Source organism: Streptomyces sp. NPDC050619 (assembly GCF_040654815.1).
In the GTDB taxonomy this organism is placed as follows: domain Bacteria; phylum Actinomycetota; class Actinomycetes; order Streptomycetales; family Streptomycetaceae; genus Streptomyces.
Map to the genome: position 1 here is coordinate 1 of NZ_JBFAIR010000002.1, position 115028 is coordinate 115028.

96 protein-coding genes and 3 pseudogenes (1 of these 99 running past the window's edge) are annotated in these 115028 nt (G+C 71.4%); 58 read left to right on the plus strand and 41 right to left on the minus strand.

The features are described 5' to 3' along the window. The 4 genes and pseudogenes from AB0I77_RS03195 to AB0I77_RS03210 form a co-directional block, all read right to left on the minus strand. Positions 1-285: pseudogene (locus tag AB0I77_RS03195) on the minus strand (gluconolaconase); the annotation flags it as partial. Positions 286-397: 112 nt separating this feature from the next. Beyond that, a complete protein-coding gene (locus AB0I77_RS03200) occupies positions 398-916 on the minus strand; it encodes a nuclear transport factor 2 family protein (protein ID WP_363280581.1) in 519 nt (172 codons plus the stop codon). 57 nt (positions 917-973) lie between these two features. After that, complete coding sequence (locus AB0I77_RS03205) at positions 974-1786, minus strand: oxidoreductase (RefSeq protein WP_363281130.1); 813 nt, start codon at positions 1784-1786, stop codon at positions 974-976. 608 nt (positions 1787-2394) lie between these two features. Next, positions 2395-2637 (minus strand): hypothetical protein, encoded by a 243-nt coding sequence (locus AB0I77_RS03210; RefSeq protein ID WP_363280582.1) that lies wholly within the window; start codon positions 2635-2637, stop codon positions 2395-2397. Between the two features lie 44 nt (positions 2638-2681). Between AB0I77_RS03210 and AB0I77_RS03215 the strand changes: the two genes are divergently transcribed. Next, positions 2682-2999, plus strand: coding sequence for a CPBP family intramembrane glutamic endopeptidase (locus tag AB0I77_RS03215; RefSeq protein ID WP_363280583.1), 318 nt, complete (start codon positions 2682-2684; stop codon positions 2997-2999). 102 nt (positions 3000-3101) lie between these two features. On the opposite strand, the gene AB0I77_RS03220 is transcribed toward AB0I77_RS03215, so the two are convergent. Further along, complete coding sequence (locus AB0I77_RS03220; protein WP_363280584.1) at positions 3102-4655, minus strand: SLC13 family permease; 1554 nt, start codon at positions 4653-4655, stop codon at positions 3102-3104. A gap of 260 nt (positions 4656-4915) precedes the next feature. On the opposite strand from AB0I77_RS03220, the gene AB0I77_RS03225 reads away from it, so the two are divergent. Both AB0I77_RS03225 and AB0I77_RS03230 read left to right on the plus strand, forming a co-directional pair. Continuing rightward, the gene (locus AB0I77_RS03225) at positions 4916-6562 is read left to right on the plus strand and encodes a sensor histidine kinase (RefSeq protein ID WP_363280585.1); all 1647 of its coding nucleotides are present in this window, start codon (positions 4916-4918) and stop codon (positions 6560-6562) included. After that, a complete protein-coding gene (locus AB0I77_RS03230; RefSeq protein ID WP_363280586.1) occupies positions 6559-7251 on the plus strand; it encodes a response regulator in 693 nt (230 codons plus the stop codon). Before AB0I77_RS03225 ends, AB0I77_RS03230 begins: the two co-directional genes overlap by 4 nt. Positions 7252-7498: 247 nt before the next feature. Here AB0I77_RS03230 and AB0I77_RS03235 read toward each other — a convergent pair whose 3' ends face one another. From AB0I77_RS03235 to AB0I77_RS03260, 6 genes are all read right to left on the minus strand, one after another. Further along, positions 7499-9136 (minus strand): ABC transporter substrate-binding protein, encoded by a 1638-nt coding sequence (locus tag AB0I77_RS03235; RefSeq protein WP_363280587.1) that lies wholly within the window; start codon positions 9134-9136, stop codon positions 7499-7501. Between the two features lie 5 nt (positions 9137-9141). Next, on the minus strand, positions 9142-11283 hold the full coding sequence (locus AB0I77_RS03240; RefSeq protein ID WP_363280588.1) for a hypothetical protein: 2142 nt from the start codon (positions 11281-11283) through the stop codon (positions 9142-9144). Between the two features lie 248 nt (positions 11284-11531). Then, on the minus strand, positions 11532-11834 hold the full coding sequence (locus tag AB0I77_RS03245) for a hypothetical protein (protein ID WP_363280589.1): 303 nt from the start codon (positions 11832-11834) through the stop codon (positions 11532-11534). 98 nt (positions 11835-11932) lie between these two features. After that, positions 11933-12787, minus strand: a complete 855-nt coding sequence (locus tag AB0I77_RS03250; protein ID WP_363280590.1) for a hypothetical protein — start codon at positions 12785-12787, stop codon at positions 11933-11935. Positions 12788-12994: 207 nt separating this feature from the next. After that, on the minus strand, positions 12995-13174 hold the full coding sequence (locus AB0I77_RS03255; protein WP_363280591.1) for a hypothetical protein: 180 nt from the start codon (positions 13172-13174) through the stop codon (positions 12995-12997). A gap of 23 nt (positions 13175-13197) precedes the next feature. Then, positions 13198-13485 carry a hypothetical protein gene (locus tag AB0I77_RS03260; RefSeq protein ID WP_363280592.1) on the minus strand — a complete coding sequence of 96 codons (288 nt, stop codon included), beginning with the start codon at positions 13483-13485 and terminating at the stop codon, positions 13198-13200. Positions 13486-13939: 454 nt separating this feature from the next. On the opposite strand from AB0I77_RS03260, the gene AB0I77_RS03265 reads away from it, so the two are divergent. The 4 genes from AB0I77_RS03265 to AB0I77_RS03280 are packed head-to-tail and all read left to right on the plus strand — an operon-like array spanning position 13940 to position 22757. Further along, on the plus strand, positions 13940-15937 hold the full coding sequence (locus AB0I77_RS03265) for a TIGR02677 family protein (RefSeq protein WP_363280593.1): 1998 nt from the start codon (positions 13940-13942) through the stop codon (positions 15935-15937). Continuing rightward, on the plus strand, positions 15934-17181 hold the full coding sequence (locus AB0I77_RS03270) for a TIGR02678 family protein (protein ID WP_363280595.1): 1248 nt from the start codon (positions 15934-15936) through the stop codon (positions 17179-17181). Before AB0I77_RS03265 ends, AB0I77_RS03270 begins: the two co-directional genes overlap by 4 nt. Beyond that, a complete protein-coding gene (locus AB0I77_RS03275) occupies positions 17178-21383 on the plus strand; it encodes a TIGR02680 family protein (RefSeq protein WP_363280596.1) in 4206 nt (1401 codons plus the stop codon). Before AB0I77_RS03270 ends, AB0I77_RS03275 begins: the two co-directional genes overlap by 4 nt. Before the next feature lie 18 nt (positions 21384-21401). After that, entirely contained in the window at positions 21402-22757 is a 1356-nt protein-coding gene (locus tag AB0I77_RS03280; RefSeq protein WP_363280597.1) for a TIGR02679 family protein, read from the plus strand. Between the two features lie 103 nt (positions 22758-22860). On the opposite strand, the gene AB0I77_RS03285 is transcribed toward AB0I77_RS03280, so the two are convergent. Together AB0I77_RS03285 and AB0I77_RS03290 are read right to left on the minus strand one after the other, a co-directional pair. Next, positions 22861-24066, minus strand: a complete 1206-nt coding sequence (locus tag AB0I77_RS03285; RefSeq protein WP_363280598.1) for a PP2C family protein-serine/threonine phosphatase — start codon at positions 24064-24066, stop codon at positions 22861-22863. 104 nt (positions 24067-24170) lie between these two features. Then, a complete protein-coding gene (locus tag AB0I77_RS03290) occupies positions 24171-24929 on the minus strand; it encodes an IclR family transcriptional regulator C-terminal domain-containing protein (RefSeq protein WP_363280599.1) in 759 nt (252 codons plus the stop codon). Between the two features lie 453 nt (positions 24930-25382). Here AB0I77_RS03290 and AB0I77_RS03295 point away from each other — a divergent pair, with 453 nt between their 5' ends. The 5 genes from AB0I77_RS03295 (at position 25383) to AB0I77_RS03315 (ending at position 30403) form a co-directional block, all read left to right on the plus strand. Beyond that, positions 25383-27479, plus strand: a complete 2097-nt coding sequence (locus AB0I77_RS03295) for a bifunctional polysaccharide deacetylase/glycosyltransferase family 2 protein (RefSeq protein WP_363280600.1) — start codon at positions 25383-25385, stop codon at positions 27477-27479. A 13-nt stretch (positions 27480-27492) separates the two neighbouring features. Next, positions 27493-28725, plus strand: a complete 1233-nt coding sequence (locus AB0I77_RS03300; protein ID WP_363280602.1) for an LCP family protein — start codon at positions 27493-27495, stop codon at positions 28723-28725. Between the two features lie 66 nt (positions 28726-28791). Next, a complete protein-coding gene (locus tag AB0I77_RS03305) occupies positions 28792-29217 on the plus strand; it encodes a PAS domain-containing protein (protein WP_363280603.1) in 426 nt (141 codons plus the stop codon). Then, positions 29217-29843 carry a DUF6629 family protein gene (locus tag AB0I77_RS03310; protein ID WP_363280604.1) on the plus strand — a complete coding sequence of 209 codons (627 nt, stop codon included), beginning with the start codon at positions 29217-29219 and terminating at the stop codon, positions 29841-29843. Before AB0I77_RS03305 ends, AB0I77_RS03310 begins: the two co-directional genes overlap by 1 nt. Before the next feature lie 191 nt (positions 29844-30034). Then, a complete protein-coding gene (locus AB0I77_RS03315; protein ID WP_363280605.1) occupies positions 30035-30403 on the plus strand; it encodes a hypothetical protein in 369 nt (122 codons plus the stop codon). An 18-nt stretch (positions 30404-30421) separates the two neighbouring features. Here the strand turns inward: AB0I77_RS03315 and AB0I77_RS03320 are convergent, their stop codons facing one another. Then, positions 30422-30673 (minus strand): twin-arginine translocase TatA/TatE family subunit, encoded by a 252-nt coding sequence (locus AB0I77_RS03320; RefSeq protein WP_363280606.1) that lies wholly within the window; start codon positions 30671-30673, stop codon positions 30422-30424. Positions 30674-30825: 152 nt separating this feature from the next. On the opposite strand from AB0I77_RS03320, the gene AB0I77_RS03325 reads away from it, so the two are divergent. Further along, complete coding sequence (locus AB0I77_RS03325; RefSeq protein ID WP_363280607.1) at positions 30826-31221, plus strand: BlaI/MecI/CopY family transcriptional regulator; 396 nt, start codon at positions 30826-30828, stop codon at positions 31219-31221. Positions 31222-31393: 172 nt separating this feature from the next. On the opposite strand, the gene AB0I77_RS03330 is transcribed toward AB0I77_RS03325, so the two are convergent. Together AB0I77_RS03330 and AB0I77_RS03335 are read right to left on the minus strand one after the other, a co-directional pair. Then, entirely contained in the window at positions 31394-31849 is a 456-nt protein-coding gene (locus AB0I77_RS03330; protein WP_363280608.1) for a TerB family tellurite resistance protein, read from the minus strand. Positions 31850-31943: 94 nt separating this feature from the next. Next, entirely contained in the window at positions 31944-32282 is a 339-nt protein-coding gene (locus AB0I77_RS03335; protein WP_363280609.1) for a LysR substrate-binding domain-containing protein, read from the minus strand. Positions 32283-32773: 491 nt separating this feature from the next. Here AB0I77_RS03335 and AB0I77_RS03340 point away from each other — a divergent pair, with 491 nt between their 5' ends. Beyond that, a complete protein-coding gene (locus AB0I77_RS03340) occupies positions 32774-33289 on the plus strand; it encodes a carbon-nitrogen hydrolase family protein (protein ID WP_363280610.1) in 516 nt (171 codons plus the stop codon). An 84-nt stretch (positions 33290-33373) separates the two neighbouring features. Here AB0I77_RS03340 and AB0I77_RS03345 read toward each other — a convergent pair whose 3' ends face one another. Next, a complete protein-coding gene (locus AB0I77_RS03345) occupies positions 33374-33631 on the minus strand; it encodes a hypothetical protein (protein ID WP_363280611.1) in 258 nt (85 codons plus the stop codon). 401 nt (positions 33632-34032) lie between these two features. On the opposite strand from AB0I77_RS03345, the gene AB0I77_RS03350 reads away from it, so the two are divergent. After that, complete coding sequence (locus AB0I77_RS03350) at positions 34033-34245, plus strand: hypothetical protein (protein ID WP_363280612.1); 213 nt, start codon at positions 34033-34035, stop codon at positions 34243-34245. Positions 34246-34400: 155 nt separating this feature from the next. Here AB0I77_RS03350 and AB0I77_RS03355 read toward each other — a convergent pair. From AB0I77_RS03355 to AB0I77_RS03365, 3 genes and pseudogenes are all read right to left on the minus strand, one after another. Further along, positions 34401-35469: pseudogene (locus tag AB0I77_RS03355) on the minus strand (alkene reductase). Positions 35470-35634: 165 nt separating this feature from the next. Further along, positions 35635-36981, minus strand: coding sequence for an aldehyde dehydrogenase family protein (locus AB0I77_RS03360; protein WP_363280613.1), 1347 nt, complete (start codon positions 36979-36981; stop codon positions 35635-35637). Between the two features lie 153 nt (positions 36982-37134). Beyond that, the gene (locus AB0I77_RS03365) at positions 37135-38175 is read right to left on the minus strand and encodes an NAD(P)-dependent alcohol dehydrogenase (protein ID WP_363280614.1); all 1041 of its coding nucleotides are present in this window, start codon (positions 38173-38175) and stop codon (positions 37135-37137) included. Between the two features lie 171 nt (positions 38176-38346). Between AB0I77_RS03365 and AB0I77_RS03370 the strand changes: the two genes are divergently transcribed. Continuing rightward, entirely contained in the window at positions 38347-39270 is a 924-nt protein-coding gene (locus AB0I77_RS03370) for a helix-turn-helix transcriptional regulator (RefSeq protein WP_363280615.1), read from the plus strand. A 240-nt stretch (positions 39271-39510) separates the two neighbouring features. On the opposite strand, the gene AB0I77_RS03375 is transcribed toward AB0I77_RS03370, so the two are convergent. From AB0I77_RS03375 to AB0I77_RS03385, 3 genes are all read right to left on the minus strand, one after another. Then, complete coding sequence (locus AB0I77_RS03375) at positions 39511-39816, minus strand: hypothetical protein (RefSeq protein ID WP_363280616.1); 306 nt, start codon at positions 39814-39816, stop codon at positions 39511-39513. After that, positions 39791-40795 carry a hypothetical protein gene (locus AB0I77_RS03380; protein WP_363280617.1) on the minus strand — a complete coding sequence of 335 codons (1005 nt, stop codon included), beginning with the start codon at positions 40793-40795 and terminating at the stop codon, positions 39791-39793. The genes AB0I77_RS03375 and AB0I77_RS03380 overlap by 26 nt, the downstream gene beginning before the upstream one ends. A 64-nt stretch (positions 40796-40859) precedes the next feature. Further along, positions 40860-41813, minus strand: coding sequence for an NADP-dependent oxidoreductase (locus AB0I77_RS03385; RefSeq protein WP_363280618.1), 954 nt, complete (start codon positions 41811-41813; stop codon positions 40860-40862). Between the two features lie 84 nt (positions 41814-41897). Here AB0I77_RS03385 and AB0I77_RS03390 point away from each other — a divergent pair, with 84 nt between their 5' ends. Then, entirely contained in the window at positions 41898-42470 is a 573-nt protein-coding gene (locus AB0I77_RS03390) for a helix-turn-helix domain-containing protein (RefSeq protein WP_363280619.1), read from the plus strand. A 106-nt stretch (positions 42471-42576) separates the two neighbouring features. Here the strand turns inward: AB0I77_RS03390 and AB0I77_RS03395 are convergent, their stop codons facing one another. The 3 genes from AB0I77_RS03395 to AB0I77_RS03405 all read right to left on the minus strand — a co-directional run bounded on the left by AB0I77_RS03395 (position 42577) and on the right by AB0I77_RS03405 (position 43836). After that, the gene (locus tag AB0I77_RS03395; protein ID WP_363280620.1) at positions 42577-42873 is read right to left on the minus strand and encodes a hypothetical protein; all 297 of its coding nucleotides are present in this window, start codon (positions 42871-42873) and stop codon (positions 42577-42579) included. 84 nt (positions 42874-42957) lie between these two features. Beyond that, the gene (locus AB0I77_RS03400) at positions 42958-43545 is read right to left on the minus strand and encodes a hypothetical protein (RefSeq protein ID WP_363280621.1); all 588 of its coding nucleotides are present in this window, start codon (positions 43543-43545) and stop codon (positions 42958-42960) included. 129 nt (positions 43546-43674) lie between these two features. Beyond that, a complete protein-coding gene (locus tag AB0I77_RS03405; protein ID WP_363280622.1) occupies positions 43675-43836 on the minus strand; it encodes a hypothetical protein in 162 nt (53 codons plus the stop codon). Positions 43837-43985: 149 nt separating this feature from the next. Here AB0I77_RS03405 and AB0I77_RS03410 point away from each other — a divergent pair, with 149 nt between their 5' ends. From AB0I77_RS03410 to AB0I77_RS03425, 4 genes are all read left to right on the plus strand, one after another. Continuing rightward, the gene (locus AB0I77_RS03410) at positions 43986-44573 is read left to right on the plus strand and encodes a hypothetical protein (protein WP_363280623.1); all 588 of its coding nucleotides are present in this window, start codon (positions 43986-43988) and stop codon (positions 44571-44573) included. A gap of 37 nt (positions 44574-44610) precedes the next feature. Beyond that, positions 44611-45351 (plus strand): YcnI family protein, encoded by a 741-nt coding sequence (locus tag AB0I77_RS03415; protein ID WP_363280624.1) that lies wholly within the window; start codon positions 44611-44613, stop codon positions 45349-45351. A 69-nt stretch (positions 45352-45420) separates the two neighbouring features. Further along, positions 45421-46131 (plus strand): hypothetical protein, encoded by a 711-nt coding sequence (locus AB0I77_RS03420; protein WP_363280625.1) that lies wholly within the window; start codon positions 45421-45423, stop codon positions 46129-46131. A 115-nt stretch (positions 46132-46246) separates the two neighbouring features. Further along, the gene (locus tag AB0I77_RS03425) at positions 46247-46831 is read left to right on the plus strand and encodes a sigma-70 family RNA polymerase sigma factor (RefSeq protein ID WP_363280626.1); all 585 of its coding nucleotides are present in this window, start codon (positions 46247-46249) and stop codon (positions 46829-46831) included. Between the two features lie 468 nt (positions 46832-47299). Here the strand turns inward: AB0I77_RS03425 and AB0I77_RS03430 are convergent, their stop codons facing one another. Both AB0I77_RS03430 and AB0I77_RS03435 read right to left on the minus strand, forming a co-directional pair. After that, positions 47300-50449: an FAD-binding and (Fe-S)-binding domain-containing protein gene (locus AB0I77_RS03430; RefSeq protein ID WP_363280627.1), complete on the minus strand. Its 3150-nt coding sequence runs from the start codon at positions 50447-50449 to the stop codon at positions 47300-47302. A 142-nt stretch (positions 50450-50591) separates the two neighbouring features. Then, a complete protein-coding gene (locus AB0I77_RS03435) occupies positions 50592-51080 on the minus strand; it encodes a MarR family transcriptional regulator (RefSeq protein ID WP_363280628.1) in 489 nt (162 codons plus the stop codon). A gap of 121 nt (positions 51081-51201) precedes the next feature. Between AB0I77_RS03435 and AB0I77_RS03440 the strand changes: the two genes are divergently transcribed. Beyond that, positions 51202-51717 (plus strand): YceI family protein, encoded by a 516-nt coding sequence (locus AB0I77_RS03440; RefSeq protein ID WP_363280629.1) that lies wholly within the window; start codon positions 51202-51204, stop codon positions 51715-51717. Between the two features lie 58 nt (positions 51718-51775). On the opposite strand, the gene AB0I77_RS03445 is transcribed toward AB0I77_RS03440, so the two are convergent. Continuing rightward, positions 51776-53443 (minus strand): hypothetical protein, encoded by a 1668-nt coding sequence (locus AB0I77_RS03445; RefSeq protein ID WP_363280630.1) that lies wholly within the window; start codon positions 53441-53443, stop codon positions 51776-51778. Positions 53444-53627: 184 nt separating this feature from the next. Then, positions 53628-57704 carry a molybdopterin-dependent oxidoreductase gene (locus AB0I77_RS03450; RefSeq protein WP_363280631.1) on the minus strand — a complete coding sequence of 1359 codons (4077 nt, stop codon included), beginning with the start codon at positions 57702-57704 and terminating at the stop codon, positions 53628-53630. A 194-nt stretch (positions 57705-57898) separates the two neighbouring features. On the opposite strand from AB0I77_RS03450, the gene AB0I77_RS03455 reads away from it, so the two are divergent. The 4 genes from AB0I77_RS03455 (at position 57899) to AB0I77_RS03470 (ending at position 60681) form a co-directional block, all read left to right on the plus strand. Next, complete coding sequence (locus AB0I77_RS03455) at positions 57899-58294, plus strand: cell division protein SepF (protein WP_363280632.1); 396 nt, start codon at positions 57899-57901, stop codon at positions 58292-58294. 86 nt (positions 58295-58380) lie between these two features. Next, the gene (locus AB0I77_RS03460; RefSeq protein WP_363280633.1) at positions 58381-59622 is read left to right on the plus strand and encodes an ATP-binding protein; all 1242 of its coding nucleotides are present in this window, start codon (positions 58381-58383) and stop codon (positions 59620-59622) included. Continuing rightward, positions 59619-59945 (plus strand): nucleotide pyrophosphohydrolase, encoded by a 327-nt coding sequence (locus tag AB0I77_RS03465; RefSeq protein ID WP_363280634.1) that lies wholly within the window; start codon positions 59619-59621, stop codon positions 59943-59945. Before AB0I77_RS03460 ends, AB0I77_RS03465 begins: the two co-directional genes overlap by 4 nt. A gap of 265 nt (positions 59946-60210) precedes the next feature. Beyond that, a complete protein-coding gene (locus AB0I77_RS03470) occupies positions 60211-60681 on the plus strand; it encodes a DUF6099 family protein (protein ID WP_363280635.1) in 471 nt (156 codons plus the stop codon). A gap of 41 nt (positions 60682-60722) precedes the next feature. On the opposite strand, the gene AB0I77_RS03475 is transcribed toward AB0I77_RS03470, so the two are convergent. After that, entirely contained in the window at positions 60723-60914 is a 192-nt protein-coding gene (locus tag AB0I77_RS03475; RefSeq protein ID WP_363281131.1) for a hypothetical protein, read from the minus strand. A gap of 210 nt (positions 60915-61124) precedes the next feature. On the opposite strand from AB0I77_RS03475, the gene AB0I77_RS03480 reads away from it, so the two are divergent. The 6 genes from AB0I77_RS03480 (at position 61125) to fxsT (ending at position 73641) form a co-directional block, all read left to right on the plus strand. Next, a complete protein-coding gene (locus AB0I77_RS03480; protein WP_363280636.1) occupies positions 61125-62048 on the plus strand; it encodes an LLM class F420-dependent oxidoreductase in 924 nt (307 codons plus the stop codon). A 244-nt stretch (positions 62049-62292) separates the two neighbouring features. Then, a complete protein-coding gene (locus AB0I77_RS03485) occupies positions 62293-63777 on the plus strand; it encodes a 3' terminal RNA ribose 2'-O-methyltransferase Hen1 (protein WP_363280637.1) in 1485 nt (494 codons plus the stop codon). Continuing rightward, a complete protein-coding gene (locus AB0I77_RS03490; protein WP_363280638.1) occupies positions 63774-66350 on the plus strand; it encodes a polynucleotide kinase-phosphatase in 2577 nt (858 codons plus the stop codon). The genes AB0I77_RS03485 and AB0I77_RS03490 overlap by 4 nt, the downstream gene beginning before the upstream one ends. Positions 66351-66473: 123 nt before the next feature. Then, on the plus strand, positions 66474-67988 hold the full coding sequence (locus tag AB0I77_RS03495; protein WP_363280639.1) for a hypothetical protein: 1515 nt from the start codon (positions 66474-66476) through the stop codon (positions 67986-67988). 11 nt (positions 67989-67999) lie between these two features. Further along, positions 68000-69094, plus strand: coding sequence for an AAA family ATPase (locus AB0I77_RS03500; protein ID WP_363280640.1), 1095 nt, complete (start codon positions 68000-68002; stop codon positions 69092-69094). 95 nt (positions 69095-69189) lie between these two features. Continuing rightward, the gene (gene fxsT, locus AB0I77_RS03505; RefSeq protein ID WP_363280641.1) at positions 69190-73641 is read left to right on the plus strand and encodes an FxSxx-COOH system tetratricopeptide repeat protein; all 4452 of its coding nucleotides are present in this window, start codon (positions 69190-69192) and stop codon (positions 73639-73641) included. 51 nt (positions 73642-73692) lie between these two features. Here fxsT and AB0I77_RS03510 read toward each other — a convergent pair whose 3' ends face one another. Continuing rightward, positions 73693-74985, minus strand: coding sequence for a cation:proton antiporter (locus AB0I77_RS03510; RefSeq protein WP_363280642.1), 1293 nt, complete (start codon positions 74983-74985; stop codon positions 73693-73695). Positions 74986-75133: 148 nt separating this feature from the next. On the opposite strand from AB0I77_RS03510, the gene AB0I77_RS03515 reads away from it, so the two are divergent. From AB0I77_RS03515 to argF, 6 genes are all read left to right on the plus strand, one after another. Beyond that, on the plus strand, positions 75134-76309 hold the full coding sequence (locus AB0I77_RS03515; protein WP_363280643.1) for a hypothetical protein: 1176 nt from the start codon (positions 75134-75136) through the stop codon (positions 76307-76309). Then, complete coding sequence (locus AB0I77_RS03520) at positions 76306-77433, plus strand: caspase family protein (protein ID WP_363280644.1); 1128 nt, start codon at positions 76306-76308, stop codon at positions 77431-77433. Before AB0I77_RS03515 ends, AB0I77_RS03520 begins: the two co-directional genes overlap by 4 nt. Before the next feature lie 96 nt (positions 77434-77529). After that, positions 77530-77766, plus strand: coding sequence for a hypothetical protein (locus tag AB0I77_RS03525; protein ID WP_363280645.1), 237 nt, complete (start codon positions 77530-77532; stop codon positions 77764-77766). Positions 77767-77860: 94 nt separating this feature from the next. Then, the gene (locus AB0I77_RS03530) at positions 77861-79642 is read left to right on the plus strand and encodes an HEXXH motif domain-containing protein (protein WP_363280646.1); all 1782 of its coding nucleotides are present in this window, start codon (positions 77861-77863) and stop codon (positions 79640-79642) included. A gap of 111 nt (positions 79643-79753) precedes the next feature. Then, the gene (locus AB0I77_RS03535) at positions 79754-80977 is read left to right on the plus strand and encodes an arginine deiminase (protein WP_363280647.1); all 1224 of its coding nucleotides are present in this window, start codon (positions 79754-79756) and stop codon (positions 80975-80977) included. A gap of 111 nt (positions 80978-81088) precedes the next feature. Next, on the plus strand, positions 81089-82096 hold the full coding sequence (gene argF, locus AB0I77_RS03540) for an ornithine carbamoyltransferase (RefSeq protein WP_363280648.1): 1008 nt from the start codon (positions 81089-81091) through the stop codon (positions 82094-82096). A 21-nt stretch (positions 82097-82117) separates the two neighbouring features. Here argF and AB0I77_RS03545 read toward each other — a convergent pair whose 3' ends face one another. Then, complete coding sequence (locus AB0I77_RS03545) at positions 82118-82570, minus strand: ATP-binding protein (RefSeq protein WP_363280649.1); 453 nt, start codon at positions 82568-82570, stop codon at positions 82118-82120. A gap of 213 nt (positions 82571-82783) precedes the next feature. Between AB0I77_RS03545 and AB0I77_RS03550 the strand changes: the two genes are divergently transcribed. Next, the gene (locus tag AB0I77_RS03550) at positions 82784-83611 is read left to right on the plus strand and encodes an enoyl-CoA hydratase family protein (RefSeq protein WP_363280650.1); all 828 of its coding nucleotides are present in this window, start codon (positions 82784-82786) and stop codon (positions 83609-83611) included. 2 nt (positions 83612-83613) lie between these two features. Next, positions 83614-85959, plus strand: a complete 2346-nt coding sequence (locus AB0I77_RS03555) for a bifunctional salicylyl-CoA 5-hydroxylase/oxidoreductase (RefSeq protein ID WP_363280651.1) — start codon at positions 83614-83616, stop codon at positions 85957-85959. Between the two features lie 39 nt (positions 85960-85998). On the opposite strand, the pseudogene AB0I77_RS03560 reads toward AB0I77_RS03555, so the two are convergent. From AB0I77_RS03560 to AB0I77_RS03570, 3 genes and pseudogenes are all read right to left on the minus strand, one after another. Further along, positions 85999-86109: pseudogene (locus tag AB0I77_RS03560) on the minus strand (sulfate adenylyltransferase small subunit); the annotation flags it as partial. Between the two features lie 27 nt (positions 86110-86136). Beyond that, a complete protein-coding gene (locus AB0I77_RS03565; RefSeq protein ID WP_363280652.1) occupies positions 86137-86949 on the minus strand; it encodes a PaaX family transcriptional regulator C-terminal domain-containing protein in 813 nt (270 codons plus the stop codon). Next, on the minus strand, positions 86946-88571 hold the full coding sequence (locus tag AB0I77_RS03570) for an AMP-binding protein (RefSeq protein WP_363280653.1): 1626 nt from the start codon (positions 88569-88571) through the stop codon (positions 86946-86948). Before AB0I77_RS03570 ends, AB0I77_RS03565 begins: the two co-directional genes overlap by 4 nt. Before the next feature lie 150 nt (positions 88572-88721). On the opposite strand from AB0I77_RS03570, the gene AB0I77_RS03575 reads away from it, so the two are divergent. From AB0I77_RS03575 to AB0I77_RS03585, 3 genes are all read left to right on the plus strand, one after another. Beyond that, positions 88722-89963, plus strand: coding sequence for an acyl-CoA dehydrogenase family protein (locus AB0I77_RS03575; protein WP_363280654.1), 1242 nt, complete (start codon positions 88722-88724; stop codon positions 89961-89963). Next, entirely contained in the window at positions 89960-90364 is a 405-nt protein-coding gene (locus AB0I77_RS03580) for a RidA family protein (RefSeq protein ID WP_363280655.1), read from the plus strand. The genes AB0I77_RS03575 and AB0I77_RS03580 overlap by 4 nt, the downstream gene beginning before the upstream one ends. A gap of 184 nt (positions 90365-90548) precedes the next feature. After that, the gene (locus AB0I77_RS03585) at positions 90549-90992 is read left to right on the plus strand and encodes a DUF6299 family protein (RefSeq protein ID WP_363280656.1); all 444 of its coding nucleotides are present in this window, start codon (positions 90549-90551) and stop codon (positions 90990-90992) included. Between the two features lie 33 nt (positions 90993-91025). Here the strand turns inward: AB0I77_RS03585 and AB0I77_RS03590 are convergent, their stop codons facing one another. Together AB0I77_RS03590 and AB0I77_RS03595 are read right to left on the minus strand one after the other, a co-directional pair. Then, a complete protein-coding gene (locus AB0I77_RS03590) occupies positions 91026-91478 on the minus strand; it encodes an NAD(P)H-dependent oxidoreductase (RefSeq protein WP_363280657.1) in 453 nt (150 codons plus the stop codon). Positions 91479-91734: 256 nt separating this feature from the next. Then, on the minus strand, positions 91735-92733 hold the full coding sequence (locus tag AB0I77_RS03595; protein ID WP_363280658.1) for an AraC family transcriptional regulator: 999 nt from the start codon (positions 92731-92733) through the stop codon (positions 91735-91737). A gap of 82 nt (positions 92734-92815) precedes the next feature. Here AB0I77_RS03595 and AB0I77_RS03600 point away from each other — a divergent pair, with 82 nt between their 5' ends. The 6 genes from AB0I77_RS03600 to AB0I77_RS03625 all read left to right on the plus strand — a co-directional run bounded on the left by AB0I77_RS03600 (position 92816) and on the right by AB0I77_RS03625 (position 101182). Further along, complete coding sequence (locus AB0I77_RS03600) at positions 92816-93649, plus strand: NAD(P)H-binding protein (protein WP_363280659.1); 834 nt, start codon at positions 92816-92818, stop codon at positions 93647-93649. Between the two features lie 443 nt (positions 93650-94092). Continuing rightward, positions 94093-95694, plus strand: a complete 1602-nt coding sequence (locus tag AB0I77_RS03605; protein ID WP_363280660.1) for an NAD(P)-binding domain-containing protein — start codon at positions 94093-94095, stop codon at positions 95692-95694. Further along, positions 95691-96836, plus strand: a complete 1146-nt coding sequence (locus AB0I77_RS03610; protein WP_363280661.1) for an alpha-hydroxy acid oxidase — start codon at positions 95691-95693, stop codon at positions 96834-96836. The genes AB0I77_RS03605 and AB0I77_RS03610 overlap by 4 nt, the downstream gene beginning before the upstream one ends. Next, positions 96833-98236 (plus strand): cytochrome P450, encoded by a 1404-nt coding sequence (locus AB0I77_RS03615; RefSeq protein ID WP_363280662.1) that lies wholly within the window; start codon positions 96833-96835, stop codon positions 98234-98236. Before AB0I77_RS03610 ends, AB0I77_RS03615 begins: the two co-directional genes overlap by 4 nt. Positions 98237-98249: 13 nt before the next feature. Next, on the plus strand, positions 98250-99524 hold the full coding sequence (locus AB0I77_RS03620) for a cation:proton antiporter (protein WP_363280663.1): 1275 nt from the start codon (positions 98250-98252) through the stop codon (positions 99522-99524). Continuing rightward, positions 99521-101182 carry a thiamine pyrophosphate-dependent enzyme gene (locus tag AB0I77_RS03625; protein ID WP_363280664.1) on the plus strand — a complete coding sequence of 554 codons (1662 nt, stop codon included), beginning with the start codon at positions 99521-99523 and terminating at the stop codon, positions 101180-101182. Before AB0I77_RS03620 ends, AB0I77_RS03625 begins: the two co-directional genes overlap by 4 nt. Positions 101183-101207: 25 nt before the next feature. Here the strand turns inward: AB0I77_RS03625 and AB0I77_RS03630 are convergent, their stop codons facing one another. After that, entirely contained in the window at positions 101208-103091 is a 1884-nt protein-coding gene (locus AB0I77_RS03630) for a galactose oxidase early set domain-containing protein (RefSeq protein ID WP_363280665.1), read from the minus strand. 245 nt (positions 103092-103336) lie between these two features. Between AB0I77_RS03630 and AB0I77_RS03635 the strand changes: the two genes are divergently transcribed. Next, positions 103337-103765, plus strand: coding sequence for a hypothetical protein (locus AB0I77_RS03635; protein WP_363280667.1), 429 nt, complete (start codon positions 103337-103339; stop codon positions 103763-103765). A gap of 70 nt (positions 103766-103835) precedes the next feature. Here AB0I77_RS03635 and AB0I77_RS03640 read toward each other — a convergent pair whose 3' ends face one another. Together AB0I77_RS03640 and AB0I77_RS03645 are read right to left on the minus strand one after the other, a co-directional pair. Next, entirely contained in the window at positions 103836-104795 is a 960-nt protein-coding gene (locus AB0I77_RS03640) for an aryldialkylphosphatase (protein ID WP_363280668.1), read from the minus strand. A 47-nt stretch (positions 104796-104842) separates the two neighbouring features. After that, complete coding sequence (locus tag AB0I77_RS03645) at positions 104843-105547, minus strand: GntR family transcriptional regulator (protein ID WP_363280669.1); 705 nt, start codon at positions 105545-105547, stop codon at positions 104843-104845. Between the two features lie 191 nt (positions 105548-105738). Between AB0I77_RS03645 and AB0I77_RS03650 the strand changes: the two genes are divergently transcribed. From AB0I77_RS03650 to AB0I77_RS03685, 8 genes are all read left to right on the plus strand, one after another. Next, positions 105739-106518 (plus strand): SIS domain-containing protein, encoded by a 780-nt coding sequence (locus tag AB0I77_RS03650; RefSeq protein WP_363280670.1) that lies wholly within the window; start codon positions 105739-105741, stop codon positions 106516-106518. Continuing rightward, entirely contained in the window at positions 106515-107207 is a 693-nt protein-coding gene (locus AB0I77_RS03655; protein ID WP_363280672.1) for an SDR family oxidoreductase, read from the plus strand. Before AB0I77_RS03650 ends, AB0I77_RS03655 begins: the two co-directional genes overlap by 4 nt. Then, on the plus strand, positions 107204-108532 hold the full coding sequence (locus AB0I77_RS03660) for an FAD-dependent oxidoreductase (protein WP_363280673.1): 1329 nt from the start codon (positions 107204-107206) through the stop codon (positions 108530-108532). Before AB0I77_RS03655 ends, AB0I77_RS03660 begins: the two co-directional genes overlap by 4 nt. A 156-nt stretch (positions 108533-108688) precedes the next feature. Then, positions 108689-109657, plus strand: a complete 969-nt coding sequence (locus AB0I77_RS03665; RefSeq protein WP_363280674.1) for an ROK family protein — start codon at positions 108689-108691, stop codon at positions 109655-109657. A gap of 417 nt (positions 109658-110074) precedes the next feature. Next, positions 110075-111763: a glycoside hydrolase family 13 protein gene (locus tag AB0I77_RS03670; protein WP_363280675.1), complete on the plus strand. Its 1689-nt coding sequence runs from the start codon at positions 110075-110077 to the stop codon at positions 111761-111763. Positions 111764-111827: 64 nt separating this feature from the next. Then, on the plus strand, positions 111828-113183 hold the full coding sequence (locus AB0I77_RS03675; RefSeq protein ID WP_363280676.1) for an extracellular solute-binding protein: 1356 nt from the start codon (positions 111828-111830) through the stop codon (positions 113181-113183). 96 nt (positions 113184-113279) lie between these two features. Further along, the gene (locus tag AB0I77_RS03680) at positions 113280-114566 is read left to right on the plus strand and encodes a sugar ABC transporter permease (RefSeq protein WP_363281132.1); all 1287 of its coding nucleotides are present in this window, start codon (positions 113280-113282) and stop codon (positions 114564-114566) included. Next, positions 114563-115028 carry the 5' portion of a carbohydrate ABC transporter permease gene (locus tag AB0I77_RS03685; RefSeq protein ID WP_363280677.1) on the plus strand. 464 nt of this gene lie beyond the right edge of the window, so 466 of the gene's 930 nt are visible here — the first part of the coding sequence; the start codon lies at positions 114563-114565; its stop codon lies beyond the right edge, outside the window. Before AB0I77_RS03680 ends, AB0I77_RS03685 begins: the two co-directional genes overlap by 4 nt.

A 115028-nucleotide genomic window follows, 5' to 3' on the forward strand; every position in this document is an offset into this window, starting at 1 on the left:
GGCGTCCTCGCGGTTCACCTCGGCGTCGGGGTAGGCCACCGGCTTCCCGCCCCGCAGTTCGGCGACGGTGAACGGGACATCGTCACCCCAGCGGGGAAAGTTGACGAAGATGCGGCCGCGGCGCGAGACGGTGACACCCGTCGGCATCGCGCCCCAGAAGCGGGCAACGACCTCGTAGTGACCGGCTGTTGAACCGGAAGGGGATGCGGAGGCGTAGGCGGGTCCGGCGAGTTGGGTGGCGGCCAGCGACGCGGTGGTCGCCGTAAGGAACGTACGTCGTTGCATGGGGGCGTCTCCTGGGGTGTCAAGTCGCTGGAGGGCAAGGCGAGTTGCGGCTACCGTCAACTCCTGGAACGGGAAGGGGAACGGGGCCGAACGCTCAGTGGATCTGGTTCTGTCAGGTCCGCCGGGCTGTCGGGCGGGTCTTCGCGACCATGCTGCGGTCCCCCGAGGAGACCATCGCGTGAATGGGTACGGTGCTGACGCTCATGAGCGTCGCAAGGCCCCGGCGGCCCTGCTGGCGAGCGAGCGCCGGACCCATGAGGTGCATCAGGGCGGTGAGGGCCGGCATCGGACGCCCGAAGAGCGTGATCTCCGTGATGCGTGCTTGGTCGTCGAGCCGCAGCATCTGCACCTCCTCGAACGACTGGGAACCCACCCGCGCCCGGTAGACCAGGGCGTACGTGTCGCCCTCGCCGGTCTGGGTGTGGTAGCGGACGTCCTTGACCGCCGCGAACGCCGAGGTCAGGAAGGAGCGCAGCTGGTCAGTTCCCTCGAAGCGGAACTGGTCGGTGAGCGGCGAGCTGAGCACGACGTCCGGGCTCAGGCACGCGACCGCGGCGTCGACGTCACCGCGTTCCTCGGCGGAGCGCCAGCGCGCGACGGTAGCGGCGGCGGAGTGCAGGGTCTCGGACATGGGTCTCTCCCGGTATCAACGGCGCGATGGGTTTACGGGTGGGGAGGGTGGCGAGTGTCAGCCGGCCAGCTTGTTCATCGTGCGGATCTGCTTGTCCAGGACCCAGGCGGGGACGAAGCGGAGCATGCGTGCGCGTCCGGCCATGGGGCCTGCGGCGTAGCGCAGTTTCGGCTTGGTGTCGGTGGCGGCTGTGACGATGGCCTTGGCGACGACGGTGGGGTGGTCGCCGTTCTTGATCGCGTCCGTCATCAGGCGGTCGAAGATGTGGCGCTGGTCGGCGTAGACCGGCAGAGGGGAGTCGGGCTTCGCGCTGTTGGCCTCGAATCCGGTGTTGGTGTAGGCGGGTTCGACGAGGAGCGAGCGGATGCCGTACGGGCGGACCTCGTGGTCCAGGGACTGGGAGTAGCCCTCGATCGCGTGCTTGGACGCGCCGTAGACGGCCATGTAGGGAGCGGGGATGAACCCCTGCACGGACGAGAGGTTGATGATGCGTCCGCGTCCCTGGGAGCGCATGTGAGGCAGTACTTCCTTCACCATGCGCATGACCCCGAAGACGTTGATGTCGAACACGCCCTCGGCCTGCGCGAGGGAGGTCTCCTCGGCCGCGCCGATCGAGCCGACGCCCGCGTTGTTGACCAGGACGTCGATCCGCCCGAACCGTGCGATCACCTGCTGGACCACGGCGGTGACCGACTTGTCGCTGACCACGTCGAGGTCGAAGAACGTCACCCCGCCCAGCGGCGCGACCCGTGAGGTGTCCCGGCCCGTACCGGCCACCTCGAAACCCGCCGCGACCAGCGCGAGCGCTGCCTCCTTGCCGATACCGGAGGACGCACCCGTCACGAGGGCCACCGGCCGATTTGTCGTCATCATGCACTCCCGAAGTCCTTTTGGAAACCGATCGGTTTCGCGTGCCCTCACTGTAAACCGATCGGTTTCCAATGCACAAGCTCAAGCACGGAACTGGTCTGAGGGGAGTGGGGGAGGAAGACGCGACGATCGGGCTCTGGTGCAGGGGCCGGCCGACGAGGGAGGCGCGGGCCATCTCCAGCGGGGTGACGCCGACCAGGGCGGTGGCCACAACCCCCGAGCACCGATCACGATCCGGCAACATGAGCGCTGGGCTGCCATGGTCGGGGGCGTGGTCGGGCCCGACCAGCCTCGGCCACGTCCCATGTGCAGGGCGCCGGGCGCTCGGAGTCAGAGGACGCCGGCTGTTCAGCGCGGGTGCGTCAGATGTCTGTTCTCAGTCCCTGGGGTGCGTGATCCCGGGCCCAGGCAGTCCGGCCGGGCGGCGGGCACCAGGACGGTTGACGGGCGTCGTCGATCAGGTCTGCTTGCGGGTCTGGCGGACAGGCAGGGTCACGTGATCGTGTACGGCCTGGGGTGGCCCTGCCGCTCGGGCTCCAGGGCCTGCTCGTCGAGCAGCTCCAGGGCCTTGGTGCGGCTGTGCGTGTCCAGCAGCATGACCACGGTGTTCATCGCGACGGCGTGGACGCGGTCCAGTGGCGCCAGGCCCTCCGCCGCCTGGAGGAGCGTTGACTCTCGAGCGGTGCCCGGGCCGCGACCTCGTAGATATCGCGCACCGCCATGGACGGCACTCCCGGCATGTCGAAGAGCCTGTCGTGGTCGAGTCCCCACCAGACCAGAGCGCGCTCCGGCCGGCCGGTGTCCAGGCCCGTGAGACAGGCCGCGACCTGGGCACCTGTGCCGTTCGGCACCGTGCTGCTGGAGGAGATTGCCTTCCGGCGGTGTCAGGTGGGCCATGGGCGGCCGTGACGGACAGCGCGGTACCGCCTGGGCCACTGCCGTGTCATCGCTGCTGTTCGGGTTCTGGCATGTGCTTCCCTCTCGCGGACTGACCCGGTCCAACGAGGCCGCGGCGGTCCTCGGCACCGGACCGGCAGGCACCACGCAGTCCGTCACGGCCGCCGTTGCCGCCACGACCGCCGCCGGCGTCGGCCTGTGCGGACTGCGGCGCCGGTCCGGAAGTCTGCTAGCGCCCGCGGCGCTGCACTGGGCCCTCAACGGCTTCGGTCATGTGCTGGCCTGGGCCGTACCTCAGGGGAGGGACGAGGATTAATTAGAGCGGCCCGTGCGGTGCCCTCGCCGTCACGCCGCCCCCCGCCCCGAACCTGCTGCCCCCCATGCCGCGACGGTTCCGCCCGCCCCCGGCGTGAGCCCGTCACACGACGGCGTGGAGCAGCAGAATGGCGCTCAGGGACGTCAGGGACAGCAGGGTGTGGGCGACGGTCCAGGTGCGGAGTGTGCCGTTCACGGAGAGTCCGAAGTACTCCTTGAACATCCAGAACGAGGCGTCGTTGACATGCCCGAGGAAGGCCGCGCCGGAGCCGAGCGCCAGGGCGAGCAGGGCCGCGTACGAGGAGTCGAGGCCGTGTGCCATCGGGCCGATGATGCCGGCCGCCGCCACCGTGGCCACCGTGCCGGAACCGGTCGCCGTGCGCATGAGGGCGGCCACCAGCCAGGCCAGCAGGAGCAGGGAGATGTGCAGATGCTGGGCGGCCTGGCCGATCGCGGCGTTGATGCCGGAGTCCTGCAGCGCCGCGGAGTAGCCGCCGCCGGCCCCGACGATCACCAGTACGCCGGCGATGGGCGGGAAGGACCGGGACAGCGTCTCCTGCACGTCACGGCGTGAGGAGCCGACGGCCCAGCCGAAGGTGACCAGCGCCACCAGCACCGCGGCGAGCAGGGAGATCACCGGGGTGCCGAGGAACTCGATGGTGGTCAGGAGAGTGCCGTGCGCCCAGTTGAAGGTGTCGCAGCTGGCCTTGAGCATCATCAGCGCGATCGGCAGCAGGATGGTCCCGATCGTCACGGAGAACTTCGGCATGCGCCGCGTGTCCCGCGGCTCGCCCTCCTCCCGTGCGGTGTCGCTCGCCGGCTGGGGACGGTGGTCGGTCACGGTGACGCCCGCCGAGGGGGCCGACGCGGGTACGGATGCCCGGGCGGCGGCCTGCGTCTGCGACCGGGCGTGGTCGAGCGCGGCGGTGACGACAGCGCTCGGCGGGCCCGCGGTGGTGAACGCCGCCAGCGCCGAGTCGGGGATACGGGCCGGGACCCGCGGCCAGATGTACGCGGTGAACAGCGGCCCGACGACGATGGCGGTGGGGATCGCGACGATCAGGCCGTAGACGAGGGTGAGGCCGATGTCGGCGTGCACCGCGTTGACGGCCACCAGCACTCCGGGATGCGGGGGCACCAGTGCGTGCACGGTTGCCAGGCCGGCCATGGCGGGGATCCCGACCCGCAGCACCGGGTAGTCCGCGCGCTTGGCGATCTGCAGGACCAACGGCACCAGCATGACGAAGCCGACCTCGAAGAACATCGGCAGTCCGACGATGCAGGCGATAGCGGTGACGGCCCACGGCAGCCGTTTCGGCCCGGCGACGCGGGTGAGAGTCGCCACGATCTGGTCGATGCCGCCGGAATCCGCCATCAGCCGGCCGAGCACGGCACCCAGGACGATGAGGATGCCGACCTTTCCCATAATGCCGCCCAGGCCGGTGGTGAAGGAATCCGCCGCTTTTTCGACACCGGCTCCGGACAGTATGGAAACGGTGAGGGCGCCCACCATCAGGGCGAGGAAGGCATGCAGCTTCGCCCAGCTGATGAGGAGGACGACCACGGCGATGGAGATGCCCACCAGAGCCAGTAGCCAGGTGTCGTGACCGGACCAGACCACGGCCCCGGGGGCCGCTTTCGCGGACTGTGATGCCAACGCTGCCATCATGCGCATTCAGCTTTCTCTCATCTTCCGGGAACTCCCGTACTCGAAAACTCGAAGACTCGAATACACGGGATTTTCGTCATCACCGGAGGTTCTTCGTCTGGAGCTTGCGGGGCACCGTATGCGCAAGCGACGCCACATCACCAGGGGCGTAACGATTGCGTTAATTGATGGAGCCGGAAATCTTTCCGTGCATTCTGTTCGTTTTGTGCGCGGGTCCGCCGGCCATTCGCCCCGGATACTCTGGCGTCATGTTCCGCGGTCCCCGTATCGCCACGCAGGCACTGCTCGCCCAGGTCCTGGCGCTCGTCGTCGTTCTCGGTACCGGATTCGCGCTGACGGTGACCCTGCTGCGGAACTCCTCCGAGCAGCAGTACGAGCAGCGAGCCCTCGCCGTGGCCCGGACCGTCGCCGAGGATCCGGCCGTGGCCCGGCGGGTCGGCGCCGGCTCGGATCCAGGTGGCGAGGTGGAACGCCTCGCGGAGGCGGTACGGCGGCGTACCGGCATGCTCTTCGTCGTCGTGACCGACCGGCACGGAATTCGCTGGTCGCATCCGGACCCGGCCGAGGTCGGCAAGGAGGTCAGTACGCCGCCCACCGCACTGGACGGGCGCGAGTCGGTGTCCATCCAGCGGGGCACGCTCGGGAAATCTGCCCGCGCCAAGGTCCCGCTGCGCTCCGCGGACGGCGCGGTGATCGGCGAGGTCAGCACAGGCGTCCGGGTCACGACGGCATTGGAGGCCGCCGTACCGCTGATCCGTGAGCAGGGCGCGTTCTCGGTCGGTGCGCTGCTCGTCGGCATGGGCGCCGCCGCCCTGCTGACCCGCCGCCTCAAGCGGCACACCCTCGGCCTGGAACCGGCCGAACTCGCCGAGCTGCTGCGCGAACAGCAAGCCGTGCTGCACGGGGTCGGGGACGGCGTGCTCGCCGTGGACCCCGCGAACCGGATCACGGTGTGCAACGAGGAGGCCGCCCGGCTGCTGGACGGCCCGGTGGCGCCGGGCACCCCGCTCGACGAGGCCGGCCTGCCCGCGCCGGTGCACCGCGCCCTGGCCAAGCGGCAGGAACTGCGGCAGAGCGTGGCGGTGGTCGGCGCCCGGCTGCTCGTGGTGAGCGCGCAGGCGGTCCGCCGCGGCGAGCGGGACCTCGGTCACGTCGTCACCGTGCGGGACCGTACCGAGGTGGACGAGCTGGAACGCGAGCGGGCCGCGCTGCGCGCGCTCTCGGACGCCCTGCGCGCCCAGGCGCACGAGTACACCAACCGGCTGCACACCCTCTCCGGCATGCTCGCCACCGGTGGCGTCGAGGAGGCGCAGGGCTACCTGCGCGAACTGGCCGCCGCCCCGCTGGCCACCGAGGACCGGGACGGGGCCCGTATCGCCGACCCCTATCTGCGCGGACTGCTGGCGGCCAAGACGGCGACCGCCTCCGAACACGGCGTGGAGCTGCGCCTGGACGAGGACTCCTATCTGCCGGGCCGGCTCACCGAGCCGCTGGACGTGGTCAGCGTGGTCGGCAACCTGCTGGACAACGCCGTACGGGCGGCCGCGAGCGGACACCGGCGTCCTGCCTGGGCGGAGCTGAGTGTGCTGGCCGAGGGGGATACGCTGCACGTGGCCGTGGCCGACAGCGGGGGCGGGGTCCGGGCCGAGGACGCCGAGCGGCTGTTCCGCAGGGGATTCACCACCCGGCGTCCGGGGGAGCGGTCGGGGCACGGGATCGGGCTCACCCTCGCCCGCCAGCTCGCGGCCAAGCACGGCGGCGAGGTGCGCCTGGGCCAGCCCGGCGGGGACGGGCACGGCGCCGTTTTCCTGGCCCGCTTCCCCGGCGCGCTGGAGCGGCGAGCCCCGGCCGCCACGGAGGCGGAACGAGCGGCAGCACAGGGAGGTGAGTTGTGATCCGGGTCCTGGTCGTGGACGACGACTATCGCGTCGCCGAACTGCACGCCCGCTACGTGAACGCGGTCGCCGGCTTCACGGTGGCGGGCACCGCCCATACCGCGGCGAAGGCGGTGGAGTTGAGCCGCGCGCTGCGGCCCGACCTGATTCTGCTCGACCTGTACCTGCCCGACCGCGTGGGCACCGAGGTGCTGCCCGAGCTGACCGGCGACGTGCTGATGGTGACGGCCGCGGGAGAGGCCGCGCACGTACGGGCGGCGCTGGGCGGCGGCGCCGTCGGCTACCTGATCAAGCCGTTCGACGACCGAGAGCTGAGCAACCGCCTGACCGCGTACGCCCGCTTCCGCGCCCAGCTGGCCACCGACCGCTCTCTCGCCCAGGACCAGGTGGACCGCGCGCTGCGCGCCCTGCACGCCACGGGCCGCTCCGGCCGCGCCCGCCGGCCGCGCGCCACCCCCACCGGGAAGCTCGTGGCGGACACCATCACCTCCCTCGACGGGCCGATCACCGCGAGCGCGCTCGCGGAACGCCTGGGCATCTCCCGGCCGACGGCCCAGCGCTACCTGGCCGACCTGGCGGCGGACGGCACGGTCCGCATCGAACTGCGGTACGGCGCCGCCGGCCGCCCGGAGCACCTTTACTCGTGGAACGGCGAGGACGGCGAGGACACCGAGCCGGCCCCGGGGTGAGCCCCGGGCTCCGGCCGGGCCGCCGGCGCCGGGGACCGCAGGGTGGAGGCTCGGTTCTTCCAGCATCACGATCGTGCAGAACTCGACGTACGTGCGCTGCACGTTCACCAAGAGGACTCCCACGGCTGGCGGATGCCCTTTCGCTCTACTCGAGGTAGGGCGGCGCACGAGCTCCCCGGGCACGATGTTGTCGTTGGCTCGTCGCCGAGGGGTGCTGGGGGGTGGGCTGAGAGAGGGGTCGGCTGTCTCAGGAAGTACCGCTCGGGATCACGCAGTTCTTCGGCTGTTCCTTGCCGGTGGGCCAGCCCAGACCGACGAACTTCAGGGCCCCGCGCACGCCCTGGCCCGGGTTCAGTTCGACCACCGCGACCGGCTTGTCGTACGGATTCCCGCCGCTGGTCAGGCAGATCAGGCCACTCGTGCCCCTCACCCGGTGCACCGACTGCAGTTTCGACCACTCCTGGCGGACGTCCGCGAGGCTGGGTGCCTGCTCGGCGTTGTTGCCCTGTACCTCGTGCAGAGCCGTGCCGATGGTGACAAGGCCGTCGTAGACGAGCATGGTGCGGGAGTCCTCCAGGTCAGGGGCGGAGCCGAGGTCCGTGCCCGCCGTGCTCGTGCTCTTGATCAGGTCGCTGAGGGCGTCCAGGGCCGCCTTGGGCTCCGTGAGGTACTGGGGGAGTTCGTTCGCGGTGGGCTCGCGGTGGTGGGTCTCCTTCCACTGCTTGGTCCAGGCGGCCAGTTCGGTGTCCCAGGCAGCCGGGTGCGCGGGGGCGGCGTACTGGACCGTCACCTTCGCCTCGCCGTCCTCGCCGCGCAGCTGCGCCCAGTCCTTCTCGGACATGGCCTGCCGCAGCGAGGCGGCGTCGGAGCCGCTGACCAGGGTGAAGTGCCGGTTCGCGCAGGTCTGCTTGGCGAGCGTGAGCGCGAAGATCCGCAGATGCAGCGTGCGCCCCGCGAAGTAGACGGTGTCGGCCGCGGAACCGCAGATGTTGTTGGCGATCTGCTCGAACTGGCTGCCGGTCGAGCCGGCCTCGTCGATCCCCGGGGATTCGAAGGGCATGTCGGCGGGACCGGCCGGACCCGTCTCCTTGATCCCCCGGAACGCGCTCGCCAGCGACTCGTCGTAGGCGTCCGGGCGGGTGTCGTAGACCAGTACCGTCCTGGTGTTCTCCCGGCCCCGCTCGCCGTTGAAGTTGGCCAGGGCCTCGGCCGCGTTGCCGTTGGTGGGGATGATCCGGGCCAGGCCGGGGAATCGTTGCTTCTTCCCGTCGACGTTCGCGATCCCGTCCCCGCTGATCCGGGAGGCGAGCACCGGGACGCCGTTTTCCGTCAGACGTTCTATGGCCTCCTCGGTGGCGTCGAGGGTGAGGTTGAAGCCCGTGACGGCTCGCAGCTTGTCCTTGTCGGATTCGGCCATGTCGAGCAGCGTGCTCACGACCTTGTCCTGATGGCCGTAGTTCAGCCCCGGGTTGGCCAGCACCAGCCGGATCTTGGGCACTTGGCCCTCGCCCGAGTTGGCCTGCCGCTGTCCCAGATACGCGCCCTGGAGGTCGCTGCGCATCTGCCGCCGCAGCCCCGCCGTGTCCGATTTGAGGGGCAGCATCATCGCCACGGTGACGTGAGGCTGGTTCGCGATCCTCTTGTTCTCCTCCGAGATGGCCTTGGCCACGGCGCTGATCTCCGGTGTGCCGAAGTCGTAGCCCGCGCCGTCGACACCGATGCACTCGCCGCCGATCTTCTCGATGCCGTCGTGGCAGGTGTCCGGCTTCTGGAGGGCGGGAAAGCCGTATACGCCGGCGGCCACGAGCACCGCCACGCCCGCCAGCGCGTAGAGGATCTTTCCCCACCTGGGCAGTCTGTTCCACCTGGGTATCCAGCTGGGCATCCCCGTTACCTCCTTCGGCCGAGCTGATCGGTGCAGTCGCAGCGGAGCAACGGCTGCTCGTTCGCGGCCAGGTGGCTCCACTCGGTGGCTGTCGGGCCGAGTTCTCCGGCGCCGTCGAAGTCCATGGTCGACAAGTCCCTCAGCAACTGCTTCAGCGTGCGGGCCATTTCGCCTCCGGTCGGCCTGGTGCGCTCCTCGCACAGCCATACGGCGTGCAGCAGTTGGTCGACGGTGCGGCGCAGCGGCGGTCCGTCCACCCGTGCCAGACCCTGGGCGCGCTTTCGGCGCTCGTCCGCCCCGCCCGGATACGGCGCCTGGGCGATCTCCAGCAGTTCCTCGCACCACTGACGAGAGCGGCCGGGGAGGGTGGCGGTGAGGTGGCGAACCACGTCGTCGACGCCGCCGGAGACAAGGTGGTGGTTCATCTGGTGGGTCGTCACCGAGTGGAACGCACCGCCGCTCGGCTCACTCACGGCGTAGTGGTCGCGCAGCAGATGGTGGTCGGCGTACCAGGCGGCACCGTCGCGCGACAGTCCGTACAGCCGGTGCACCAGCAGCTGGCGCAGGCCGAAGTCCCCGATGAAGTGCCGCTCGCAGCTGGGCCATCCGGTGTCGTTGAGCAGCCGCGCGACCTCATGTGCCGTCAGGCGCAGGACACGGCCCGCCTGGTGATGGCGCAGCAGGACTTCTGCGCACTCCGGGTCGTGCGCCACCGACAGATGGGTGAGGAGATCGAGCCACTGGTCATGGTGCTCGTCCGGCAGCCGCACCGGCAGCTGGTCGAGGATCAGCTCCTGAAGCAGTACGTCCGTCACCGGCCGCTCGGGGGCGCCGTCCGGGTGGTGCAGCTTGGCGTCCAGGATGGCCCGGTCGTTGGCGTCCGTCTCCATCCGGTGGTCGGCGGCAGCGGTGGCCAGCCGGATCACCGTGTGCGGACGTCCGCCGCTCAGCTGGGCCACGGCGGCGGTGATACGGCGGCGATGCATACCGCCCTCCCGCTCTGCGCCCAGCTGTATTCGCTCGGTCGCCTTGCGGAGCTGGTCGCCGGTGAGGAAAGGCATCCGCAGCATGAGCACCCCGGCGGACAGCGGGCCGCGGTCCTCCTCCGGGTCCCTGCGGCGGGACCAGGTTTCCGGCACCCCGTCGGCGGGCCGGAACGCTGCCACCTCCCTCGGTGGCAGACCCCCGTGCAGGAAGTCGCCGCCGTCCGCCCGGCGCGCCGTGGCCACGATCACCACGCGGTCGCGCTGCCCGTCCCGGCGGTCGGTGAGCACGGCGCGCAGCAGCCGCTCGCCCAGCGGTTCTTCGGCGTGGTCCAGCAGCAGTCCCGGGCGGCCGACCCGGCCCAGCCAGCCCCCCAGCCCGCTGTACGCCGCCTCCAGATCCTCGCGCAGGGCCCGGAACAGGAAGCGCTCCGCGTCCTCCCGCCGCTCGCCGCCGGCCCGGAACTCGGCGGCGAGCCTGCGCAGCCCGTGCTTGGGCTGGCCGGCCGCGCCGGGATACTCGCCGTAGATCCGGGTCAGTTCCGCCTCGCCCCGGGGTGTCAGGCGCTCGAAGAGGGCGTCGAGCAGCGCGGTGAGCGCGCCGGCCCCGTACGGGCCGAGCGCCTGGCCGGCCAGGACCTCCAGCATCTTCCGTACGGCCCCGAGGAGCGCGCCGCGCCAGAAGTCGCGCGCCCCCAGACCGCGCAGTCGCGGCTGCTGGATCAGCTCCTCGTACCGCTCGACCTCTGTCCTGATCGCCTCACCGGTGCCGCCCGCGACGCCGGTCGCGATCACCGCCAGGCCCGCGAAGAACCGCGGGAAGGTGAACGCGCCGCCCGTTCCCCGCCAGGTGTGCAGCAGCAGGGCGGCCTCGACCAGGGCCTCGGTCACCGCCGAGCGGGCACCGGGCTCCGGCCCAGCCCGGTCCGCGTACACCGGTGCGGCGCAGTCCAGACGGATCACCGGCACGTGGCGGGCGAACCGGTCGTGCACCGCCCGCAGCAGCCGCCCCTTGCCCATCCCCGGGCCGCCGGTGAGCAGCACCACGGGCAGGTCGGGGCCGTACAACGGCTTGCGGTCGTCGCCTGACGGCGACCGCCCTAACAGGCGTGCGAAGAAACCGTCCGCGTTGAGGAGTTTCTCGAAGCCCAGGTCCTCATACACGCATCTCCCCCGTGGACACCCTCCCGCCCGGGAGCGGGTGATCGATGTGGTAGATGGAGATTAGTGGAACACGAGACCCTCAGCCAGAACAACGGTCGTTATGTGAAAGGAAGTTGGCGGCGGGAATCCAGCCGAGACGACGATGGTGCGGCAGCAGGAGGGCGGCCACCGCATCGGCTGGGCCCGGTCCGGCCAGTGGACTCGGTGGTGACTCGTCGAGATCCCGGGCATCGGGTCGACGACGGGCGTCAGCCGCGTCCGACCCGGCCGTCAGCGGGTCTCCTCCTCGAACTCGCGCGCGGCGGCCACGGCGAGGTCTTCGCCCCCCACTGGTGCCGCCCGACGGCAGCTCTCGGCGGCACCGCTCCGCTGTGGGCCTGATGCCGCCCGGCGATCTGCTCACGTTCGTCGCCGAGCAGGCCGACGACATGGCGCCACAGCCATGCCGTCGAGTCGAGGGGCGGGTCGAACGAGGCCCGGCCCGTCGGAAAGGCCGACTGGCGGTTTACGGCGGCACCCGCGCGGTTGTGGGCGGTTTCGTCCACCCTCATGCAGCCCATGCTCGCACTCGCGCGGCCGTCGGCAGCGCGCCCCTGCCCGTGCTCGGTTCCGCCCTCGCGAGCCGGTCACCGGCGGGTGCTGAGCGCAGTCAGCCCAGACACAGCACGAGCAGGCAGATCTGCGTCGGTGACGTCGATGCCGGTGCGGGGCTGGCCTGGGGCGGGCTGGAGTTCGTGGGGTCGGAGGCCGCGGGGGTCGGGGTCTGTTCCGCGGTCGTAGCGGCGCGGTCGACCTCGGGCGAGGTGGTCGTCAGCGGCTGTGGGACCGACTTCGCAGGCTGACGGGGAGGAGCGGCGGCGTCGGGCCGGGCGACCGGGTCGGTCGTGCGGGGTGCGGCCGCGAGAATCTGCTCCCGCGGGGTGTTGGCCGCGGGCCGCTGCGCCTTGGGAGCGGTGTGTGGCGACCGGTGAGTGGTGGGCGGTGTCGAGGCCGGATACGTGATCTCGGACGTCTGCTTCTCCGCCGTACCCATGCTTCGGTCGTCCGGCACGGTGTTCGCCTGTGCCCGGTCGGCGGTGTGGCGGTCCATCGAGGAGATGGTCAGGGCGCCTCCCGCGAATGCGACGGCGGTCGCGACCACGGCCCGGCGCTTGTTCTTCTTCCAGCGCGCCAGCTGGCGACGCCGTGCCGCCCGTCCCTGCTGCGCGGGCGGCATGCCCTCGACGTCGGTGGAGGCGCCCACCCTTGTGTCCGCGGTGTCCGCTGTGTCCGCCCCGAGCTCTGCTTCACCACGCAGGGGGCCGTCGTGCCATATGCCGGGGGCCTGGGACGCGCCGGCATACGTGGTGTCGGGTGCGTAGCGGGTCGTCGGCGAGGTGGCGCCCCAGGCCGGCATGGGGCGCGTGCCGACGGTGGGCGGAGCGATGTCCGGGGCGTAGCTGCCGCACCCGGGACACACCAGGGCGCCGTTGAGATGCCGACGGCACGAGGAGCAGTAGTCCATCTGGTCTTCCTGGGTTGCTTGCGCCGTCCGCCCATCGGGACTACGGCCTGATCACGTTCGCACGCGGGATCGAGCGATCAGTCACGCTAACGAGGCTTTCGAAAGTCTGTGTGCAGTCCGTGTGGTGCTCCTGCACAGATTCTCTGCGCCCAGTGAGGAACTTGCGCTTCAGGGGTAGGCGCGTCAGGTCGTGGATGACGTCGAGGTTCACGGCAGCGTCCCGCGCCACTCCGGCTGCGGGGCCGCGTCCTGTCCGCCGAGTAGTTCCGCCGCCTGATGCTGTGTGCGTTCCGCCGCCAGCTGAGCCTCCGCGACGGCGTCGCCGTGTTCGCGTACCAGGTCCTCGTAGATCGGCAGTTGCACATTTTCGGTGGAGCTGTGTTTCACGGTCGGTCCTTGCGCTGTTGTTGTCAGGTTCGGTTGAGCCGGGCGGCGATTCCGTGACCGATCAGCAAATACATCACCGCAGGAAGTCCATAATTAAGGATGGCGCGTAGGCCCTCTGTGTCCATCGTGAAAATGTCCTGCGACCACCAGGCCAGCCAGTCCGCCGTTCCCTGCACGAACTTGACGAATACATTCGCCTGGTTCGCGTCGAGCAGGAACAAAAGGATCCACAGGACCAGCAGGCCGGCCGCGGTGTCGACGATCGTGCAGATCGTCAGTGCCGTGCGCCGTCCGGTGTTCCGGTGGCGCACGGAGTGGTCCGGGCCCGGGGGCCGGCTGTATGCGGGGTATCCGGATACCGGGTCCGTGTTGCTCACAAGAATTTCCGATCTGATGAGGTGTGCGGTGTCGGCGCGGTCGCCCGCTCCTCTCCCTCTGCGTATTGCCGGGGCGGCGCGTTACACCTCAATCCGCTACGCCCCATATATGGGTGCCTGTTCAGGGACTTACGCAAATTTCAGATGTGACGGCACATTTGAGGATGGCGCGGCAGAAGCTGTACCGAGCAGACGGAATTTCATGGAAGGGGCCGTGCCGAACGGCATGTGCCGGTGCCCGTCGTGGCCGGGCACGGCCGCCGTCATCACGTCCTGGCCGAGATCCTCGTCGACGCGGTCCTCGCCCCCCTGCTCTGGGTCGGCAACGCGGCCGAAAATCGGACATCCCGCACAGGCATGAGCGCGGGTCCGGGAGAATGGGCTGACGATGACATCGCAGATCCCCCAGCCCTCCCGCCCCGGCCCCGCCGACTACGCCCCCTTCGCCCACCTCACCGCCCCCAACGCCCCCCTCTACCGCCAGGTGATGCGCGCCTTCCTCGTCGCCAAGGAGCGGTTCGCGGTGCATCTGCGGCCGGAGGACGTGTACGCCGCCCTGGACGCGGGGAGCCGGCCCGCCGATGTCGAGGCGGTGGTGAAGGCGCTGGACAGTCTCGTCGGCTGGGGCAATCTGCGGGCCGATCCGGACCACGCACGGGTGACGGCGGTCGAGGACTTCTACCGCAGGCGGTTCATCTACCAGCTCACGCGGGCCGGTGAGGCCGCCGAGGCGGCGCTCGGGACGTACGGCGAGGTGCTGGGGCGGCGCGGTGAACTCCAGGCGGTCGCGCTGCACGACATCGTCACGCAGCTGCGGGCGCTTCTGGTGATCGCGTCGGAGGACGAGCCGGACCCGGCCAAGGCGTCCATCGCGCTGTCCGTGCTGACGACGCGGTTCACCGACCTCGCGGACAACGCCCGCGCCTTCATGGGCTCGCTCCAGCGGACCATCGACCTCCACGATATCGAGGTCGAGGCGTTCCTCGCCTACAAGGACCGGCTGATCCAGTACCTGGAGCGGTTCATCCAGGACCTCATCACCCTCGGCGGGCGGATCGCCCTGCTGATCGGGGAGTTGGAGGAGCGGGGCCGGGTCGGGCCGCTGCTGCGGCTCGCCGCCGCCCGCGAGGCCGCCGACGCGGCTCCCGAGGACGCCGAGCACGCTCAGGCGGCGGCGTACGAGAAGTGGGCCGCCCGGTGGTCCGGGCTCGCCCAGTGGTTCGTGTCGGGGGAGGGGCGGGAGTCGCAGGCCAGGCTGCTGCGCGGGCGGGCGCTCGGGTCGATTCCGCAGTTGCTGGCGGTGGTACGGCAGTTGAACGAGCGGCGGGCCGGGCGGTCCGACCGCTCGGCCGACTTCCGCACGCTGGCGCGCTGGTTCGCCCAGGCGCCGGACGACGCGGCGCGGCACCGGCTGTGGCGGGTGGCGTTCGGGCTGCACTCCTCCCGGCACCTCACCGTCGACGCCGACACCCTCGCCGAGCGGTCGGCCTCACCGGAGCCGGCTTCGACCCCGTGGAGTGCGGCGCGACCGCTGCGGATCAGCCCCCAGTTGCGCCGTACGGGCAGTTACGAGCGGCGGGGCAAGCCGCGCAAGGTGGCCGACCGGGGCGAGGCGAAGCGCAGGCTCGCCGAGCTCGCCGCTCGGCAGGCGGGGGAGGCCAGGCAGGCGCGGGAGCGTCTCGTCACGGGCGGGCCGGCGCGGCTGTCCCGGCTGGGTGAACTCGATCCGCTCGCCTTCCAGTTGTTCCTGAGCCTGCTCGGCGACGCGCTCGCCACCTGGCGGCCGGGCATGACGACCACCGTGGCCACCAGCTCGGACGGCTCGATGGAGATTCGGCTGACCGCCCTCGACGACGGCTCGACCGCCGAAGTGCACACCCCCGACGGGGTGTTCAGCGGCCCCGACCACCTGGTCGACATCGTCGACCTCACGGTGGGGGAAGAGCGCGGCGGCCCGTCCGGTGCACCCAGGCGCACCGACCTGCCCGCATCCGTGTCCACGCCCGCATCCGTGTCCGCTCCCGCATCCGCTCCCGCTCCCGCTCCCGCTCCCGCATCCGCTCCCGCTCCCGCTCCCGCATCCGCTCCCGCTCCCGCTCCCGCTCCCGCTCCCGCTCCCGCTCCCGCTCCCGCATCCGCTCCCGCTCCCGCTCCCGCTCCCGCTCCCGCTCCCGCATCCGCTCCCGCTCCCGCTCCCGCTCCCGCATCCGCTCCCGCTCCGGCATCCGTGCCCGCTCCCGCATCCGCGCCCGCTCCCGAACCCGCGCCAACACCCGGACCAGCACCCGGAACAACACCCGCACCCGCACCCGCACCCGTCCCCCAGCAGGATGGCGCCCCCCTCCAGCCCTCCCGGGCCGACCGACACCTTCCGGAGGACCGATGACCGGCCCCCTCGCCGAGGTCCTCGACGGCCAGCGCCAGGCCGACCTTCAGCGGGCCGCGCGGGCGTTGCTGAAGGAGCCGTTGCTCACCGCCGACGGGCCGTACTCCGACGAGTTCCGGCTGGTGCGCCGGCACGCCGCCGAGCTGCGGGAGTGGTTCGAGCGCAACGCCGGCTGGGCGCTGCGCACCGACGCGGACGCCGCACGGCTGCGCAAGACGCCCGGCACCCTCACCGACGCCACGCACCCGGCACGCGAGGCCGCCCGGACCGCCCTGCCCTTCACCCGCCGCCGCTACGTCCTGCTCTGCCTGACGCTGGCCGCGCTGGAGCGGGGCGAGTCACAGGTGGCGCTCGGCCGCCTCGCCGAACAGGTCGTCCTGGCCGCCGCCGACCCCGAACTCGTCGCGGCCGGGATCACCTTCACCCTGGAGCGGCGCGACGAGCGCCTCGACCTCGCGGCCGTCGTACGCCTGCTGCTGCGGCTCGGTGTGCTGCGGCGGGTGGCCGGCGACGAGGAGGCGTACGTCAGCGGGTCGGGGGACGTGCTGTACGACGTACGGCGGCGGGTGCTGGCCGGGATGCCGGCGCCCCGGCGCGGCCCCTCCATGGTCGAGGCCGAGGACTTCGAGGAGCGCCTGGTGGAGATGACGGCGCAGACCGCGCTCGACAGCGACGAGCTCAGGTTCCGCGCGATCCGCTGGAAGCTGACCCGCCGCCTCCTCGACGACCCGGTGCTCTACTACGACGATCTCGCCGACGACGAACTCGCCTACCTCACGCGGCAGCGCGGCTTCATCACCGCGCGGATCAACGAACTGACCGGGCTGGTCGCGGAGGTGCGTGCCGAGGGCATCGCCATGGTCGATCCGCTGGACGACCTCACGGACGTACGCATGCCGGAACAGGGCACGCACGGTCACATCAGCCTGCTGCTGGCAGGGCACCTGGCGCGGGCCACCGGACCCGTCGATCCGGCCGAACTGGCAGCCCTAGTAAGGGAATTGGCCGTGGAGCACGGCGGCTTCTGGTCCAAGTCGGCGAGGGAGCCGGGAGCGGAGCCAGAACTCGTGGAGCAGGCGCTGACGAAGCTGGTGGCCCTGGGACTCGCCGAGCGCACGGAACGGGGCGTGGTACCCCGCCCGGCCCTCGCGCGGTACGCGGTCGGCGAGCCCGTCGTCAGGGAACCAGCGCCGGACCGCCGTACCGCCGCGCCCCCGGACACGATCGTGAAGGACGAACAGTGAACCGCGCCGTGACCGCCCTCCCCAGCCCCGCGCCCGGCCGGTGGCGACCGCTGCGCATCGGGCTCGTCGACCTGTTCCACTACGACGTCGAGGAGTTCTGGTTCCGCGACGGCCGGCTGCTGCTGCGCGGCAACAACGGCACCGGCAAGTCGAAGGTGCTCGCCCTCACCCTGCCGTTCCTCCTGGACGGCGACCTCTCCGCCCGCCGCGTCGAGCCGGACGGCGACCCGGGCAAGCGGATGGAGTGGAACCTGCTCCTCGGCGGCCGGCACCCGCATCCCGAGCGGCTCGGCTACACCTGGATCGAATTCGGACGCCTCGACGACCGCACCGGCGAGGCGCATTTCCGTACGCTGCTGTGCGGGCTGAAGGCGGTCGCCGGACGCGGCATCGCCCGCCACTGGTTCGCGGTGACGGACCAGCGCATCGGCGCCGGCCTCGACCTGCTGGACGCGACCGGAACGGCGCTGTCCCGGGACCGGCTCGCGGAGGCCGTCGGCAGTCACGGCATGGTCTACGACACGGCGAAGACGTACCGCCGAGCGGTCGACGAAGCCCTCTTCGGGCTCGGGGAGCGGCGCTACGGCGCCCTCGTCGACCTCCTGATCCAGCTGCGCCAGCCCCAGCTGTCCAAGCGCCCGAGCGAAGCCGCCCTGTCCCGGGCGCTGACCGAGGCGCTGCCGCCGATGGACCAGGCGGTCGTCGCCGACGCGGCGGAGGCGTTCAGGTCGCTGGACGAGGAGAAGGAGGAACTGCGGGCGGCCCGCGAGGCCGAGCAGGCCTCCTCGGCGTTCCTCGACCACTACCGGCGCTACGCCCGCCTCGCCTCCCGCCGCCGTGCCCGCCTGCCCCGCCGCGAACACGCCCGCTACGAGCACCTCCAGCGGGAACTCCTCAAGGCGCAGGCGGACCGGGACCAGGCTGTGAAGGACCGCGAGGAGGCCCGGACCAGGGGCGCCGCACTCGACGAGCGGGCCGCACGGCTGGCCGCCCAGGACGCGGCCCTGCGGTCCGGACCCGAGATGCGCGACGCCCGCGCACTCGACCAAGCCGCGGCCGACGCCTCCCGTACGGCCGCAGAGCTGACCCGGGCCGAGGCGGACCGGCGGACGGCCGCCGAAGCCCACACCCGGGCCCTGGGCCGGCTCGCCACCGCGGACAACCGGCTCACGGCGGCCCAGGAGGCGCTGGACGACATTCAGGACCGGGTGGCGCGGACCGCCGCGGCGGCCCGGCTCGACGTCCCCAGGGTGGAGGGAGCCCCGGACAAGGTCCTGCGCCGGGAGGCGGAGGAGGCGACGGCGAGCAGGCGGCGCGCCGTCGAGCACGCGGCGGAACTCCTCACGCGGGCCGAGCGGGCCGAGGAGCAGCGCAGGGCCGCCCGGCTGCGCGCCGACGAGGCCGACGAGGAGGCCGTGCACAGCGGGGAGCGGCTGGCCGAGGCGGAGGAGCACGTCGCCGGGGCGGGGCAGGCGCTGGTCAGGGCCGTTCGGGAGCACCTCTCCGGGTGCGTGGAGCTGCGGGTACCCGGGCTGCCGGGTGTCCTGGACGCGGTGCAGGACTGGGTGAGCGGCCTGGACGGCCCCCTGCCGGCCCGTACGGCGGCGGCCGGGGCCCATCGCACCGCCGCCGCCCGCCTGGCCGACCGGGCGGCCCGACTGGCTCACGACGAGGCGGCGCGGGCGGACCGGCAGCGGCTGGCGGCCGAGGAGCTGACCGCCCTCGAAACGGGCGGGGAGCGCGGCCCGTCGGCTCCCTACACCCGCACGCCCGACGTCCGGGACCGGCGCCTCGGCGCCCCGCTGTGGCGGCTCGTCGACTTCCGCCCGCACGTCACCGAGGCCGACCGTGCGGGACTGGAAGCCGCGCTGGAGGCGTCCGGGCTCCTCGACGCCTGGGTACGGCCGGACGGCTCCGCAATCGCGGCGGACGGCCACGACGTGCTGCTCGACCCGGTCGGGCTGCTCGGCGGAGCCGGCCTCGACCGTGCGCTGTGCCCGGCGGTCGACCCCACGGACGTGGGCGCCGCAGCCGTGGGGGAGGAGACGGTCGCGCGCCTGCTCGCCTCGATCGGGCTGGCCGCGAAGGACGCGGACCATCCCGGGGAAGCCTCCTGGGAGGCAGGCGGCCACGACACCTGGGTCTGCGCGGACGGGCGCTTCCGGGTCGGCGCGCTCACCGGAAGCTGGGCCAAGGACAGCGCCCAGTACGTGGGAGAAGGCGCCCGGGAACAGGCACGCCGCGCCCGGATCGGCGAACTGCGCACCGAGATCGACGCCTTGACGGTGCGGCGGGAGCGACTGGCGGAGGAGTCCCGCGCCGTGGACGGGCGACGCGCCGTGCTCGACGCCGAACTCGCCGCACTGCCGGGCGACGACGACCTGCGTCAGGCCCACGCACGCGTCACCACCGCCGCCGACGCGGCCCACCGGGCCCGTGCCCGGCAGGACGAGCGGGCCGCGGAACTGGCCCTGGCCGCGGAGCGGGCCGACCGTGCGGCGGCCGAACTCGCCGAGACCGCGGCCGACCTGAACCTTCCCGCCGACCGGACGGCCCTGGGCGCCGTACGCCAGGCGCTCGCCGACCACACCGCCCTGCTCGCGGCGCTGTGGCCCGCGCTGCGCGAACGCGCGGACGCCGAGCGCACGGTCACCGGCGAGCAGACGGAGACCCGCCGGGCCGAACTCCTCGTGTCCGAACTCGCCGAGCGCGCGACGGAGGCGGTCCGGCTCGCCGCGGCGGCGGACGAACACCTCACGACACTCCGCTCCACCGTCGGAGCGGCCGTCGCCGAACTCCAGCGGCGGCTGGAGGAGACGGCCGGGGCGGCCCGCGCCTGCGAGAGCGAACAGCGGCAGGCTCAGGCGGACTTGGGCGACGCCGACCGGCGGGCCAGCCGCGCCGAGGGGCGCATCGAGCGGCTCGCCGAGGACGTCACCGAGGCGACCGCCGCGCGCGAGGAAGCCGTCGCGGCGCTCCAGCGGTTCGCCTCGACCGGGCTGCTCGCCGTCGCCCTGCCCGACCTCGCCGTACCGGACGACGACGGCGGGACCTGGGCGGCGACCCCCGCCGTGGCTCTCGCCCGCGCCGTCGAGTCGCGGCTCTCTTCGGTCGAGGACTCGGACGCGGCCTGGGAGCGCGTGCAGAAACGGCTGAGCGAGGAGTTCGGCAGGCTCCAGGACGCGCTGTCGCGGCACGGCCACACCGCCACCGCCCGTCCGAGCGAGGACGGCATGCGGGTCGACATCGTCTACCAGGGCCGCGAACGGGCCGTGCCCGAACTCGCCGAGGCGCTGGACGTCGAGGTCGCCGAACTGACCCGCATCCTGTCCGCACGCGAGCGGGAGATCCTTCAGACCCACCTGATCACCGAGGTCGCCGGGACCCTCCAGGAACTGATCGGGGCCGCCGAACGACAGGTGCGCGCCATGAACAGGGAACTGGAGGAGCGCCCGACCTCGACGGGCATGAAGCTGCGTCTGGTGTGGCGGGCGTCCCGCCGGGCCCCGCAGGGACTGGCCCAGGCACGTGAGCGGCTGCGCCAGTCCGCCGACGCGTGGTCGCCCGAGGACCGGGCCGCGGTCGGCGCGTTCCTCCAGGAGCAGATCGCCCGCAGGCAGGCCGACGACAGCTCGGGCAGCTGGCTGGAGGACCTCACCGCCGCCCTCGACTACCGGGCCTGGCACGAGTTCGGCGTCGAACGCCACCAGCACGGCAAGTGGGTGCCGGCCACCGGACCCGCCTCGGGCGGTGAACGGGTACTGGCGGCGTCCGTGCCCCTGTTCGCCGCCGCGTCCTCCCACTACGCGAGTGCGGGCGGTGCCCACGCCCCGCGCCTGGTCACCCTGGACGAGGCGTTCGCCGGCGTCGACGACGACTCGCGCGCCAAGTGCCTCGGCCTGCTGCGCGCCTTCGACCTCGACGTCGTCATGACCAGCGAACGCGAATGGGCCTGCTACCCGCAGGTACCGGGCATCGCCATCGCCCAGCTCTCCCGCGTCGACGACATCGACGCCGTGCTGGTGACGCGGTGGGAGTGGGACGGCAGCGACCGACGGCGCGGCACGGAGCCCGGTGCCCCAGCCGACGGCCCCGGCGAGGCGGCCGACGAAGCGGCCGACGAGCAGGTGATTCCCGTCCGCGATCCGGGGCGGATCATCTTCATCGACGACCCCGCGGAACAGGACTCCTTGTGGACATGAAGTGGACATGAAGTGGACATGAACCCCGCGGCGACTCCGTCCGTCCCCAGCGGCCGGCTTCCGGGGGCCGGACCAGAGACACCGCAGGACGACGCCGTAGTGGACGCCGCGCCGACCGCGCTGCCACCGGCCGCGGACCAGGCCGGCATCGACACCGAGCGTCTTGGCCGCCTGCTCGGCGATCCCGGCCTGGTCTGGCTCGTGAAACGCGCCCGGCAGCGGATGGCACGCGGGCAGCCGCTCACCGGCTCCGTCACCCTGTCCGACCCGGACGCATCCCAACGCCGGGCCACCGAGCGACTGCTGGGACGGGCGCCACGAGCCGGTGGATCCCTGAGCGTTCGCCTCGACACCGTGGACGCGATCCTGCGGCGCTCAGGCGTCAGCCGCGACGGACTGGCGGCGGCCGTGATCGCCCTCACCGGCCCCGTCGCACTGCGTGCGCAGGTGCGGGACAGGGAGGAACGAGCCTGGCAGGAGGCGTACGCCCCGCTCGGCACCCTCGACGCGGAGCTGGCCGACTGGGCCGAGCGGATCCGCCGGGACGGCCTCGTACGACGCCTCGCCCGCACACCGGAAGCGGCCGGCCCCTTGGTGGAGGCCGCCGTGCGCGCGCTGCGTGCCCTGCCCGTGTCACCCCCGACCTCGCGAGCGACGTTCGGGGCACAGCACCTCTCCGGCGCCCACGCCCTGGACGAGGGGACACCGCTCGCCACTCTCGTCCTGTCCGGGATCCGTTCCCTCACCGGCTTCCCGGACGGCGCCGGCGCCGGGTGGCGGCGGGAGGCATGGGCTTCGGCGGGGCTGCTCAAGGACGACCTGTCGTCGACCGTCCTCACCCTCAACCTGCGCGGTACGCCCTCCCTCGACTGGATGGCCGACGCGGGCGAGCCCGCGGTACTGACGCTGCGCTCGCTCACCCGTCGCACACCGGTTGCCGCCGTCCCGGCCACGGGAACCGTCCACGTCTGCGAGAACCCGGCCGTGCTGTCCGCCGCCGCCGACGCCTTCGGCCCGAAGTGCCCGCCGCTGGTGTGCCTCCAGGGGCAGCCGTCGGCGGCCGCCCTCACCCTGCTGCGCGACCTGTCCGCGCGGGGGGCCGGCGTTCTCCACCACGGCGACTTCGACTGGGGCGGCGTACGCATCGCCACGGCGCTGAGGCGCAGCGTCCCCTGGCGCCCATGGCGCTACACGGCCGCCCACTACCGGGCAGCGGTGACCAGGATGGCCGAGGCCCCGGACCTGACGGGCCCGCCCGCCGCGACCGAGTGGGATCCGGACCTGGCCGTCGCTCTCGCCGAGTGCGGTGTCCGGGTCGAGGAGGAAGCGGTGCTGGACGACTTGCTGGCGGACCTGGGAACGGGGGGCCGTTGACGCGCGGCCGGGCAGGGAACCGTGCGCCTTACGCGGAATGCGTAGCGATCCTCTTACGTGGAGTGCGTAGCGATCCTCTTACGTGGAGTGCGTAGCGATCCTCTTACGTGGAGTGCGTAGCGATCCTCGAATCCACCGCGAACGGCTCCTGACCCGCGGAGCGCTCGGCCCGCACCTCTTTGCGGAGCATGAGCAGCGCCGCGTCGTCGTGCAGCCGGCCGCCCACGTGCGCCAGCAGTTCGTCGTGGAGTGCGGTGAGCGTGCGGGCCGGGTCGTCGGACAGATGGCGCGCCAGACCTTCGGCCAGGGGATAGAACTCGCGGCCGTGGTCGCGGGCCTCGGTGACCCCGTCGGTGTAGAGCAGCAGTTGATCTCCGTCGGCGAAGGGCAGCACCTGGAGGCCGGGAGTCTCGCCCGAGAGGGCGCGCAGCCCGAGGGGCGGGGCCGGATGGGTGGGCTCCACGGCCACCACGCCGCCGGATGCGCGGACCAGCAGCGGAGGGGCGTGTCCGCAGTTGACCAGCTCCAGCTGCCCTTCCGTCGGGTATCCGGCGACCACCGCGGTGACGAAGTCGTCGCTGCCGAGGTTGCGCGCCAGGCTCCGCTCGATCCGGTCGACGACGGTCAGAAGATCCGGCTCGTCGTAGGCGGCCTCGCGGAAGACGCCGAGCACCAGTGCGGCGGTCCCCACGGCCGGCAGCCCCTTGCCCCGCACATCGCCGACGATCAGCCTGACCCCGTACGGAGTGGGCACCAGCGCGTAGAGATCCCCGCCGATCCGGGCCTCCGCCGCCGCCGCGCTGTAGCGGACGGCCACCCGGAACGGGCCGACGGTCGCCGGTACGGGCTTGAGCAGCGCTTGCTGGGCGGCCTCCGCGACCGAGCGGACGGCGGCGAGCACCCGCTCACGACGCCCGCGCAGCGCGCTGGCCAGGCCGCTCGCCAGCGTGACGGCCGCCAGGGCGGACAGTACGGCCGCCAGATCATGGGCCGAAAGGCCGTCCCGGGTGGTTCCGAGCGTCGCGCCAAGGACCGCGGCGAGGAGACCGACGCAGAACACTCCGCGTGGCCCGCTGGTGGTGGCGGCCAGCGCGGGTCCGGTCGCGAGCAGTGGCAACCAGGTCATCCCCGCATCGGCGACGAGGGCGACCAGCACGATGACGGAGACGATCAGTACGGGCAGTGCGGTCGTACCGGTGGGCAGCTGGGCGGCGGCGCGTATCCGGGCCGGTCCCCGGGGGCCGGGCACTCGGTTCCTGAACAGCCGCATCGGCCGGTGGTCGCCGGCATGGTCTCGAGCCTGGCTCATCTCTCGTCCGCAGTCCTCACCTGGATACCGGTGCGCTCCTGAAATGTCCGTTTAGTTCAGGTAACGGTAACGGGTTCCGGTGTGGTTGCCACAAGGCCGGGTTTTCAGATAGTGAGCGAAAGGCCCCTGGTGACGTGGTCGGCGGTCGGGATCAGCCGGGTCACGATCTCCTCGAGCCGGGGAAGCCGGTCCGCCGGCAGGGAGACGCCGAGCGAGCCGAGCGTGTCCCCGCTGTAGACGGGTACGGCGACGCAGACCGTCCCGAGGGCGTACTCCTCCAGGTCCGTGACGGCCGGGGCCACGGGGGAGGCGTCGATTCGCCGGAGCAGTTCCGGCGTGCTGGTGATCGTCCGTGGGGTGAGATCGGCGAGGTGATGCCGGGAGAGGTAGTCCATGCGGGAGTCGTCGTCCAGTTCTCGCAGCACGGACTTGCCGAGCGCGGTGGCGTGCCCCGCGTCCTCGAATCCCACCCAGAGGTCGACCCGGGGCGCCCGCGGGCCGTCGACGATCTCGGCGACCCGGATCTCGCCCTCCTCGTAGAAGGTGAGGTAGGCGGCGGTCGCGAGCTCGTCCCGCAGCGCGGCGAGCGTGGGCCGGACGCGGCTGAGCAGCGCCTGCCCGCGGCCTGTGGTGTGCAGAGCCTCCACCTTGTCGCCCAGGACGAACCCGCCGTCGTCCAGCTTCCGCACGTATCCGTCGTGGACCAGCGTCCGCAACAGGTGATAGGCGGTGGCCAGGGGCAGGCTCGTCTCACGCGCCAGCTGCTTCGCCGGCGCGCCGTTCTGGTGCGCGCTGACCGCCTCCAGCAGGCGCAGGGCCCGCTGCACGGACACGATGAGCGTGGGGCCGTCCTGAGCACCCATACGACCAGCGTGCGCCGGGCGCACGGCACAGGCAAGGCGTGCCGGAACTCTTCGCGATCCCGCCCGCACCAGCGCCCGCGCCCCGGAACGGGGACGCCTGTCGTGGGCCGTCGATCACGTTCGACCGCACAGGCGCGCCACGTGCCAATGCGCGCCCATCCTCCCCAGCGCACCGATGCTGTCCGGCGTCACACCCGGCCGCCGGAGCGCAAAAGGTTGCCTTCCTATTCGGACATCGTCACGAGATTCACCATGGCTACACTCGCCCCTCATGTGTGAGGGCAGTCGAACCACAGAACTGCACACAACGTGCGCTCAACAGCCATGCCATGACGTCTTCGATCGGAGCGGAACCACCTTGCGGCACGCGGACTTCACCGGCGGACGCGCTCCCCACCCAGGCCGAAAAAGCACCATCTCGGCTGTGACTAATGCCACAAGGGGTGGAGGGGTGTGAGCCGTTCGGTAAGGGCCCGGCACAAGCGCTCCCGAGATCCGCGAGGGCACTGGCTCCTGCTGATCACCGTCCTCCCGGTGATGTTCGCCTCCTTGCTCTTCGAAGGCTGGACCAACAACGAGGTCGACGCCTCACCCGCGCGGCACGACTGCACGCGACCGGTATCGAAGGCCGTGAGCCAGGGCGGTCCAGTGCTGCGCGTCAACGGAGACAAGGTGGAGTCCGCCTCCATGCCGGCCCGCACCGTCGCGCTCACCTTCGACGGTGGCCCCGACCCGGTGTGGACGCCGCGTCTGCTCGCCCTGTTGCGCAAGCATCACGCACACGCCACCTTCTTCCTCTTCGGCGTCCAGGCGAGCCGGTATCCGGACCTGGTCCGGCGGATCCTTGCCGAGGGCCACGAGATCGGGTCGAACACGTACACCGGCGCCGACCTGGGCGCGGCATCGGACCTCCGCTCACGGATGGAGCTGTCGCTCACGCAAACGACGCTGGCCGGCTCCGCGGGCGTCAGGACCACGTTGCTGCGCATGCCGCAGACCACCTCGGCGGACACGCTGTGCGGCGCGGAGTGGAAGGCGGCACAGCGCGCCGCCGCGGACGGTTACCTGCTGGTCACGGCCGACAGGTCGTCTCGAAAGCCGGCGCAGGGCGTGATCCGGCAGTACAGCCAGACGGAAATCGCCTACAAAGAGACGGAAAAGCTACTCAACGACCGGACCGTCGACCGATTCACCACCGTGACGGACGGGGTCCGGTTGCCCTCGGCCGACACGTCGGCGTCCACCGTCGAACGAGCGCAGGGCACGGGCCTGATCTGGGTCGCGACCATGGGGCACGCGTTTGCGAAGGCCATGACCTGGGTGCTGGCCATCGCGGGCGGTCTCGGGCTGCTGCGCCTGTTCCTGCTCGTCCTCTTCGCCCGTGCCCATGTCCGGCGTCTTACCCGCTTTCGCCCCGGCGCGCCCTGGCTGCGGGAGATCAACGACCCGGTGACCATCCTCATACCCGCCTACAACGAAGAGGCGGGCATCGAGTCCACCGTCCGTTCACTGCTCGCCTCCACGCACCCCTACCTCCAGGTCATCGTGATCGACGACGGGTCGACGGACCAGACGGCGGATCTCGCCACCTGGATCAACGATCCCCGGGTGAGGGTGATCCGTCAGCACAACGCGGGCAAGGCCGCCGCCCTCAACACCGGTCTGGCCAACGCGATGTACGACATCGTGGTCATGGTCGACGCCGACACCGTCTTCGAACCGGACGCGATATACCGGCTCATCCAGCCGCTGGCGCACCCGGCCGTCGGCGCGGTCAGCGGCAACACCAAGGTCGGCAACCGGCGCAGGCTGCTCGGCAGATGGCAGCACCTGGAATATGTCTTCGGGTTCAATCTCGACCGCCGGATGTTCGAGGTCCTGGAGTGCATGCCGACGGTCCCCGGCGCGATCGGGGCCTTCCGCCGGGACGCGCTGATGGGCGTCGGCGGGGTCAGCGAGGACACGCTCGCCGAGGACACCGACCTCACGATGGCGCTGTGGCGGGCGGGCTGGCGGGTGGTGTACGAGGAGTCCGCCGTCGCCTGGACCGAAGTACCCAGTTCGCTGCGCCAGTTGTGGCGGCAGCGCTACCGCTGGTGCTACGGCACCCTTCAGGCGATGTGGAAGCACCGCCGTGCCGTCGTCGAACTGGGCCCGGCCGGGCGCTTCGGACGGCGCGGGCTGACCTATCTCGCGCTCTTCCAGATCGCGCTGCCGCTGCTCGCGCCGGTCGTCGACCTCTTCGCCCTGTACGGGGCACTCTTCCTCGACCCCGTGCGGTCGACCGGGGTGTGGTTCGGCTTCCTGGCCGTCCAGCTGGCCTGCGCCGGATACGCGCTGCGGCTGGACGGTGAGCGGCTGAGGTCGCTGTGGTCGATGCCCTTCCAGCTCTTCGTCTACCGGCAGTTGATGTATCTGGTCGTTCTCCAGTCCGTGGTCGCCATCCTGCTCGGTACGCGGCTGAAGTGGCAGCGGATGCACCGCTCCGGGACAGCCGCCCAGCACCTCGGCCAACCCGCTCCGGCATCGGAGCTGACGACATCGCGATGACCGAGGACGGCTCATGAATGATCGACACAACGAGTGGCCGGGCGGGGGCCGGATCGACGATCAGTGGGAGACGCACCAGGTCATCCAGGGGGAGGTGCGGTACCGGATCGACCATTCGCCCCACCCGCCTTCTGTGCGCGTGGCGCGACCACCGATGCCGGCGCCGCACACCGGCGTACCGTCCGGACCCGCTGGGCCCGGCGAGCCGGGCGGCACCCGCCGTTTGAGCGACCGGCCTCTGAAACTCCGCCGCAGCAGGACCCGTCGGCTCCTGCGGGCCCTGATCCTGCTGCTCTGCGCGCTGCTCGTCACAGCCGTCGGCACCTACGTCTGGGCCGATTTCAGGCTCCACCGCGACGTGGACCTCGCCGAGATCACGGACCAGGTACCGCACGGCAAGGGAAGCAACTACCTCATTGTGGGCTCCGACAGCCGCGCGGGCCTCTCCGACCAGGCCATCAAGGAACTGCACACCGGCGGCTCGGCAGCCGACGGCCGCCGTACCGACTCGATGATCCTGCTGCACACCGGCGCCCACGGCACCACGATGATGAGCCTGCCGCGCGACTCGTGGGTGACCATCCCGTCGTACATCGACCCCAGAACCGGCAGGCACTACCGCCCGGCGAAGAACAAGCTGAACGCGGCTTTCTCGCTCGGCGGGCCCGAACTGCTCATACGGGCCATCGAGCTCAACACCGGTCTGCGCATCGGCCACTACGCGGAGATAGGTTTCGCGGGTTTCGTGGGCGTCGTGAACGCCGTCGGGGGCGTGGAGATGTGCGTGGACAGGGACATCAAGGACCCGAAGTCGGGACTGGACCTGAGGAAGGGCTGCCACAACCTCGACGGCCGCGACGCCCTCGCGTTCGTCCGTCAGCGTCATCAGGAGGCCGAGGGCGACCTGGGCCGCTCCCGCAACCAGCAGAAGTTCCTGGCCGCACTCGCCCGCAAGGCCGCCACACCGGGCGTCGCACTCGATCCGGCCAAGCTCTACCCGACCATGAGCGCGGGGCTGGACACGCTCGTCGTGGACAAGGGCATGAGTCTGCGGACCCTCGCATCGCTGTTCCAGGCGATGCGGAGCGTCACGGCCGGTCACGGCAAGCAGCTCACTGTTCCGGTGTCGTCCCTCGGTTTCCGGACCTCCAAGGGCAGTGCCGTGCGGTGGGACGAGGCGCAGGCGAAGAAGCTCTTCGCCGAGCTGAGGAACGACCGGCCGGTGACGTTCGAGGCGAAGAGGTGAGACACCGGCCTGGGCCTCGCAGCGTGCTCGGTTGTTGCCGCCGGGGTCCCGGAGCACACTGATCTCATGGTGCCCTCGGGCGAGGACGACGAGCGTGCGCTGGTGGAGTGGGCGTTCCGCCAGGCCTCGTTCTCCATGTCGGTCTTCGACGTCGAGCAGCGGTATCTCCGGCTCAACGAGGTGGCCGGCCAGGTCATGGGCGTGGCGGAGGACGTGCTGCGCGGCCAGGCCTTTCCCTACGGCATTCCGGCCGACGTGGACCATCTGGGCACGCTCCAGGCGCTGCGGGACGTGGCCGCGACGGGCAAGCCCGCGCACTACGAGAGCTACAGCCGGGCGCCCTCCGGCCTCCGGGAGCAAGCCTGGAATCTGGAGCTGTGGCCCGTCCGGAACGCGGCCGGCGAGGTGTGCGCGGTGGGCATGGCCGGCTTCGACAGCCTCGGCAAGACCATCTGGGCCGAACAGGCACTGACCTCGACCACAGCCGCCTGATGTGCTGGAGCGCGGAGGCCGACCTCGTGGCCGGTATCGGCATCACCGCCGTCGGCGCGGCCTGTGCGGTACGGGTACGACGTGGCCGTGATCTTCCGCTGGCCGCACTGCCGTTGCTGCTCGGAGCGCATCAGATGGTGGAGGCGGCGGTCTGGGCCTCGGACGGAGGCACAGGTCCCGCCACCCTCGTCTGGTCCGTCATCGCGCTCCCGCTGCTGCCGCTGTGGGTGTCGGCGGGCGTGCTCTGCGCCGCGCCACGGCACGCGCGGCGCAGGCTGGTCGTGCCGCTCGCCGTCGGGGGCGCGACCGCGGTGGTGCTCGCGTACGCACTGGCCACGCGTCCCGTACGCGCGGAGATCCGCGGCCACACCGTCGGCTACGTCCTGGACGTGCCGTACGCCGAACTGCTGATCGCGGGCTACCTGGTGGCCACGGTCGGCTCCTTGCTGCTGTCCGGCGACCGCGGCCTGCTCGGGTTCGGGATCCTCGCGACCGCGGGTGCGCTGATCTGCTGGGCGTGGTGGCGGCTGGAGTTCGTCTCGACCTGGTGCGCGTTCGCCGCGGTGTGTTCGATAGCGCTGTTCGGCTGGGTGCGCGGAGTCCGGCCGCTGCCGACGGGTGGCTGAGGGTGAACGGCGTTCACGCCTCCTCGGGGCCCCGGCCGCCGCGGTGTCTCATGGAAAACTCATCCCTCGGCCATGGTGAAACCAGGTGGTCGTCCCAGTATGGTCAAGAATTCAACAGGAGGCCTGGGTTCCGCGCGCCGGGTGGGCAGGGAGGCGCGGGGATGGGCTGGATCGGTCCGGGGGTGTCCGCGGTGAGCGACCGGAGGTACCGCTGTACCTGTCCGGGAGCGACGGTGTGGGTGACGGGCCCGCCGCTCGCCGACCGGCTCGCGGCGGCCTACGCACTCGCCGACCGGCTCGCGGCCGAGCGGCGCCGGGTCGAGGTGCTGGACCGGTTCGACGGCCCCGGCACGAACGCCGAGCGCGCCGGGCTGCTGGCCGAGGTGCTGGCTCGCAACGGGGTCGTGGCGATCGTCCCCTGTGCCGCGGAGGCCGTGGCCGCCGTGCGTGCGCGCCATGAGGCCAGCGGCACCCGGTACGTCGAGGTGTGCGTCGCCGGGCGGGAGAGCCCCCAGGATTCGGTGGCCGCGGTGCAGGGCCTGCTCGCCGGCCGGTGCTGACCGGCGCGCTTGCTTCCCCTATGAGGGCGCCGAGGGTGTCGAGGGCGGCGAAGGTGTCGCGGTGTCCGGGTCGACGACCTCACCCTGGATCACGCGGGGCGTTCCCTCCACCCGCGTCGCGTCGGTCTCGGCCTTGGCCTCGGCCTCGGCCTCGGCCTTGAGGATGCGCGTCGACTTGCCCGCCGAGCGGGCCAGTTCGGGCAGCTTCTTCGCGGCGAGCACGGCGATGACGATGATGAGAAGGATCGCGAGTTCGCTCAGTCCGAACATGGGGATGCGGCCTCCGTGAGGTGCTGGGCTTGCCGGGTCCGCCTTCGCCTGCGGCGCACCCCGGCTGAATCTACATCACTGTAGAAATGCTCGGTCCGGTGTCCTTACGATGGACCGCCCATGACGTGCGGGCAGCGGAAGGGAGACAGGGCGTGACGGATCACCGGCGGCGGCCCCGGCGACGGGGGCAGGGCGAGCTGGAGGTGCAGGTCCTGTCGGCCCTGCGCGAGGCGGACTGCCCGGCGACCGCGGGCTGGGTGCGGCGACGGCTCGGCGACGACCTCGCCCATACGACGGTGATCACCATCCTGACCCGGCTGCTGGCCAAGGGCGCGGTGACCCGGGAGCGCGTCGGGCGGTCCTTCGTATGGACGCCGGCCTCGGACGAAGCGGGACTGGCCGCGCGGAAGATGTGCAAGGTACTGGACGGCGAGCAGGACCGGGAGGCAGTGCTGGCCAGCTTCGTCACCGCGCTGGATCCGGCGGACGAACGGCTCCTGCGCGACCTGCTGGGGCGGGCCGGCCACACATCGCCCCCCGCCTGTTGACCGGCCGTGTCGCGATGTCGTTCATCCGCCGGCTCCACGGTGAGGCTGGTCCTCATCCCGCACGTGGCGACGCCGCTCTGACCTCGGCCGGGGTCAGGTGCTGCCCATGGGCGAGCACGGGCGCCGAACCGGTGTGCGTACGGCCGTCGTCCAGCCGTCGTTCAGGCCTCGCTCAGAGGTCGAACTCGTGCGGGGGCAGGTCCAGCGCGAAGCACGCCTCGCGCACGATGGCCTGCTCGCTCTTGTCGAAGTCGCCGTCGGCGCCGCCGATGACGATGCCGATCTGGACGACGGCGCGGGCCTCGGCGGGCTTCTTCTTCGCCTTCGCGATCTCCTGAAGCACGCTCACCTTGCCGAAGGCGAAGTCGGCGGTGAGCTTGTTGAGGTTCTCGTCGAAGCGCCGCTGGAGGTCCATGGCGTCGAAGTTCTGCAACACCTCGTTGGTGGCGATGAGTTGGGCCACGCGCTGCCGTTCGGCCGGGTCGACGGTGCCGTCGGCGGCGGCTACGAGCGCGCACATCGCCATGCTCGCGTCGCGAAAGGCACCGCTCTTGAGGTCGTTCTTCTTCGCCATGAGCTGGGTCTGCATCGTCGACGCGGACTCCTTGAAGCGGTCCCACAGGGCCATGTGAACTCCGTACGGGTCGGAAGGCGGGCCCGGACCGGTGCGGCCGGGCGTTCTCTACAAACAAGTAGAAGCATAGGGTCCGGAGTTGGCGCCCTCATCTCGGGGAAGCGGGCCCGGCCGGCGTCATGGCGAGCGTGGAATCGAGGCGGACGGCGAAGGCCTCGGTCGTCCATACGACGAACTCGTGGGCCGCCTCGTGGATCACGGCCACCGCCGCGGGCACCAGCGGGTCGGGGTCCGTGGCACGGTGGACGGCGAGGACCTTGCGGCGCGGTCCGTGCGTGCGCAGCCGGCGCATCGTGATGCTCCGGTCGATGCCGAGGGCGAGCGCGGGCACCATGGCGACGCCGAGGTTCTCCCGGACGATGCCGCGGATGACATCGAAGTCGGCGCTGGTGAAGCGGATGTCGGGGGTGAAGCCGAGCCGGCGCACAGCCGGACCAGGTTGTGGTGGCCCGCCGTGCCCTCCCGGTTGGCCACCCAGATCGCGTCCGACAGCTCCCGCAGGTCCGTCTGGTGGGGTCGGCGGTGTGGTGTCGCTGGCCGCGGATGACGACCAACTCCTCGTCCAGGAGGGGCAGGACGCGCAGTTCGGCCGGCCAGGCCTCGGGTACGGGGCCGCGGCGACCAGCGGAGCCGGGGCGACGGCGACGACTTCTGACCGACTGCGTGGCCTACGCCGAACCTCCCGCGACCGTCCCCAGCGCGGTCTCCCGTCGGAGGCAAAGGGACCAGCGTCTCAGGCCGTTGTTGCAGCCCGATCGCCTCGGGCGGGTTGCTGGGGAGCCGTCGCTCAAGGCGTGGAAGGCCGCGATGACAGCCCGTAGGAACTTCAAGCGCCAGGTGCGCGCCCGCGCCGCCAAGACCGGTGAGTCCTACACGTCCGCCCTGCGGCACTTCCGTCCGACTCCATCAGGAGACGTTATGTCGGAAGCAAGGAATCCCAAGAGCGTGCGGCTTGCCGCAGCGCAGACTCCGGTACGCGAAGACCCTCGAGACGTTGAAGCGCTGCGCGAAAGTGGGCGTGAGGTCCGTGCTCTGATGCGCGATGCCAGTGCTCAGGGAGCGAGGATCGTGCACTTTCCGGAAGGCGCGATCTGCTTTCCCAGCAAGTTCGTCATGTCCGTCGACGGCCCGGACGCGGTCGGCCCGGCGGACTGGGACCGGTGCCAGTGGCCGGTGCTCCAATCGGAGTTGGCCGCGATCGCCGAGCTGGCCCGCGAGTTGCGGCTGTGGACGGTGATTGCATCGGTGCACCGCCTGACCGAGCCGAACCGCCCGCACAACAGCCTCTACGTCATCTCCGATCGCGGCGCCGTCGTCACGCGCTACCACGAGCGCCTCCTGTCGAAGACGAAGGTCTCGTACATGTACTCGCCGGGCGTCTCACCGGCTGGCGTCGTGAGGCACGATCGGGCATCTACACCGACCACCAGGTGATCGACCCGCGCAGCGAAGACCGGACAGCGGCCTTCTAACTCAGAAGCAGAGAAGGCGCCTTGTACACCGGCTTACACCTGGCCGCTACTGGCGGAAAGGCGTCTGCGCCGGGAGCGCGCGGACCACCGAAGCACGATCGGCCAGTTGATGGCGCAGGCGACCGTTCTCCACCGTGGTTTGGTGCAGAGCGCCCACCAGTGCCTCGACGTCGGCCTTGAGCTTGGCGATTTCCTCCGCGTCGGCGGCCCGTAGCTCCTTGAGCCGACGGACCTGCTTGCGCAGGCGCTGCTCGCTGTCCGGGACGGCTCCGCAGGCGCGGACCTTGTCGTTGATGCTCGCCACCGAACTCCGCCGGTGCGGCGGGGTCGCCGCAGATGTTCGGCTCGTCGGGCCAGCCGGTCGGCGAGAGGGCCGGGCACCGCCTCGGACGTGGCCTGTTTCTCCAGGACTTGGGCGTGCTGAAGGAGCTGTTCGGCGTGGTGGTCGGTGCGTGCGATGTTCGCGCATGACGGCTGGCAGTGGTCCAGCCGAGGTGCGTCGGTGACGTCCAGGCGGTGACACAGCGCCCGGTCCCGGTTGTAGACGCACATCAGGAGTGAGCGCGGGTTGTTGTAGACGGTCAGGGCGGGGTTGCCCAGGATGTCGCGGGCTTGGCGGTGGGTGCGGATCGACCCTGCGAAGGTCGGGGCCTGCGCTGCTGCGTGGATGGCCCGCCGCGCGGCGGGCCCGGGGATGCCGACCCCGTGGGTGAGGTCGTCGTGGAGGGTGGTGAGCGGGTCGGCGGTGGCCCGGGCGGTGTCGATGTCGAGCAGTTCGTGGATGCCGTCGCGGCCGTGGGCGGCGTATCCGGCACTCATCGCGGTACGCATGTGCCCGTACTGAATGGCCAGCGCCACCAGCCCGCCCGGGCGTCGCGCGATGTGCCAGGCCAGGTTGTGGCCAGGGTTTGCGGTTGACCGTTGACCACTTCCTCAGTTGGTTGCTGACCGCCCGGAAGGGATGGAGGTCAGGCGAGCGACGCCCGTCGCAGCCTCAAGTTCTTCTCTCAGCTGCCGGTTCTCCAAAGTGATCCGCTGGATGTGGCAGTCGCTGGCGATGACTCTTTTTCAGGTCACGCGCTGTCGGCGGGCAGCGCCGGGTAGTCGGTGTAGCCGCGGTGGTCGCCGCCGTAAAAGGTGGCCGCGTCGGGGGTGTTGTAGGGGCCGTCGGCTGTGAGGCGGGCGGGCAGGTCGGGGTTGGCCAGGAACAGCGCGCCGAAGGCGATGATGTCCGCGGTGCCGTCCTCGATGTGGGCGAGTGCGCCGGGGCCGGTGGTCTCGGGGTGGGTGAAGGGGTTGAGGATGAACGCCGTCGGCCAGTCCTTGCGCAGCCGGGCGGTCAGGTCGCGGCCGGGGCTCTCGATCAGGTGCAGGTAGGCGAGGTCCAGCCGGGCGAGAGCGGCGATCAGGGTGGTGTAGGTCTCCAGCACGTCCGCCGGGTCGGTCTCGGCGATGTCGTTGTAGGGGTTGCCGGGGGAGATACGGAAGCCGGTCCGGTGGCTGCCGATCGCCTCCGCGACGGCCGTGGCGACCTCGATACCGAAGCGGGCCCGGTCCGTGGCGCCGCCTCCCCAGCTGTCGGTGCGCAGATTGGTGTTGGGGGCGAGGAACTGGTGGATCAGGTAGCCGTTCGCCCCGTGGATCTCCACGCCGTCGAAACCGGCGGTGATCGCGTTGCGCGCGGCGTCGGCGTAGTCGGCGATCGTCTGGGCGATGGCGTCCTGGTCCAGTTCCTTCGGTGTGACGTAGTCCTGGGGGCCCTGGTAGGTGAACACCTGGCCCGCCGCCGCGACGGAAGAGGGGGCGACGGGGATGAGTCCCTCGGGCAGCAGGCTGGGGTGGCTGATCCGGCCGGTGTGCATGAGCTGCGCGAAGATCGTGCCGCCCTGGGCGTGGACGGCGTCGGTCACCTTCCGCCATGCGTCGACCTGCTGGGCGGAGTGCAGGCCGGGGGTGTTGGTGTAGCCCTGGCCGCCGGCCGACGGCTGTATGCCCTCGGTGATGATCAGGCCGGCGCTCGCACGCTGGGCGTAATAGGTCGCCATCAGCTCCGTCGCCGTGGCTGCGGGTCATCGGCGCCATCGCGACGCGGTTGGCCAGCGTCTTGCCGCCGAGGTCGATCGGGTCGAACGCGGTAGTCATGGCAGCTTCCTTCGAAGAATGGGTCGGGTGAAAGAGACAGGCGGCAGCATGGGCCTGGCGGGTGTCAGGGAACCGGGACCTCAGCAGTCCTCATTGGGGCTGGGCAGAGGCACTCTCTGCGTAGCCGATCACCAGTCGGGCAGCCTGCTTCGGGAGAGCGCGGGCCTAGTTGAGCGGCACGTCCGCGACGGCCTTGAGGTGGCTGAACGTCTCGAGGGAGTACCGGCCGTGGTAGCGGCCCATGCCGCTTTCGCCGACGCCACCGAAAGGCAGTCCCGGCATGAGCAGCTGCATCACCGGCTGGCCCCAGGCGACGCCGCCGGAGGACGTCTCGTTCACGAGGCGCGACTTGGTGGCCTCGGACGTGGTGAAGGCGTAGAGCGCCAGTGGCTTTTCGCGTTCGTTGATGAAGGCGATGGCGGCATCGAGGTCGGCGACTTCGACGACGGGGAGGATCGGACCGAAGATCTCCTCCTGCATGACCGGCGATGCGGGGTCGACATCGGTGAGCACGGTCGGTGCGATGAACAGGTCGTCGCGGTCGTGCTGGCCTCCCACCGCCGCCCGGCCGGAGTCCAGCAGGCGAGTGAGCCGGTCGAAGTGCCGCTCGTTGATGATCCGGCCGAAGTCGGCTGAGGTCTGCGGGGTGGAGCCGAACTGGGCGTCGACCGCCGCGCGGAGGGCGGGGACCAGTGCGGCGGCGGTGGCAGAATCGGCCAGAACGTAGTCGGGGGCTATGCACTGCTGCCCCGCGTTGCCGAACTTGGCACCGACCAGCCGCTTCGCGGTCTCGTCCACGTCGGCGTCGGGCGCCACGAAGACCGGTGACTTGCCTCCGAGTTCAAGCGTGACGGGGGTGAGGTTCTTGGCGGCTGCGGCCATGACGATCCGGCCGACCGTGCCATTGCCCGTGTAGAAGATCTGGTCGAAACGCTGCGCCAACAGGGCCGTGGTCTCCTCGGCGCCCCCCTCGACCACGGTGAGCACGTCGGCGTCGAAGTACTCTCGCAGGAGGCGTGAAGCGACCGCCGATGTGTGCACCGAGATCTCGCTCGGCTTGGCCACCACGGTGTTTCCGGCGGCCAGGGCGCCGATGATGGGGTCGATGAGAAGATGCAGCGGGAAATTCCACGGAGCGATCACCAGGACGACCCCGAGCGGGTCGTACGTGGTGTATGCCGTTGTCGTGGGACCGAAGTGGGCGGGAACCTCCACCGGGCGAGGCTGAAGCCAGCTCTCGAGATTCGCCAGCGTCTCGTCGATGTCGCCAATGGTGAAGTCGATCTCCTGCATCTTGGCCTCGGTCGCGTTCTTCCTCAGATCCGCCCAGAGCGCTTCGAGCAGCTCCTGCTCGTTCTCGACCAGCAGTGCCCGCAGCCGCTGCAACTGGTTGACGCGCCAGTCCAGTCCGCGGGTGACACCGGTGTTGAACGTTGCACGAAGGCGGCCGACCACCTCCGCGGCCGTTTCGCTCTGGCGCGTCCTCGACTCATTGGCTGTTGGTGCGGTCATGGGGGTGTACTCCGTTCTTGATGTACGCCACGCCGTCAAAGGCGTCGGCCTGCCGTGGTACCGGTGATGTGGTAGGTGACGGATGACGGCTTGTGCTTCAACGACCCCTGGAATCCGCCTCATCCGCCGGGGCCCTCACTCGCGCGACCGGTCTCAGATGGTTGCGGTGTCGATCACGAACCGGTACCGCACGTCACTCGCCAGCACCCGCTCGTATGCCTCGTTGATCTCGGAGGCGGCGATCCGCTCGATCTCCGCGCCGATCGCGTGCTCGGCGCAGAAGTCCAGCATCTCCTGCGTCTCGGGGATGCCGCCGATCATCGAACCGGCGAGGATCTTGTTGCCACCGATGAGGGAGAACGGATGGAAGGCGACGGGCTCCTCCGGAACGCCCACGTTCACCAGGGCGCCGCCCGTCCGGAGCAGACTGAGGTACGCGCCGAAGTCCAGTGGCGCCGACACCGTGGAGACGATCAGGTCGAAGGAGCCCGCGAGCTCCTCGAACGTCTTCGGGTCACTGGTCGCGTAATAGTGGTCGGCGCCCAGCTTCAGGCCGTCGTCCTTCTTGCGCAGCGACTGGGAGAGGACAGTGACCTCCGCGCCGAGCGCGTGCGCGATCTTGACGCCCACGTGGCCGAGACCGCCCAGACCGACCACAGCGACCTTCTTGCCGGGGCCCGCGCCCCACTGCTTGAGCGGCGCGTACGTGGTGATGCCCGCGCACAGCAGCGGCGCGGCGACGTCCAGGGACAGCCCGTCGGGGATACGGACGACGAAGTTCTCGTCGACGACGACGTGCGTGGCGTAGCCGCCGTAGGTGGGCTCTCCGTCACGACCGATGCCGTTGTACGTCTGGACAGCCCCCCGTACACAGTGCTGTTCCTGGCCGGCCTTGCAGTTGTCGCACTCGCGGCAGGAGTCGACCAGGCAGCCGACGCCCACGCGGTCGCCGACCTTGTACTTGGTCACGCCGGGGCCGACCTCGGAGACGACGCCCGCGATCTCGTGGCCCGGGACCATCGGGAAGATCGCCTCACCCCAGCCCTCGCGGACCTGGTGGATGTCCGAGTGGCAGATGCCCGCGAACTTGATGTCGATCAGTACATCGAACTCGCGGACCGCGCGGCGCTCGATGGTGGTGCGCTCCAAGGGAGCCTTGGCGGCGGGGGCAGCGTACGCAGCAACAGTGGTCATGCCGATGGTTCTCCTAGCTGAGGTTCCCTGCCCGGCTGCCTTCCGGCCGGGCGCAGTGGCCAGCGTCCGGGACGGGCCGGCATCCACCCAGGCCACGGCTCTGTGTACGTCCGCTGTGCCTACCACTGGCTGGGTCAGGCTGGTGTGCGTCCGACCGTGAATACTCGAGGCATGGACGAATACCCCGAACCGGTGCACGAGCCCGCCGCCAGCGCGCTGGACCCGCGTGCCGAGCTCAGCGAGTTCCTGCGCACCCGGCGGGCCCGGCTGAAGCCGGAGGACGTGGGGCTGCGGGGCTTCGGCCGGCACCGGCGGGTGCCGGGGCTGCGCCGCGAGGAGCTGGCGCAGCTGGCCGGGGTGTCCGTGGCGTACTACACGCGGCTGGAACAGGGCAACGGGCGCAGCGTGTCGGCGGAGGTCCTCGACGCCATCGCCCGCGCGCTCAGGCTGAGCGACGCCGAGCACGCCCACCTCACGCACCTGGCGAAGCCGAAGCAGCAGAAGAAGAAGCCGGCCGGCCGCGCCCAGCAAGTGCGGGGCCCCCTGCGGACGCTGCTGGACACCATGGACGGCGTCCCGGCGATCCTCGTGGGGCGGCGCTCGGACATCCTCGCCTGGAACCGGATGGCCGCGGCGGTCTTCGGCGACTGGGCCGAGCTGCCCACGCAGGAGCAGAACTGGGCACGGCTGGTGTTCCTGAGGCCCGAGTACCGCGACCTGTTCGTGGACTGGGAGCACAAAGCGATCGACATCGTCTCTCAGCTGCGCATGGACGCCGGCTCCCATCCGGAGGACCCCCGGCTGTCCGCTCTGGTGGGCGAACTCTCCGTGAAGAGCGAGGAGTTCCGGCGGTTGTGGGCCACCCACGACGTCAAGGAGAAGTGCCACGGCATCCAGCGCCTGCACCACCCGCTCGTCGGCGAACTCGACCTCCGCCTCGAGTCGTTCCACCAGGCCGACGACCACGAACAGATGCTGGTGACGTACCACGCCGAGCCCAACTCCCCGTCCGCGGAGGCACTACGACTGCTGGCCAGCTGGGGCACCGACGCGACAAGGGCGGGAGCCGGGATGCCGCCGGCAGGCACGGCTTGATGAACTTCCCTTGATCATCGGTAGTTGGCTGCGCGCCACGCCCAGCGTCCTTTCGCACGCCAGACGCCTCCGGGGGCGGTGTCGGATTCAGGACGGCGCGGGTGGCGCGAGCGTGCTGCGGTTGGGCAGGGGAATGACGGCGGCGCCACTGCGCAGGGTTGAGGACTGACCATTGACCGCTCCTCCGTCCTGGCCCCGATGGCGGTCGGCGGCATAGCACAGGATCTTGTGGCTTCTTGTTCAACGGCGTGGGGCCCTGCTGTTGATGCTCGTGACGTTCGACGTCTCTTCCAGTGCCTCTTGGAGTCGTTCGTTGCGCAGGGCAAGGTTCTGGATCTGGTCAGCAGCGAGGGCGAGTTGAGCGGTCAGCTCGCGGTTGCGCCGGCGGAGCTTCGCGTTGCGGGCGACGAGTCTGTCGTGTGCGGTCGGGCCGCTTCGAGGGTCGACGGGGGTGGCCCGGTGATCAGCGATCTCTCGGGCGATGTCGGGGTAACGGCGGCGGAAGGTGGTGTTGGTCAGGTCAAGGCGGCGGGCCAGCATGAGCACGCTGGGCTGCTTGTTGGTCTCGCGGCAGGTGTCCAGCTGGAACGGCCTCCTGCCCGTTCGCCGTCAGGAACTCGACGATCTCGGCCCTTCGGCTCTCAAGGAGCTGTCGAAGGCGGGGCGGCAGCATCGGCCGCGAGGCGATGCGCCCTTCGATGCGGACGATCTCGCGTTGCCAGGCGGCGATATTCTCGGGGGTGAGCGTGACGTTGCGGCAGGCCAGTGGCAGGCAGCCGCCGTGCGAGGGAAGTCCTTCGCTGTTGCCGCGGCGGGCCTTCTCGCAGAGGGCCTTGGCCGGATCGTTGACGCAGGTGATGTATTCGCCGGGATAGATCGCCGGGTCGTGACGCTTCATGATCCTTTTGAGGCGGTGTCTGTCCAGCGCGACCTGGCCCTGGAACTGTGCGCGCTCGCCGAAGTCCGTGAGCCGACGGACAGCCTCTTCGGCGGACGGACCGGTCAGTCCCGCGTGCTGATGAGAATCGATCATTTCCATGTAGACCTCGCCGCGGGCGATAGCCTGCTCGCTTTCGACCTCGGCTCGGAACCCGGAACCGCTGGTCCCCGCATAGCCCTCGAACATCAGGATGCTGCAAGCCAGAGTCCGTCTGAAGACTCGCGTCTTGAGCCGGAGTGCATGGCCCTGGCCAGCCGCGATGATGTCGCTGCGTTCTCGCTCCATGCAGAGCTCATTGATGAAGTCGGCGAACAGATTGAGGTTCTGATCGGTGGCACCGACGCCGACGGCTCGATCAACACCGGCCCTCTTCGGCTGCCCCGGTCCGTGGAGGAGAGCACCCACGAGGTAGTTCTGGCCGGCGGGCTGCAACTGTTCGAGCACCCGGATTACTGGTGGCATCGCGGTCGCGGATGGCAGCGCCAGTTGTCGGGCAGCCAGCGCGCTGCATCGTCGTGCGTCGTCGACTCCAACCGCCGCTCGAACGTCCTCTTCTGCCGAGAAGCGGGAGTTGGAATGGATCATCGTCGCCGCTGCTCACGTGGATAGTTCGAGCGGTTTTCTTGGTTATAGGGTGTCTGGGTCCCGGTCACAGGACAAGCGTGAGCTTGCCGCCGGGCCGACGGGACTGGCTGAGCTTGGCAGCCTCGTGGATCTGGTCGAGGGTGTAGGTGCGGGCGACCGATACGGCCAGGACGCCTTCGCCGGCCAGCCGGGCAAACTCGTCCAGCCGGTCGTAGCGCATGTCGATGTGGGCGATCCGGGCACCCAGCTCGGTCGCGGCGGCGAAGTCGGAGACGGTGAGGACGCGGTCGGGGTCCCCGGTCAGCTTGATGAGGGTCGGCAGCGAGCCACCGGCCGGGCTGGTCTGATCGGGGCGGTCGATCCGGCCGCCGGTCGGGGCCGTGTCCAGGGCACGGTCGACGCGGCCTCCGGCCAGAGCGGCGACGCGTTCGGCCATGCCGTCGCCGTAGCCGGTCACCTGGGCGCCGATCTCTTCCAGGGCGGCGGCCCGCGCCGGCCCGGCGGTGGCGATCACCCGGACACCCCGGTGCAGCGCGAAGCGCACCGCCGCCTCGCCGACGGTGGAGCCCGCGCCGTGGACGAGCAGCAACTCACCCGGCTGGACGCCGAGGCCGTCGAGCGCGTGCCACGCCGTCTCGGCCGCCATCGGCAGCGCGGCGGCCTGCTCGACGGTGACGCCCTCGGGAACGCGCGCCCAGGCCGACATCAGCGCGTACTCGGCCGCCCCGGCCGTCGGGCCGTCGAAGGTCGCCGGGCCGAACACGCCGTCGCCGATCTCGACGCCGGTGACGCCCTCACCGAGCGCGTCGACGGTGCCCGCGACCTCGAAGCCGAGCCCGCGCGGCAGCGGCGGCAACCGGTCTGCGAGGAGGCCGTCGACCACCGCCCAGTCGGCCGGGTTCAGGCCGCACGCCCGCACGGCGACCCGGATCTGGCCGGGTGCCGGCTCCGGCTTCGGGACTTCACGGAGCACGATCACGCCCGGGGAACCGAATCGGTCGAACTGGAGAGCCCTCATGATGATCTCCTGAGCCATGACAGCATGTGTTGTCATCGACGATAGCGCTGCGACGACAGCCTCTGCTGTCATATGCTGGTCGGTATGCCGAGATGGGAGTCCGACGCACAGGGCCGGCTCGAGCGCGCGGCGCTCGAGCTGTTCGAGACGCAGGGATTCGAGCGCACCACGGTCGCGCAGATTGCGCGCACCGCCGGTCTGACCGAGCGCTCCTTCTACCGCTACTTCCCCGACAAGCGGGAAGTCCTCTTCGTCGGCAACGAGCTCGAGGCCCACCTCGTCGCCCAGGTCGAAGCGGCCGCCCCGGGCCTCACGCCGTTCGAGGCGCTGCTGACCGCGCTGGGGACAGCCGACGAGGTCTTTCGCTCGCGCGAGTTCCTGCTGCGCCGCTTCGGGGTGATCGCCGCCAGCCCGGCACTGGCCGAACGCGACCTGATCAAGCTCGCCGACATCGCCGGCGCACTGGCGCGGGCGCTCGAGCGCCGCGGCGTCGAGTCCGGCGAGGCACGCTTCATCATCGACGTGGCGATCGCGATCTCCCGGCGCGCCACGTCCCGCTGGCTGGCCGACCCGGACGCGACCTTCTCCGAGCTCATCGCCCAGACCGCCGCCGAACTGCGCGAGGCGGTCACGCCGCGAACCCCGACGATCCGCTGAGCAGTACCGGCTGGGCTCCCCGCAACGGCGATCAAACCCAGCCAGACGTTGCAGCTGGGCCGGGCGTATGCGTTGCCAAACGCCCTCTCATGCCGCTGATCGGGAGCTATTCGTCCCGCTGTGGCTTGCCGTGCTCTGCGGCTCGTGCGGCGAGGTAGTCGGTCCAGTCTCGGCGTGCGTAGGTGACCCAGCGGACGGCGGTGTTGACATGCAGGCCGAGGAGGTCGGCGAGGATCGCGGCGGGTAGGTCGGCGGCGAATGCCGCGAGTGCGCCGTTGCGGGCTGGCCGGGCGCTGATGCCGTGCATGTTGAGCAGGTTGGTGAGGCTGTGCCCGTCGATGGGTTGCCCGGGGACGCGGCCGGGGAACAGCCACCTGGGTGTGTTCGGGCCGTGGGGGATCATGAGCGGGGTTGGCGGCCGGGCGGCCAGATCGCGGAGGGGAACGCCCAGTTGGGGGAGGCAGCAGGATCGGGTGGCGGCCTGCCGTCAGTAGGTGTCGTCTCCCTTCTCGGTGAGTTGGTCTGCGGTGAGGTGCCGGATCCGCTGGGCTTGCAGGGCGAAGATGAGGATGAGCGCGCCGGCAGCCCGGGCCTCGATGGGAAGCGTCTCGTCGGTCAGGCAGCGTTGCAGGAGTTGCCAGCGTTCGTCGTCGTCGAGTATGTCGGCGGGTTCCTGGCATGGGATGGGGAGAACGGTGAGTCGGCGGCTGAGGCCGCGATCGGCTGTCCAGCTGAGGAAGTAGCGGATCCGGTTGCGGCGCTGGGTGTTTTCCTCGTCGAGCCATCGGTCGAGGTCGTCCTGTTGGAGGTCTTCCAGGGTGGTGTCCTGGATGTCGATCCAGGCCAGGAGGTCGAGTGCGACCAGGATCCGGCGGCGCAGATCACGGCCGACGGTGGTGGGGAAAGCGCGTTTGCCCGCCCGGCTTCGGGCTCGGCGCAGCAGGTGCCAGTGCAGGAAGGGCCGGAAGAGGTTGGCGTGCTCGACCGGCTTGTCGGCCAGGTGGTGCTCCAACCAGGCCGGAACACGTTCGAGGTCCTCGTGTCGTTCGGGGAGCACCCCGGTCTGCACCATCATCTGCCGGAGATGCTGAAGTGCGACACCGGGCGGCAGCTCGTCCAGGAGGTCGTGACTGATCGGGTGGCCGCTTCGTCTCCGGCGCGAGACGGGCGAAGGAACGTACGCCAACCCGGCACGCATCCACCTCTACTCGCTGGTTGCTACCGAGGCGCCGGTGTAGCGGTAGCGGGTGGGGTACTGCTCGGCGTACAGGACGCTGTTCAGGGCCCCGGTGAGCGCCGCCTCCGGGTGGACGTACGCCCGCTCGCCATGTCCACGGTCGGCAACTTTGGCGTAACGCGGAATCAACCGCGGACGGAATGCGATGAGTCCCCGTTTCGGTCCGATTACCGGGGGCCGGGTCGTCGGGGCAAGTCATTCTGAGGAATTCGCGGGTTCTGTGCGGGAGTTCACATCCGCGGAGAAGGCATCCCGCCGCGCGTGGCAGTATCGGCGGCATGAGGGCCTCCCCCGCGGTACGAGCGTTGCGTGCGGCCGTGTTCGCGGCGCTGTGCGTCCTGCTGGCCGCCGGGGGACACGCGCTGGCGACCGGCATGGCGCCGCCCGTGTGGGTTCAGGCGGCCGGGTTCGTGCCGGTCTTCGCGGGCGGGTTCCTGCTGGGCGGACGGGAACGGTCACTTGTTCCCATCGGCGGCGCGACGGTCGCCGCACAGGGCGGGCTGCATCTGGCGTACGGGGCGGTGCGGTCGCATGCGTATGCCCATGCACCGGCACATATGCAGATGTCTGCGCATACGCACGCCATGGCCTCGCACGCCGCCACCGCCCACGTCTCGGCAGCCCTCCTGCTGACCTGGTGGCTGCGGCGCGGTGAGGCCGCGTTGTGGTCGTTGCTGCGGCGGGCGGTCGTGCTGGTGCCGGGGCTCGCCGCGTGGTGGCAGGTGGTGCGGGCGGCGCGCGGTGTGCCGGTCGGGCCGGGCTTCGTGTGCCGGGCCGACGAGGGACCGAGGGCGTTGCGGGAGGTGTTGCTGCGGTACGCCGTCCATCGCCGCGGCCCGCCGGCGTGGATCACGTATCCGATCTGACCGCCGCACCTCTCTCAGTACGGAGATCCATCCACCCATGTCCCAGACACGCACCCTTGCCCTGCGCCGCGCCGGCGTCGTCACCGCGCTGGCCGCCGCCGGTCTCCTGGCCGCCGCGGGCGTCGCGTCCGCGCACGTCACCGTGCACCCCGAGAGCTACCCCAAGGGCACCACCGACGGCGTCCTGACCTTCCGTGTCCCCAACGAGGAGGACAGCGCCGCCACCACCAAGGTCCAGGTCTACCTGCCGACCGACCACCCCCTCCTCGGCGTCCTGGTCTCCCCGCACGACGGCTGGACGGCCAAGGTGACCGACACGAAGCTCAAGACGCCGGTCAAGACGGACGACGGCACCATCACCGACGCCGTCTCCGAGATCACCTGGACCGGCGGGAGGATCGGCGCCGGCCAGTACGAGGACTTCGACGTCGCCTTCGGGCAACTGCCCGACACGACCGGCCGGTTGGCCCTCAAGACGCTCCAGACCTACTCCGACGGGAAGGTCGTCCGCTGGATAGAGGAGGCGGAGCCGGGCGACGAGGAGCCGGAGAACCCGGCGCCGGTCCTCAAGCTCACCGCGAGCGACGGCACATCGGCGGCGGCACCCACGTCGTCCGCGAGCAGTGACACGGACACGACGGCGCGCGGTCTCGGCGTCGGGGGCCTGGTCGTGGGAGTGCTGGGCCTGGCGGCGGCGGCGTTCGCGGTCGTCCGCGGTGGTGGTGGTCGCGGCCGGGATCGTGCGTCGGCGTGGCGTGGATCACAGGGGGAGGGATGAGTCAGGGGCAGGGGGGATTTCCGTACCCAGGACCGACGATCTGCGCGTGGATGCGAGGATGAAGGCGCCATGACAGCTGGGCGGTGCTCTCGCACGGTACGGGCCGCGGTGTTCGCGGCCGTCTGTGTGCTGCTCGCCGCCCTGAGCCACGTCATGATGTCCGGCAGTCCCGTGCCCACGTGGATGATGGCCGCCGGCCTGGCCGTGACCGGCGTCGCGGGCTGGTGCCTGGCCGGTCGTGAGCGCGGGCTCCCGCTGATCGTGGCCGTCGTGGTCACTGCTCAGACCCTGCTGCACTCGGCGTTCTCGGTCGCGCAGTCGGCGACCGAGAACGCCGAGAACGCGGCGAACGGCTCCATGGACATGGACCCCGCGCACATGGGTTCCGGGCACATGGGTGCCGAGCACATGACCTCAATGCACACGGACGGCATGGCCTCCATGACCTCCACGGCCTCCATGACCTCCATGGATATGGGCCGCATGGGGCACTCCCTGCTCGGCGGCACCACCTCGCTCGGCATGCTCGCCGCCCACCTGCTGGCCGCCCTGCTGTGCGGCCTGTGGCTGGCGCACGGGGAACGCGCCGCCTTCCGCGTCCTGCGGGCCGTGGCCGGCCGGCTCGCGGCTCCCCTTCGGCTCCTTCTCGCGCTGCCCGTCATTCCGGACCGCCCGCGGCTGCGGGGGCGTCGCCGTCGTTCGGACCGGGCGCCGCGCCTTCTCCTTCTCGTCCACGCGATCACCTCTCGGGGCCCGCCCCTGGGGACGGCTGTCGTCTGACGACAGCTGATGACCCGAGGCAGCCGTGTGCGCCTCGGGCTGTTCCCCATTCCCCGGACCGCCGCGCGCTCGTGCGCCCGCGCCCGGATTTCGGACGACCCGAGAAGGACGCAAGATGATCACTCCTGCCCCGCAATCGTTCGACGACTCCACCACCGCCTGGGCCCTGGCCGCCCGCTCCGGCGACCCGGTCGCCGTGGAGCACTTCGTCCGGGCCCTGCACCGCGACGTCCTGCGCTACGTCGCCCACCTGTGCGCCGATCCGCAGGCCGTGGACGACCTGGCGCAGGACACGTTCGTACGGGCGCTCGGCAGCCTGCACCTGTTCGAGGGCCGCTCCTCGGCCCGCACCTGGCTGCTGGCCATCGCCCGCCGGGCGGTGATCGACGGATACCGGTACGCCGCCGCCCGGCCCCGTCAGTGCGACGCACCGGACTGGCAGCTGGCGGTCGAGCGGGCCCAGCCGCACGGCCTGCCCGGCTTCGACGACGGCGTGGCGCTGCTCGATCTGCTGGCCACGCTGCCCGAGGAACGCCGGGAAGCCTTCATCCTGACGCAGTTGCTCGGCCTGCCCTACGCCGAGGCGGCCGCACTGAGCGACTGCCCGGTCGGCACGGTCCGCTCACGCGTGGCCCGGGCCCGCTCGACCCTCATCGCCCTGCTCGCCGCGGCGGACGGGCCGACGATGCTGGCCGCGTGAATCAGCACCCGTCAGCACCGCTTGCGTCGGTCGGTGCCGGTCAGCGCCGCAGCCGCGGCACCAGCCCGGCGTGCTCCCCATAGCGGCCAGATTGGGCCCGGGCGGCCTTCATCGGCCTGCTCGGTGCGGCGGATGAGGGGACGATGCTGGCCGTCTGAATCAGCGCCCGTCGGTGCCGGTCGGTGCCGGTCGGTGCCGGTCAGTCGGCCGCGTCAGCCGTTCGCGTCGGTCAGCGCCGCAGCCGTCGCTGACGGCCCGGCGTTGCTCCCCACCGCGGCCAGACCGGGCCCGGGCCCGCTCGGCCCTCATCGCCCGCATCACCCTGCTCGCTCCGGCGGGCGAGCCGACGATGCCGGCCGCCTGAATCAGCACCCGTCAATACCGGTCGCGCCGGTCAACGCCGGTCCCGTCAGTCAGCCCCGATCGCCCCCCTCACCCCCGATCCCCCCTCACCCCCGATCGCCCCCCTCACCCCCGCAACCATCGCACCAGCCCAGCCGCACCCCCCACCGCGGCCAGACCCGTCAGCCCGGCTCCGGTCAGGGCAAGGGCCTTGGCCGGGCCGCCCGGTGGGGTGGGGCGGGCGCCGGGGGCGACGCCGTAGGCGCTGGCCGGTGTGTCGGAGCGGGCCGTGTGGGGGAGGGCGGAGGCCAGTAGTTCCGCGAGGTGTACGGCCTCGTGGCCGCCGCTGTCGAGTTCGTGGATCTGGGTGCGGCAGCTGAAGCCGTCGGCCAGCACCACCGTCTGAGGCGCCTCCTCGCGCAGCCGCGGCAGCAGCACCCGCTCGGCGCTCGCCCTGCTGACGTCCAGGTGCCCGCGCTCGAAGCCGAAGTTCCCGGCAAGACCGCAGCAGCCGGACTCCAGCCGCTCGACGTCGACCCCGGCGCGATGCAGCAGTCGCTGATCGGCGTCCCAGTTCAGCACCGCGTGCTGGTGGCAGTGCACCTGGGCCAGCGCCCGCGCGGAGCGGTCGGGCACGTGCGGGGGCTCGTAGCCGGGGGAGTGCTCGGTGAGCAGTTCGGCGAGGGTCACCGTCTGGTCGCGCAGCCTGCGTACGTCACGGTCGCCGGGGAAGAGTTCTTCCGCGTCCGACCGGAACACGGCCATGCAGCTCGGCTCCAGCCCCACCACCAGACCGCCGGCCCGCACATGGTCCGCGAGATGCCGCACCGTACGGCTCAACACGCGCTCGGCGACGCCCAGTTGCCCGGTGGAGATCCAGGTCAGCCCGCAGCACAGCGGCTCCTCGGGCAGGACCACCCGCCAGCCCGCCTGCTCCATCAGCGCGACGGCCGCCTGTCCGACGTGCGGATGGAAGTGGTCCGTGAAGGTGTCCGGCCACAGCAGCACGGTGCCACGGACATTCCCGCGCGCTCCGTCGCCGTACGGCACGTGCCCCGCGAACCACTGCCGCAGCGTCCGCCCGGCGAACAGCGGCACCTCCCGGTCCTCGACCCCCGCGACCGCCACGGCCGCCTTCGACAGCGGCGGGGTGTGGGTGAGCGCGTTGACGACCGGCCCGAGCCGGGCGCGGCCCACCGCCTGGGCGAGGGCCGGCAGCCAGCCCATCGACCAGTCGGACCGCGGCCTGCGCCAGGGGCGGCCCGCGTAGTGGTGGGACAGGAACTCCGCCTTGTACGTGGCCATGTCCACATCGGCCGGGCAGTCCTTCTTGCAGCCCTTGCACGCCAGGCACAGATCGAGCGCGTCCCGCACCGCCTCCGACCGCCAGCCGTCCGCGATGGCGCTGTCGCCGTGCCCGTCGAGCATCTCGAACAACAGCCGGGCCCGCCCACGCGTGGAGTGCTCCTCCTCCATGGTCACCTGGTACGAGGGGCACATCACCGCGCCGCCCTTGTTGGTGTGCTGCCTGCACTTCCCCACGCCCACGCACCGGTTGGCGGCCTCGGCGAAGGAACCGCCGTCGTGCGGGAAGCGGAAATGGAGATCGCGGGGGTCGTACGGCGCCCAGTCGCCGCCCAGCCGAAGGTTCTCGTCCAGCCGGTACGGCGCCACGACCTTCCCGGGGTTCATCCGGTCCCGCGGGTCGAACACCGCCTTCAGCCGCCCGAAGGCCTCCACGACCTCCTCCCCGAACATCCGCGGCAGCAGCTCGCCCCGGCTCTGCCCGTCGCCGTGCTCACCGGAGAAGGAGCCGCCGAACCCGGCGACCAGATCGGCCGCCCGCTCCATGAACCGCCGGTAGGTGGCCACGCCGTCGGCGGAGTAAAGGTCGAAGGGGATCCGGGTGTGCACGCAGCCCTGTCCGAAGTGGCCGTAGAGGCTGGGTCCGGTGTCGCTCGCGTAGCCGAACTCGTCGTACAGGCCCCGCAGTCGCCGCAGATAGTCCCCGAGCCGCTCGGGCGGGACCGCCGAGTCCTCCCAGCCCTCGAAGGTGTCGGCCCGGCCCGGGATGTGCGCGGTCGCGCCGAGGCCGGCCTCGCGGACCTGCCACAGCTCCTCCTCGTGGACCGGGTCGTCCAGGAAGGCGACCTCGGGGTCGTGCTCGGACTCGTGCAGCGCCTCCAGCATCCGGTGCGCCCGCTGGTCCGCCTCCTCGAGGGTGTCCGCGCCGAACTGCACCATCAAGAAGGCGCGTCCTTCGGGGAGTTCGGCGATGGCCTTCGGGTTGAGGTTCTTGATCTGTTCGTCGCGGATCAGCTTGGAGTCGACGCCCTCCAGCGCGATCGGCTCGTACGGCAGGACGGCCGGCACCGCGTCGGCGGCCCTGTCGATGCCGGGGAACCCGAGCACCACCAGCGTGCGTTCCCTGACCACCGGCACCAGCTCCAGCTCCGCCCGCAGGACGGTGACCAGGGTGGACTCGCTGCCGACCAGCAGCCCCGCCACGTCGAAGCCGTGCTCCGGGAGCAGCGAGTCCAGGTTGTAGCCGGACACCCGGCGCGGGATGTCCGGGAAGCGGCGGCGGATCTCGTCGGCGTAGGTGTCGCGCAGGGCGCGCAGTCGGCGGTACACGGCCGCTTGGAGGTCGCCGTGCCGCTCGATGGCGGCGTACTCCTCGTCGCTGGTCTCGCCGCACCAGAAGCGGGTGCCGTCGTAGAGCAGCACCTCCAGGCGGGCGATGTTGTCGACGACCTTGCCGTGCGCCTGCGCGGTGGCCCCGCAGGAGTTGTTGCCGATCATGCCGCCGATCGTGCAGTTCGCGTGGGTGGCGGGCTCGGGGCCGTAACGCAGCCCGGTCGGCGCGAGCTGCCGGTTCAGCTCGTCCAGCACGATGCCGGGCTGGACGACACAGGTACGGGCGTCGGCGTCCACGGACTCCAGGCGGTCGCAGTACTTCGACCAGTCGATGACGACGGCGGTGTTGGTGCACTGCCCCGCCAGACTCGTCCCACCGCCCCGGGACAGCACGGGCACGTCCTGCTCCCGCGCCACGGCGACCGCCTCGGCAGCGGCCTCGGGCGTACGGGGGACGACCACACCGATCGGGGTCTGCCGGAAGTTGGAGGCGTCCGTCGCGTACGCGGCCCGGCTGCCCGCGTCGAAGCGGACCTCACCGTCGACCCGTTCGCGCAGCGCGGCTTCGAGCGTCGCCGGGTCGAGCGGAGGGCCCGCGGCAGGCCGGATGACAGGATCGGGCAGCCCCGTCGCGCCCATGGGGTCCTCCTACACGTGCCGACAAGACAGCGGCGACCGAGCGTCCGCCACCGCACGCGCCGGGTACCCTGCGGCGCTCCGGACAATCGCCACGGGCGGCGCACGAGCGGGCCGTCGCCCCGCCGGACGTGCCGCCCCGCCGTCACTTCTCGGCGAGCCCCGGCAACAACCCGTACACCGCGTCCCGTTGATCCGGCCCCATGACATGGTCGAGGGCCTCGGCGACCGTCGAAGCCAGTTCCTCCGACGCCTCGCGCAGCAGGGCTCGCGCCTTGTCGGTGAGGGAGACCTCGACGCCCCGCTTGTCGCCGCACACCGACTTGCGGGTGACGAGTCCCGCGTGCTGGAGGCAGGCGATCTGGTAGGTGAGCCGGGTCTTGGGGCGGCCCAGGAGCTCCGCGATCCGCGTCATGCGCAGGCCCTCCGGCTGCTCGGCCAGCAGGCACAGGACCAGGAACTCGTCGTGCGAGACGTCGAGGCGCTCCTTCACGACCGAGCGCAGCCGCTGCTCCACGGCCCCCGTCGCGGCCAGCAGGACCATCCAGGCGCGGAGCTCGGTCGGCAGCAGTCCGCCGTCCTGGGCGGAAGGGCATTCGGGCAGGTCGGCGGGGTGCTCGTCGGGGTCGGCCATGGTGTGAGTGTACCTGTCGTCCAATTTTGGATGAGGTGGTTGTTCAGATTTGGATAGTGGGCTACGTTGTGGTTCTCCAAATTTGAACCACTGGGCACCACCGGGAACAAGGGGAAAGACCATGACCGTCGCCGTGGAAACCGGGCTCTGGCAGCTCGACCCGACCGCCTCCACTGTCGCGTTCCGGCACAAGACGATGTGGGGCATGGTCACTGTGAAGGGCACCTTCGCCGGCCTCGGCGGCCAGGGCGAGGTCCGGCCCGACGGATCGGCCGTCGGGACCATCACCCTGGACGTCGCCTCGCTGGACACCAAGAACGCCAAGCGCGACACGCATCTGCGGTCGGCCGACTTCTTCGACGTCGAGAACCACCCCGAGATCACCTTCGCGGTCCGCAGCGCGGAACTCCGCGAGGACAAGACGGTGCAGGTCGTCGGTCAGCTCACCGCGCGCGGCATCAGCAGGCCCCGGTCCTTCGCCGCGCGCCTGGTTTCCGCGGACGCCGAGGGCCTCACCCTGGACGCCGAATTCACCGCCGACCGCGACCAGTTCGGCATGGGCTGGAACCAGATGGGCATGATCCGCGGCCTGACGACGGTCGCCGCCACCCTCCGCTTCACCCGCGCCGCCGCCTGACGCACCGCCGCCTGACGCGCCGCAGCCTGAGGCGTCGCCGCCTGGCGCCGCGTCACCCCTACGGCCGCAAGCGGACGTCGGCGCTCGACAGCGTCTGCGGCGAGGGCGTGAGGGCCCGCAGCCGGATGCGGGCGCCGGGCCGGGGCAGGGGGTACCTCCCGTTGGGCGGCCGGAGTTCGTACGTCGCCGACGTATGCGCCGGCAGGGTGGCCGGGCCCCGCACGATCGACCAGTACGGGTACATGCCCTGGCCCGCGGTGAGCGTGAAGTGGGGCGTCAGGGGGGTGTCGTCCGTGTTGGTGACCCGCAGGGTCAGCCGGGACACCGCGGTCGCCGAGGCCCGGTGCACGGAGGCCACCCGCATGCGCAGCGGAGGCGTCCCCGTCGCCGCCCACGCGGCGCTCGCCAGGGCGGGGCAGAGCAGGAGCACGGCCGCGGCGATCCGCACCGGACGACGGTGCGGGCCGGACAGCCGGCGCAGCCGCGGCTGCCACGCGCCGGCGAACTCCGACGGGGGCGCGGTGACCGCCGCCGCCAGCCACAGCGGGGTCATCATCAGGTAGTAGCCGTCCTGCGAACGGGTCGCCAGATAGAAGGCGCACCACGGCAGGACGGCCGCCGCCGGCCCCAGCCGCCGCACGAACAGCACGAACACGGCCAGCAGGCCCGCGAGCAGCAGCACGCTCGCATGGGAGTACCAGTCGAGCCGGTCGCTGCCGTTCGTGAAGTAGAGCGAGATGCCCACCACGCCCTGCCCGTGCACCACCGCGCCCTGCGTCAGCGGCAGCGCGATACCGGTGAACCAGTCGCCCGGCTCGCTCACGATGAAGTACGTGTTGATCAGTAGCCATACGGTGACGGCGACCCCGGCGACCCGCAGCAGCACCAGCCCCGCCGCCCGCGCGCCCAGTTCCCCGCGCCGTACGGCGTAGATCCCGGCGAGCAGGAACGGCGCCAGGAACCACGGCAGTTGCTGCGCCGCGCACGCCGCGCCCAGACAGGCCGCCTGCGCCACCCCGGCCGCGCCGAGCCGCCCGCCCCGCCCGATCCGCGGCCAGCGCACCACCACCGGCACCAGCAGGGCCAGGGCCAGGATCGCCGGATAGCCGAGCCGGCCGTACGTGGGCAGCATGGCGAAGCCGAGGCACACCATCGTCGCCGCCGACCGCCACGGCACGGGCAGCAGCCGCCACAGCACCACCGCGCCGACGATCAGCGCGCCCGTGGCCACCGCCGTCGCCGCGGTGCCGCCGGGCCCCAGCCACAGCAGGGACGCGGTCAGCATCGGGGCCAGCGGCGGATAGCCGTACGTGTAGTCGTAGCCGCCGGTCACCGTCAGGGTGCGGGCGACGCCGTGGCCGAAGAGCCAGGGCCAGGGCTGCCCGTAGACGGGGTGCCCGGCGACCAGCGACCGGGCGGCCTGGGCGGTGAGGTCGGCCTCGTCGGAGCCGTGGTGGCTGAGGATCCACGCGCACAGGACGAGCGTCACGGCGGTGACCAGCACGCACAGGTCCACGCGTGCCAGCGACCTCTCCCGGCGTACCACCAGGGCCGTGACCCCGCACACCAGGATCGAGGCGTAGCACACGGAGATGACGGCGGCCACGGGAAGCCGGTGGGTCGCCGCGTCGGTCCACACCGCCCGCGTCCCGATGAAGAGACTGACGGTGGCGAGGAGGGTCAGGACGCGATGCCACTGCGCGGGAGGTTCCGGGGTGACGGACACCGCCGACAGCGTCCGCCGGCCGGGTGCCGACAGCTGTGTATCTGCCAAGAGCACGAAAGGGGACGCTAATCGGGGCTGGTGAGGCGGGCACCGCCGGAGGTGAAGATTCCGGTGTGAGACCCGTAAGAAGCGGTCGTACCGGAGTAAGCAGACACCTTGCAGACACCTTATGGCAAAAGGATCCTCAGTAGACGTCCCGTACGTACCGCTTCGCCGCCGCCAGCTGCTTCACCCACGCCGAGGCCTCGGTCTCGTCCAGCCCGCCGTGCGTGACCGCGATGTCCCGCAGCGCCCGGTCCACGTCCTTGGCCATCCGGGAGGCGTCGCCGCAGACGTAGAAGTGGGCGCCGTCCTGAAGCCAGCGCCACAGCTCGGGGCCGTGCTCGATCATCCGGTCCTGCACGTACACCTTGTTGCGCTGGTCGCGGGAGAAGGCGGTGTCGAGGCGGGTCAGAGTGCCGTCGTCGAGCAGCGCGCCCAGCTCTTGTTCGTAGTAGAAGTCGCAGGCGCGGTGCTGCTCGCCGAAGAACAGCCAGTTGGGCGCCCGGTGCCCGAGTGCGTGCCGCTCCTGGAGGAAGCCGACGAAAGGCGCGACGCCCGTGCCGGGGCCGACCATCACCATCGGCGTGGAGGCGTCGGCGGGCGGCCGGAAGTGCGGCGAGCGCTGCACGAAGACCGGCACCTCCGTGTCCGGCTCGGCGTCGGCCAGGAAGGGCGAGCAGACCCCGCCGCGCGGCCGGCCGTGCAGGTTCTCGTACCGCACGACGGACACCGTCAGCGAGACGAGATGCGGGTCGACGAGCGGGCTGGACGATATGGAGTACAGCCGGGGTTGCAGCTTCTTGAGTACGTCCGCCCAGTCCTGCGCGCCGGCCCGCACGGGGTGCTCGGCGAGCACGTCCACCGCCTGCCGACCCCAACTCCACTGCGCGAGACCGTCCTTGTTGTCCGGACGCAGCAGCCTGCGCAACTCCCGGTCGTCATGGACGCGTTCGGCGACGAAGCGGAGCAGGTCGGGGGTGATCCGCGTGATGTCCAGGTGCCGGTGCAGGGCCTCGGCGAAGCTCGCCTCTCCGACGCCGTCCAGAGACACGGAGGCCGATCCGTCCACGCCGGTCACCGCGAGCCACTCCGCCACCAGCGCGGGCGAGTTGACCGGCCGCACCCCGAGCGCGTCCCCGGTCTCGTACGTCAGGGAGGTCCCGCTCGTGTCGAAGGTGAACCGCCTGACCTCCTTGTCCGCACCGGACAGGCTGAGCAGCCGGTTGCCGACGAGACGGGCGGCGGTGGGGGCGGGCCTGGGGGAGCGGGCGGGTTTCGCCACCGGGGAGCGCGTACCCGTCGCGGGTTCCTGGACGTCGCCCTCGGTGCCCAGCGCGCCGAGCACCTCGTCCAGCCACGCGTCCGCCGAGGGCTCGTAGTCCGGTTCGCAGTCGATACGCGGCGCAAGCCGGACCGCGCCCAACTCGTCCAGCCGCGCGTCCAGTCGGCGCCCGTGCCCGCAGAAGTCGTCGTACGAGGAGTCGCCGAAGGCCAGGACGGCGTAGCGGACCCCCTCCAGGCGCGGGGCCTGTTCCCCGGACAGCGCCTCCCAGAAGCCGGAGCCGTTGTCCGGCGCGTCCCCGTCGCCGAAGGTGCTGGTGATCAGCAGCAGGTCGGCGCCGGACGGCAGCGCGCCCAGGTCGGTGTCGTCCATGCCGACGAGCCGCGCCGTGTGCCCGCTCTCGGACAACCGGTCGGCGACGGCCGAGGCGAACTCCTCGGCGTTGCCGGTCTGCGAGGCCCACAGGATGACGACCTCGCGGCCGCGCGGGACCTGGGGCTCGGCCGTGGTCCGCGAGTACATGCCGGCGAGGACGCCGTTCACCCACAGCGCGTGTTCCGGACTGAAGGGCGCGTCCGGCGGGAGCACCGGAACGCCGGGGGCGCCGGAGTCGATGCCCGCGAGGAAGCCGGTGAGATAGAGCCGCTCCTGAGCCGAGAGCACGGGCGGCGGGGCCGGGGCGAGCCCGAAGGGGTCCGCGCCCGGGGTGACGGCGGTCGGGACGAGGGTGGTCGGGACCAGGGCGGTCGGGACGGGGACGTCCTCGGGGACCGCCGGCGCCGCCACCCGCGTCAGCGACACCGCGCACACCTTGAACTCCGGCTGGAACGACACCGGATCCACCGCGTCGCTCGTCACCGCGTTGACGCTCAGATACTCCCCGAACAGGTCGTTCCAGTGGAACGGCGCGAAACAGCCGCCCGGCCGCACTCGGTCGGTCACCACCGCGGGCAGCACCGCCCGCCCCCGCCGCGAGGCGACCTCCACCCGGTCCCCGTCGGCGATCCCCAACTCCCGCGCGTCCCGCGGATGCAGCTCCACGAACGGCCCGGAGTTCAGCTTGTTGAGCTTGGCGACCTTCCCGGTCTTCGTCAGCGTGTGCCACTGGTGCTGCACCCGCCCGGTGTTGAGGACGAACGGGTAGTCGTCGTCCGGCAGCTCGGCGGCCGGCAGGTGCGGCCGGGCATGGAAGACGGCCCGCCCGCTCGCCGTCGGGAACCGAAGCTCACCGTCCCCCACATACCGGATCGGATTGCGCTCGGGCCCCTCCTCCGACGCGGCCGGCCACTGCACGGGCGTCGACCGCAGCCGCTCGTACGTCACCCCGCGCAGATCCCACCCCGTCACGGGGTTCCAGAAGCCCCGGATCTCCTCGAAGACCTGCTCGGCACTGTCGTACGAGAACCCCTTCTCGTATCCCATCTCCCGCGCGACGGCCGCGATGATCCGCCAGTCCGCCATCGCCTCCCCGGGCGGGTCGGACACGGCCCCGTTCAGCGTGAGATTGCGCTCGCTGTTGACGAAGACGCCCTCCGCCTCGGTCCACATCGCGCCGGGCAGGACGACATCGGCGTACGCGTTCGTCTCCGTGTCCCCGAAGACGTCCTGGGTGACGACGAACTCGGCGGCCTCCAGGCCCTCGATGACGGTACGGCGGTTGGCGACCGAGGCGACCGGGTTGGTGCAGATGATCCAGCAGGCCTTGATGTCGCCGTCGGCCATCTTCTGGAACATCTCTATGGTGCCCTTGCCCACCCCGTCGGCGCGGACGGTCCCCGGCTCCAGGTCCCACAGCTCCTCGACGAACGCCCGCTCCTCGGGGACGAGCACCGACCGCTGCCCCGGCAGCCCCGGCCCCATGTAGCCCATCTCGCGCCCGCCCATCGCGTTCGGCTGGCCGGTCAGGGAGAAGGGCCCGCTGCCCGGACGGCAGATCGCGCCCGTCGCGAGATGCAGGTTGACCAGGGCGTTGGTGTTCCAGGTGCCGTGCGTGGACTGATTGAGCCCCATGGTCCAGCAGCTCATCCACTCGCCCGCCTCGCCGATCAGCCGGGCGGCCTCGCGCAGGTCGTCCTCGGCGATCCCGGTGAGCTCGGCGACGGCCGCGGGCGGGTAGTCGGCCAGGAACTCACCCATCGCCTCCCAGCCCTCGGTGTGCGCGGCGATGAAGTCGGGGTCGGTGTGTCCGTTCTCGTGCAGCAGGTGCAGCAGCCCGTTGAGCAGGGCGAGGTCGGTGCCCGGCTCGACCTGGAGGAACAGGTCGGCCTTGGCGGCGGTCGCGGTGCGCCGCGGATCCACGACGATGAGCTTGGCCCCCGCCTTGACCCGCTCCATCATCCGCAGGAACAGGATCGGATGGCAGTCGGCCATGTTCGACCCGATGACCAGGAAGACATCCGCGCGGTCGAAGTCGTCATACGACCCGGGCGGCCCGTCCGCCCCCAGCGACAGCTTGTATCCGGCACCCGCGCTGGCCATGCACAGCCGCGAGTTCGACTCGATCTGGTTGGTCCGTACGAATCCCTTGGCCAGCTTGTTCGCCAGGTACTGGGCCTCCAGGCTCATCTGCCCGGAGACGTAGAAGGCGACCGCGTCCGGCCCGTGCTCGTCGATGATCGCCCGCAGCCGCTGTGCGGTCTCGGCGATCGCGACGGCCGCGGGCGCGGGCACCGGCTCCTCGCCCCGGTCGTCCCGCACGAGCGCGCTGGTCAGCCGTCCGGGCGCGGCGAGCAGGTCGGCGGTGGTCGCGCCCTTGGTGCACAGCCGTCCCAAGTTCGCCGGGTGCGCCTTGTCGCCGGACGCCTTCAGGACCGTACGCCGCCCGTCCGGCCCCATCCCGACGTCGAGCACCATGCCGCAGCCCACACCGCAGTACGAGCAGGCGGTCCGCACCTGCTGTGTCTGCCGCGTCTGTCGCGTCTGGGGGGTCGTCGTCATGCCGTCGACGGTACGAAATGCCCGTTACGCCGATGTCACACGGCTTGATCACGAGGCGTTACGCCCGTCACACAGCCGTTCCGGGGCCGCTGTGAGGTGTGCCCGGATCGCGGAGCGTGTCGCAGTTGGGCCGAACGGGTGACCATGCGTAAGAATTGCGCGATGCAGACAGCAGTGCGAGCCAAGGACGGAGCATGCCGGTGAACAGCCGCGATGTCACCGACGAACAGTGGGAGGGGCTCGCCCAGGTCGTACCGCTGCGAGGCCGGGACGCCTGGCCGTCCCAGGTCGGCCACCGGTCCATACCCGAGGCCGAGACCGAGGCCAGGCGCCGGTTCGTCGTCTTGCGGATCATCGTGTTCGCGGACGCCCGCGAGGTCGCCGAGACGCTGATGGCGGGCATCCCCGTGCTGCTCGACCTGACCGGCGCGGAGACCGAGGTCGCCAAGCGGGTCCTCGACTTCAGCACGGGTGTCGTCTTCGGCCTGGCGAGCGGGATGCACCGCGTCGACCGGAACGTGTTCTTGCTCACGCCGGCCGGAACCGAGGTGACGGGGCTCATGGAGGGGGCGAAGGTTCCCGAGGCGTGAGGGGGTCAGGAGTCACGGTCGCCCGATCGTAGGAAGGTCGCCGGGGCGGAACGGTTCGCCTGACGGCGTGGTCCTACCGTCCGGATATGACCGTGTCCCCCGCCACGACCATGTCCGCGGCGTCCCCCATGTCCTCTGTGCAGTCCCCGGTGTCCTCCGTGCCGTCCCCGGCGTCACGCGGCGCCGGCGAGGACCGTCCGCACGGTCCGGACCGTCCCGACCGTCCGTGCGTCACCGAACTGCGGCTGTCCGCCTTCGCCGCACACCGCCGCGCCGGCTTCCCGCTCGGACCGCTCACCCTCTTCGCCGGGCCCAGCGGCTGCGGCAAGACGAGCGCGCTGCGGGCGTACGAGGCACTCGCCCGGCTCGGCGGCGGCGCCGACGTCGGCGAGGTGTTCCCCGACCCGGTCGCCTGCGTGCCCGAGCGGGCCCGGCCCGACGCCCAGCACCGCCGCGGCTTCCGCATCGGCTGCGTCGCCGACGGCCCCGAGGGCCCGGTCCGGCTCGACGTCGCGATCCAGGCGGAACCCGAACTGCGCATCGTGGGGGAGCGGTTGACGGCGGACGACCTGGTCCTCCTGGAGACCGCCTTGCGTGACCCGGCGCGCCGCACCGTACAGGCCGCCTGGCACACGGCCGGCTCGGCACCGGTCACCCGTGCCCCGCTGCCCGACGACCGGCTCGGCACGGCGCTGCTCCCGCTGCGCGTGGCCGGCAAGACGGACGGGCAGCGCCGGGTGCTCGCCGCCGCCGAACAGATGGTGGTCGCCCTGCGCTCCGTCTTCTCCTGCGATCCGCGGCCCGGCCGGATGCGCGCCCCCGTCCGGACCGGCTCCGGGCGGCTGCTCGGCGGCTGCGACAACCTCGCCGACGTACTGGGGCGCACCCGCGTGGAGTGCGGGAACCGGCACACACAACTCGTCGCGGCGGTGCGCGCCGGATGCGCCGGACCCGTCGCGGACCTGCTCGCCGAGCAGCTCACCGACGGCACGGTCCGGGCGCTGCTCGACCGGGGCGACGGGAACCGGACGGAGTGCGGGCGGCTGGGCGACGGCGAGCTGAGGTACGTCGCGCTGGCGCTGGTGCTGCTCACCGGGCCGGGGGTGCTGGAGGTCGACGCGGCCGGCGAGGTGCCGGCGGCCATGCAGACGCTGACGGTGCTCGCCGACAACCTGGACCGGGACCTGGACCCACGGCAGCGGACCGAACTGCTGCGACTCGCGGCCCGCATGTGCGACCGCGGCCATATCCGGCTCGTCGGGGCGGTGGGCGACGCGTCGTGGGCCGTCGGGGTGGACTCGGTCACGGTGGTACACCTGAAGCCGTGACAGAACCTCTCGACGTGGCGAAACTCCAGCGCAGGCTGGCCGAGTTCGCGGCCGCGCGCAACTGGCAGCCCTACCACACCCCCAAGAACCTCGTCGCCGCGCTCAGCGTGGAGGCCTCCGAACTGGTCGAGATCTTCCAGTGGTTGACGCCCGAGGAGTCGGCCCGCGTCATGGCCGACCCCGACACCGCGCACCGGGTCACGGACGAGGTCGCCGACGTGCTCGCGTATCTGCTCCAGCTGTGCGAGGTGCTCGGCATCGATCCGCTGGCGGCGCTGGACGCGAAGATCGACCGGAACGAGCGGAGGTTTCCGGCGTCGTAAGGCGTAGCCGCGAGGAGCAGTCGCGAGGAGCAGTCGCGCGGAGCAGCCGCAAGGAGCAGTCGCGAGGAGCAGGCAACTCCGCTTTCACTCTCCGCAGTCAAAAACCCGGCCGATATCGACTCGTTGTCCGCAGATTTCGGTCTTCCTCTAGCTTTTCGTCTCAGCGACCCTCACGCTGGGTAGTGGACAAGTAGTGCATGTGTACTGGGCAAGGAAGTTCGGGCGGACGTGCCGAAGGGCGCGTCGAGACAGACGGGGGCAGCGCATGGACGCGGTGCGGCTCATCGTGACGAGCAGGCGTGCCCTGGCGGGAAGTGACGTGGGGCCGGATGTCATGGCGGAGGTGTGGCAGGCGCAGGCCCTGGCCCAGGCGATAGGGAGCCGGCTGGCGATGGCGGGCCCGCCCGAACTGCGGGGCGAGGCACGGGGATTGACCGAACTGGCGAGCAGAGGCTGCGGGGTCCTGGACCGGCCGGACATCGTGACCGAGGACCTGCGGGCGACCCAGCTCACCGAACTGGGCGACGCCCGTCAGGCCTTGATGTACCTCGGCGGACTGCTCGGCGAGGTGGGCATCGCCCTGGTCGGCCTCGCCTCCGCGGCGGACGACGAGGGCAGGTACTGGCAGTGCATGGAGGCGATCGACGCGGCGGACGAGTCGAGGGACCGCGTCCTGGACATGCTGCGCAGACTTGCGGACCGGGATCAGGCGCTACGGGAGAGGGAGGCGGGCTGACAGCGAAGGCTCCACGCGGAGCTCATTCGAGGTCGCCCTCCTCATCCGAGGTCACCCTCCTCAATCGAGGCGGACGCGGGCGCCGACGCCTGGCCCGCGCCTCCGGCCGACTGGAGATCCGCGTCCAGGGCCGACAGGTCCGCGTTCAGCGCCGCCATCAACTCCTCCATCTGCTGAAGCAACCCTCTCGGCTGCCCAGCCCCTGCTTGGAGCGGCACAGTTTCTTCGGACATGTCGGACATGACGGCCTCCTCGGCCCGGTGCGGGCGCCGGACGGTCCGGCTCCGCCCGAGCCAACGATCACCACGGGACCGGGTCACTGGCGAGGTCACCCCCCGCCTGCGGCATTGACGGATTTTCACTCGACCGGGCAAGAGGGCGGCCGGGGAGCGCCCAGGGGGACCGCTGGGGGTGACCGTAACGACGGCGTGCAGGATAGGAGCATGGATCTTCGCATTTTCACCGAGCCCCAGCAGGGGGCCACGTACGACACCCTTCTCACGGTCGCCAAGGCCACCGAAGACCTGGGCTTCGACGCATTCTTCCGCTCGGACCACTACGTCAAGATGGGTTCGGTGGACGGCCTGCCCGGCCCCACCGACGCCTGGATCACCCTCGCCGGCCTGGCCCGCGAGACCGAGCGCATCCGGCTCGGCACCCTGATGACCGCCGGCACCTTCCGGCTGCCCGGCGTGCTCGCCATCCAGGTCGCGCAGGTCGACCAGATGTCCGGCGGCCGGGTCGAACTGGGCCTGGGCTCGGGCTGGTTCGAGGAGGAGCACACGGCGTACGGCATCCCGTTCCCGAAGGAGAAGATGGGCCGGCTGGAGGAGCAGCTGGAGATCGTCACCGGACTGTGGGCGACGAAGCTCGGCGAGACCTTCGACTTCCACGGCAAGCACTACGACCTCACCGACTCGCCCGCGCTGCCCAAGCCCGCGCAGCAGAAGATCCCCGTCCTCATCGGCGGCCACGGCGCGACCCGCACCCCGCGGCTGGCCGCGCGGTACGCCGAAGAGTTCATCATGCCGTTCGCCTCGATCGAGGACAGTGAGCGTCAGTTCGGCCGGGTCCGCGCCGCAGCCGAGGAGGCCGGCCGCAAGGCGGACGACATCACGTACTCCAATGCCCTCGTCGTCTGCGTCGGCAAGGACGACCAGGAGGTCGCCCGCCGTGCCGCCGCGATCGGCCGCGAGGCCGGCGAGCTGAAGGCCAACGGCCTGGCCGGCACCCCGGCCGAGGTCGTCGACAAGATCGGCCAGTACGCGGAGATCGGCTCCCGGCGCCTCTACCTCCAGATCCTCGACCTCTCCGACCTGGAGCACCTGGAGCTGATCTCGTCCGAGGTGCAGGCGCAGCTCTCGTAAACCAGTCGCGGTTGTCGTAAACCAGTCGCCGCCGGCAGATGTCCACCGGGGAACCCCGTGCCGTCCACGGCGGCGACCCGGCGGCGTATGCCGAGCAGACCCGAGCGGTATGGCGCACTGCACCCCTGACCTGGAGCGCTGACGGAAAAATCCCGAGTGTTCCAGGGAGGCTCGCTGTACGTTGTGCGGACCCCCGCTGTTGTCCGTCAGTGAAGCTCATCCGGCGTTTCGAGGTATCCCCACCGTGTTCCTGACCATCAGCACCACCGGCACCCCCGACCGCCCGGCCACCGACCTCGGCTACCTGCTGCACAAGCATCCCGAGAAGGCGCAGGCGTTCTCCACGTCCTACGGCAAGGCGCACGTCCTCTACCCCGAGGCCGACGCCGGGCGCTGCACCGCGGCGCTGCTGCTGGAGGTCGACGCGGTGGCACTGGTGCGGCGCGGCAAGGGCAAGGGGCGCGGCGGGGCCCCCGACGCGGCGCTTTCGCAGTACGTCAACGACCGCCCGTACGCCGCCTCCTCGCTGCTCGCCGTGGCGCTGAGCGGCGTCTTCTCCAGCGCGATGCGGGGCGTGTGCCACGCCAGGCCCGAACTCCCCGAGCAGGCGAGGCCGTTGCGCATCGAGGTGCCCGCGCTGCCGGCCCGGGGCGGCCCGGAGCTCGTACGACGGCTCTTCGAGCCGCTCGGCTGGGCGGTGACCGCCGAGCCGGTGGCGCTGGACAGCGAGTTCCCCGAGTGGGGCGACTCGCGGTACGTGCGTCTCGTCCTGGAGTCGGCGGAGCTCACCCTCGCCGCGGCCCTGCGCCATCTGTACGTCCTGCTCCCGGTCCTCGACGACGCCAAGCACTACTGGGTGGCGCCCGACGAGGTCGACAAGCTGCTGCGGGCCGGCGAGGGCTGGCTGCCCGCGCACCCCGAGCAGAAGCTGATCACCAGCCGCTATCTGGCGCGCCGCTGGTCGCTGACCCGGCAGGCGATGGAGCGGCTGGAGCTGGTGCGGCTGGCCGAGGCCGACGACACCGAGGTCGAGGAGATCGACAACGCGGTGGGGGCGGAGACCGAGGCGGAGGAGAAGCCGACCCCGCTCGCCGTGCGGCGCCGGGACGCGATCGTCGCCGCGCTCGGCGGGTCCGGCGCCACCCGTGTGCTCGATCTCGGATGCGGCCAGGGCCAGTTGGTGCAGGCGCTGCTCAAGGACGCACGGTTCACCGAGATCGTCGGCGTCGACGTGTCGATGCGCGCGCTCACCATCGCCTCCCGGCGGCTGAAGCTGGACCGCATGGGGGAGCGGCAGGCCTCGCGCGTCAAGCTCTTCCAGAGCTCGCTCGCCTACACAGACAACCGGCTCAAGGGGTACGACGCCGCCGTGCTCAGCGAGGTCATCGAGCACCTCGACCTGCCCCGGCTGCCCGCCCTGGAGTACGCGGTGTTCGGCGCGGCCCGCCCCCGCACCGTCCTGGTGACGACCCCGAACGTCGAGTACAACGTGCGCTGGGAGACCCTCCCGGCCGGCCACGTCCGGCACGGCGACCACCGCTTCGAGTGGACCCGCGAGGAGTTCCGGACCTGGGCCAGGGCGGTGGCCGAACGGCACGGGTACGGCGTGGAGTTCGCGCCGGTCGGGCCCGACGACCCCGAGGTGGGACCGCCCACGCAGATGGCCATCTTTTCCATGAGCACAGCCACGGTCAGGACCATGAACGAGAAGGAGGCGAAGGCAGCATGACCGAGACTCAGGTTTCCCAGCAGCAGGGGCGCGTCCTGCCCGTCACCGACCTCTCCCTCGTCGTCCTCGTCGGCGCCTCGGGATCCGGCAAGTCCACCTTCGCCCGCCGGCACTTCAAGCCGACCGAGGTGATCTCGTCCGACTTCTGCCGCGGCCTGGTCGCCGACGACGAGAACGACCAGAGCGCCAGCCGTGACGCCTTCGACGTCCTGCACTACATCGCCGGCAAGCGCCTCGCCGCCGGCCGCCGCACCGTCGTCGACGCCACGAGCGTGCAGCAGGACTCCCGCCGACAGCTGATCGACCTGGCCAAGCAGTACGACGTGCTGCCCATCGCCATCGTGCTCGACGTGCCCGAGGAGGTCTGCGCCGAGCGCAACGCGGGCCGCGCCGACCGCGCCGACCTGCCCCGCCGTGTCGTCCAGCGTCACATCCGCGAACTCCGCCGCTCCCTGCGGCAGTTGGAGCGCGAGGGCTTCCGCAAGGTGCACGTGCTGCGCGGTGTGGAGGACATCGAGAGCGCCACCGTCGTCACCGAGAAGCGCTACAACGACCTGACCCACCTCACCGGCCCCTTCGACATCATCGGCGACATCCACGGCTGCGCGTCCGAACTGGAGTCGCTCCTTGGCAAGTTGGGCTACGTCGACGGCGTGCACGCGCAGGGCCGCACCGCGGTCTTCGTCGGCGACCTCGTCGACCGCGGCCCGGACAGCCCCGGCGTGCTGCGCCGCGTCATGTCGATGGTCCACTCGGGCAACGCGCTGTGCGTCCCCGGCAACCACGAGAACAAGTACGGCCGTCACCTCAAGGGCCGCAAGGTCCAGCACACGCACGGCCTCGCCGAGACCATCGAGCAGATGGAGGGCGAGAGCGAGGAGTTCAGGCAGCGGGTACGGGAGTTCATCGACGGACTCGTCAGCCACTACGTCCTCGACGGCGGCAGGCTCGTCGTCTGCCACGCCGGTCTGCCGGAGAAATATCACGGCCGCACCTCCGGCCGGGTCCGCTCGCACGCGCTGTACGGCGACACGACCGGGGAGACCGACGAGTTCGGGCTGCCGGTGCGCTACCCGTGGGCCGAGGACTACCGCGGCCGGGCGGCGGTGGTCTACGGCCACACACCGGTCCCGGAGGCCACCTGGCTCAACAACACCATCTGCCTGGACACCGGCGCCGTCTTCGGCGGCAAGCTCACCGCGCTGCGCTGGCCGGAGCGGGAACTGGTCGACGTACCGGCTCAGCGGGTGTGGTACGAGCCGGCGAAGCCGCTGCGCACCGAGGCGCCCGGTGGCCACGACGGCCGCCCGCTGGACCTCGCGGACGTGCACGGGCGCCGGGTCGTGGAGACGCGCCACGCAGGCCGGGTGTCGGTCCGGGAGGAGAACGCGGCGGCGGCCCTGGAGGTCATGAGCCGCTTCGCGGTGGACCCGCGACTGCTGCCGTACCTCCCGCCGACCATGGCGCCGACGGCCACCTCGCACATGGACGGCTACCTGGAGCACCCGGCGGAGGCCTTCGCGCAGTACGAGCGGGACGGCGTCGCGCGGGTCGTGTGCGAGGAGAAGCACATGGGCTCGCGGGCGGTGGCCCTGGTGTGCCGGGACGCGGACGCGGCCCGCAAGCGGTTCGGCACGGACGGCCCCACCGGGTCCCTCTACACGCGTACCGGCCGCCCCTTCTTCGACGACGAGTCGGTGACGGAGGAGATCCTGGGCCGCCTCCGGACGACGATCGGCGAGGCCGGCCTGTGGACCGAACTCGCAGCATCCGATGGCGCCTCCGGCGCGGGCGACTGGCTGCTGTTGGACGCGGAACTGATGCCGTGGTCGCTGAAGGCCTCCGGCCTGCTGCGGTCGCAGTACGCGGCCGTGGGCGCCGCCTCGGGAGCGGTGTTCCCGGGCGCGCTGGCCGCGCTCCAGGGCGCGGCGGCGCGGGGCGTCGACGTGTCGGACCTGCTGGCACGCCAGAGCGAACGGGCCGATGCCGCCGCGGCGTTCACGGATACCTACCGCCGCTACTGCTGGACGACCGACGGCCTGGACGGCGTCCGCCTGGCCCCGTTCCAGATCCTCGCCGTCCAGGGCCGCAGCCTCGCCGCCCTGCCGCACGACGAGCAACTGGCGCTGCTGGACCGCCTCGTGGAGCACGACGCGAGCGGCCTGCTGCAGACCACCCGTCGCCTGTACGTCGACACCGCCGACCCCGAGTCGGTGCGGGCGGGCGTCGACTGGTGGCTGGAGATGACCGGCCGGGGCGGCGAGGGCATGGTCGTCAAGCCGGTCGGCGCGGTGGTGCGCAGCGAGCAGGGGCGCCTGGTGCAGCCCGGCATCAAGTGCCGCGGCCGCGAGTACCTGCGCATCATCTACGGCCCCGAGTACACGCGCCCGGAGAACCTCGCCCGCCTGCGCGGCCGTTTCCTGAACCACAAGCGCTCGCTCGCCATCCGCGAGTACGCGCTCGGCCTGGAGGCACTGGACCGGCTGGCCGAGGGCGAGCCGCTGTGGCGGGTGCACGAAGCGGTGTTCGGGGTACTGGCGCTGGAGTCGGAGCCGGTGGACCCGCGGCTGTGAGCGTGCGGGCCGCCGAACGGCCCCGAGGCGGGTCGCGATCCCACTCGTCCCTGGTGAACCGCTGGTTGCCGTGCTAACTTCGCTGCTCGGTCAGGCAGGCGTACCGACTCAGGGGGAAAGTCGGTGAGTACAGGCGCGGCGTTCGGCGGGTCCGGCGGCGAATCCGGACATCAGCCGGAGTTCGAGCTGCTGTTGCGGCTCACCGAGGTCCTCTGCGAACTGGGCTGCATGGAGGACGCGCCGGGCCGGGTGCAGTTCGCCGGCCTCCTGGGCGGCCAGCTCCGCCGCCAGGTGGACATACGCGGCGTCAAGCTCCGTGAGGACGTGGTGAGTCTGGTGACCGCCGCGCTGAGTGTGGCGGGCGGCGAACACGTACTGGTCGGCGTGGTCCGCATCCTCGAAGGAGCCCCGGCGGGAGACGAACTCGACCGGCTGATCGCTCCTGCCGCCGCCCTGGCCGGGCCGTTGTCCAAGGAGGACGAGAAGAGCGCCAGAGTCGCCCTCACCCGCGGCGACCTGCCCACCGTACGGTTACGGGACGAGCTGGCCGAGGAACTCGTCGGGCTGGACCTGCCCGACGGACTCACCCCCGAGCAGCTCTTCGCACACCTCCTCGAATGGAACACGCAGTGGGACGGTCTGCCGCCGGTCGTGCTCCTGCTCGACCTCGCGGCCCATGTCGCCCCGACCGGTGAACACCGCCTCGCGCTGACCGCATGGGTCGACGACTGGGTCAGACGCGCGGGCCTGACCGCGGAGTTGGCGCAGCGGCGCCAGGGGCGCGCGACGGTGGTGAGATCGCCCGACATCCCCCGCACCCTCGTCGTCGCCGTCGAACCGGCCGGGGACGGCAGTACGGACGTGGTGGTGCGGACCTGGACGAACGCGACGCCGGGCCGCTGGGACCCACGGCCCGGCGAGCCGGACACGATCCCCCTGACCGACCTCGGCCGGTCGGTGGACGAAGCGCTCCAGCGCGGCACCCAGCGGTGGCTGGTGCCGCGCGAACCCGAACTGAGCAGACTTCAGGAGCCGCCTGCGTACATAGAGTTCATCCTTCCGTACGAGCTGCTGAACCACGATGTGGCGGGGTTGACGTTTGCCATCGGCGACAGTCTGCCCACTCCGCTCGGCCTTCGATACGGGGTGCACCTACGCAGTCTGGAACGCATGCGTACGGACAACGCGGTGGTCCGGCAGCAGTGGCAGCGTCGTTGGGCGGCGCTGAAGCAGCATGGGATCTCGGTGCACCCCTGGAGAGAAGCGGACGCCCGGCGCCTGTCCGCGTGGCAGATCGCGCTCGCCGGGGAATCAAGACATACGGCGGTGCTGTTGGACGCGCCGGCCGGAGCGTCCGCTCAGGCGCTCAAGTCGGCGATCGCGGAAGGGATCGGATTAGCTGTCTGGGACCGTAGAGGCGTGTTCGAAGAGGAGCGGCGCGAGGTGGTGACCGCGGTCTTCGCGGCCGTGGCACTGCCCGTTCAGCTACCCTCCGTGATCCACCGCATGCGTCTGAACGCCGAGCGCGGCGCGGACGACGCGGTCCAGTACCTGGCCAGGAACATCGGATTCTTCTGGGACGACCCCACGCGGGTCGTGGACATCCAGACCACCGACCCCGGCGATCTCGCCAGCTAGGAGGCTTCGGCATGAGCGCACCGGAACGGACGGCCGCGGACGACTGGCGGGTGTTCCACGCCACCGGACACCCGCAGGACGCCACACCCCCGGCGCTCGGCCCGCCGCCGCCCTGGCGAAGGTTCCGCGGCGGTCCGGTCGAGGCACCGCCCCAGGACGATCCTGAGGCCGCACTGCGTCGCCTGGGGCCCGGCGGCATCACGCCACAGCTCGACGAGGAACAGATAGACACGGTCAACGCCGCCCTGCTGCTGCGCCGTCCGCTCCTGATCACCGGCCCTCCCGGCGTCGGCAAGTCGACGCTCGCCTACCTGATCTCGCGTGAGCTGGGGCTCGGGCGGGTGCTGGAATGGAACATCGTGAGCCGTACCAGCCTGCGCGACGGCTTGTACGTCCATGACGCCATGGGCCGTGCCCAGGCCATCGCCGCCTGGCAGGCCGGACTGCGTGAGGTGGCGGGGCCGGAAGCGGCAGTCGAAAACGACGTGCGGGCCGTCAACCCGAGCGCATCGTCAACAGATCGTCAACTTGCGCCGGTTCTGGGTGAGTTCATTACACTGGGGCCTCTGGGCACGGCCCTGTTGCCCTACGGTCGGCCCCGGGTGCTCCTCGTCGACGAGTTGGACAAAAGCGACATCGACCTGCCGAACGACCTGTTGCATGTCCTGGAGAATGGAAGTTATGAGGTTCCGGAGCTGGTGCGCGATGCCGCCGAGGCGGCGAGCGTGCACACCAGTGATCCGGGAGGCCGGGCCGTGGTGCGGGACGGACGAGTCGAGTGCCGGGAGTTCCCGGTCGTGGTGATCACCAGCAACGGGGAGCGGGAATTCCCCGCCGCCTTCCGTCGTCGCTGTCTGCCGATGGAGATGCACACTCCCACCCGGGAGCAACTACTGGCCATGATCGAAGGGCACTTGGGCCTCAGGCCGGAAGGCACGGAAGACCTGGTCGACCTGTTCGTTCAGCGGGTTCAGGCGGGGGGTACCCATTCCCTCGACCAGTTGCTCAACGCCGTCCAGATGACTACCACGGGTGGTTTCCACGCCGACGGTGACGGGCGTAAGCTCGTGGAAATGCTCCTCCGCGACCTCGCGAAGGGCCGCTGATGACCGGCTTTCCCAGGGAGCGCGCATCCGGACCGGGCGACGGGGATCCCGCATCGGGATCGTCGCCGCCGTCTTCGGCGTACCCGGAGCCCGACGTGCGCGCGAGCGAGCACGGAGAGCGGACCCCGGCCGGTCCCGATCACCTCGCGCCGCGCTGGCAGGAGTTCGCCGACGCGGTGTGGCTCGCCGCGTACTGGGAGCGGCACGGCGGTCCGGGCGGCGCGGCTGAAGAGGCGCCGAGCCCGGTCCGGGAGGCACAACGGCCACCGGACTCCGAGGCCGCACCCCCACCGGCGGCCGACGACGATGCATCCCCCCGTTCGCCCGGGGCTGACGAGGACGATCCCCCAGAGACCACAGAGACCACAAAGACGCCAGAACTCTCAGCGCCGCCGACGACGAGCCGTTCCGGCGCCGACCGCGTCCCCGCCCCGCCGACCCCGCCCGCCGACCGCGTCGCCGCTGCCCAGCGCCTCTTACTCCACCCCGAAGGCCCCTTCAAGCTGCACCTCGGGCCGCCGCTGCTGCCCCAGGCGGGGCCGGACCCGTCCGGCCCCGGCCGCGTCACGGCCCGGCTCGCGCGCGCCCTGCACCAACTGGCCCGTCGCATCCCCTCCCGCGACGGCCTGGAGCTGGACGAGGAGACCACCGCCGAGCAGGGCGTCGCCGACGGGCTGTGGATGCCGTTTCTGCGCCCGACCCGGGTCTCCGCCTTCGACCTGGTGCTGCTGCTCGACGACGCGCCCACGATGAAGATCTGGGAGGAGACCGCCGCGCGCCTCGGCCGCGCCGCCGAGCACAGCGGTGCCTTCCGGAGCGTGCGCACGATCCGGGTCACCGTGCCGCGCACCGGCACCGCCACACTGCGCTGGTCCACGGGGCGGGCGGTCGCCGACCCCGCCGAACTGCTGGACGGCCGGCGCGGCCGGATCTTCCTCGTCGTCACCGATGGCCTCGCCCACGGCTGGGCCGCCACCGCCGCCGACGAACTCCTCGGCCGGCTGGCCCACGCCGGCCCCACCGCCCTCGTCCACCTGCTGCCGCCGCACCTGCGTCACCGCTCCTCGCTCTACCCGTACCCGGTCGTCCTGGAGGCCGGCGGTTTCGGGGCGCCCAACGACGGCCTCGGGCACTGGGCCCCGCCCGGCGGGCCCGATCCGATGCGACCGCTGCCCGACGCGGGCGACGACTCCGTCGCCGTGCCCGTGCTGTCCCTGAAACCCGCCTCCCTCGCCGCCTGGTCCGACCTGGTCACCGGTGGGCGCGGCGTGCGGCGCTCCCTGCCCGTGGTGCTGGCGGGAGCCCTCAGCAAGGGCGCCCCCGCTCCCGGCCTGCGCGCCCCGCGCTTCCCGCGCGCCGCCACCGCCGCCGTCCGGCGCTTCTTCAGCCTCGCCACCCCGTCCGCCCGTCGGCTCGCCACCCAACTGGCCGCCATTCCCTTCGACTTCGACCTGGTCGAGCAGTTGCGGCGACGCGTCATGCCGGAGACCGGTCCCGATCACCTCGCCGAGATCCTCATGGGCGGGCTGATCGACTGGGAAGGCGGCGCGGAGGGGCGCCCCGAGTTCGCCGAGGGCGTCCGCGAGGCGCTGCTCGCGACCACCACACGCAGCCAACTCGCCCGCACGGTGAGTGTGGTGGGCGAGCTGCCCGCAGCCGGGGCGCGGGGTGTCGCACTGCGCGCCGCCCTGCACGACCCGCTGCGGGCCAGACTGCCCGATCCGGCCGAACACGGGTGGGCGCGCAGCGAACTGGCCGTGATGCGAGCCCTGTCGGGGCCTTACTCCGAACGGGCCAGGCGCATAGAACCGAACCTGTCCAGGAACGCCCCAGCCGCGGCCGTACGGGTGACAGACGGTTTGCCCGCGGATCCACCCCCAGAGGTGAATAACGCGGGCGAAACGCCTCCATCCGGCTCAGCGGGCAGTGACCCGGATTCGGGAATTTCCGATCGGACTGGAGAATCCGCGCCGTCTGCGGCGGCCGGCGCGAACCAACAAGAAACCCCGGAGGCAGAGTCGCTCATGCAGAGCACCACGACCACAACGCCGGCCCTACTGGTGAACGTCCCGATGCGGAACACCTCGTTCGTCGGCCGCCAGGCGCTGCTGAGGGCCGTGGAGGAGCAGCTCGCTACCCAGGACACCGCGGCCGTGCTGCCCAATGCCCTGCACGGTCTCGGTGGCGTCGGCAAGTCCCAGCTGGCACTGGAGTACATCTACACCCACCAGCGCGACTACAAGATCATCTGCTGGATCCCGGCCGAACGCGAGAGCCTCATCCTGGCCGCGCTGTCCTCCCTCGCCACGCAGCTGGGCGTCGCCCCGGCCGCCCAGGACAGCATGGGCGCCGCCGCGGCCAACACCGCCGTGCCCGCCGTACTGGAGGCGCTGCGTACCGGCAGGCCGTTCGACAACTGGCTGCTGGTCTTCGACAACGCCGAGGACATCGAGGCGGTGCGCGGCTACTTCCCGCACAACGGTCCGGGCAAGGTCGTCGTCACCTCCCGGAACCGGGGCTGGGAACGCGTGGCCACCTCGCTGCCGGTCAACGTCTTCGAGCGCGACGAGTCCATCGAGCTGCTCCAGAAGCGCGCCAAGGACCTGAGCCGGGAAGACGCCCACCGGCTTGCCGAAGAGCTCGGCGACCTGCCGCTCGCCGTGGAGCAGGCCGGCGCCTGGCTCGGCGTCACCGGCATGCTCGTCGACGAGTACCTCGAACTGCTCGCCCGGCGCAGCCCGGAGATCCTCGAACTCGACGGGGCTCCCGACTATCCGGTCTCCGTCGCCGCGGCCTGGGACATCTCCCTGGAACGCATCAAGGCGAACAACCCGGCCGCCCGTCAGCTCCTCGACATCTGCGCCAGTATGGCTCCCGAGCCGATCCCGCGGTCCGTGCTGCGCAGCAGCCGAGGCGTCACCATCACGCCTCAGATCGACGGCATGCTGCGCGAGTCGATCAGACTGAACCGGGCCATCCGCGACCTCAGCCAGTTCTCCCTGATCAAGGTCGAGCCGCGCTCCGACACCCTGCAGATGCACCGCCTGCTCCAGACCGTGCTCCTCGCCAAGCTGAGCCCCGAGGAACGCGAGAGCATGCGGGAGGCCGCTCATCAGCTGCTGTCCGCCGCCAAACCGGGTGCTTACGGATCCCCACTGGAGTGGCGCGACTATCAGGCGCTGCTGCCCCACGTTCTCGCCTCGCAGGCGGTGACCAGCACCGACTCCTGGGTCCGCGACCTGGTCTACGACACCATGTGGTTCCTCTACTACTGGGGCGACCACGAAGGCGCCGCGGCCTTCGGCCGGCAGGCATGGAGCGCCTGGCTCGCCGCTTCGGGCGAGGAGGACATCTATGTCGTCCGGATGACCAAAGGCCTCGGATTCCTGTTGCGCCAGGTCGGCCAGATCCGCGAGTCGATCCCGCTCACCGAGAAGGCGCTGGAGGTCTCACGGCGGGCGGGGGTCGAACCCGAGGAACTGATCGACTCCCTGTGCGAGATGTCCGACGCCCGCCGGAACCAGGGCCGGTTCCAGGAGGCACGGGACCTGGGCAAGGAGGCCACCGACCTGGCCCGTTCACTGTTCGGCACCGGTGACCCGGCGACCCTGCGGGCCTCGCACAGCTGGAGCGTCGACCTGCGCCTGTGCGGGCAGTACCAGGAGGCGCTGACGCTGGACGAGGAGACCGCCCGCCAGCGCGACACGCTGTTCGGACCCGTCAGCTTCTTCACCCTCAACTCCCTTCAGTGTATCGGCGTCGACATGCGGGAGACGGGCCAGTACCCCGAGGCGCGCGCATTCCAGGAGGACGTCTACCGCCGGGTGTTCGCCGCGTTCGGTGACGAGCATCCGCTGACCCTGCGCGTCGCCCGTGAGCTCGGTGTCTGCCGCCGCCGGGACGGGGCCCTCGCCGAGGGCGCCAAGCTCGCCGAGGACACCCTGCGCAGCTTCAAGGCCCGCTACGGCGACGACCACCTCGACTCGCTGACCACGGCGACCAACGTCTTGGTCGACCGGCGCCTGGCCGGGGATCTGGAGGGCTCTCACCGGCTCGCCGGGGCCACCGTGACCAGGCTGGAGCGGCGCATGGGCGGGAACCACGCGCACACTCTGGTGGCCAAGGCGAACCTGGCCGCCACCGAGCGGGCCATGGGCGCTCTGGACACCGCGCAGGAGCTGGAGGACGACGTGGTGCGCCGGCTGAGCGACACGGTCGGGCCGCACCATCCCTTTGCCCTCACCGTCGGCATCGGCCAGGCCAACACCGCTTACGCCCGGCTCGACTTCGAGCGGGCGCACACGATCGACTCCGCCCAACTGCCGCTGCTGACCGAGGTGGCGGGCGAGAACCACCCGCTCACCCTCTCCTGCACCGCCAATCTCGCTCTCGACCTGCGGGGCCTCGGTCGCGGCGAGGAGGCGGACGTGCTCCAGCGCAAGGCGGTGGAGGGCTTCGCCGGGGTGCTGCGCACCGACCACCCCTGGCTCCAGGCCGCCCGCCAGCGCCGCCGCATCGAGTGCGACATCGCGCCCATGCCCATCTGACCCGAGGCCGCGCCCGGCGCGGTCCCGCGCCGGCCGGGCGGGCGGAGATCGTCAGCCAGGGTCCGCCATGGGCGCCGTGGGCGTGTCGGCCTGGACCGGCGTCGGTGCGGGCGTGGGCCGTCGTCCGGCCGGGCGGCGGACCAGGAGCAGCAGGGGCTGGGTCAGCAGGGTCGTGGCCAGGGCCATGAAGACCAGGACCGTGTAGAGGCGCCCGCTCAACAGGCCTGCCTGAAGGCCCACGTCGAGGGCGATCAGCTCGGTGAGACCACGGGCACTGAGCAGGACGCCCACGGTCCGTGCGTCGTCGCGGTCGAGACCGCCCAGCCGCGCCGCCGCCGTACCGCTGCCGATCTTCGTGACGACCGCCAGGACCGTCACCGCCAGCAGGGTCAGCCATCCGGTGGAGTCCATGCTGCCGAGCGCCACGGACTGCCCCGAGATGACGAAGAAGAACGGCAGCAGCAGCGAGCTGACGTCGTGCAGCGGGCGCAACAGGTCGGCGTCGAGCGTGCCGCCCTTCTCCCGCGGTGTGACGACACCCGCCAGCAGTGCGCCGAAGATGACGTGCACGCCGACGGCGTGCGTCACACAGGCCGAGGCGAGAGCGAAGCCGATGAGCAGCGCCAGCCGCAGCGCGGGATCCAGGCGGGTCGCGTAGAGCAGCCTGCGCAGCAGCGGCGGGGCGGCCAGCAGCATCAGCGCGATGAAGCCGGCCGTGACGCCTACCCGCCACTCCCAGGCGAGCGTGTCCCCGTCACCGCCGACCAGGGCCCCGGCGAGCACCGTCCAGCCGATGACGTCGAGCAGTCCGGCGGCGGAGACCGCCACCACACCGGGCACGGTGCGGGCCAGACCGTTCTCCCGCACTATGGCTGTCAGGACCGGCACCGCCGTGATCGACAGCGCGACCCCGGCGAACACCACCTGTGCCGGGGTGAGTTCGGGCATGTCCAGGTCGCGCAGCTGCTCCCGGAACAGCAGCGCGGCGCCGCTGCCCGCGGCCATCGGCACCACGAACGCGACCACCGCCACGATCGCCGCCGTCCGCGCCCGGTCGCCCAGGACCTTCAGATCCAGCTCGTAGCCGACGGCGAAGAGGAACACCACCAGGGCGAACTGCGCGAATCCGGTCATCGCCGGGCCGATCTCCGCGGGGAACAGCGCCTCGTGGGCAGCAGGGGCCAGCGCGCCCAGGAGGGAGGGGCCGAGCGCTATGCCTGCCATCAACTGGCCGACGATGTAGGGCTGTTTCAGCCGTCGGGCGAGCCATCCGCCCGCGTGGGCGGCGACCAGGATCAGAGCCGCGGCGCCTACGAAGTGCAGAACCAACGCGTCAGGGCGCAACGTGTCCCCTTGTCCAGTTGTGGTGGGCCGCCGGTCCGGCCAGAGGCAGCCCTCGGACGTTCTGTCGACTCAACTGCCCTAGAATATGGGTACGTTGCCGTCGCAACGGCAGTCGTAAACGGCGCGGGACGGGTGTCACGGGGGGCACATGACGGCGGTCGTCTTCATCCACGGGACCGGGGTTCGCGAACCGGGCTTCTCTGCGCTGGCGGGGCGCGTGGCCGCCGGGCTGACCGCATGGCGCGACGGACTTCGCGTCGTGCCCTACTACTGGGGAGCGGCACACGGTGCCACGCTCGCGGCCGGCGGCGCGAGCCTGCCGTCCTGGTCCGGGACCACGCGGGGGCTCGGCGAAGGCCCGGCAGAGCCGGCCACGGGTGACGAAACAGTTGCGACCTGGGCCCTCCTCTACGCCGACCCGTACGCGGAACTGGCCCTGGCCGCCGCCGAATCCGCCCCGGCCACCGAACGCCCGCCCGGCTCCGTGCCGCCTCAGCAGCGGATGCGGGCACAGCTCACCGCACTCGCCGCCCAAGGCGACACACCCGCCGCGGAGTTGGGCCCCGGCCTGGCGCGCGCCGCCACCGACCTCGCCGCTCATCCCCTGCTCGGCCCCGCCGCCGAGGCCCTCGACCCGGCCGACCTCGCCGTTCTCGCCGCCCGCTCCCTGACCGCGCGCCTCATCGCCGACGCCCTCGACGCCGACTTCCCGCTCGTTCCGGTCGGCGAGACCCGTGACACCGTCACCGCTCGCATCGCCGAGGCCCTCGGCGCGCCACCCCTTGGCACGGAGCGCGGGCTGCGCTCCTACCTGCTGCGGAGGGCGGGCGCGGCGGCCTCGCGTGCCGTGGTGCGCCGTCGACGCGCCCTCACCGAGGCGGCCCATCCCGCTGCCGGTGACATCCTGCGCTACCTGAGCCGAGGCGCTGCCTTCCGGGACGACCTGCGCACCCTGGTCGCCGGCCTGGAACCGCCCGTCGCTGTCATCGGCCACAGCCTGGGCGGCATCATCGCCCTCGACACACTGATCTCCGCCCCGCTGCCGCAGGTCGGACTCCTGGTGACGGCGGGCTCGCAGGGCCCCTTCCTCTACGAGTCGGGCTCCCTGCCGTCCCTCGAACACCCCGCGCCACTGCCGTCGCACGTTCCCGCCTGGCTGAATCTGTACGACCCGCGCGATCTGCTCGGCTATCTCGGCGCGGGCCTCTTCCCGGGCCGCGTCACCGATGTCGCCGTCGACGGCGGCCAGCCGTTCCCCGCCGCCCACAGTGCCTATTGGACGAACCCCGCCGTGTACCGTCACATCGTGGACCACCTGCCGTGACGGGCCCGATGCCGTCCGTCGACCCTGCCCGGGTGCACGCTCTCGTCGTCGGGATCGAGGCGTACGAGGCCGGGGACAGCTGGCGACTGCCCGGGCCCGCCCGGGACGCCGTACGGTTCTGGCGGCTGCTGCGGGCAGCCGGGGTGCCGCAGTCCCAACTCCGGCTGCATCTGGCCCCGTTGCCGTCCTACGATCCCGAAGTCCCGTACGAACGCGCGGACCGGGCGACCCTGCGCCGGGTCCTCGTGCGCGAACTGTCCCCGGCCCAGGGGGACCTCCTGTGGGTGTGGTGGGGCGGGCACGGCGTGCTGGACCGGTCCGGGCGGCTGCGGCTGTTCTGCGCGGACGCCGACGTCGCCGACAAGGCGGGGATCGACCTGGACTCCGCGCTCGCCCGGTACGCGGGCGACGCCGTGCCCGGTCTGCGCGAGCAGATGTGGATCGTGGACGCCTGCGAGACCTTCGAGGAGGACCTCGCCTTCCAGGAGGCGCTGCCCGCGGACGCCCTGCCCGTCGGGCGGCCCAACCACGTGCACCGGCAGACCGTGCTGCGCGCAGCCGGACGGGGCAGGGTGGCGGCGAACGACCCCGTGCGCGCCACCGGCCTGTTCTCGGACGTCCTGCTCGGTCTGCTGGACGACCGGGCGGCCGATCTGCCTGCCCCGCCCGATCCGGAGGAACTGTTTCCGGCCGTTCGGGCGCGCATCGCGGCCCTCAGGGAAGAGGGCCGTACTCTTCAGTATCCCGAGATCCGGCTCCAAGGACCCGACCGCACCGAGATCCTGCCCCCGGCCGGACCGCCCGACGTGCCGCGACCGCTCTCGGCGATGCAGCGGGCCGTGGAAGCCTTGCTCGCCTACGACCTGATGAACGATCCCGCCGAACGCCAGACGGTCGTCGCCGCGCTGAACCCCCGTGTCACAGCAGTACTGCGCCGCCACAGCAAGGCGCGTACCGACGCCGTCAACATCCTCGACGGGCTCTCCCGGCGGCACCCGGAGGCACTGAGGGACCTGTACGACGCCGTGGTCTCCCTCGACGACGATCCGGGGCTGAAGGTCGAACTCGCCGCGGCGCTGACCGAGTTGGCGGCCACGTCGGCCCGTTCGCGTGATCGGAAGTGATCGGTGGCGTGATCGTACGGTTTTCACCCCGGGTAGTAATGGCCATGATGGAAAGGACACGGGGCATCGCGTGCCACCGTGCCAGAAGGGAGCATCTTGGACCAGCCGCCCGCTCTGCGCCACGCCGGAGTCGCCGCACCTGAACCGGCCCCCGCCACCGCGGGGACCGGAGTCTGGGAATCCGATCTGGCGGACCTCGCGGCGCTGCCCCTGAGTGCCGTGGACGGTCTCCCCACCCTGCCCCCCACCACGCGCCTGCTGACCGAGGTGCTGCGCGCCCGCAGCAGCATGAGGAGCAGCGAGGGAGGGGACAAAGGCGCCCGAGCCGATTAGCCGCCGCCCGTCCCGACGGCAGAGCCCCGGTGCGACACCCGCACGCGCACCGGGGTCCCTGCATGCCCGCCAACCCGACCGGAGGTCCGCGACGATGACCAGCGAGCGGCGCCATGGTCCCTTCCGTATGCCGGACCGGCTCTTCGCGGAGCTGGCCACCGGAGGCGGCTCGGCGGAGGCCTTCGCCTTCCTCGAACGAGGGGAACGGGCTCGGCGGTTGCTGCTTCTGCGCACCCTCCTCGACCACCTCGGCACCCTGCCCACACCACTCACCCCGGCCGCCGAAGCCTGGCGGGCGCTCAAGGAGGCGGCCGACAAGTCGTCCGAGCCGGTCGAACGCCTGCTGCTGGCCCCGGCGACCGGCGGCTGGATCTCCCACATGCTGCGCCGGGTGCACGGCACGGCGACCGGGCCGCCGCTGTGGGCGGAGGCGGGTCACCTGTGCGCGCTGGCCCTCTCGGCCTCCGTGCTCGCCGGCACTCGGACGGCCCTCGACGTCCCCCTCACCAGCGGACGGCTGCCCCTGCCCGGCCTCGGCATGCTCCAACTCCCTGACGCGACAGAGGGTTTGGCGGTCGGCCGGGCCACGACGACCGGGGGAGAGCTGACCGTCACGGGGCCGGGCAACGCGACCGGCACGGTGCGGGTGACCTGTCGCCCGGGCGCGGTGGTCCTGCGGGAGGGGGCGGCGGATGCCGACCGGACAGTGGCTCCGGCTGCGAGTCCGGGGCCGGACGCCGGCGTCTGGCTTCCCCTGCGCACCCTCACCCACGCCGGCCCCGATGGCAGGGCTCCCTTCACCGTCGTACTCGAAGACCTCGACCCCTACCGCGACCTCGACGACCATCTGCCCCCCACCCGGCTCGACGAGGACGAGGCGCGGGAGTGGCAGCGGCTGTTCGGCGAGGCCGTGCGGATCCTCGCGCGGCCGGGCATACCGGGCCCCGGGCGGGTCGACCCCGCCAGGATCCGGGCGATCGTGCCCTTCGGACGCACCGCCGTCAGCCCGCCCCCGCCGCCCTTCGTCCAGGTGTCGGCCTCCAGCGGGGACTCCTTCGGCGGCATGCTCATCGTCCGCCCGGCCTCCGCGCTCGCCCTCGCCGAAACCCTGGTGCACGAGCTTCAGCACAGTAAACTCGCCGCCCTCCTGCACCTGTTCTCCCTGCTGGAGGACGATCGGGTCGAGCGCTACTACGCCCCCTGGCGCACCGACCCGCGCCACCTCACCGGTCTGCTGCACGGCGTGTACGCCTTCACCGGCGTCGCGGGCTTCTGGCGGGACCGGCCGGCCGGTGCGGAGGGTGCCGAGGCGGTCGAGCGGGCCGGTGCGGAGGGTGCCGAGGCGGTCGAGCGGGCCGCCTACTTCTTCGCGCTGCGCCGTCTGCAGAGCCGGCTCGCCGCGCGCACCCTGCTGACCAGCGGCCGTCTCACGGTGCAGGGCCGTGCCCTCGTGTCGGGCCTCGCCCGCACCCTGGACGGCTGGCTGCGTGAGCCGGTCCCGCCTGCCGCGTTGACCCGCGCCCGCACGGCCGCCGCCCTCCACCGCACCGAGTGGCGCCTGCGCAACGTGGTGCCCGCCTCGGCCGGCGCGCCGTCGGACCTCCGCTTCCGGCCGGACCGCACCTCCTGGCCGGACGTCCGCACCCAGTCCTTCGCCACCCGCCCGACCGTCCCGCGCACCGCCGACGAGCATCTCGCCGCCGGAAACCCGGCCGCCGCGCTCGCCCGCTATGCCGACGACCTGGCCGCCGACCCCGCCGAACCGCACGCCCTCGCCGGCTGGATCGTCGCCCGCGCCACTCTCGACCCCGGCCGCACGGCCCGCCGTATGCTGGCCCGCCCGGAACTGCTCCAGCCCCAGCTGATCCGTAGGTGACCGTCGCCCGCACCGCGATGTCCCGTTTATCGTCAAATGGACGAAAACAAGTGGTCGAAGAAACGATCGGACCAGCGGGTCAAGACGCCTCCCGATGGTCAGGATGGAGGCATGGCATTCCATGTCGACTCCGAGGCCGGGCGGCTGCGCCGCGTCATCCTGCACCGGCCGGATCTCGAGCTCAAAAGGCTCACCCCCAGCAACAAGACGGCACTCCTCTTCGACGACGTGCTGTGGGTGCGCCGGGCGCGCGCCGAGCACGACGGGTTCGCCGACGTGCTGCGCGACCGCGGGGTCGCCGTCCACCTCTTCGGCGACCTGCTCATCGAGGCCCTGGCGATCCCGGCGGCCAGATCGCTCGTCCTGGACCGCGTCTTCGACGAGAAGGAGTACGGGGTGCTGGCCACCGACCACCTCCGGGCCGCCTTCGAGACCCTGCCCGCGCGCGAACTGGCCGAGCTGCTCGTCGGCGGCATGACCAAGCGGGAGTTCCTGGAGGCGCACCCGGAACCGACCTCCGTGCGCTTCCACGTCATGGAGCTCGACGACTTCCTGCTCGGCCCGCTCCCCAATCACCTCTTCACCCGCGACACCTCCGCGTGGATCTACGACGGCGTCTCCATCAACGCCATGCGCTGGCCGGCCCGGCAGCGCGAGACCGTGCACTTCGAGGCGATCTACCGGCACCACCCGCTGTTCCGTGACGAGGCATTCCAGGTCTGGTCCGAGGGGCAGGCCGACTACCCCTCGACCATCGAGGGCGGCGACGTGCTCGTCATCGGCAACGGCGCGGTCCTCATCGGCATGAGCGAGCGCACGACCCCGCAGGCCGTCGAGATGCTCGCGCACAAGCTGTTCGAAGCCGGCTCCGCGCAGACGATCGTGGCCCTCGACATGCCCAAGCGGCGTGCCTTCATGCACCTCGACACCGTGATGACCATGGTCGACGGCGACACCTTCACCCAGTACGCGGGGCTCGGCATGCTCCGCTCGTACACCATCGAACCGGGCGTCGACGGCAAGGAGCTGAAGGTCACCGACCACCCGCCGGAGCACATGCACCGCGCGATCGCCGCCGCGCTCGGCCTGAGCGAGATCCGGGTACTGACCGCGACCCAGGACGTGCACGCGGCCGAACGCGAGCAGTGGGACGACGGCTGCAACGTCCTGGCCGTCGAGCCGGGCGTCGTCGTCGCCTACGAACGGAACGCCACCACCAACACCCACCTGCGCAAGCGGGGCATCGAGGTGATCGAGATCCCGGGCAGCGAGCTGGGGCGGGGGAGGGGCGGACCGCGGTGCATGAGCTGCCCGGTCGAGCGGGAGGCCGTATAGCAGCCGCAGGGGCAGCCGTATGGCAGCTCCGTATAGAAATGCTGTTCTTCGTATAGACTTCCAGGGTCAGTCGTTCTCGTGTCCTTCGTTCTCGTCTCTCTGGAGCGCCCCATGGCGACAGTCCCGACCGCCCTCGCCGGCCGCCACTTCCTCAAGGAGCTCGACTTCACCGAGCGGGAGTTCCTGGGTCTGATCGAGCTGGCCGCCGAGCTGAAGGCCGCCAAGAGGGCCGGGACGGAGACGCGGTACCTGAGCGGGAAGAACATCGCGCTGATCTTCGAGAAGACCTCCACGCGCACCCGGTGCGCCTTCGAGGTCGCCGCCGCCGACCAGGGCGCCTCGACGACCTACCTCGACCCCTCGGGCTCGCAGATCGGCCACAAGGAGTCCGTGAAGGACACCGCCCGGGTGCTCGGCCGGATGTTCGACGCGATCGAGTACCGCGGGGACGCCCAGGCCAAGGTCGAGGAGCTCGCCGCGTACGCGGGCGTGCCCGTCTACAACGGCCTCACCGACGACTGGCACCCGACCCAGATGCTCGCCGACGTGCTGACGATGACCGAGCACAGTGACAAACCGCTCTCCGACATCGCCTTCGCCTACCTCGGCGACGCCCGCCTCAACATGGGCAACTCCTACCTGATCACCGGCGCGCTCCTGGGCATGGACGTCCGCATCGTCGCCCCGCAGGCGTACTGGCCCTCCGAGGAGGTCATCGGCCGGGCCCGCAAGCTCGCCGAAGCCGCCGGCGGCCGTATCACCGTCACCGAGAAGGTCGCCGAGGGTGTCCGCGGCGCCCACTTCGTCGCCACCGACGTCTGGGTCTCCATGGGGGAGTCCAAGGAGGTCTGGAACGAGCGGATCGCCGCCCTGACGCCGTACGCCGTGACGATGGACGTCCTGCGTGCCACCGGCAACCCGGACGTCAAGTTCCTGCACTGCCTGCCCGCCTTCCACGACCTCGGGACCAAGGTCGGCCGCGAGATCTACGAGTCCCACGGCCTTGAGTCCCTGGAAGTGACCGACGAGGTGTTCGAGTCGGCGCACTCGGTCGTCTTCGACGAGGCCGAGAACCGTATGCACACCATCAAGGCCGTCCTCGTGGCAACGCTGGCCTGACCTGGCCTTACCCGGCCATGGTCACACCGGACGCCGCTGACGCGGTATCGACGGCAGCCTGAACCACACCGCCTTGCCGGACTCGGTCGGGCGGTGACCGCAGGACGAGCTGAGCGCGCGGATCAGCAGCAGGCCGCGCCCGTGCTCCTGCCAGGGGTCGGGAACGGCGACCGCCGGGAGTGTGAGGTGGCTCGGCGGCGCCGGGTCCGGGTCGTGCACCTCCACCTGGCAGCCGGTCGGCAGCAGCTCCACCACGAGCTCTATGGGCGTCTCGCCGGTGGTGTGCTCCACGGCGTTCGCCACCAGCTCCGCCGTCAGCAGCTCCGCGGTGTCGCTGTCGGCCCCGTGCTCCAGCTCGGCCAGCGCCGTGCGCACCAGGGCGCGCGCCACAGGCACGGCCGCGGCGGAGTGCGGCAGCGCGACGCGCCAGGAGGCGGAGGCAGAGGGGCTTTCTTGCACGGCTGGTCCGTTCATCAGCAGGCTGTCCTGCTTTCAACTTCATAAATGGTACGGCGCCGTCCGGCCGGGGCGTTCGACGGGCTCCGCGTTCCATCCATCGAGAGTCGGCAATCCTGAGCTATCGCGCACTCATGACGACAGTCACGGATGGGTGATAACTTCGATAGACAGCGAGAGATAGAGCGCAGTGAGGCAGTGCCCGCCGTCCGTCCGAGGAGGCCGCACCCCATGAGTCCCTTCACCGGCTCCGCCGCCCGCACCCCCGACTGGCGGCATCTTCGGGTCGACCGCACCGACGGCGTCGCCACCGTCACCCTGGCCCGTCCCGACAAGCTCAACGCCCTCACCTTCGGCGCCTACGCCGACCTGCGCGACCTGCTGGCCGAGCTGTCCCGGGAGCGGTCCGTGCGCGCCCTGGTGCTGGCGGGGGAGGGGCGCGGCTTCTGCTCCGGCGGCGACGTGGACGAGATCATCGGCGCCACCCTGTCCATGGATACGGCCGAGCTGCTCGACTTCAACCGGATGACCGGGCAGGTGGTGCGGGCCGTACGGGAGTGCCCGTTCCCGGTGATCGCGGCGGTGCACGGGGTGGCGGCGGGCGCGGGCGCGGTGCTCGCCCTGGCCGCGGACTTCCGCATCGCCGACCCCTCGGCGCGCTTCGCCTTCCTCTTCACCCGCGTCGGCCTGTCCGGCGGCGACATGGGCGCCGCCTACCTCCTGCCCCGGGTCGTGGGCCTCGGCCACGCGACCCGCCTCCTCATGCTGGGCGAACCGGTACGCGCCCCCGAGGCCGAGCGCATCGGCCTGATCAGCGAGCTGACGGAGGAGGGGCGCGCGGACGAGGCCGCACAACAACTGGCCCGCCGCCTGGCCGACGGCCCGGCCCTGGCACACGCCCAGACGAAGGCACTCCTCACGGCGGAACTGGACATGCCCTTGGCAGCGGCAGTGGAACTGGACGCCTCCACCCAGGCCCTCCTTATGAACGGCGAGGACTACGCCGAGTTCCACGAGGCGTTCAAGGAAAAGCGCCCTCCCAAATGGAGAGGACGGTAACCATGCCAACCTCAGGGGCGCGGGGAACTGCGCGACCAGCCCCCACCGGCCCGCAGCCGCCCGAGACGACCAGCCACCCCGAACGCATCGCGATCATCGGCGGAGGTCCCGGCGGCCTCTACGCTGCGGCGTTGCTGAAACGCCTCGCCCCCTCCCGCGAAGTCACCGTTTGGGAACGCAACGCCCCCAACGACACCTTCGGCTTCGGAGTAGTCCTCTCCGACGAAACCCTCGGCGGCATAGAACACGCCGACCCCGTCGTCTACGAGGCCCTCCAGCAACACTTCACCCGCTGGGACACCATAGACATCGTCCACCGAGGCACCCACCACACCTCCACAGGACACGGCTTCGCCGCCCTGGGCAGGAAACGCCTCCTGCAAATCCTGCACGAACGCTGCCGCGCCCTCGGCGTAGAACTCCGCTTCCGTACCGAGGCCCCGCACACCGACCTCCTGGCACGGACACACGACCTCGTCATCGCCGCCGACGGAGTCAACAGCACCACCCGCGAGGCCTACGCCCACGTGTTCCGACCCCACACGACCACCCACCGCTGCCGCTACATCTGGCTCGCCGCGGACTTCCCCTTCGACGCCTTCCGCTTCGAGATCGCCGAGACCGACCACGGCGTGATGCAGCTGCACGGCTACCCCTACGCGTCCGACGCCTCCACCGTCATCATCGAGATGCGCGAGGAGGTCTGGCGGGCGGCGGGATTCGACGAAGTCGGCCCGCAGGAGTCCGTCGCGCGCTGCGCCAAGATCTTCGCGGACGCGCTGGGCGGGCGGCAGCTCAGATCCAACCATTCGGCCTGGACCACTTTCCGTACGGTGGTCAACGAGCGTTGGTCGCACGGCAACGTCGTTCTCCTCGGCGATGCCGCCCACACCGCCCACTTCTCCATCGGTTCCGGCACCAAGCTGGCCGTCGAGGACGCCCTCGCGCTGGCCGCGTGTCTGGAGGAACAGCCCTCGCTTCAGAGCGCGTTGAGGGCCTACGAGGAGGAGCGGCGCCCCGTCGTCGCCTCCACCCAGCGCGCCGCCCGCGCCAGCCTGGAGTGGTTCGAGAACCTCGCGCTCTACCTCGACCAGCCGCCCCGCCAGTTCGCCTTCAACCTGCTCACCCGCAGCCGCCGCGTCACCCACGACAACCTGCGCCTGCGCGACGCCCGTTTCACCGAGTCCGTGGAGCGCGCGATCGGCTGCCCGCCCGGCACACCCCCGATGTTCACTCCGTTCCGGCTGCGCGGTCTGACCCTGCGCAACCGGGTCGTCGTCTCGCCCATGGACATGTACTCGGCCACCGACGGCCTCCCCGGCGACTTCCACCTCGTCCACCTGGGCGCACGGGCGCTCGGCGGCGCCGGACTGGTGATGACCGAGATGGTGTGCGTGAGCGAGGAGGGCCGGATCACCCCCGGCTGCACCGGTCTCTACACCGGCAAACAGGCCGAGGCCTGGAAACGGATCACCGCCTTCGTGCACACGCGGGCGCCCGGCACCGCGATCGGCGTGCAGCTCGGCCACAGCGGGCGCAAGGGCTCGACCAGGCTGATGTGGGAGGGCATGGACGAGCCGCTGGAGGACGGCAACTGGCCGCTCGTGGCCGCGTCCCCGATCCCCTACAAGCCCTGCGGCCAGACCCCGCGCCAGCTCTCTCGGGCCCAACTCACCGACATCCGCGAGCAGTTCACCTCCGCCGCCTGGCGCGCCGCCCGAGCGGGCTTCGACCTCCTCGAACTGCACTGCGCCCACGGCTACTTGCTCTCCGGCTTTCTCTCCCCGCTGACCAACCTCCGTACGGACGCGTACGGCGGCTCGCTCGAGAAGCGGCTCCGCTTCCCGCTGGAGGTCTTCGACGCCGTCCGGCGTGTGTGGCCGGAGGAGAAACCCATGACCGTCCGGATCTCCGCCACCGACTGGGCCGAGGGCGGGAACACGGCCGAGGACGCCGTCGCGATCGCCCGCGCCTTCGCCGCGCACGGCGCCGACGCGATCGACGTGTCGACCGGGCAGGTCGTGGCCGAGGAGCGACCGGAGTTCGGACGGTCGTACCAGACGCCGTTCGCCGACCGGATCCGGCACGAGGTGGGCCTCCCGGTGATCGCGGTCGGCGCGATCTCTTCCTGGGACGACGTCAACTCGCTGATCCTGGCAGGCCGTACGGACCTGTGCGCGCTCGCCCGGCCCCATCTCTACGACCCGCACTGGACCTTGCACGCGGCGGCCGAGCAGGGGTACGACGGGCCGGGCGTCGTCTGGCCGGCGCCGTACCGGGCGGGCAGCCGCCGTCCGCAGACCGGACGGACGGATGCCCCGAAACCCCGGCTCAGCTTGGGGAGTTGAGCTCGTCTCGAGAGGGGGTGCCGATCGTGCTGGCCATGGTCAGAAGTACCCCTCGCGCTTGCGGTCTTCCGTCGCGGCCTCGGACATCTTGTCGTCGGCGCGGGTGGCGCCGCGCTCGGTGAGCCGGGAGGCGGCGATCTCGGCGATCAGTCTGAGTGACTCAGGATGTGGGTGAGATCACACGCCCGCGAATGCCGCCCCCGCGTCCCGCAGCCGCTCGTGCAGCTCCCGGAACACCGCGGCCGAGCGGGCACCCGGCCAGTCCTCGGGGAGCAGACGGGCGGGCAGTCCCGGGTCGGCGTAGGGGAGATGGCGCCAGGAGTCCAGGGCGAGGAGGTAGTCGCGGTAGGCCTCCTCGGGCGGGGGGTCCGCGCGCCGCTGCCAGTCGTGCAGCACGCGCGCGTGGCGGTCGAGGAACGCCTCGTGCTCCTTGGCGATCGCGGCCAGGTCCCACCAGCGGGCGACCGCGTCCACCGTCGGCGCGAAGCCGAGGTGCTCCCCGCGGAAGAAGTCGACGTACGGATCCAGCCGCAGCCGCCGAAGGGTGTGCCGGGCCTCCTCGTGCAGTCGCGCCGGGGCGATCCACACGCCGGGCGCCGCCGTACCGAAGCCGAGACCGGCCAGGCGCGAGCGCAGCACGTGCCGTTTCTGCCGCTCGGACTCCGGCACGGAGAACACGGCGAGCACCCAGCCCTCGTCCGCCTCGGGTGCCGTGCCGTAGATGCGCCGGTCGCCGTCGTCGAGCAACTGACGGGCGTCCGGCGACAGTTCGTACCCGGCGGCGCCCTCGGCCGTGCGGGCCGGCACGAGCAGCCCGCGCCGTTTGAGCCGGGACACCGAGGAGCGTACGGAGGGGGCGTCCACGCCGACCGCGGCCAGTAGCCGGATCAGTTCGGCGACGGGCACCGCGCCGGGGGCGTAGCGGCCGTACGCGCCGTAGAGCGTGACGATGAGAGACCGTGGTGCATGCTGGTCGGACACGTTGATCATCTTAGGTCGTCGGCATCGCTGCTGGTCACCATCGGTGTCGCCGCGGCGCGCAACCTGAATCTCTGCAACTTGCCGGTCGCCGTGCGCGGCAGGGCGTCCAGGAAGACGATCTCGCGCGGGCATTTGTAGGGTGCCAGTTCGGACTTGACGAAGGCGCGCAGGGCCTCGGCGTCCCGCCGCGCGCCCTCCCTGAGGACGGCGAAGGCCACGACCACCTGCCCGCGCGCCTCGTCGGGCCGCCCCACGACCGCCGCCTCCCGTACGTCCGGGTGGCGCAGCAAGGCGTCCTCGACCTCCGGTCCGGCGATGTTGTACCCGGCCGAGATGATCATGTCGTCGGCGCGGGCGACGTAGCGGAAGTAGCCGTCGGGCTCGCGGACGTAGGTGTCTCCGGTGACGTTCCAGCCGTCGCGCACGTACTCCCGCTGCCGCGGGTCGGCGAGGTAGCGGCAGCCGACCGGACCGCACACGGCCAGCAGCCCGGGCTCGCCGTCGGGCACGGGTTCGCCGTTCTCGTCCTGCACGCGCGCGTGCCACCCCGGTACGGGAACCCCCGTCGTTCCGGGCCTGATGTGCTCGTCGGCCGCGGAGATGAAGATGTGCAGCAGTTCCGTGGCGCCGATGCCGTTGATGATGCGCAGGCCCGTGCGCTCGTGCCAGGCCTGCCAGGTGGCTGCGGGCAGGTTCTCGCCGGCGGAGACGCAGCGGCGCAGGGAGGAGATGTCGTACGCGTCGACTTCGTCGAGCATCGCGCGGTAGGCGGTCGGCGCGGTGAACAGGACCGAGACGCGGTGCTCGGCGATCGCGGGCAACAGCTGCTTGGGGCCCGCCTGTTCGAGGAGCAGGGTGGAGGCGCCGGCCCGCATCGGGAAGATCACCAGCCCGCCGAGCCCGAAGGTGAAGCCGAGGGGAGGACTGCCGGTGAAGAGGTCGTCGGGGTGTGGCCTGAGCACATGGTGCGAGAAGGTGTCGGCTATCGCCAGCACATCCCGGTGGAAGTGCATACAGCCCTTGGGACGGCCGGTGGTGCCCGAGGTGAACGCGATCAGCGCGACATCGTCGGCCGCGGTGTCGACGGCGGTGTACGGCTCCTCGGGCGCGGTCCGGTTCAGCAGGTCGTCCGGGGCGTCACCGCCGTACACCGTGATCCGCAGCCCCGGTATCTCGGCCTTGGCGAGGTCGTCGACGGTCCGGATGTCGCACAGGGCGTGCCGCACCTCGGCGATCTCGCACATCGTGCTCAGCTCGTGCGGACGCTGCTGGGCCAGCACGGTGACGGCGACCGCGCCCGCCTTCAGCACCGCCAGCCAGCAGGCGGCCAGCCACGGGGTGGTGGGGCCGCGCAACAGGACGCGGTTGCCGGGGCGGACGCCGAGGTCGCGGGTGAGCAGGTGCGCGAGGCGGTCCACGCGGGCGCGCAGATCGCCGTACGTCCAAGGAGGGCCGGCGGCGGGTGTGCGGAAGACCGGGCGGTCGTCCGGAGGGCCGGTGAGCAGCTCGGCGGCGCAGTTCAGCCGATCGGGGTAACGCAGCTGAGGCAGGTCGAAGCGGAGCTGGGGCCACTGGTCGGGGGGCGGGAGGTGGTCGCGCGCGAAGGTGTCGACGTGGGCCGAGACGTTCATGGCGGTTCGCCCCCTTGTGTGGGTGGGCGGCGTTGTGGGTCCGCTCAACGAGCGTATCGTGTTGGTGACGACAGTCAACGGTGCGCGATATCGTCGGAGGGGTGAACCCGCGCGGCTGCGGGGAGAGCGGCTGTGGGGAGAGAGGACGCAATGACCGCATTCTCGCTCGAACCGGCACAAATCGCCTGGTGTGCGGAGCTGCGCACCCTGGCCGAGGAACGACTGCGCCCGCTCGCGGAAAAGGGCGAACCGGGCCGCGTCAACCGCCCGCTCGTCGCGGAACTCGGCCAACTCGGCCTGCTCTCCCGCCTGTTCACCTCCGGCGCGCTCGACCTCTGCCTGATGCGGGAGTCCCTCGCGTACGCCTGCACCGAGGCGGAGACCGCCCTCGCCCTCCAGGGCCTGGGGGCCCACCCGGTCCACGCCCACGGCACGCCGGCCCAGCGCGACCGCTGGCTGCCCCGGGTGGCCGAGGGCACCGCGGTGGCCGCGTTCGCTCTGAGCGAACCGGGGGCGGGATCGGACGCGGCGGCGCTGTCCCTGACCGCCCGGCCCGACGGCTCGTCCGGCGCCGAGCCGCAGGCTGAGTCGCGGGCCGAGCCGCACGCCGAGCCGCACGCCGAGCTGCGGGCTGAGTCGGGGGCCGACGTACTCGCCGCCGACGCCGACGGCTCCGCCCGTTGGCGGCTCACCGGTGAGAAGTGCTGGATCTCCAACGCCCCCGAGGCCGACTTCTACACCGTCTTCGCCCGTACCACCCCTGGGGCCGGCGCCCGGGGCGTGACCGCCTTCCTCGTGCCCGCCGACCGTCCCGGCCTGACCGGCGCCGGCATCGACATGCTCTCGCCGCACCCCATCGGCAGCCTCGACTTCGACGCCGTGCCGGTGACGGCCGACGACGTGCTCGGTGAGGTCGACCGGGGCTTCCGGGTCGCCATGGGCACCCTCAACCTCTTCCGGCCCAGCGTCGGCGCCTTCGCGGTCGGAATGGCGCAGGCGGCGCTGGACGCCACGCTCTCGCACTCCTCCCAACGGGAGGCCTTCGGCGGCAAGTTGAGTGACCTTCAGGCCGTCGCCCACCAGGTCGCCGAGATGGCGCTGCGCACGGACGCGGCCCGCCTCATGGTGTACGCGGCGGCGACGGCGTACGACGACGGCGCTCCGGACGTGCCGAAGCGCGCGGCGATGGCGAAGCTGCTCGCCACCGAGACCGCGCAGTACGTCGTCGACGCGGCCGTCCAACTGCACGGCGCCCGCGCCCTGCGCCGTGGCCATCTTCTCGAACACCTCTACCGCGAGGTGCGCGCCCCGCGCGTCTACGAGGGTGCGAGCGAGGTCCAACGCGGCATCATCGCCAAGGAGTTGTACGCGAACCTGGAGGCCTCATCGTGACCGCCGAGCGCGTGAACCCGCCCGGACTCTCCCCGCCCACCGGCTTCTCGCACGCCGTGGTCGCCACCGGCAACCGGATCGTCTTCCTGGCCGGACAGACCGCCCTCGACGCGGACGGCAAGGTCGTCGGGGACACCCTCCCCGCCCAGTTCGAGCAGGCGCTGACGAACCTCCTGACCGCCCTGCGCGCGGCCGGCGGTACCCCCGCCGACCTCGCCCGCGTCACCGTCTACGCCACGGACGTCGCCGCCTACCGCACCCACGCCCCCGAACTCGGCGGTATCTGGCGGAGGTTGGCGGGCCGGGACTATCCGGCGATGGCGGTCGTAGAGGTCGTACGCCTGTGGGACGAACAGGCCGTCGTGGAGCTCGACGGCTTCGCCGTACTGAGCGCCGTCTGACCCGGTGACCCGGTGCCCCGGTGACCCGGAAGTGAACAGCCCTGCTCGGGGTGGGCGGCGTCAGTGCCCGGACGGCCCCCGCTCACGACCTCCGGTGCGGACTCGCCACCGAAGGGGTGACGATCACGGCTGCGGGCGCCCGGGCCCGGTACCAGTGGAAGCCCCCACTCCAGGAGGTCTTCCCATGTCGTTGCGTTCCGCCCTCGGCGCCGCCGCCGGTACCGCTCTGCTCCTGCTGGCCGCCCCGGCTCCGTCCGCGACCGCCGCGCCCGCGCCCGTCGACCCGTCCGAGACTGTGACGATCGACCAGACCGGCCGTATCGCGGCGGACGGCACCGTCACCCTCTCCGGCAGCTATCGCTGCGTCGGCGGCACGGGCCCGGTGTTCGTGAGTTCTTCCGTCAGCCAGGGCTCCTCGTCCGTCCGCCATGGCATCGGCGGCACGCGCGCCGTGTGCGACGGCATGGAGCACCGCTGGGAGAACACGGGCAAGCCGTCACCCATCACGCTCACGCCCGGCACGGCGCACGTCGAGGCCACCGTGATGGAACTCCAGTTCCAGGGCATCCTGCCGCTGCCCCGTTTCCACGCCGCCCAGCGGCAGGACGTCACGCTGACCGAGGGCTGACCGAGGGCCGACCGAAGGCCGACGGGAGGGGCTTCACCGCATCAGCCCCGCCGCGACCGTGGCGCCCAGTTCCCAACACCGCTCGATGTCGGCCTTGTTGGGCTCGCCCGTCACGGTCACGGCCTCGGCCGCGCTTCGCCAGCCGAGGCCCGTCGTGATGGACTCGACGCCCCGCACCGCTCCGGTGACGTCGTTCCCGCCGTGCACGTAGTAGCCGAAGGGACGGCCCTGTGTCTCGTCGAGGCACGGGTAGTACACCTGGTCGAAGAAGTGCTTCAGGGCGCCGGACATGTAGCCGAGGTTCGCCGGGGTGCCGAGCAGGTATCCGTCGGCGGCGAGTACGTCGGACGCCGTGGCGGACAGCGCGGCCCGCCGTACGACGCGGACGCCTTCGATCTCCGGTGCCGTCGCGCCGGCGACGAGGGCCTCGAACATCGCCTGGCAGTTGGGCGAGGGCGTGTGATGCACGATCAGCAAAGTAGCCACGCCAGAACCCTGCCGTGGGGGCCCGCCGGGTCGCAAACGGGGCTGGTGCCGCGGCAGGCAACGTTTGCCCCGTCGCGGCGTTCGGCACGCCCTCTCGCCGCACCGGCCGAAAGGCCAAGTACGTCCAGGCCCTTCGGGCGGACGATGCCTTCCGGCCGGCACTCCCCCAGAGGGGGGACCCCCAGAGCACGCACCGAACGCCGCTCCTTGACGGGCAAACGTTGCCTGCCGCGGCACCAGGCCCTGTCGTCGCGGCTCAGGCGCCCGCCGGCCCCTCGCCCACCGGCCCCTCGCGCACCCGCCCCTCGCCCGCCCGGTACTCGCTCGGGCTGACCCCGTGTTCCCTCTTGAACGCGGCGCTCAGGGCGAAGCCGTTGGCGAAGCCGACGCGGTCGGCCACCGCGGCGAGTGTCGCGTCGGATTCGCGCAGCAGGTCGGCGGCGAGGGCGAGGCGGTGTTGCCGTAGGTAGGTCATCGGCGGCCGGCCCACCAGGGCGGTGAAGCGCCGGGCCAGGTGGGCTCGGGACACGCCGGTCTTCGCGGCCACCGTCGGCAGTGTCCACGGGTGGGCGGGGTCGGCGTGCAGCAGGCGCAGGGCGGGGCCGACGACGGGGTCGCTGTGAGCCCGGTACCAGGCGGGGACGGGGGCTCCGGGACGGGTGAACCAGGCGCGCAGGGCCGTGATCAGCAACAGGTCGAGCGTGCGGTCGAGCAGAATCCGCCGCCCGGGTTCCTCGCGCGCTATCTCCGCGAAGAGGGAAGGGCTGACGGGGCAGTCGCCCAGTTCCGCCCCGATGACGCTCACCGGCGGCAGGGACGTGAGCAGTCGGCCAGGTACCCCGCCGGCCACGGTGTACAGAGCGCTCAGCACTGTGCTGTCCGGCTCCGCCGTGTCCCAGGTGCGCGGGTCCGGGAGCCGCGCGGCGAGCAGTTCCTCGCCCCGCACGGTGGTGCGGCGGCCTCCGGGCCGGATCACGATCTCCGGCTCGGTGACCGGATCGTCCGCGATCACATACGGCGTGCCTCCGGACAGCACCGCGACATCACCCGTACCGAGCCGAACCGGTTCGTCGCCCCGGGGTGTGACGTAGGCGGAGCCGCGCAGGAGGACCGCCAGGGCCAGCGGCGAGCCGTCCTCGAAGCGCACGCCCCAGGATCCGGTCAGGGAGGACTGGTGGAAGACCGCGCCTTCGCCACGGACCCCGTTCAGCAGGTCCGTCAGAGGATCCGTGCTGGTCAGTCCCACTGGATCCATGCCGTTCAGCGTAGACGAACGCGTATGGACGTGAGTCCGTACGGCATGGCCGGAGGCTTTGGCGGCTGGTTCAGTTGGGCGCATGAGCGAAGAGATGATCTTGGTGACCGGTGCTACGGGCAAGACGGGACGCCGTGTGGTGCGGCGGCTGCGGGAGCGGGGCGTGGCGGTCCGCGCGGCGTCCAGGTCCGGTACGCCGTCCTTCGGCTGGACGGACCGCGACACCTGGGCGCCGGCACTGGAGGGAGCGACGGGGCTGTATCTGGTCGCCCCCGACCTCGGCAGCCCGGAGGCGGCACAGACCGTCGCCGCGTTCGCCAGGCAGGCCGCGGCGGCCGGGGCGCGGCGTGCGGTCCTGCTGTCCGTGCCCGACGGCGGCAGGGGCCACGAGCACGTCCTGGCCGCGGAGCGGGCGCTGGAGCACGCGGGCCTGGACTGGACGGTGCTGCGGCCGCGGTGGTTCTTCCAGAACTTCAGCGAGGACTTCCTGCTCGACCCCGTGCTCGGCGGCGAGGTGCGGCTGCCGGCCGGGGACGGCAAGGAGGCGTTCATCGATGCCGAGGACATCGCGGAGGTGGCCGTGGCCGCGCTCACGGAGGACGGGCACGCCGGGTGGCACTACGAACTCAGCGGCCCGAGGCTGATGACCTTCGGCGACGCGGTCGCGGAGATCGCCCGCGCCACCGGCCGCGACATCCGGTACGTGCCGCTGACCTCGGAGGAGTACGCGCGGGAGCAGCGCGCCCAGGGCGTGCCCGAGGAGTGGGTGCAGCTGTCAGTCGGCCTCTACGAGTACGTCCGTTCCGGCGGCCTCGCCTCGCTCAGCGACGGCGTTCAGCGCTCGTTGGGCCGGCCGCCCCGGGACTTCTCCGACTATGCCGAGGCCGCTGCCCGACAGGGCGTCTGGAACGTGTGACCGGCCCGCGTCTACGGGTGCGTCCTGCGGGGCGCACCTGTCGAATCCCTGTCATCGCCGGAGGCCCTGTTGCCCATGGGCTCCACTCGTCACTACCGTGTTCGTTGAGATTTCACAGAGAAATCCATGGAAGGGTCTGTCATGCCCCTGCCAGATCGCGCGGATGTGCCGTTCCCCGCTGCCACTGCGACCGCCCCCCGAACCGCTCCCCCTCCCGCACGGCCCGCCCGTAACGGTTGACCGGTCGGCACTGGTTCGGCCGTAACGGCTGACCGGCCGACACCGTTTCGGCCGTCGCCTGTCGGCGGGCGCGCACTCCCCGGCCCGGATCCTCGCGCCCCGACCCCTGCCGCCCGCCGGGGCACTCAGCCGCACCCTCCCCTTCCTCGCGCACCCCCCACCAGCTTCGGGCCCGTCCTCGCCCGCGGCAGAAGGAGAGATCAGTGAACTCCCCGCAGAACTCCAGGCACGGCGAGCTCCTCGACTACCTCGTTGTCGGCGGCGGTCCCGCCGGGCTCCAGTTAGGACAGTTGCTCCAGGCCGCCGGGCACGAATACCGGATCCTGGAAAGCGGCCAGGCTCCTGGCACCTTCTTCCGCACCTTCCCCCGCCACCGCAAGCTGATCTCGATCAACAAGGTGCACAACGGCACCGACGACTCCGAGCTGAACCTCCGGATGGACTGGAACTCCCTGCTGTCCCCGGACGACCGGCTGCTGTTCACCCGCTACAGCAAGAGCTACTTCCCGCACGCCGACGACCTGGTGCGGTATCTCGCCGACTTCGCCGAGGCGTTCAAGCTCGACATCGCCTACGACACCCGGGCGGAGCGGATCAGCCGCACGGAAGACGGGTTCACCGTCACCGACCAGCACGGCGAGGAGCACCACGCCCGGCGGCTGGTGATGGCCACCGGGCTGACCCGGCCCCACACCCCCGACATCCCCGGCATCGAGACCGCGGACGACTACGCCGAAGTGTCCGTGGATCCCGAGGACTTCACCGACCAGCGCGTCCTGATCCTCGGCAAGGGCAACTCCGCCCTGGAGACCGCGGACAACCTCGTCGAGACCGCCGCGGTGATCCATGTCGCCGGGCCGCACTCCATACGGATGGCCTGGAACACCCACTACGTCGGGCATCTGCGCGCGGTCAACAACAACTTCCTCGACACCTATCAACTCAAGTCGCAGAACGCGCTGTTGGACGGCGACGTGCTGTCGATCGAGAAGGATCCCGACGGCGGCTACCGCGTCCGCTTCAGCTTCTCCCGGGCCGACGAGGTCGTGAAGGAGCTGCGCTACGACCGGGTCATCGTGTGCACCGGCTTCCGCTTCGACGCCTCGGTCTTCGACCCGGAGTGCCGGCCCGAACTGGTCATCAACGACCGCTTCGCCGCCCTGAGCCCGGCGTACGAGTCGGTGAACGTGCCCGGCCTGTACTTCGCCGGGACCCTGATGCAGCAGCGTGACTTCAAGAAGTCCACCGGCGGCTTCATCCACGGCTTCCGCTACGCCGTGCGCGCCCTCAGCCGCATCCTCGACGAGCGTCACCACGACCGGCCCTGGCCCCATCAGCAGCTGGACGCAGCCCCGTCCGCGCTGGCGGACGCCGTGGTGGCCAGGGTCAACCGCAGCTCCGCGCTGTGGCAGCAGTTCGCCGTGATCGGGGACCTGATCGTCACGGCGCCCGGCGAACCGGCCCGCTACCACGAGGAAGTCCCCGTCGCGTACGCCCCCGGCAGCCAACTCGCCGAGGACAGCGACTACTTCACCATCACCCTGGAGTACGGCCCCGACCACGACAAGGTCGACCCCTTCGACATCACGGTGCGCCGCACCGCCCAGAACTCGGTCGACGACGCCTTCGACGCCGCCTACCTGCACCCGGTGATCCGCCACTACGGCGGCGGCGAACTCCTCGGCACCCACCACGTGGCCGAGAACCTCGAGAACGAGTGGGACCACCCGGAGATTCACCGCGCCCCGCTGGCGGAGTTCTTCGCCCGGGAACTGGATCGTCGGCCGAGCCCCGCGGGGCGGTGAGCGGCGTGCAGCAGTTCACGGTCCACGACTTCGAGACCGCGGCGCGCGCCAAACTGGACCCGGTGTACGCCGACTTCATCGCCGGCGGCGCCCGCGACGAGATCACCGTACGGGCCAACGAGGCGGCCTTCGGGCGCCTTCAGCTGCTGCCCCGGGTGCTGCGCGGCAGCGCCGTACGGGAGCTGGACGTCACCCTGCTCGGCAGCCGGGCGCGGCTTCCGGTCCTGCTCTCCCCGACCGCCTTCCACAAACTGGCCGATCCGGAAGGGGAGTTGGCGACGGCGCGGGCCGCGGCGGCTGCCGGAGCGATCATGATCGTCTCCATGGCGTCCACGGTGGCGGTGGGCGAGATCGCCGACGCGGTCCACGGGGCCGGCGACGACGCACCGCTGTGGTTCCAGCTCTACATCCAGCCCGACCTGGAGATCACCGAGGCCCTGATCCGGCGGGCCACCGACGCCGGATGCACCGCCCTGGTGGTCACCGTCGACTCACCGGTCCTTGGCGCGGGCGAACGCAACCGGCGCAACGGTTTCCACGACCTGCCCCCCGGACTGCGCTGCGAGAACCTGGTGGACCTGCGCGACGGCGAGCGCGGCCACGTACGGCAGATCGCCATGTCCCCGGAGCTGAACTGGGAGCACATCGACTGGCTGCGCGGCGTGACGAACCTGCCGATCCTGCTCAAGGGCGTACTGCACCCCGAGGACGCCCGGCTCGCGGTCCGGCACGGCGTCGACGGGCTGCTGCTGTCCAACCACGGCGGTCGCCAACTCGACACCGTCCCCGCCACCCTGGAACTGCTGCCCGAGATCGTCGCCGCGGTGGCGGGCCGCATCCCGGTCGTGCTGGACGGCGGAGTCCGGCGCGGCACCGACGCGGTCAAGGCCATGGCCCTCGGAGCCGCCGCCGTGGGCATCGGCCGGCCCGTGATGTGGGCGCTGGCCGAGGGCGGCGAGAAGGGCGTACGGCGGCTGCTGGAGCTGCTGCGCGACGAGCTCGACGACACCCTCGCCCTGTGCGGGGCCTCAGCGCTCGCCGACCTGACGCCCGATCTGGTCCGGGTGCCCGCCTGGGGGCCCGCTCCGGCTCCCGTCCGGGCTCCGGGGGCGGACCACCGATTCGGCGGGGTGATCGCGTGAGCCCCACCGGATGGCTGATCACCGGCGCGGCCGTGATCCTGGTCGCCGGTCTGCCGTACTGGCTGCCCAGTGTGGTGATCGCGCTGCGGGTGCGCATCTTCGCCTGGGTCGGCGGCGAGGAGGGCATCCGGGCGCCCGGCCGGGAGGTGCCCGCCGAGGAGTTCAAGAAGGTGTACGGGCATCCGGCGGCCAACGGCCGCAGCCGGGGCGCCGCCCTGTCCGACCTGTTCTGGTACTGGCTGTCGCCCGGCCCGGAGGTGCACCAGGAACACCTGGAGCCCGGCCCGCGCTACGACGACGTGGCCAGGACGACACGGCAGATCCTGGCCGGGCTGTCCCGCGAGCAGTGGACGGAGCTGGTCGGCCGCTGCACCCGGCGGGTGCTCGACGAACTCGACAGCGACGACGTCGACGCGCGCGTGCATGGGGTCAGGCTGCGCGACCTGATGATGCCCGTCTGGGCCGAGGTCTACTACGAGGTGGTCTTCCGGGCCCCCTGCCCGCACCACGTCCGGGACCTGATCACCGGCAACGCGAACGACGTGATCAGCGCTCTGAAGTGCACCGGCCTGCGGCATATGGACCGGCGGGCCCGGCTCACCGCCCACCTGCGGGACCGGCTCGCGCACGATCCGCCGCCCGTGCCGCTGCCGTCCACGCTCTCGAGGCGGGAGCAGGCGTACTACCTCCAGGGAACCTTCTTCAACACGGCCGTGGTGCAGATGTCGGAGGCCATGGCCCACCTCCTGCTGGCCCTCGCCACCCACCGGCCGGTGCAGGACCGCCTGCTGGCCGGCGAGGCCGACCCGGGCTTCCTGGACCGCGTCATCGACGAGACGCTCCAGCACTTCCCGCTCTTCGGTGTGGCCCACCGGATCACCTCCGGGGAGATCCCCCGGGACGGCCGGGACCCTATTCCGGCCGGTTCCGTCCTGCTCTTCAACTACCCCGAATACCAGGGATCCGGCGGGGCCCCCTTCGACCCGGACCGCTGGCTGGATCCGGACACCAAGCCGTCCGCCTACATCCCGTTCGGCGTGACCGCCAACCGCCCCTGCCCGGCGCGCGGTTTCGCCGTCCTCACCATGCGGGTCGCCGCCGAGGAGACGCTACGGCGCTTCCGGCTGGAGTCCTCGGCCGAACACACCCGCTCGCTGCCCAGCCGCGGGCCGTGCCTGCTCGTCCCGCGCACCGGTACGGCGGCCGGGAGCGCGGGCAGTCTGCGGACCCGGCTCGCGGTGATGCGCCTCGCCGACCGCTGGGCCGCGGTCCCGCGCAGCCTCGTCCAGCTCGTCCTGGGCAGCTACATGGTGTGGGACGCCCGGCGCCAGGGGCTGTGCCGCAACCACTTCGCCGCCTCGTCCGGCGGCTCCGCCCCCTCCGTCGCCGCCGGCCGTTGAGAGGAACGAGACCATGACTCCCGTGGAGCTCGCTCCCGCCTTCTTCCTGGCCGTCGTCGTGATTTTGCTGACGTGCCGTCTGGTCGTCCTGATCGCGGGCCGCTTCGGCCAGCCGCCGGTGGTGGGCGAGATGATCGCCGGGGTCCTGCTCGGCCCCTCGCTGTTCGGTCTCCTCGCCCCGGGGATCTCCGCCGAGGTCTTCCCGACGGAACTGAAACCGGTGCTGTACGTGGCCGGACAGATCGGTCTGGTGGCGCTGATGTTCGCCGCCGGATACGAGTTCCGGGCGCACGCCGGTCGCGGGCTGGCCGGCACCGCCGTCGCGGTCTCCTCGGCCGGGGTGGCGATCCCGCTGGCGCTGGGCGTGGGACTGACCGTCGTGGCCCACGGCCATGTCCCCCTCTTCGTCGACGGGGTCTCGGTCTGGGTGACGGCGGCGTTCGTCGGCGTCGCCCTGGCCATCACCGCCTTCCCGATGCTCGCCCGGATCATCACCGAACGGGGGCTGACCGGCTCCCGGTTCGGCTCCCTGTCCATGGCGTCCGGCGCCACCGACGACGCCGTCGCCTGGATCCTGCTCGCGGGGGTGCTGAGCGCGGCCTCCGGCGAGGCGGGCCCCGTCCTGACGGCGGTCGGCGGCTCCCTGCTGTTCGTGGCCGTCCTGTTCCTGCTGGGACGCCGCCTGCTGGCATGGATCGTGAACCGGCCGGGCCTGAGCGACGACACCCGGCTGCTGTTCACCGTCGCCGTGCTGTTCTGCGCCGCCTGGTTCACCGACATCATCGACCTGTACGCCGTGTTCGGGGCGTTCTGCGTCGGGATGGCCATGCCGCGCGGCGAGGGCTCCGAACGGCTGGTGCGGACCACCCAGTCCGTGACCCAGGTCGTGTTCGTCCCGATGTTCTTCACCTACTCGGGCCTGAACACGCGGTTCGACGTGTTCTCCGACCCGTCCGTGATGGCGTTCGGGGCGGCGGCCGTCGTCCTGGCGGTGGCCGGCAAGTTCGGCGGCTGCTGGGCCGCAGCCCGGCTGCGCGGCGAACCCGGCCCGGTGGCCGTCCGGGTCGGCGCGCTGATGAACGCCCGCGGGCTGATGCAGCTGATCGCGCTGAACATCGGGCTGGCGGCCGGCATCGTCAGCGAGGAGTTGTTCGCCGCGCTGGTCCTCGTCGCCCTGGTCACCACGATCATGACGGTCCCGCTGCTGAGCTGGCTGGACCGCCGGGACGCCGGGGCGCGGCCGGCCCAGGAGCCGCACGCGGATCAGAAGGAGGCGGTGGCGACGTGAAGCTGAGCGGAGCCCAGGCGCTGGTCGCCCAGCTGGAACGGGAGGGCGTACGCCACGTCTTCGGCGTGCCGGGCGTCCAGCTCGACCACGTACTCGACGCCCTGGCCCGGTCCAGGGCCGCCGGAGGGCCGATCGAGTACATCGCGGCCCGGCACGAGCAGGGCGCGGCCCACATGGCGGAGGCGTACGCACGCACCACCGGACGACCCGGCGTCTGCCTGGTGGTCCCCGGCCCCGGCGTGCTCAACGCCCTGCCCGCCGTGGCCACCGGGTACGCGTGCTCCTCGCCGATGCTGTGCGTGGCGGCCGACATCCCCTCTCCGCTGGCCGGCCGGGGCCTGGGCATGCTGCACGAACTGCCCGACCAGGACGGCGTCCTGGCCTCGGTCACCAAGTGGTCGGCGCGGGCCGAGACCGCCGGCCACATCCCCGGACTCGTACGGGAGGCGATACGGCACGCACGCTCCGGCCGCCCGCGACCGGTGGGCCTGACGATCCCGGCGGATGTGCTGACCGCGCGGGCGCAGACGGATCTCAAGGACGAGGATGCGGGCGATGAGCCCGGCGCGCCCGAGGGCCCGGAACAGGAAACGCTCGCCGCGATTGCCCCCGTACTACGAGACGCCCGCCGGCCCGTGATCTACGCCGGCGGGGGAGTGCTCGCCGCACGGGCCGGCGCCGCCCTGACCGCTTTGGCCGAGGAGCTGTCCGCCCCGGTCGTCATGAGCCGCAACGCGGGCGGCGCCGTCCCGGCGCACCACCCGCTCGCCTTCCCCAGCCTCGCCGCACCCCGGCTGCTGCCCTCCGCGGACGTGGTACTGGTCGTCGGCAGCCGTTTCGTGACCCCACGGGGTACGGCCGTCCCGACCGCCCCCGAAGCGACCGTCGCCCTGGTCAACGCGGACCCGGCCGACCTGGGGCCGCCCCGCCGGGCCGAGTTCACGCTGTGCGCGGACGCCCGGACGGTGTTGGAGGAACTGCTGGCCGCTCTCCCGGACAGCACATCAACAGGCTCGGGCCGGCCGCCCGGCGAGCTGGCCGACGTACGCGCCTGGTGTGCGCGGAAGGTCGAGAGCGTCGAGCCGCAGTGGTCGTACGTCCGCGCCCTGCGCGAGGCGATCCCGGACGACGGCTTCCTGGTCAACGAACTGACCCAGGTGGGCTATCTGGCCGCGGTCGGCTACCCCGTCCACCAACCGGGAACCTTCCTCACCCCCGGCTACCAGGGCACCCTCGGCTACGGCTACCCGTCGGCGCTGGGCGTCAAGGTGGGGAACCCGGACCGGGCCGTCGTCTCCATCAACGGCGACGGCGGGTTCTGCTGGAACATGCAGGAACTGGCGACCGCCCGCAAGTACGGCATCGGGGTGACCGCGGTGGTCTTCAACGACAACGCCTACGGCAACGTCCGGCGCATCCAGGCCGACGAGTTCGAGGGCCGGTTCATCGGCAGCGACCTGGCCAGCCCCGACTTCGTACGGCTTGCGGAGTCGTTCTCGGTGCCCGCCGTCCGGGCCGAGACCCCGGCCCGGCTCGCCGGGGCCCTCAAGGAGTGCCTCAGCGAACCGGGCCCCTCGCTGATCGAGGTACCCGTGACCGAAATGCCCAGCGTGTGGCCGCTGTTGCTCGGCGGCTCACCCGGCTCGGTCCGGGACTGACCGGGCGGGACGGCGGCGGCCGGCGTCAGTCGCCGGGCCGCAACTGCACCCACTTCGCGGTGCTCGGTACGCCCTTGTCGTCGAGGAGGAAGAGCATGTAGAAGCCGGGCGGCGCGTCCTTGGCGGACTGCGGGGTGCGCAGGACGAGCTCGTTGCCCAAGCGGCCGGTGATCGGCAGCTCCAGCCGCCGCTGGCTGGTGTCCACCGAGTGGGTGGAGGTGATGGGCGTCATCAGGACGGCCCGGCTGACCCGCTGTGGGGTGCTGGTGCCGACCCGGAGATCCGAGCCGTAGCGCTGCGGGCCGTACGGGACTTGGGACAGCCGGGGCCGTTCTCCCTGGTGCAGGTACGACGGCTCGTAGATCTCCATCGTCCCGTGCATCCCGGACTTGATGTCCGGGTTGTTGGCGATCTGCTGCAACTCGTCGCCGGTGACCATGATGCGGCCGTCGGGCAGCAGGACGGCGTTGGAGTGGTATCCGCGCGGCAGCCGCTGGACCGGCCCGAGGCGCCAGGTGCCGTCGTCGTCGCGCAGCTCGGTCTGGCGGTACTTCTTGTCGCCGTTCGGGTTGTACGGGCCGTTGCCGTAGTCCCGGATGTCGTAGGCGCCGTTGACGGTGAACAGCTTGCCGTCGGGCAGGATCAGGGTGTCGTCCTGGGTGCGGCCGAAGGCACGCGAAGTGTCCTTGGTCCAGCGGCCGTCGGCGAACTTGTAAGTGCCGGGGTCGTTGCGGTTGCCGCCGAGGATCAGGACGGAGTCCGGTCCCTGGGTGCCGCCCGGCAGGGCGACCGCGGAGCCGTAGTTGCGCATGCCGCCGTCGGGACGGTCGGGCAGCTTCCGGCGGGACTCGTCCTTCGGGTCGAACACGAACTGCTCGTCGTAGTTACGGCCGAAGCCGTAGATGAGGCCGTCCTTCAGCGAGAACAGATGGGGGTAGTCCATCATGTACGGCGCGTTCGTCTTCCACTGGTCGAGCGACTGGCCCAGGGGCACGTCGGCCGGGCCGTACGACACGGGGGTGCCCTTGGCCGGGAAGCGCTCGATCTCCATCGACAGCTCGCCCCAGCCGAGTTCCGACTGGCCGGAGGTGATGAACTGCCGGCCGTCCGCGCCGGTGACCACGCTCGGGTACCAGCGGCCGACGGCCATGTCCTGCTGCTGGTGCCAGGTCTCCCTCCACGGGTCGAAGACGAGCGCGAACTTGGCGCCGCTGCCGTGGTTGCCGCCCAGGTTGCCGCCGAAGACGCCGACCATGCCGTTGGGCAGATAGGCGTGCCCCGCGCAGAAGATCGGCGCGGGCCGCGGCTCGTTCTTCCCGTCGGGCATGTCCACCACGGGCGGCGGCACGGCCTTGAACGCGCCGGCCCCCGTTCCCCGGGCGGGGTCCCACACGTACGCCCGCCCGGCGTTCTCCTTGCCGATGACCTCGGTGGGCGCGGTCTCCTTGTTCGGGCTGTCCTCGACGGGTTCGAAGGAGAAGACCAGCACCTTGCCGGTGGGCAGCAGGGCGACGTGGTCGCCGTAGTCGGGGCTGGAGAAGTAGTCGGTGAACTTGCCCCACTGGGCCGGGTCGAACTTGGCGTTCAGCTCGCGCTGCGAGTCGGTGTGGCGCTTGAGGCTCAGCGTCCGGGTGGGCTGCGGGTATCCGTTGTCGACGGCACGCAGGCCGATACGGTCCCGGGCCAGCTGCTCGGCGGCGGCCCGGCCGAGCGCCTTGACCTCGGCGGGGCGCACCTCCTTGCGGATCTGCGCCTCGGTGATGCGCACGCCGCCCGGACGGAGGTCGGACGCGGGCACCTGGGACGGCACCGAACGGGCGGGTGAGACGGTCGCGCCGGCGGGCGCGGTGACGGACAGGGCGATCGCGGCACAACCGACCGCGAGCGCCCATCTCCCTCTGCGGGACATGAGGCTCCTCATGAGGGCATGGCGGACACCCGGCAACACCGGGTCGCCACGCAGAGTGACTGGACGGCGGCAGTAGATCACAGTCCGTAGCGATGCGCGGGCAGACGCTCGACTGGAACGTTTCGCCATACGTCGATGGTGTGTCACTCTGCGTGTCCGGCGCGGCGTTGATCACGGCGCTGCTCCACGCGCTGCTCCAATGGCCCCCGACCCCGACCTCATCGCTGTGGAGGAGCACCCCTGTCATGACCGCCATGCGCCCGAGAACCCGTACTGCCATCACCGCAGTTACCGCCGTCGCAGGTGCCGCGGCCCTGCTCGGCCCCGCCGCCACGCAGGCCACCGCCCTGGCCCTGGACCCCCAGCCGCCGCACCACATCACCGGCAAGGTCATCAAGGGTGGCGCCGACGGCCGCCCCCACCAACTGTTCTGTCCGGCACCCCAGAACGCCTACAGCGGCGGCTACACCGTCTCCGCGAGCCAGGGCGCCCGCTTCGCACCGGAGCCGACCGACGTCATCGAGAGCCGGCCGAACGCCAACGCCAACGGCTGGATCGTCACCGTCCGCAAGCAGCAGATCCGCTCAGGCGACTATGGGAAGTCCGAGGCGACACCCGCCGACCTGGTCATCCACGTCGTGTGCACGGAGGGCATGCCCACGCACGGCATGTGACCGCCCCCGCCCCGATCCGTCGCTCCCCGCCAGGCCCGCCTTCTTGCCGGCCTGGCGGGGTGCTGTCGTCTTATGGAGATCCAGATGCCCGCATGTCTTTGGCCAGCAGGGACTGGGGGGCATCCCGCAGCACGGTGTCGACCGCCGCGGCGCCCAGGCGCCGGCGCAGCCGCGGGACGAAGTCCCGGCCGAGCACGTCCATCCCCGGTCCGCCGCCGTAGGCGCTGAGCGAGGACTTGCGTCCCACGTCGGTCCCCAGGCAGATGTGGCCCAGTTTGCCGGCCTCGGCCATGTGCTCGATCAGGTCCAGGACGACCGAGTCCGGCCGGTACTTGATCCGCCCGATGGTGTCGTAGACGAGGTGGGCGCCGCGGGCGATCAGGTCGAGGTGGAGTTCCGGGTCGGGGTTGCGGTCGGTGTGGGCGAGCAGGACCCGTCCGGCCGGCAGGCCGTGCTTGTCCAGGAGGTCCAGCGCGGCGTGCGCGGCGGTCCCGACCTCGGTGTGGACCGCCACGGCCACGCCCGTCTGCCGGGCCGCCGCCGCTCCCGCGGCGAACCAGCGTTCCTCGTGGCGGTCGATGCGGTGGTACGAAGCGCCGAGTTTGATGATCCCGGCCTTGTGGGGGCTGGGGAGGGGGCGGGGGAAGTCCCAGTCGTGGCTGTCCATGCCGACCCGGAGGTCGTCCAGGAGCACGTCGAGAAGCGTCGCGTCGTCGGCGTGGCGGGCCCAGTGGGCGGCCGGATAGTGCGCGCTGCGGTGGTAGCCGGTCGCGGCGACGACATGAAGGGCGCTCGTGCGGGAGACCTCGGCGAGTTGGCAGGGACGGCGTCCGAGGCCGACCGGTGTCAGGTCGACGACGGTGCGCATGCCGCTCGCCGCCACCCGCAGGAGCTCGGCCGCCGCCTTGTCGGTGTCGAGGAACTCGTCACCCGGGTTGACCGGGGTGCGCAGGAAGACGTGCTCGTGGGCATCCACCTCGCCGAGTTCCGCGGCGGCGACAGGGCCAAGGACCGTCTCGACGACAGGCAATGTTGTTCTCCTTTTGCGATGCCCGCCCCCGCGGCTCGGGCAGTCGCCTAGGCCAGTTCGATGTGGAACACGAAACGGGAACCCGCGTAGCGGGATTCGGTGAGTTCGACAGGTGTGCCGTCGGCGGTGGTGACCAGTCGGCGCTCGACGAAGATGGGCGCGCCGACGGGCAGGTCAAGCAGGGCGGCATCGTCCTCGGTGGCGATGGCCGCGATCTGCGTTCCGGTCGCGCGGGAAGGGGCGAAACCCTGCTCGGTGAGCGCCTGGTGCAGCGAGCCGTGGGCCAGGTCCTCGCTCAACAGCCAGGCGCAGGACGGCGGCAGCACGACGTTCTCGATCGCCATCGGCTGGTCGTCGGCCAGCCGCAGCCGCCGTACATGAACGACGTTGGACTGGGGCGCGAGCCTGAGCGCGGTGGTCTCCTCCTGGGTGCCCGCGCGCCGTTCGTTCGCCAGGACGGTCGATGACACCGTCATGCCGCGCAGGGCCATCTCCTCGGTGAAGGAGCGCAGTCGGCCCATCTGGCGGTGGACCTGCGGTTCCCCCACGAAGGTCCCGACACCGGAGATCCGGTAGATCGCACCCTCGGCGACCAGCCGCTGGGTCGCCTGACGGACGGTCATCCGGCTGACCTGGAACAGGTCGCACAGTTCCGCGTCGGACTCGATCTGGTCTCCGGGGCTCAGCCCCGCGATCCGGCCGCGGATGTGCCGTTCGACTGCTTCATGTCGCGGCATGGGCCGCCGAGCCACAGCTGTCTCCTTTGTCTATACCGGTATGCCTTCCGCAGCATAGGCCGTCACCCGGTACGCGTCCACACCTGGCGCGTCCTCATGGGAACCGAAGATCAGCCTGTACGAGTGCTTGACGCCGGACCGGTCGCCGCCTTAGCGTCCCGAAACGTACTACCTGTCTATACATTCTCGCCCGAGAGGTTCTGCCCGTGTCATCGTGGATCCGTAGCGCAGTCGGGATCGTCGAGCGGCTTGCCGAGTCCCAGGCCGGCGCCATCGAGGCCGCGGCCCAGATCGCGGCCAGGTCGATCGCCGACGACGGCGTCGTCTACACCTTCGGCACCGGTCATTCGCGTATGCCGGTGGAGGAGATCTTTCCCCGCTACGGCTCCTACCCCGGCTTCCAGCCGCTGGTGGAGCTCTCCATGACCTTCCACACCCAGGTGGTGGGGGCCAACGGACAGCGGCAGGCGATGTTCATCGAGCGCGTCGAGGGGCTCGCCGACCAGATCCTGGCGAACTTCCGGCTGCGCCCCTGCGACAGCATGTTCATCTTCAGCGTCAGCGGGCTCAACGCCGTCCCCATCGAGATGGCGATGGGCGCGAAGAAGGCGGGTCTGCCGGTCATCGCGGCCACGTCGCTCCAGGAGACGAACGCCGCCGAACCGCGGCATCCGAGCGGATCCCGGCTCGCCGACCACGCCGATGTCGTGATCGACCTGGGATCGCCGGTCGGCGACGCCATCTGCCAGGTCCCCGGTCTGGACGTCCCGGTCGGCCCGGTGAGTACCTTCACCGCGATCGCCGTGGTCAACGAGATCAAGGTCCGGGTGGCCGAACTGCTGGCCGAGCGGGGCGCCATGCCGCCGGTCATCACCAGTTCCCGCCTCGTCGGCGCGGATCGCAGCGACGAACTGTTCGAGGGCGCCTACCTGGAGTTCGCCCGCCGCTCCGCCGCCGCTCTGCGCACCGCGGACGGTGCGCGGTGAAGCGTTTGCTGGTGGCCGGCGCCCAGGGCGGAATCGGCGCCGCGTGCGTCAAGGCCGCGCGCGCCGCCGGTGCCCAGGTCTTCGAGGCCGACCGCGACACGTACGACATCACCGTGTCCACGGGCGCCGACGCGGCCGTGGCGCGAGCGGCCGAGGCCCTGGACGGTCTCGACGGCATCGTGCACGCGGTGGGCATGTCCGGCCGGCGACTCGGTGACGGGCCGGTGGACGAGTGCGGCGACGAGGCGTGGCGCGAAGTGCACCGCGTCGATCTCGACTCCGTCTTCTACCTGTTGCGCGCCGGACTGCGGCAGCTCTCCGGCTCGGGCGGGTCGATCGTCGTCATCGGCTCGGCCCTGGCGAGCACGCTCGACGAGGACTTCCTCACCGCGGCCTACGCCAGCGCGAAGGGCGCCCTCGTCCCCTTGGTGCGCTCGGCCGCGTTCACCGGAGCCCCCAAGGGCGTGCGCGTCAACATCGTCGCGGCCGGCCTGGTGGACACCCCGATGGCCGCGCGCGCCATGGCCAATCCCGCGATCCAGGACCGGATGCCGCGGTTGATGCCGCTCGGTGCACGCGCTTGCAGCCCCGAAGAGATCGCCGACACCGCCGTATGGCTGCTGTCGGACGCCTCCTCCCGTACGACCGGCGCGGTCGTCCCCGTAGACGGAGGGTGGCACCTGAGGTGAACGGAACACGCATCAGCCAGGCGGAGGCCGGGAGTTACCCGCTGCTGTGGGACGGCGACGTAGTGGTCGTCGGCGGCGGCTCGGCGGGTTCCGCGGCAGCCGTCGCGGCCGCCCGGCGGGGCGCTTCCACCCTGCTCGTGGAGGGCGCCGCGCACCTGGGCGGCACCGGGGCGAGCGTCCTGGACACCTTCTACGGTTTCTACGCGCCCGGCACGGGTGAACGCGTCGTCGGCGGCGTCGGCTGGGAGGTGTGCCAGGCGCTCACCGATCGCAAGGCGGCCTTCGAACGCCCCAACACCTATGGCGCCGGCACCGGCATCACCTACGACCCCGAGACCCTCAAGCTGGTCTGGGACGAACTCGCCGCCGCTGCCGGGGTACGGGTCCTGTTCCACACCCGTGCGTCACGGGTGGTGATGGAAGGGCAGGACGTTCTCGGGGTGGTCGTCGAGACGGTCGCCGGCCCCGGGTACGTGCGCGCCGGGGTCGTCGTCGACGCCAGCGGGGACGCCGACGTCGCGTGGCGTGCGGGGGCGGCGCTGGAGCGGCCGGCCGAGGACCGCGTGGTGCAACCGCTCACCCAGACCTTCCGGCTCGCCGGTGTCGACGCGGCGGCGACACCCACCGCGGAGCTGCACCGCTTGATGGCCCTGCACGCGGACTCGGGAGCGTACGAACTGCCCCGGCGCGAAGGGTCCGTCCACCGGACCACCGAACCCGGCGTCGTCCACACCAACCTGACGCGCGTGAGCGGCGTCGATCCGACCGACCCGTGGCAGCTCTCGGCAGCGGAGCAGGAGGGGCGCCGCCAGGTCGTCGAGTACACACGGTTCCTCGTCGAGCAGGTGCCGGGGTACGAACGGGCCTTCCTCATCGCGTCCGCGCCGCGCATCGGCGTGCGGGAGAGCCGCCGCCTGATCGGCGAGTACGTCCTGGGCAAGGAGGACGTCCTGAGCGCGCGTCAGTTCGAGGACGCCATCGCGCGCTGCGGCGCTCCGATCGAGGACCACGCCGCCGGGCACCGGACGATCTGGCAGTACGTCGGCTCCGGCAACGAGACGCCCACCGGCCGCACTTACGGCATTCCCTACCGATCTCTGCTGCCCCGCGGCGTCGACGGTCTGCTCGTCGCGGGCCGGTGCCTGTCGGCCACCCACGACGCCCACGCCTCCGTCCGCTCCATCGGCCAGTGCATGGCGATGGGGCAGGCCGCGGGGACCGCGGCGGCCATGGCGGTGTCGGCCGGATACCGGCCTCGCGAGGCGCGCATCGTCGAACTGCGTGCGCAACTCGCGGCCGACGGCGCCCTGATCTCACCCGACTGACCTGATCCGCTGGAAAAGGCTAGACAGGTCGTGTCCAGCCAAAGTTTCTGATTCTTTATGGCTCAACTGATTGACTGGATGATTTGCGCGCCCTAGCTTCCCGTTAAGTCTCCGTTAAGTCTATACAGGCAATACTGATCCTGATCAGGAGTTCGCATGGTGGTGACCAGGGGCGGTCCTCGCCCCGAAGGGTCCGCCCTGGGGGTGGACATCGGGGGCACGAACATCAAGTGGGTGCACCGGGCCGGCGCGGCCGTCGTCGCGCGGGGCACGCTGCCCACCCCCGCCGCCGGCCCCGCGGGGGTCGCCGCCACCATCGCCGAGATCGCGGGCGCACACACCGTCGAGGCCATCGGCGTAGCACTGCCGGGACACCTGAGCCCGGACCTGCGCTCCACCACCACCATCCCGAACCTCGACGGCGACTGGCAGCGCTTCCCGCTGGCGGACACGCTCGAGCGCGCGACCGCGAAGCCCGTCCTGCTGATGAACGACGCCCGCGCGTTCGCCTCGGCGGAACTCGCTCTGGGCTCCGCGCGCGGTCACGCCGACGTGGTGTTCATGACCATGGGCACCGGCATAGGCGGTGCGATCGCCCTGGGCGGCACCGTCCTGCGCGGGTCCGGCGACAGGATCGGCGAAATCGGGCACATGACCGCCGAACCCGGCGGTGATCCTTGCGGATGCGGGGCCCGCGGCTGCCTGGAAACGGTGGCGGGCGGCCGGACACTCGCCGCCCGCTGGGCCCTCGCCTCTGGCGGGACCGGGAACCAGGCCCCGTCGGCGACACCCGAGGACCTGGTAGGGGCCGCCCGGTCGGGCGACACCACGGCTCGGGAGATCCTCGAAACCGTCGCCCTGGCCGTGGGCACGGTACTGGGAAGCGTGCTGGCCCAACTCGGCCTCTCGACTGTTGTCGTCGGCGGTGGCGTCGCGCCCGCCTTCGACGTGATGCGACCGGCTGTCGAGCTCGCGCTGCGCGACCGTCGGGCACTGGTCGGACCGGTGACACTCCTGGCCGCCGAACTCGGCCCGTACGGCGGCGCGATGGGGGCGGCCCTGAACGCCACGGCGCGGCCCCTCGCCGCCCCTTCGACGCCGTCTCGGTTATCCGTGATCCCGTGATCTGACGGCCTCGCGGGTCCGTCGGTGGACGCGGCGCCCGGCGAACGGCCTTCGTTCCCGCCGGCGGGCGCCACAGCCGGCGAAGCGCCTTCGTCTCCACCGGCGGGCGCCGCGCCCGGCGATCTCCCACTGGCGGGTGCCGCAGTCGGCGAACGGCCTTCGCTCCCACCGGCGGGTGCCCAGCCGGCGAACGGCCTCGTCTCCACCGGCGGGCGCCGCGTCTATCGAAATCGTCTTTCGTCCCGCCCGGCGACCTGGCTCCGCCCGCCGGAGGAGTCCGTGTCCGAGGCTCCCTCGCCCCTGCTTGCCAACGCGCCTTCCAACGCACCCCCAACGCGCCTTCCAACGCACCCTCCAACGCGCCTTCCGCGGCGCGGGACCCGGTCTCCATCACGCCCAGCCCAGGACGGTTTCCCGATGATCGACGCATTCGTCGACGACGGCTCGGTACCGAACGAACCGCGCCCCTCCGAGCGGCCCCAGTCCCAGCACACCGCCACCGCCCAACAGCAGTGGTGGCGCACGGCCGTCATCTACGAGGTGTACGTCCGCAGCTTCCTCGACAGCACCGGGGACGGCATCGGCGACCTGGCCGGTGTCCGCGCGGGCCTGCCGTACCTCGAGCGACTCGGCGTCGACGGCATCTGGCTCAACCCGTTCTACCCCTCGCCGCAGTACGACCACGGCTACGACGTCGCCGACTACTGCGATGTGGACCCGGTCTACGGAGACCTGGCGGAGTTCGGCCGCCTGGTGGACGACGCGCACCGCATGGGGTTCAAGGTGCTCATCGACATCGTCCCCAACCACTGCTCCAGCAAGCACCCGTGGTTCCTCCAGGCCCTGGCCGAAGGCCCGGGCGGCGGCCCGGCCAGATCCCGTTTCCACTTCGCCGAGGGCCGGGGCGCGGGCGGCGAACTGCCGCCCAACAACTGGCACTCCATGTTCGGCGGGCCCGCCTGGACCCGGGTCGCCGAGCCCGACGGCACGCCGGGCCAGTGGTACCTGCACCTGTTCGGTCCGGAGCAGCCCGACCTGAACTGGCGCAACCCCGAGGTCGGCGGCTACTTCGAGCAGGTGCTGCGGTTCTGGCTGGACCGCGGCGTCGACGGATTCCGTATCGACGTGGCCACCGGCCTCTTCAAGCATCCCGCACTGCCGGACTCCCCGGACCCGGCGGCCGACGCGCGGGCCCGCGACACGGTCAACCCCCTGGCGTGGAACCAGCCCGAGACCCACGGAGTCTGGCGCACCTGGCGTGCCATCTGCGAGGAGTACACGGCACGGGACGGCACGGACCGGCTGCTCGTCGGAGAGGTGTCGGTGCGCACCCCGGCCGAACAGGCCGCCTACGTCCGCCCGGACGAGCTTCATCAGGCGTTCTTCTTCCACATGCTGACGGCCCCGTGGGACGCGGCCACCTTCCGCCGGGTCATCCAGGACGCCCTGCGGGACATCGCCGACACCGGCTCGACCATCACCTGGGTGCTCAACAACCACGACCAGGTCCGCACCGTCACCCGGTACGCGGCCGCCGCCCGCGCTCGCGCCGCCGCGCTGCTGATGCTCTCCCTGCCCGGCGCCGCCTACGTCTACCAGGGCGAGGAGCTCGGTCTGCCGGAGGTCGTCGACCTGCCGGACGAGGTGCTCACCGACCCGATCTTCCACCGCAGCGGCAGCCGTGTGGGAATACGCGACGGCTGCCGCGTCCCGCTGCCGTGGTCGGGGCACATGTCCCCGTTCGGATTCACCTCTGGCGAAGCCGTCGCCGAGCCGTGGCTGCCGCAGCCCGCCTGGTTCGCCGATCACACCACCGAACGGCTCATGGCCACCCCCGGTTCCTTCTGGCACCTCTACCACGACGCGCTCGCGCTGCGCGCGAGCCTGCCGTCGCTCGGCAACGGGACCCTGCGCTGGCTGGAGTCGCCGCCGCAGGTCCTGGCCTTCGTCCGCGGTGACGGGGTGGTGTGCGCCGTCAACTTCGGCGACGTCCCCTGTCCCGCCCCCGTCCCCGGCACGCCGCTGCTCGCGAGCGGTCCCTGTCCGCCCGGAACCCTCCCCGGCAGCACCGCGGCCTGGTGGGCGGCCGACGGTCTCACGGGCTGACCCCGCCCCCCGCTACCTGTTCCTTCCGTCTTGTTCTTTCCGTCTTTCACAAAGGAGTGACCCGATGAATGGCAGAGCGGCAGCACTGACGGCCGTGGCCGTCCTGATGATGGGGACCGCCGCGTGCGGCTCCTCGGACAAGGACGCCGCCGGCACCCCGGCGACCACCGGTGCCAAGGACGCCTCCACGCTGAAGCTGCCCGACCTCCACGGGCAGAACCTTCAGGTGGCCGGCGTCTGGACCGGTGCCGAGCAGAAGAACTTCCTCAAGGTACTGGCCCGCTTCGACAAGCTGACCGGAGCGAACACCACCTTCGTGCCCACCGGCGACAATGTGTCGACCTTCGTCGGCAGCAAGATCCAGGGCGGCTCGCCGCCGGACGTGGCTCTGCTGCCCCAGCCCGGCGTCCTGAAGCAGTTCGCCGAAGCCGGCTGGCTCAAGCCGCTCCAGCCGGCCGTGACCCAGGAGCTGAACAAGAACTACAGCCAGGTCTGGCGAGACCTCGGCGCGTACCAGGACAAGCAGTACGGGGTGTTCTTCAAGGTCACCAACAAGTCGCTGTTCTGGTACAACACCGCGGCCTGGGAGCAGGCCGGACTGACCACCGCCCCCACCACCTGGGAGCAGTTGCTCAAGGACGGCCAGACACTCTCCGACTCCGGCACCCCTCCGTTCTCCGTGGGCGGCGGCGACGGCTGGGTCCTGACCGACTGGTTCGAGAACATCTACCTCAGCCAGGCCGGCCCGGCCATGTACGACAAGTTGACGAAGCATCAGATCAAGTGGACCGATCCCTCGGTGACCAAGGCGCTGACCACGCTGGGCCAGCTCTTCGGCAGGCCCGATCTGATCGCCGGAGGCACCCGCGGGGCGCTCCAGACCGACTTCCCCACCTCGGTCGGCCAGGTCTTCGCCAATCCGCCCAAGGCCGCGCTGGTCTACGAGGGCGAGTTCATCGCGACCAACATCACCCAGGAGACCACGGCCAAGGTCGGTACCGACGCCAAGGTCTTCCCCTTCCCGTCCGTGGACGGCGGCAAGGCACCCGTGCTGAGCAGCGGCGACGTCGCGGTCGCCCTCAAGGACGGCGAAGGCGCGCAGGCGCTGATGCGCTTCCTGGTCTCTCCTGAGGCGGCGGCGATCGACGTGCAGCAGGGCGGTTTCCTGTCACCGAACAAGGCGGTCGCGTTCTCCGACTACCGCGACGACATCGTGCGGGACATAGCGAAGAACCTGATCAAGGCGGGCGACGACATCCGGGTCGACATGTCCGATCAGGCACCGGCCGCGTTCGGCGGGACGAAGGGGCAGGGCGAGTGGAAGGACCTTCAGGACTTCCTCGCCAAGCCCTCCGATGTCGCGGGCGCGCAGAAGCAGCTCGAGGCGGACGCCGCGAAGGCGTTCGCCAAGGCGGGCTGAGCGGCCGTCATGTCACAGACTCTCACCCCTCCGTCCCCCGCCGCCCCCGCGGCGGGGGCACCCGCCCGCCGCGGGACGCGAACGCCCCGAAGCCGCATGTGGATCGCGGTGTTCTTCCTGCTGCCCGCACTGGTCCTGCTCGGCGCGCTCGTGGTGTATCCGATCGTGTGGTCGGTCGTGCGCAGCCTCTTCGGCCCCGACGGCTTCACCGACTTCGTCGGCCTGTCCAACTACACCGGAGTCTTCACCGACCACCAGACCCTCGTCGCCATCAAGAACAACGCGATCTGGGTCGTGGTCGCACCCGTCGCGGCCACCGGGCTCGGCCTGATCTTCGCCGTGCTCACCGAGCGGATCCGCTGGGGCACCGCGTTCAAACTGGTCGTCTTCATGCCGATGGCCATCTCCATGCTGGCCGCCGGCATCATCTTCCGGCTGGTCTACGACCAGGACCCCGGCAAGGGCGTGGCCAACGCGATGGTGACCGGCGTCCACGACACCTTCTTCAAGGCATCGGCCTACCCCGGAGCGCACCCCCGCGTGGCGGGCCCCGGCAGCACCCTGGCCGGCCCGGTCGGCGGCCCGTACACCGGCAAGTCCCTCAGCCCCGGCGACGGTTCGGCCGCGCTGGCGCTCGTCGGAGTGCAGCCCAGCACCCTGACCGGAGCGACGCAGGCCGCCGCCCCTGCTGCCTGCCCGTCGGGCGCCTTCTGCGGCACGGTCTGGCTGGACTTCCAGCCGGGCGGCGGCACTCCCGGGAAGATCGACCCGGGGGAGAAGGCGCTGGCCGGCGTCCGGGTAGAGGCTGTGCGTGACGGGCGGGTCGTCGCCACGGCGACCGCCGCCAAGGACGGCACCTTCACCCTGCCCGCGTCCGGGATCGGCGCCTCACCGATTCAACTGCGCCTGCCCGCAACGAACTTCACCGCCCAGTACGCGGGTGTCGACTGGCTCGGGCCGACCCTCGTCACCTGGTCGATCATCGGCGCCTACGTCTGGATGTGGACCGGTTTCGCCATGGTCCTCATCGCCGCCGGACTGGCCGGCATCCCCCGGGAGTTGCTGGAGGCGGCACGGGTCGACGGCGCGAGGGAGTGGCAGGTCTTCCGCCGCATCACGGTGCCGCTCCTGGCACCGGTGCTGGGCGTGGTCCTGGTCACGCTGGTGATCAACGTGCTGAAGATCTTCGACCTGGTGTACGTCATCGCGCCGGGCGCCAGCCAGCAGGACGCCAACGTACTGGCCCTGCAGCTCTACCTGTCCTCCTTCGGCGGCGGCAACGACCAGGGCACCGGCAGCGCGCTCGCCGTACTCCTGCTCGCCCTGGTCGCGCCGGTCATGTTCCTCAACATCAAGCGGTTCCGAAAGGAGAAGTCACGGTGACAACCCTTCAGACCGCGAAGGCCGCGAAGGCCGCACGGACCGCCCGGGCCGCCGGAGTCGCCCCCGGCCGCACGGGACCGGGCGCCGCCACCCGTGCGGCTCGCCGGCTGGCCGGCGGATCCACCCGGCTCGTCCTGCTGGCGGTCGCCCTGTTCTGGCTTCTGCCCACCGTCGGCCTGCTGCTCTCCTCGTTGCGCGGGCCCCTGGACATCCAGGCGTCCGGCTGGTGGACGGTCCTCACCAAGCCCGCGCAGCTGACCCTGCACAACTACACCAACCTGCTGGACGACCCGACGATCACGCATTCGTTCCTGAACAGTCTGCTGATCACCGTCCCGGCCACGCTGCTGGTCGTGGTCGTCGGCTCACTCGCCGGATACGTCTTCGCGTGGGTCGAATTCCCGGGCCGGGACTGGGTTTTCCTGCTCGTCGTCGGCCTGCTCGTGGTGCCGTTGCAGGTCG

Coding starts and splice junctions, on each gene's coding strand:
- AB0I77_RS03200 (WP_363280581.1), bottom strand. CDS start 916: ATGTCCGAGACCCTGCACTCCGCCGCCGCTACCGTCGCGCGCTGGCGC.
- AB0I77_RS03205 (WP_363281130.1), bottom strand. CDS start 1,786: ATGACGACAAATCGGCCGGTGGCCCTCGTGACGGGTGCGTCCTCCGGT.
- AB0I77_RS03215 (WP_363280583.1), top strand. CDS start 2,682: ATGGGCGGCCGTGACGGACAGCGCGGTACCGCCTGGGCCACTGCCGTG.
- AB0I77_RS03225 (WP_363280585.1), top strand. CDS start 4,916: ATGTTCCGCGGTCCCCGTATCGCCACGCAGGCACTGCTCGCCCAGGTC.
- AB0I77_RS03235 (WP_363280587.1), bottom strand. CDS start 9,136: ATGCCCAGCTGGATACCCAGGTGGAACAGACTGCCCAGGTGGGGAAAG.
- AB0I77_RS03245 (WP_363280589.1), bottom strand. CDS start 11,834: ATGAGGGTGGACGAAACCGCCCACAACCGCGCGGGTGCCGCCGTAAAC.
- AB0I77_RS03250 (WP_363280590.1), bottom strand. CDS start 12,787: ATGGACTACTGCTCCTCGTGCCGTCGGCATCTCAACGGCGCCCTGGTG.
- AB0I77_RS03265 (WP_363280593.1), top strand. CDS start 13,940: ATGACATCGCAGATCCCCCAGCCCTCCCGCCCCGGCCCCGCCGACTAC.
- AB0I77_RS03270 (WP_363280595.1), top strand. CDS start 15,934: ATGACCGGCCCCCTCGCCGAGGTCCTCGACGGCCAGCGCCAGGCCGAC.
- AB0I77_RS03280 (WP_363280597.1), top strand. CDS start 21,402: ATGAACCCCGCGGCGACTCCGTCCGTCCCCAGCGGCCGGCTTCCGGGG.
- AB0I77_RS03285 (WP_363280598.1), bottom strand. CDS start 24,066: ATGAGCCAGGCTCGAGACCATGCCGGCGACCACCGGCCGATGCGGCTG.
- AB0I77_RS03290 (WP_363280599.1), bottom strand. CDS start 24,929: ATGGGTGCTCAGGACGGCCCCACGCTCATCGTGTCCGTGCAGCGGGCC.
- AB0I77_RS03300 (WP_363280602.1), top strand. CDS start 27,493: ATGAATGATCGACACAACGAGTGGCCGGGCGGGGGCCGGATCGACGAT.
- AB0I77_RS03305 (WP_363280603.1), top strand. CDS start 28,792: ATGGTGCCCTCGGGCGAGGACGACGAGCGTGCGCTGGTGGAGTGGGCG.
- AB0I77_RS03310 (WP_363280604.1), top strand. CDS start 29,217: ATGTGCTGGAGCGCGGAGGCCGACCTCGTGGCCGGTATCGGCATCACC.
- AB0I77_RS03320 (WP_363280606.1), bottom strand. CDS start 30,673: ATGTTCGGACTGAGCGAACTCGCGATCCTTCTCATCATCGTCATCGCC.
- AB0I77_RS03330 (WP_363280608.1), bottom strand. CDS start 31,849: ATGGCCCTGTGGGACCGCTTCAAGGAGTCCGCGTCGACGATGCAGACC.
- AB0I77_RS03340 (WP_363280610.1), top strand. CDS start 32,774: ATGTCGGAAGCAAGGAATCCCAAGAGCGTGCGGCTTGCCGCAGCGCAG.
- AB0I77_RS03360 (WP_363280613.1), bottom strand. CDS start 36,981: ATGACCGCACCAACAGCCAATGAGTCGAGGACGCGCCAGAGCGAAACG.
- AB0I77_RS03365 (WP_363280614.1), bottom strand. CDS start 38,175: ATGACCACTGTTGCTGCGTACGCTGCCCCCGCCGCCAAGGCTCCCTTG.
- AB0I77_RS03370 (WP_363280615.1), top strand. CDS start 38,347: ATGGACGAATACCCCGAACCGGTGCACGAGCCCGCCGCCAGCGCGCTG.
- AB0I77_RS03380 (WP_363280617.1), bottom strand. CDS start 40,795: ATGATCCATTCCAACTCCCGCTTCTCGGCAGAAGAGGACGTTCGAGCG.
- AB0I77_RS03385 (WP_363280618.1), bottom strand. CDS start 41,813: ATGAGGGCTCTCCAGTTCGACCGATTCGGTTCCCCGGGCGTGATCGTG.
- AB0I77_RS03390 (WP_363280619.1), top strand. CDS start 41,898: ATGCCGAGATGGGAGTCCGACGCACAGGGCCGGCTCGAGCGCGCGGCG.
- AB0I77_RS03395 (WP_363280620.1), bottom strand. CDS start 42,873: ATGATCCCCCACGGCCCGAACACACCCAGGTGGCTGTTCCCCGGCCGC.
- AB0I77_RS03400 (WP_363280621.1), bottom strand. CDS start 43,545: ATGATGGTGCAGACCGGGGTGCTCCCCGAACGACACGAGGACCTCGAA.
- AB0I77_RS03410 (WP_363280623.1), top strand. CDS start 43,986: ATGAGGGCCTCCCCCGCGGTACGAGCGTTGCGTGCGGCCGTGTTCGCG.
- AB0I77_RS03415 (WP_363280624.1), top strand. CDS start 44,611: ATGTCCCAGACACGCACCCTTGCCCTGCGCCGCGCCGGCGTCGTCACC.
- AB0I77_RS03420 (WP_363280625.1), top strand. CDS start 45,421: ATGACAGCTGGGCGGTGCTCTCGCACGGTACGGGCCGCGGTGTTCGCG.
- AB0I77_RS03425 (WP_363280626.1), top strand. CDS start 46,247: ATGATCACTCCTGCCCCGCAATCGTTCGACGACTCCACCACCGCCTGG.
- AB0I77_RS03430 (WP_363280627.1), bottom strand. CDS start 50,449: ATGGGCGCGACGGGGCTGCCCGATCCTGTCATCCGGCCTGCCGCGGGC.
- AB0I77_RS03435 (WP_363280628.1), bottom strand. CDS start 51,080: ATGGCCGACCCCGACGAGCACCCCGCCGACCTGCCCGAATGCCCTTCC.
- AB0I77_RS03440 (WP_363280629.1), top strand. CDS start 51,202: ATGACCGTCGCCGTGGAAACCGGGCTCTGGCAGCTCGACCCGACCGCC.
- AB0I77_RS03450 (WP_363280631.1), bottom strand. CDS start 57,704: ATGACGACGACCCCCCAGACGCGACAGACGCGGCAGACACAGCAGGTG.
- AB0I77_RS03455 (WP_363280632.1), top strand. CDS start 57,899: ATGCCGGTGAACAGCCGCGATGTCACCGACGAACAGTGGGAGGGGCTC.
- AB0I77_RS03460 (WP_363280633.1), top strand. CDS start 58,381: ATGACCGTGTCCCCCGCCACGACCATGTCCGCGGCGTCCCCCATGTCC.
- AB0I77_RS03470 (WP_363280635.1), top strand. CDS start 60,211: ATGGACGCGGTGCGGCTCATCGTGACGAGCAGGCGTGCCCTGGCGGGA.
- AB0I77_RS03475 (WP_363281131.1), bottom strand. CDS start 60,914: ATGTCCGAAGAAACTGTGCCGCTCCAAGCAGGGGCTGGGCAGCCGAGA.
- AB0I77_RS03480 (WP_363280636.1), top strand. CDS start 61,125: ATGGATCTTCGCATTTTCACCGAGCCCCAGCAGGGGGCCACGTACGAC.
- AB0I77_RS03490 (WP_363280638.1), top strand. CDS start 63,774: ATGACCGAGACTCAGGTTTCCCAGCAGCAGGGGCGCGTCCTGCCCGTC.
- AB0I77_RS03500 (WP_363280640.1), top strand. CDS start 68,000: ATGAGCGCACCGGAACGGACGGCCGCGGACGACTGGCGGGTGTTCCAC.
- AB0I77_RS03515 (WP_363280643.1), top strand. CDS start 75,134: ATGACGGCGGTCGTCTTCATCCACGGGACCGGGGTTCGCGAACCGGGC.
- AB0I77_RS03530 (WP_363280646.1), top strand. CDS start 77,861: ATGACCAGCGAGCGGCGCCATGGTCCCTTCCGTATGCCGGACCGGCTC.
- AB0I77_RS03535 (WP_363280647.1), top strand. CDS start 79,754: ATGGCATTCCATGTCGACTCCGAGGCCGGGCGGCTGCGCCGCGTCATC.
- argF (WP_363280648.1), top strand. CDS start 81,089: ATGGCGACAGTCCCGACCGCCCTCGCCGGCCGCCACTTCCTCAAGGAG.
- AB0I77_RS03545 (WP_363280649.1), bottom strand. CDS start 82,570: ATGAACGGACCAGCCGTGCAAGAAAGCCCCTCTGCCTCCGCCTCCTGG.
- AB0I77_RS03550 (WP_363280650.1), top strand. CDS start 82,784: ATGAGTCCCTTCACCGGCTCCGCCGCCCGCACCCCCGACTGGCGGCAT.
- AB0I77_RS03555 (WP_363280651.1), top strand. CDS start 83,614: ATGCCAACCTCAGGGGCGCGGGGAACTGCGCGACCAGCCCCCACCGGC.
- AB0I77_RS03565 (WP_363280652.1), bottom strand. CDS start 86,949: ATGATCAACGTGTCCGACCAGCATGCACCACGGTCTCTCATCGTCACG.
- AB0I77_RS03570 (WP_363280653.1), bottom strand. CDS start 88,571: ATGAACGTCTCGGCCCACGTCGACACCTTCGCGCGCGACCACCTCCCG.
- AB0I77_RS03575 (WP_363280654.1), top strand. CDS start 88,722: ATGACCGCATTCTCGCTCGAACCGGCACAAATCGCCTGGTGTGCGGAG.
- AB0I77_RS03585 (WP_363280656.1), top strand. CDS start 90,549: ATGTCGTTGCGTTCCGCCCTCGGCGCCGCCGCCGGTACCGCTCTGCTC.
- AB0I77_RS03595 (WP_363280658.1), bottom strand. CDS start 92,733: ATGGATCCAGTGGGACTGACCAGCACGGATCCTCTGACGGACCTGCTG.
- AB0I77_RS03600 (WP_363280659.1), top strand. CDS start 92,816: ATGAGCGAAGAGATGATCTTGGTGACCGGTGCTACGGGCAAGACGGGA.
- AB0I77_RS03620 (WP_363280663.1), top strand. CDS start 98,250: ATGACTCCCGTGGAGCTCGCTCCCGCCTTCTTCCTGGCCGTCGTCGTG.
- AB0I77_RS03630 (WP_363280665.1), bottom strand. CDS start 103,091: ATGTCCCGCAGAGGGAGATGGGCGCTCGCGGTCGGTTGTGCCGCGATC.
- AB0I77_RS03635 (WP_363280667.1), top strand. CDS start 103,337: ATGACCGCCATGCGCCCGAGAACCCGTACTGCCATCACCGCAGTTACC.
- AB0I77_RS03665 (WP_363280674.1), top strand. CDS start 108,689: ATGGTGGTGACCAGGGGCGGTCCTCGCCCCGAAGGGTCCGCCCTGGGG.
- AB0I77_RS03670 (WP_363280675.1), top strand. CDS start 110,075: ATGATCGACGCATTCGTCGACGACGGCTCGGTACCGAACGAACCGCGC.
- AB0I77_RS03675 (WP_363280676.1), top strand. CDS start 111,828: ATGAATGGCAGAGCGGCAGCACTGACGGCCGTGGCCGTCCTGATGATG.
- AB0I77_RS03680 (WP_363281132.1), top strand. CDS start 113,280: ATGTGGATCGCGGTGTTCTTCCTGCTGCCCGCACTGGTCCTGCTCGGC.